The organism is Acetobacter estunensis, from assembly GCF_011516945.1.
Lineage (GTDB): Bacteria > Pseudomonadota > Alphaproteobacteria > Acetobacterales > Acetobacteraceae > Acetobacter > Acetobacter estunensis.
Map to the genome: position 1 here is coordinate 1 of NZ_WOTH01000011.1, position 108020 is coordinate 108020.

Here is a 108020-nt window from a genome sequence, read left to right on the forward strand (position 1 = left end):
AGACCGTTTTGGCATCCGGCACCCGATCTGAAAGTCCCAGCCCAAGGAAACGCATAAAGGAGAGGCGATCGTTGATCAGATATTCCGTCCGCTCATCAGACAAATTGTTGAGCGTCTGGATCACCAGGATCTTGAACATCAGCACAGGATCAAATGGCGGTCGTCCGCCCTTGCTTCCATCGGAATACGCCAGGGCCTTGTCCAGATCAGGACGGAACGCTTCAAAATCCACAGTCCGGGAAAACGCTTCGAGCTGATCGCCAAGCCCACTCAGCCGGGCAAGACGCTCTTCAACATCAAAGAAACCAGACTGCTTCATATCGCCATTCCCTCAATCAACGCAGAAGAAATAGAATCATACAGAAGACCTCAAAACCAGGGGGTTTTTAGAACCCTCCAGGTGCCGATGACCCATACAAGACCACTCTACAGTGGACCGATCTACAATACTTTCGCAAAAGACAAGATTGATCCACATGAAGAGGTGCGTGAGTTGATGTCTGCTTTCGAGAATCATCCTGGCAGTATGGAGGTTTATGGCGGATATTTGAGAAATGGCAGGAGAGTTAGTGCTTTTGAGACGCGCATGCGCAATGCGATCGGATTGTTTGCAATCGCAGGAAATTCGAAGCTTCCTTGGAATACTTTTCGCATGGGGTGTGCGATGCTCGTTCGTGCATTTACTAAAATGAGATATCGCCCCGAACAACTTCGTCCCCTTTCGGGTACGAAAATGGCTGCATTTGGAATGGGTGTTTCATCACGTGATGTGGAAATAAGTCTGCCGATTGGGAATAATGTCACACAGATTTCGCCTGTGATCGGCCAATCTTTCTCTGAAGGTGCAAGCGTCTAAAGGCCATTGTCTCACAGTACGTGGCTAATAAGGTGGACAGGAAGTCTGTATTCGTTATCTGTCAGGAAATTGTGCGGCTGCGAATTTTCGAACATGAGCAGGGGAAAGTTCATTGATAGTGTTCACGCCCAGCATCGCCATATCACGCATGATTTCCGCCTGTATCAGTCGTAGTGCATGACGCACGCCGAACCCGCCAGCTGCGACTGAGGCGTAGAGAAACGGCCGACCGATAAAGACAAAGTCTGCGCCAAGTGCCAGAGCTTTGAGCACGTCGGTGCCTCGCCTTATACCACCATCAATCAACACAGCCATTTCGCCCGCTTCGCGCGTGACCTCCTGCAATACGAGCAGGGGAGCAATTGCGGAGTCGAGTTGGCGTCCGCCATGGTTGGAGATCCAGACGCCGTCAGCACCTGCGTTGCGGGCGTGCGCGGTATCTTCGGAAGAAAGAATCCCCTTTATAACAAAACGGCCTTTCCAGTTGTCGCGTATGAATTTGACATGTTCCCAACTAAGACGCTCACGGGTTCCAATGTTACGCTCAGCGGTGCGCGAAAGAATTGCCGGACCGCGAAATGCGTCCATGTTTTCGAAATGCGGCATACCGCTTGCTAACGTGCGAAGAAAAGTTCCACAGGACCAGCGCGGATGGCACACGCCATCCCACAAAAGACGCGGACTGGGTCGGAGAGGTATAGAGAAACCGGTGCGAACATTGTTCTCGCGGTTGGCTGGAACCTGTACATCCACGGTAAGGACAATCGTTTCGAACCCAGCGTTGCCGACCCGGCGAAGCATCGCTGCGATGCGTTCCCGGTCGCCAGGCAGATAGGCTTGAAACCACCGTGTTGCGCCCTCGGCGCCCATTGTTTCAAGCGGAGTGAGAGACGTGGCGCTGGCCACCATTAGCGCACCTTCCTCAGCCGCAGCCCGTGCCAAGGCAATATCGCCCCGAAACGACGACAGGGCTGAGAGGCCCATAGGTGCGATTCCAACCGGTTGTGTAAAGGATTTACCGAAGAGAGAAGTCACCGTCGAACGAGCATGTGTATCAATAAGCACGCGTGGCATTAGGGCAAGTTCAGCGTAACTCTCGCGATTTGCTCGCAGGGAACGGCCGGTTTCTGCTGCGCCGGAATAGTAGCCATAGATTTGTCGGGGCAATCGACGGCGTGCGACAGTTTCGAAATCGTCGAGACACAGGAAACGATTGAGATAGCGGGGCATGGATGACGTTGTTTGCAAAGGAGGAGACGTCATGATGTGCCTGACGATGAAGTTGCATTTACTCTTCTAGAATTATCAGATTTTGTATTGAACTTCTCGAGGATTTTCTGAAGGCGATGGTTTTGTGAGATCACGAGTTTGGCATGAAATGGTAAGCTCTATGCAGTATGTCTGAACAGGACATAGCCCGCTGAGATGGCCTTGATGATTTTATTATCAATGATGTCTCAAGAAGGAGCTTATTTGTCGTGCGGTGACGTTAGGCTCGCTTGTGCAAGAAATGGTCAAGTTCAGTTCTTTTTGAGCGCTTGCGAATGCAAAGGAATAGCGGTTGGGGTGCTGTTCTAAGGGAAGGGTGTTGAGCGGCTGTATCTTTATCTGGGAGAGGAACTGGTTCGTTTGCGGCGTTGCCTTGGGTTCTCCATCATTACTGGGGAGTTCTGTGCGGATTATGTACTCTCGCTCAAGTTGGTTCGCAATGTCCGGTCTCGTGTGAGGGATGTCTTGGAACAGGAAGGCTGTGTCAGTGACGCTGGTGGAGTTCTGAACGGCACCATTAAAGACATCCTACGTCTTGCTGGCAGTTTTGGGACGCTGAGGTGGCCTGAGTAAGTTTTGCCGCCTGAAAGCTTCAATCAATCCGCGCGTATCCGTATATGCCTTCTTGATCATTGAAGGATGACCGACCGGCTACTATTGCTGAGATAGCCACGTACCACCTTATCTGGCATATAACTCATTGAATTGTAAGGATTTTTCTATATCTGGCGGAGAGAGTGGGATTCGAACCCACGGTACGCTATTAACGTACACACGCTTTCCAAGCGTGCGCCTTAAGCCGCTCGGCCATCTCTCCAGGCGCTGGAGGCCTTCATACCAGCATCGCGCAGGTGTTCAAGAGGAAAAACGCACCGATCATACGGCTCGGGCAGCAGCGATGAAGTGGGCGATGGCGTCCGGGTCTTTGACGCCGGGCGTGCTTTCCACGCCGGATGCCACGTCCACAGCGTTTGCCGCACTTTCACGGATGGCTTGCGCTACGGTCTCTGGTCGCAGTCCACCTGCCAGCATCCATGACGCTGGAGCCTGCCAAGCACGGGTAAGATGCCACGGAAAGGCCAGTCCGTTGCCGCCGGGACGCGTGGCGCCTTCAGGGGGGCGTGATTCGATTACAAAGCGGTCTGCCAGAGCGGTTGTCGGAAGGTCATTCTGCGTCGAGACAGCGACGGACAGCCATACCGGAAGACCGAATTTCTGGCGGATCACCTGCGCACGCTCAGGCGTGGTGTAGAGCTGGAGGATGTCGAGTGACACATTGTCCAGCGTTTCGGCAATCTGCTCATCGGTCGGATTTACGAACAGGCCAACACGACCCGGCTGGACAGGGGCGGCTTCGATCCGTCGGATCAGTTGGGCCGCCTGCGTCGTTGTGACGTAGCGGGGAGAGCGGGCGAAGAAGTTGAAGCCCACCCAGTCAGCCCCATATTCCAGACAGGCATCAAGACCGGCTGGTTCCGTCAGCCCACATATCTTGATGCCTATGCGCATCAGGGAGCGATGAGTTCGGCCGCAATCGCAGCGGCGGCGGCGGCAGGATCGGCGGCTTTTGTGATGGGGCGTCCGACCACGATCCAGTCTGCCCCAGCCTGTCGGGCTTCGGTCGGGGTCATAATGCGTTTCTGATCGCCTGCGTCCGCACCGCGGGGACGAATACCGGGAGTGACGAACACCGGCCTCTCGCCAAACTCTTTCCTCAGCGCGGTCAGTTCATGCGCGGAACAGACCAGCCCATCCGCGCCATTACGCAGCGCCAGTTCGGCCAGACGCAGTACCTGCGCGCGCGCGCCACCCGGCACGCCGGTTTCCGCAAGGGCTGCGTCATCAAGGCTGGTAAGGACGGTCACGGCCAGCAGCAGCGGACGCTTGCCTTCGGGAAAGCTGTCGTCGCACGCCTGTCGCGCTGCCGCGACCATAGCGCTTCCGCCGCTGGCATGGATGGTCAGCATGGCAGGTGAAAGACGATTCAGGCTCCCCACAGCCGCCCCGACGGTGTTGGGGATGTCGTGCAGTTTGAGGTCGAGAAACAGGTCGCGCCCTTGTGCCACCTTCGTGACAGTTTCAAACCCTGCGGCATAGGCGAATTCGAGGCCAAGCTTGATGGCATCGACATGAGAGGAGACGGCGTTCGCCCAGCGGGTCGCTTCAGCCGGGTCACGGGTGTCGAGGGCGGCAATCAGGCGCGTGCGACGTGTGGTCATGCGATGGGCTGTGGCGGAATGGTGGAGACTGGAGAGATGGGCGCGGTTGGGTGAGGAGTGACGGACGGATCCACATTCACAAGACCTCGCAGACGGTTCAATTCCGTAACCTGTGCGGCAACGGTGCCTTCCAGTTCCTTCACGCGGGCTTCCGCCTTGCGAGCACGGCGTCCCTGCCCAAAGGCGCTGAACCACATGCACAGGGCACCCATGGCCAGCGATATGACGGAAATCAGCAGCGCCATGACGCCGATCGAGCTGGACCAACTGTAGGTCAACAGCCACATCTGGGTGGATTCCTGATTGCTGGCGGCAAACAGGATCACCACGAGAAGGAGGGGGACAAGGAGGATGAGCCGGATCATATTTAGGTTCGTAGCCTGCCCGGATAGGGAAGGGCAAGAAAGGTATATGAACCCTTTACGCTCCACCTCTGTCAGGTGATGGCGGTCTGCCGTTTCGATCGGATCCGATGGGGCGGAAAACGGGCGTTAATGGAAGGCGGAGAGCAATTGCTGAGCCGCTACGGACCACGGCGTAGGCTGAAACGTCGTGGCAATGCGGGATCGCAGACGCGCCAGTTCCGCGGGAGCGTGAATCACGCGCTCGACGCATGCTTGCACGTCATGAAGATTGTCGGGGTCGAACAGCGGAGTCAGCCTTCCCCCAGCTTCTGGCAGGGCACCACGATTGGCGATGAGACAGGGTGTTCCGTGGGCAAGGCTTTCGGTGACAGGCAATCCCCAACCTTCGTGCAGTGAGGGAACGAGGGTGAAAAGGGCATGGCGGTAGAGCGCTTCCAGCAAGGCGTCGGAGGGAGCATGCACTAGGGCGATATGCCCATTGAGGAAGTTACAGTTCCGGATTTGCTGCATCAGGTCCGAGGCCAGCCAACCGGGCGATCCGGCCATGACAAGACGCGGTATGGTGGCGCGTGGATGGTCCGCGAGAAGCTTTCTCCACAGGCGGAAGAGCAACGCGTGGTTCTTGCGGACCTCGATGGTTCCCACCACCAGCACGAACGGCGCCCGTAAGGAGAGCGGAAGGTCTGTGTGCCCCGTGATGGAACGGGGCGTTGAAAAGCCCGTGCCCATACGGATGACGGAGGCCGCCTTGCCGGGAAAAAGGCGTGCGATATCGTCGCGTGTGCTGTGTGAGACAGCGAACAGTCGGTCGATGGCCGGCAGGGTGGATTCGCACCATCTACGAAACACACGCGGCAGACCGGGACGACACCATTCCGGTGCGATCAGGGGCACAAGATCGTGCACGAGCAGCCCGGTGCGCATGCCCTGATCGCGCGCACGCTCAAGGAGGGTTCCGTAGGCGGTGTGTGACCATGGCGCGCCAAGGGCAAGCAGGATGTCGCCTGCGCGTGGAGGGGCGATGTTCGCTTCTTGAGCGGTATGGCGTTCCGTCCATGTCTGGCGGAGAGTCGTGCCGGTCGCTCTCAGAAGGGCGGAGACGTCTCGGAACGCCGCGCTCTGATGGGACACCAGTTGTCCGAGCGGCACGCGCAGGCTGGCAGGCAGATGCCGGGCAAGACGCCGGGCTGAAGAGGCCTCCTGCTCGCTTTCGTTGCCAGTCTCAATATGTGTGGTGACGGAGAGGGCGTGGCTGCACAGACGATCGTGCAGTGCCCGTACACTTTCAGGTTTGACGGGAGTGAAACCCCGTCCATCGGTGGTGTGCCGGAGAAACCCCACGCATGTTCCCTGCATTTCCGGCAGGGCCTGCATGGCGGACTGAATTTCGAAGGCCACACGCTGGATTCCACTGGGGCGCGAGCCAGTACGGGCATATTCGAACAGGTCTTCCACATCGAACCACACACGTGGCTGCGGAGAGGAGGAAAGTGGCAAGAATGGCATCGGCGGCCTGCTGTGGTCCGGAAAGAACCGAATACCCGAGCCGGTCCGACGATGCCAATTTGGGGAACTCAGTTGGTGGAAAGACCGCGTGCGATGATGGCCTGGGCCTCTGGCGCGGATAGGCTGGTGGAGGACGTGGACACCGCGCCAATCAGGGCGGCAAGCGCTGGAAGAAGGGTGGCCACGGCCTGAACCATGACGTTGACGTTGGCAGGAAGGAGGCTCTGGAGACTCTCCAGCACCGTGAGGGCTGCTCCCGCTGCGCTTTCGGCGGTTGTGACCCAGTCCTTCGCCACGGTGACGCTCACGGAAGAAGCGGCATTGGCGGCGATCTGGGCTGTGACCTGGCTGACGGTGGTGATGGCGGACGTGAGCTTGGCCGAATCGGTTGCGCCCAGCACGCTGGTCACGGTGCTGGAGGAGGCGATCTGGGTCAGGCCGGATTCCACGCTGCTGATGAGGGAGAGGATCTTTGTCACATCCACGGCATAGGTGGTTGTGCCGTTGCTTGTCGTGGTGGTGCAGGCGCCCAGGGCCGTGGCAGCGCCAAGAGCGCCTCCGGTTGCGAGAAGAGAGCGCAGGAAAGTCCGGCGTGAGGAGAATGTCATGAAAATTTCCGATTGCAATGAAGTGTGAGGAATGCGGGCGCGTGCTGCGCAGGCGCGAAGGGGACTGTAGGTGTCCTCACGCGGGGCGTGCCGGAAGGAGCTTTCGTGAAGAGATGTTGAGCGATAAGATGAGAACGATGTGCACGCGCAAAGTCGCGTTTGAACGGGTTATCGGAGATGCTGCGTGAACGTCCGTTTGTTGCTGCCCTGTCTGGTTCTGTCCGTCATGGGAGCGTCAGCGGCCATGGCGCAGGCCGCCCCGGAAAATGTGCCGGCGGCCCAGCTCAACAAGGAACTTGACGTTCTTCAGGTGAAGCCGGATGAGGCCAGTGATGCGTGCATCAGCGCGATGAGGGAACTGCACGACACGCAAAAGAAGATGCCGGACGAGGAGGATGCGTCCTCGCGCGATGCCTCCGATCTGGCGGTGGCGCATGATGTGCTGGAATCGAATTACGAGACAGCGATCGAGATGTGCGGACCGGATGCCCGGCGTCTCTGCACGACGCCCCAGCCTTCGGAGAAGCTGGTGCATGCGTGCGGCATTCTGAATGCCGAGGATGATTGAAACGTCGCGTCGTATGAAAAGTAGCGAAATGTTCTGAAAAACCCGTGGGTGGGTTTCAGGATTCCAGATCCGAAATACTCATATCCGCCCGCCTCCACCAGCACTGTTCCGGTGGGCGGGGAGAGGGAAGCATCGGCAGCGGGTCGCCGGAGAACTCCACCGTATTGGTGGGCGTTTCTTCCAGCGTGATGGTTGTGCACCGCAAAAGCGCGCCATCGGCCTGAAGCAGCGTATCGAGCTTGGCTTTCATCAGGCAGATCATCATCTCGGTGGTTGGATCGCCGGGTGTGACGATGATGCGTTTCGCCCGTTCGGGCTCATGGGCGCGAAACCACGCCAGAAGGGGGTCGTCCTCTGCCAGTTGCAGAGCGTGGTCGAGCCGTTCGTCCACGAAACGGTGCCACATGCTTTTGGCGCGCTGGAACGAGACGGGCATGTTCGCCACGCCATCGAGCGGCGCCATGTTCGCAGGTGTCAGGCGAACCGTGACGAATTCGTTGTGGCCATGCGGCAGGGCGCAGCTTTCGCTCGCGCCGTGAATGAGGCGGTGCCCCATGGAAAAGCGACGGGTGAAGATCAGGTCAGGCATGAGATAGCCCCGTGAGAGTCGCTTGGTATTGTTCCCATCCATGACGCCGCAATTCGCAGGCCGGACAGGTGCCGCAGCCATGGCCCCATGGATGCAGGGTACCGCGCGTACCGAGATAGCAGCTGTGGCTTTCGTGATTGATGAGTGTAACGAGCGGTTTACCGCCCAGTGACTCCGCCAGCGCCCATGTCTGCGCCTTGTCGATCCACATCAGGGGCGTGTGCAGCACGAAGCGCGAATCCATGCCGAGATTGAGGGCGACCTGAAGCGCCTTGATCGTATCGTCGCGGCAATCGGGATATCCAGAGTAGTCCGTTTCGCACACGCCCGTGACGATGTGGCGCAGGCCGCGTCGATAGGCCAGTGCGGCGGCAAAGCTGAGGAAGATCAGGTTGCGGCCGGGCACGAAGGTGGAGGGCAGCCCGCTCTCCGTCATGCTGATTTCCGTCTCGCGTGTCAGGGCCGTCTCCGAGACATGCCCAAGCGCTGCCAGATCCAGTGTGTGATCGGGACCGAGGCGGGTGGCCCAATCGGTGTCGAGTGCCGCCATACCCTTGCGAAGCGTGTCGCGGCAGGTGAGTTCCACGGCATGGCGCTGACCATAGTCGAAGCCCAGTGTCTCCACCCGCTCGAAGCGGTCCAGTGCCCAAGCAAGACAGGTGGCGGAATCCTGCCCACCCGAAAATACGACGAGCGCGCCATTGCCGGAAGATATGGTCGTCATGCTCAGGGAATCCCGATCAGCTTGTGGGTCTGGAGCGAGAGCCGCCAGCGTGGATGCTTCAGGCAGTATTGCACAACCGCTTCCGTGTTGGCGTCCCGATCCGGGCCGTCCATGGGTTGCAGCCAGAACTGCTCGAAATCGAGATGCGCCACGTTTTCCGGCATGAGGTCGGGCTGAGGAAAGACGAGTTTGAGTTCCTGTCCGTGCGTCTGCGTGAGCGGTGCGTCGGCCTTGGGGCTGATGCACAACCAGTCGATGCCCGGAGGCGCGGAAAGCGTACCGTTGCTTTCCACGGCAATGGTGAAGCCTTCCGCGTGAATGGCGTCGATCAACGCTGCATCCAACTGGAGCAAGGGTTCGCCACCGGTAAAGACCACGAAGCGCTCGGCACGCCCGGCTGCCCATGTGGCGGTAATGGCGCGGGCGAGGGATACGGCGTCAGGAAAGCGTCCACCGCCTTCACCGTCCGTACCGATAAAGTCGGTGTCACAGAAACGGCAGACGGCCAACGCCCGATCGCTTTCGCGTCCGGTCCACAGATTGCACCCGGCAAAGCGGCAGAACACGGCCACTCGACCGGCCTGTCCACCCTCGCCTTGCAAGGTGAGAAAGATTTCCTTCACGGAATAGTTCATGGCCGGTCATGTCGGACATGGCGGCAGGCTTGGCAAGGGGGTTTTGGCCGTTTTCAGCCTTTGTGCGGCCCGAAGAGAATGACGCACGTGCCTGCAAGCGCCAGCACGACGCCGATAAGATCCATACGGTCCGGGCGTACGCCGTCCACGGCCCACATCCAGATGACGGCCATGGTGATGTAGATTCCGCCATACGCGGCGTAGGCGCGGCCGGAGGCATCCGTGTCCACCAGTGTGAGAAGCCACGCAAAAAGGACGAGAGACGCGCAGCCCGGCACGAGCCATAGGGGAGTGCGTCCGAGGCGCAGCCACGCCCAGAAGGAAAAACAGCCGCCGATCTCGGCCAGAGCGGCAAGGGTGTAGAGAGCGATGGGCATTTGGTCATCCAGTGTGGAGAGGCAAAGGTTAATATTATTAATGTGTTATATGAATCGATGTCGCAATGGTAGTGGCAATGACGATTCATTGTCGATGCATTGATGAATAAATGACACGAGGCTCCTGAAATTAACGCTCTATTATCTGGGGTAAGGCAGGAGTGTCTGGTAATTCGGTTCTCAAGAAATCGATCAGAAGAGAGCCTGATCCGGAGAAGGAAAGACCAGATGTCTACCATGCGTGAACTTACGATTGCTGAACTCGACACTGTATCCGGTGGATGTGGTGGCTGGCAGCCGCAGCACAGTGGGGGTTGCCACCCGGCTCCGTCCTGTGGTCCGCAGGTTTCCCTCTCCGGTATGATCGGTGCTTATGCCGGTTACCTCGCTGGAATGTATAATGTTGGTGCTGATTACTTTAATCACGCCAGTTGCTCGACCATTTCCAGCGCGTGGCAGAATGTGGGCGCTGACATGAAGCTCGGTTATTCCACCACCGCCAGCATGTCGGTGAAGGATGCGATGGGCTTTCTGCAGAGCACCATTTCGTCCATTCAGGGCGCGCAGAGCTGGGGCAATTGTGGCTGTCTTCTGGCTGAAAACACCATTTCCTTCCCGGCCTCGTCTGGCGGCGGTTTCGGCTGATCTACATAAGTTCGGTTTAAAATAAGGCCGGAGCATTGTTGCTCCGGCCTTATTTTGTGCTTTCCGCAGAGTGGGCTGTGCCTTACTTCTTCCCCGCAACCGCAGCATCGAAGGCGTCCATGATGCGGGTGGAATAAACCAGTGCCGCGCCCGCATTGAGCGCAATGGCCACGCTCAGCGCTTCCCCGATTTCTTCGCGCGTAGCACCGGCTTTTACGGCTTCTTCCGCATGGATGGTGATGCAGCCGTCGCAGCGTGTTGTGGCCGCCACGGCAAGGGCGATCAGTTCGCGTGTCTTGGCATCCAGATGACCGCTTTTCTCTCCCGCGCTGTTGAGAGAGACGATGGCCGACACCGTATCGGGTGAGACAGAGGCATAGTTGCCGATGGCTTTGCCCAGATGCGCGCGACGTTCGTTCCAGTCTGTCCAGTCGCTCATGAACATATCCTTGAATTACATGGGAAATGAGGAGGAGCATCTGGCCTGATGGCCACACTCCAATGCCGTTGTGGTAACGCGAAAGGAAATGGAGACGGTTTCACCACTGCGTGAAGCGCCGTCACGAGCCGGTGTGAAAGAGCCGCTTCTCTTGCTGGTGCGCCAGCGCCCGGCTATCGGCAGAATCATGAATGCCATGAACGATGCCACTCCTGATCGTGCCCAGCTCCGTGGAACCGCCACCGCGGGAACAAAAGGGCCTTATGCGCTGTATGAGGAGCGCGTGGCGGCGGGAACGCTGCGGCGCGACCCCGATCAGGAGCGCGTGGCGCGACGGTTGGACCGTCTGTGGTCGGAGTTGTCTGTCTGGCATCCGGAGAAGGCGGGGCCACCCGTGCCGAAGCGCAAGGGGCTCTGGGGCTTCGTCAGCGAAAAGCTCCCTGAGTTGTTCGAGAAAGGGGGGGCAAAGGATCAGGAGCCGCCCCGGGGCGTGTACATCGTGGGCCGCGTGGGGCGTGGCAAGACGATGCTCATGGACCTGTTCTTTTCCTGCGCGCCGATGGCGAAGAAGCAGCGCATCCATTTCCTGACCTTCATGCAGGAAGTGCATCAGCGGATTCGCGCTCTCAAACAGGCGAATCCGGGCATCAGCGACCCGATTCCACCTCTGGCCCAGACCATCGCGCAGGATGCCAATCTGCTGTGTTTTGACGAATTCCAGATCAACGACATCGCGGACGCCATGATTCTCGGCCGTCTGTTCGAGGCCCTGTTCGCGGCCAAGGTGGTGATTGTGGCCACGTCCAACACCGTTCCCGGCGATCTGTTCCAGAACCGCCCGGGCGCGGACGCTTTCAAGCCGTTCATCGCGATCATCCAGCGGCATCTGGACACGGAAGAACTCGATTCGGAGACCGATTACCGACGCGGACGCGAGCAGGATGACGCGACATGGATCGTGCCGGCGGACGAGACAGCGCGCAGGCGGCTCGACAACATCGTGGCGCGTTATGGGCAGGGACACACGCCTCAGGCCGTCACTCTGGAGTTCAGTGGGCGGAGTCTGCCCATTCCTCACGCAGAGGGACCGGTTGCACGGTTCGATTTCACGTCACTGTGTAGTCGCCCCCTTGGCCCCAACGATTTTCTGGCCATTGCGCATCGTTTTCCCGTGATCGTGATCGACGACATTCCCGAACTTGGACCGGACGACGCCAACGTGGCGCGGCGATTCATCACCTTCATTGATGCGCTCTACGACAACGGAAATCTGCTGTTTGTCTCGGCGGATGCGCGCCCCGACGATCTTTTTCCAGCAGGAGAGGGCGCGGACGCATTCGCGCGCACGGCCTCGCGTCTGATGGAGATGAGCAGCGAGAGCTGGCTGGCCCGTGCGCACGCGCCGGGAGGGTGCCTCTCCAGACCGTGACAGCCCGTGGTCTTGTTCCCCCTCCCGGCGCGGTCTAGCTGATCTTTCAGGCGACCCGGCATCGACGGGTTGGAACCGGGTCCTTCGATCCGGCGGAAACGAAGGCGTGCGGGTCATGACGACAGTCACGACAAAAGACGACGGATCAGTGCACGACGCCTCTGCAGGCGTTACCGGTTCTTCAACATCTGAATCAACAGTCATGCGGGAACGGCTGACGGGCCGGTATCCGGCGGTGGCATGCCACGCCACTCCCGCAGGCCACGGACGAGACAAGGGAGTGTTCTGAAGATGGCGGGCAGCGATCTCCTAACGGCTGCGCTCAACGGCAGCAACATCGCCTATGTGGCGGATCTTTACGCACGATGGGCACAGGATCCCAAAAGCGTCGATCCTTCCTTCGCGGATCTGTTCGCGTCGATGGACGATGAAAGCGCTTCAATCCTCAAGGATGCGGCAGGGGCCTCCTGGGCGCCGCACCAGTCCATCATCACCGGAGATGAGCCGCCAGAGGCTTCCGCTGGTGCCGAGAGGGCCGGGAAAGCCGCTGGTCTTTCGGCGTCCGACAGTCTGGCTGTGGCGCAACTCGTGCGGGCGTTCCGTGAGTTCGGCCATCTGGAAGCGCGGACCGATCCTCTCGGGTTGAAGGTTCCGGCTCTCGCCGTTGAGCTTGATCCGGCGACCTATGGCTTTGGCTCCAAGGATCTGGACCGACCCGTCTATGTCGGCAGCCTGCTCTCCCCGCTGCTCAAAGGGCGCGATACGGCCACGGTCAAGGAGATCGTGGCGGCCCTGCGCGGCGTGTATTGCGGTCCGATCGGCGCGGAATACATGTATGCCCGCAGCGAGGAGCAGCGCGAGTGGTTCCGGGCGCGGCTTGAAGGCGACAACTGGCAGGCCAGTGTCACGGTCGAGGAACAGAAGGCAATCCTCGCCAATCTGACGGAAGCGGAAGGTTTCGAGTCCTTCTGCCAGAAGCGGTATGTCGGCGCGAAGCGCTTCGGTCTGGAGGGGGGCGAGGTCTCGATCCCGGCTCTTCACGCTGTCATCGATCAGGTGGCGCAGCAGGGTGTGAAATCCGTCGCCATCGGCATGGCGCATCGTGGCCGTCTGAACACGCTGGTCAACGTGGTGCGCAAGCCCTACGTGGCAATCTTCAACGAATTCGCGGGTGGTTCTTTCAAGCCCGACAACGTGGCGGGGTCGGGCGATGTGAAATATCATCTCGGCTCCTCCACGGATGTGGAGATCGGTGGTCATCCGGTCCATATTTCGCTCCAGCCCAATCCTTCGCATCTGGAAGCGGTCGATCCCGTGGTGTGCGGCAAGGTACGCGCGGCGCAGGACGATGACGGCGACACCGAGACGCGCCTGTCGCATATGGCGATCCAGATCCACGGAGATGCGGCTTTCGCCGGTCAGGGCGTGGTGTATGAGACGCTGTCGATGTCGCAGCTTGAAGGCTATCGCACTGGCGGATCCGTCCACATCATCGTCAACAATCAGATCGGCTTCACCACCAATCCGGTGAACGGCCATTCCGGCATCTACGGTTCCGACATGGCCAAGGCCATCGAGGCCCCGGTGCTGCACGTCAATGGCGATGACGCTGAAGCGGTGGTCTATGTTTCGCGTCTGGCAGCGGATTATCGCCAGAAATTTGCCAGTGACATCGTGCTCGATATCGTCTGTTACCGTCGCAATGGCCATAACGAGACGGATGAGCCGGCCTTCACGCAGCCTGTGATGTACAAGGCCATTGGCGCGCATGCGACGCCGCATACGATTTATGCCGAACATCTGGTGAAATCGGGCGTGTTGTCCGAGGACGAGGTAAAGGCGCAGTGGAATGCCTTCCACGCCAAGCTGGATGAGGACTTCAAGGCGGCTCAGTCCTACAAGGTGAACAAGGCCGACTGGCTGGAGGGAGGCTGGACCGGACTGACGGCGCCGCCCAAGGCGGGAGAAGTGGCCAAGGTCGAGACCGGCATCTCCAAGGATGCGCTGCTGAAAATTGGCGCGGCGATCACGAAAGTGCCGGAAGGCTTCGATCTCAATAGCAAGATCGCGCGTCAGCTCAAGGCGAAGACAAAAGCCATCGAGACGGGTGAGGGCATCGACTGGGCTACGGGTGAGGCGCTGGGCTTGGGCTCGCTCCTGCTTGAGAAGCATCGTGTGCGTCTGTCGGGTGAAGACGTGCAGCGCGGTACGTTCAGTCAACGTCATGCTGTGGTGTTCGATCAGACGACGCAGGCACCTTACACGCTTCTCAACCATATCGATGACGCTCAGGCGAAAATCGATATCTGCAACTCGCATCTTTCCGAGTTCGGCGTGCTGGGCTTCGAGTATGGCTACACCATGCACAACCCCAACACGCTGGTGTTGTGGGAAGCGCAGTTCGGTGACTTCGCCAATGGGGCGCAGGTCATCATCGACCAGTTCATCGCTTCGGGTGAGACGAAGTGGCTGCGGATGTCCGGTCTCGTGATGCTGCTGCCGCATGGGTATGAAGGGCAGGGACCGGAGCATTCCTCTGCCCGTCTGGAACGCTATCTCCAGCTTTGCGCCGAAGACAACATGTTCGTGTGCAACATCACGACGCCTGCGAACTATTTCCATGCGCTGCGTCGCCAACTCAAGCTGCCTTACCGCAAGCCGCTGATCCTGATGGAGCCGAAGTCGCTGCTGCGTCACAAGCTGGCGGTGTCCGAACTGTCCGCATTCGAGACGGGCACGAGTTTCCTCCCGGTGATCGGAGAGATCGATGCCCTGACCGACAATGCGGTCGAGCGTGTCGTGATCTGCTCGGGCAAGGTCTATTACGACCTGCTTCAGGAGCGCCGCGACCAGAAGCTGGACAAGGTGGCGATTATCCGTCTGGAGCAGTTCTATCCGTTCCCCGAGGCCGAACTGGCCGCGGAACTGAAGCGCTATCCGAACGCGAAAGATATCGTGTGGTGTCAGGAAGAAACCCGCAACGGCGGCGGCTGGCACTTTGTGGATCGTCTGATCGAGGGCGCACTGGACAAGGCAGGACACAAGGTCGGGCGTCCGATCTATGTCGGTCGTGCGGCGGCGGCCAGTCCGGCTACGGGTCTGGCCAAGACGCATGCGGCGGAGCAGGCGGCTCTCGTGAAAGACGCGGTGGGGCTGTGATGGAGAGGGGGAGCCGGGCTGCCATGATAGAGCCCCGGTTCCCAAGGTATGACCGCTCGCGTAGCTGTCTCGCAGACGTGATGACAGGTGCCGGGCGCGTGAATTCCGATGACTGCCGGATGGCGGCATAACGCGAGGACGCCGGGTTGCGGGTTGAAAAGAGCTGCAACACGTGGATTCGAAAAGGGAAGTGGAAGCGAGATGTCAGTCGAGATCAAGGTGCCGACGCTGGGCGAGAGTGTCACGTCGGCGACTGTTGCGAAGTGGCTGAAGAAGGCGGGCGATCAGGTCGCGGAAGACGAGCCCGTTGCCGAACTCGAAACAGACAAGGTCACGGTCGAGGTTCCGGCCCCACAGGCCGGAGTTCTCGGGCAGCCCGCAGTCAAGGAAGGGGACGAGGTCGAGGTCGGCACGGTTCTGACCACCCTTGAGCCCGGTGCTTCGGGCAAGACGGCCGCCAAGTCCGCTCCGGCTCCGAAGGCCGAAGCGCCCAAGGCTCCGGCCCCTGCCGCGAAAGCCGTCTCTGCGCCAGCAACGAAATCCGCGGCTCCTGAGGTCGATGCGGCAGCAGCCTTGCCGTCCGCCCGCAAGCTGATGGCGGAGAACAATCTCTCGGCACAGCAGATCGGCAGCGGTTCCGGCAAGGACGGTCGCATCACTAAGAGTGATGTGCAGGCCTTCCTGACGCAGCCGTCCGTTGCTTCGCAGGCTCCGGCCAAGCCGCCGCGTCAGGACGATCCGCGTGAAGAGCGTGTGAAGATGACGCGTCTGCGTCGCACGATCGCGCGCCGTCTGAAGGATGCGCAGAACACGGCGGCGATGCTGACGACCTTCAACGAGATCGACATGTCGGCGGCCAAGCAGATGCGCGTCGATTTTCAGGATCTCTTCGTCAAGAAATACGGTGTGAAGCTGGGCTTCATGTCGATCTTCTCGAAGGCCGTGATCGCGGCTCTGGCCGAGTTCCCGGCGATCAATGCCGAGATCGATGGCGAGGACGTCATCTATCGCAACTTCGTCAATCTCGGCATTGCCGTGGGCGGCCCGAACGGTCTGGTCGTGCCGGTGATCAAGGACGCCGAGAAGCTGAGCCATGCCGAGATCGAGAAGAAGATCGCGGGTTTTGGTAAGGCAGCGCGGGAAGGCACGCTCAAGATCGATGATCTGGCAGGCGGCACCTTCTCCATCACCAATGGCGGCATCTATGGCTCCATGCTGTCTACGCCGATCCTGAACGCGCCGCAGTCGGGCATTCTGGGGATGCACAATATCGTGGATCGTCCGGTTGCTGTGAATGGCAAGGTCGAAATCCGCCCGATCATGTATGTGGCGCTGTCCTATGACCACCGCATTGTGGACGGCAAGGAAGCGGTCAGCTTCCTCGTGGCGGTGAAGAAGTATGTCGAGGAGCCGCGTAGTCTGCTGCTCGGACTCTGAAGTTAAGGCAGAGGGCGTGCCTGCGGTCCATGGGACCGAAGGCGCGCCCTTGTCTGTTGAAGGAAAGCCATCGGGCTTTCCACGTTCCGGTGCCGTCAGGGCCGGGGCGCACCATACCTGACGATGGACGCGCATGCGCCGTGCTGACACGACGGGCGTCGATCGGTTTCAAGCGGGACGGAGAAACATGGCTATCGAGATCAAGGTTCCGACACTCGGCGAAAGCGTCACCTCGGCCACGGTTGGCAAGTGGCTCAAGCAGCCGGGAGACGCGGTTGCGGTGGACGAGCCGGTGGTCGAACTGGAAACCGACAAGGTGACTGTCGAGGTTCCGGCTCCGGCTACGGGTGTGCTGGAAAGCCACGTTGCCAAGGAAGGCGATGAGGTCGAGGTCGGTGCAGTGCTGGCCACGTTGGCGGAGGGCGCGAAGGCCGCATCCAAACCGGCAAGCGCTCCGGCCCCGAAGACCGAGGCGCCTGCGGCCGCGAAAAAGCCTGCTCCAGCCGCTTCCGAAGCGCCGTCTGAGACCGATTACGACATCGTGGTGATCGGTGCTGGTCCCGGCGGCTATGTCTGCGCCATCCGCGCGGCTCAGCTTGGATTCAAGGTGGCGTGTGTTGAGAAGCGCGCGACACTTGGTGGCACCTGCCTGAACGTGGGCTGTATTCCGTCCAAGGCACTGCTTCAGTCGTCCGAGAACTATCACGCGGCCAAGACCGAATTCGCCACGCATGGCATCGACATCGAAGGCATCAAGCTGAATCTGGCCCAGATGCAGAAGCGCAAGGCCGGCATTGTCGATGCCAACGTCAAGGGCGTGGAATACCTCTTCAAGAAGAACGGCATCACCTGGCTCAAGGGTGAGGGCAAGATTCAGGGCACGGGCAAGCTGACTGTTGCGGGCAAGCCTGTGACGGCAAAGCACATCATCATCGCCTCAGGCAGCGACAGCGCGGGCCTGAAGGGCGTCGATGTGGACGAGAAAACCATCGTCACCTCTACGGGTGCGCTGGAACTCTCGGCGGTGCCGAAGAAGCTGGTCGTCATCGGTGGTGGCGTGATCGGCCTTGAGTTGGGCAGCGTGTGGCACCGTCTGGGCGCGGATGTCACGGTTATCGAGTTCCTCGATCGTCTGATCCCCGGTACGGACAATGAGATCGAAGCCGCTTTCCGCAAGATCCTGACCAAGCAGGGCCTCAAGCTGAAATTGGGTCATAAGGTCACGAAGGCGGAAAAGACTGGGAAAGGCGTGAAGCTCTCGGTGGAACCGTCGGCCGGTGGTGCAGTGGAGACGCTGGAGGCGGATATCGTGCTGCTGGCCATTGGACGCACGGCCGCCAGTGAAAACATGGGGCTGAAGGAAGCGGGCATTGCGCTCGATAACCGTGGCCGCATTGAAGTGGACGATCACTTCGCGACGAGCGTTCCCGGCATTTACGCCATTGGCGATGTGATCCGTGGCCCGATGTTGGCGCACAAGGCCGAGGAAGAGGGTGTGGCCGTTGCCGAAATCCTCGCCGGTCAGGCTGGGCATGTAAATTATGACGCTATTCCGGGCGTGATTTACACATGGCCGGAAGTGGCGACGGTTGGGTTTAGCGAAGAGCAGCTCAAGGAAAAGGGCGTTGCCTATAAAGTTGGCAAGTTCCCCTTCATGGCGAACGGACGTGCACGTGCGCTGGGCATGACGGACGGTTTCGTGAAAGTCATTGCAGATGCCAAGACAGATCGTGTTCTGGGTGTGCACATCATCGGGCCGTGTGCGGGTGAACTGATTGCCGAATGCACGATGGCGATCGAGTTTGGCGCATCGTCCGAGGATATCGGTCGCGTGTGTCATGCTCATCCGACGCTGAGCGAGGCGGTGAAGGAAGCGGCCCTCGGTGTGAACGGTGGATCGTTGAATATCTGAAAACAGAAACTATCGCGTCCTGAATGGTCTTTCGGAGGGACGTGCAGTTTGTGAAGCGGAGATGGCGGAAATGCTGTCTCCGTTTTTTTGTTGAATGGCGTTTGGTTCTGTTTTGCCGAAAGTGGCCGGAGGCGAGGAGCGGGACGCACCTCTGCAATCATCCCGTAAGGGCGAAATGGTGACGGGCAGCACAGAAATATCCTACGATGTTTCGAGAAGGCGAACGTTGCGCATTGCGGTGCGACAAACGCAAACGATACTTCAGGGATGGTTATGGGAAATCAGGTTTATTCCATCTGGTCACAACTGAACGGGCTTCTGCCTGTCGTGCTCGGATATGTGGGGCAGTTTATACTGGCCTTGATTGTTCTTTTTATCGGCTGGAAACTTGTCAACGCAGTGACCCGCGCGATGGGTCGCATGATGTCGGCAAGTCATATAGAGCCGACACTGCGTGGGTTTTTGCTGAGTGTCGTCGGGCTGTTTCTGAAAGCTCTTCTGCTGATCAGCGTGGCGTCCATGGTCGGTATTGCGACGACGTCGTTTGTCGCGGTTCTTGGTGCCGCAGGTCTGGCGGTTGGCATGGCGTTGCAGGGTAGTCTTGCGAACTTTGCTGGCGGTGTTTTGATTCTTCTGTTTCGTCCATTCAAGGTGGGTGATTCGATCACGGCAGGGGGAAGCTCCGGTACGGTGACGTCGATCGAGATGTTCCGCACTGTCCTGCTCGATGCGAATAACGAGATAATCTTTATCCCCAACGGAACATTGTCGAACAACATCGTGGTCAACAGTTCGGAGTCGGAAAGGCTTCTGGGGTCTGTAAGCCTGCTGATCGATTACAATGACGATCTCGACAAGGCCCGCGCGCTGCTTCTGGGGTTAACGGAGCAGGACGAAGGAGTGCTTAAAGATCCAGCACCTTCGGTCTCCTTCCTGCCGAAGCCTGCAAATATTCAGGTGACGCTTGGGTTCTGGTGTGCTCCGGGAGATGTTTCATCACTGGTTGGAAAATATTCCGAGGAGTCCATCAAAGTGCTTCAGAAAGCTGGCTATCGTCTTGGCGTAACGGCACGAGCGGCAGCATGAAGCATGCCGGATCGGGTTCAGGAGAAAGGGTGAAGAGATAACCGCCCCTTGATCTCTCTGTCATCCGATGTCGCACATAAAAAGGCCCGGTCCCGCAAATTGCGAGACCGGGCCTTTTTACATTCAGAGTGGAGCGACCGGAGACGTCGCTCCTGTCACCGCAATCAGAACGGCGCGTCGATATCGACGACGTCGATCAGCTTGTGATTGACGAACTCCTTGATGCCTAGGTCGATCAGCTCACGGCCGAAGCCGGAACGGAGCACGCCACCGAACGGCAAGTCCGCCTTCACCATCGTCGGATGGTTGATGTAGACCATGCCGGTTTCGATCTGCTCGGCCACGCGCTCGCCACGGGCTTCGTCCTTGGTGAAGACCGAACCGCCAAGACCATATGGGCTGTCATTGGCCACGCGGATCGCCTCGGCTTCGTCCTTCACGCGGAACAGCAGCGTGACAGGGCCGAAGAACTCTTCGCGCATCGCCGGGTTGTCATCCTTGAGGTTGGTGAGGATCACCGGACGGAAGAACGCACCCTGATTGGGCATTTCCAGCGGGATCTCTTCTGCCTTTGCGCCTGCGGCAACCGCACCTTCGACCTGCTTTTTCAGATCGTCAGCGGCTTTCTGCGAAGACAGCGGCGCCAGCGTCGTGGCGGGGTCCATCGGATCGCCCATTTTCAGCTTGGACACGCCCTCGCGGTAGCGCTTGACGAACTCGTCATAGACACCGTCCACGACGATCAGGCGCTTGGAGGACACACAGACCTGACCGGCGTTCCAGTGGCGTCCGAAGACGGCCCAGTTCACGGTCTTCTCCAGATCGGCATCTTCCAGCACGATGAAAGCATCCGCGCCGCCCAGCTCCATGGTGCACTTCTTCAGCGCCTGACCGGCTTCGGAGGCCAGACGTGCGCCAGCGCCCTCGGAGCCTGTCAGAGCCAGACCGCGCACGCGGTGGTCGGCAAGGATGCGCGAGACCTGATCGTGCGTGGGGTAGAGGTTCTGGAACGCGCCCTTGGGCAGACCGGCCTTGATCATCAACTCGTCCATGGCGGCAGCACACTGCGGCACGTTGGAAGCGTGCTTAAGGACGACCGTGTTACCGGCGGAGAGCTGCGGCGCGATGATGCGCGCGACCTGATAGAACGGGAAGTTCCACGGCTCGACAGCCAGCAGCACGCCCAGCGGCTGATGGATCACTTTCGCGCGGCCCTCGTCCTTGCTGGCGACGGGCAGATCCTGCGGGACCAGCAGCTTCTCGGCGTTCTTGGCGTAGTATTCGAAGATCGCGGCGGACAGTTCCGTCTCGGCCTTCGATTCTGCGAAAATCTTGCCCATCTCCAGCGTCAGCAGCTTGGAGTAGTCATCAATGTTGGCGCGCAGGATGTCGGCAGCATTCTGCATGACCTTCGCGCGCTCAGCGAAGGAGGTCGTGCGCCACGACAGGAAGGCGTTGTGGGCTGCGTCCAGCGCCGTGTTGATCTCGGCGTCGGTCGAATTGGGGAACACCTTGATCTGTTCATTCGTGAACGGATTGGTTGTTGCGTAGGCCATCCTCTGTTCCTTTTTTCTTCTGCGCGAGGGGAAACCCGTGCCTGAGGACAGGCACGGTAAGCACGTCAGTTCCGGAAGTCGAGCACCACGCGTCCGTCGATGCGACCATGTTCGAGGTCGTCGAAGATGCGGTTGATGTTCTCCAGTTTGTCGGGCTTCACAACGCTGTGAATCTTTCCCTCAGCAAAGAAGGACAGCGCCTCGATCATGTCGAGACGCGTGCCCACGATGGATCCGCGGACCGTTGTTCCCGTCATGACCATGTCGAAGATCGACACCGGAAATTCACCCGGCGGCAGGCCATTGAGAACAATCGTTCCACCGCGTCGTGCATAGCCCATGGCCTGTGAAAAGGCGATACGGGAGACGGCCGTCACCAGCGCGCCATGAGCGCCGCCGACTTCCTTCTGCACGAAGGCTGCGGGGTCTGTGTCCTTGGCATTTACGGTCAACGCCGCGCCCAGTTCCTTGGCAGTCTTCAGTTTTGTGTCATCGATATCGACGGCGATCATGTTTTTGCCCATGGCCACGCCGTACTGAATGGCCATCTGGCCCAGACCGCCCACGCCCGAGATCGCCACCCAATCACCGGGCTTGGTGTCGGTCATTTTCAGACCTTTATAGACCGTCAGGCCCGCGCACAGCACTGGTGCGATCTGGATCGGGTCCACGCCCTTGGGAATGTGCGCCACGTAGTTCGGATCGGCCACGACATATTCCGCGAAGCAGCCGTTCACGGTGTAGCCCGTGTCTTGTTGCTTTTCGCACAGCGTTTCCCAGCCACCCAGACAGTGCTCGCAATGACCGCAGCTCGAATACAGCCACGGGACGCCGACCACATCGCCTTCCTTGATCCAGTTGACGTTGCTGCCAACCTGCACGACGTGGCCCACGCCCTCGTGGCCGGGGATGAATGGGGGTTTGGGTTTGGTGGGCCAGTCGCCGCTCACGGCGTGCAGGTCCGTGTGACAGACGCCACAGGCGTCAACCTTCACCAGGATCTGGTTCTGATTGATCGTGGGAATGTCCAGCTCTTCGATTGTCAGCGGTTTGCCGAACTCGTGGGCGACCGCCGCTTTCATCTTGCCTGCCATGTCCCTTTTCCTTTCTTTTGTCCGATCCCTGAAATGAAAAACCCCTGCCACCGGAGTGGCAGGGGTGGGGATCAGTTGGTTCCCAGTGCCTTCACAGCTTCAACCATCTTGCTCAGCACGGCTTGTGCGTCACCAAAGACCATCGAGCAGTTCTTCGCGAAGAACAGCGGGTTCTGCACGCCCGAATAGCCCGTGCCCTGACCACGTTTGATGACGAAGACCTGATGCGCCTGATCGGCGTTGAGGATCGGCATGCCGTAGATGGGGGAAGACTTGTCCGTGCGTGCGGAAGGGTTGACCACGTCGTTGGCGCCGATAACGAGCGCAACGTCGGTGGATTTGAAGCTGTCGTTGATGTCGTCCATGTCGTAGATCATGTCGTACGGCACGCCGGCTTCGGCGAGCAGCACGTTCATGTGACCGGGCATACGACCCGCAACAGGGTGGATGGCGAACTTCACGTCCACGCCCGCTGCCTGAAGCAGCTTCACGAACTCGTAGAGCTTCTGCTGCGCCTGAGCCACCGCCAGACCGTAGCCCGGAATGATGATGACGCTCGACGCATAACGCATGGTGGTGGCGGCATCGGCCGGGTCGACCGATTTCATCTCGCCCTGCGGTCCCTTGGCCTGCTGGGAGGCAGCACCGAAGTTGCTGAACAGCACGTTGGTGATCGAACGGTTCATGGCCTTCGCCATCAGCACCGTCAGCAGTGTGCCAGCCGAACCCACGACCATGCCCGCGATCATGAGTGCGGGATCGGCCATGACATAGCCTTCGAGACCCACGGCCAGACCGGTGAAGGCGTTGTAGAGCGAGATCACCACCGGCATGTCCGCACCGCCGATCGGCACCGTCATGCACAGCCCGAAGAACAGTGCGCCAGCAAAGAACAGGAGGGCGTACAGGCCGCCTTCCGGCGCTCCGTTCATCTGCGCGATGACGGTCATGATGCCCAACACGACGGTGCCAAGGAAAATGGCGAGGTTGAACACCTTCTGCCCACCGAAACGGATGGGATTGCGCATCTTGCCGTCAAGCTTGGCCCACGCGATGAGTGAACCGGTGAGCGAGATACAGCCGATCAGCGCGCCCGTGACGGTCACGCCCAGATGCAGGGCCGAGCCGCCCGCGTGGTGCAGAAGCGCCACCGCTGCCACGGCCGCAGCCGAACCGCCACCCATGCCGTTGAACAGCGCTACCATCTGCGGCATGGCCGTCATGGGGACTGTCCGCCCCTTGCGGCCCGCCCACAGGCCGCCCAGCAGAAGCGCAAGGACAGCCAGCCCGAGATTGACGGGAAGATGCGGCAGCACATCTTCGGGAAGGTTGAAGACCTGAAGGAAGCTGGCCACGACCACGAAGGCCATGCCCCAGCCCGCGATGACGATGCCTTTGACAGCCGTGACCGGCGAAGACATGCCCTTGAGGCCGTAGATGAACAGTCCGGACGCAACCAGACCGCTCAGGGCCACAATGTATTCGAGCAGATTCATGATGCGCTCTTTTCGTCAGACTTTTTCGCCGGCTTGGTGGCACTGGGCTTGAACATGGCCAGCATCCGGTCGGTCACGACATAGCCGCCCATCACGTTGCCCGCACCGAACAGGACACCGAAAAAACCGATGATCTGTTCCGCCAGCGTGGTGGCCGAGAGCAGGGCGCTGAGCGCGCCCACCACAACGATACCGTGAATGAAGTTCGAGCCGGACATCAGCGGTGTGTGCAGGATCGACGGCACCCGGCTGATGACCACGTAACCTGTGAACGCCGCCAGCATGAAGATGTAGAGGGCGATGATGAAAGTCATGGAGGTGATGATCATGACGTCGGTCCTTTCGGCGCAGCAGGGGCCGGAGAAGGCTTCGGAGCCGCAGGTGTCGGGGCAACCGGTGTGCCCTCGACCACGGCACGCACGCCATCATTGGTGATCTTGCCGTCATGGGTGACGAGTGTCTTGGCGATCACCTCATCCGTCAGGTCCAGTGTCAGCTTGCCATCCTTGATGATCTGTTCGAGCAGATTGAGGATGTTCTTGGAATACAGCTCACTGGCCTGCTCGCTGAGATAGGACGGCAGGTTGGTCGGGCCGATAATCAGCGCGGGCCCGACCTGAAGCGTCTCACCCGCCTTGGTGCCTTCGCAGTTGCCACCGCCTTCGGCACCCATGTCCACGATGACGGAGCCGGGCTTCATCTTCGCGATCTGGTCCGCGTCGATCAGACGTGGTGCACGGCGGCCCGGGACCGCAGCCGTGGTGACGATGAGATCGGCACGCGCGATATGATCGCTCAGCACCGATTTCACCTTGGCTTTTTCGGCGTCTGTCAGTTCGCGGGCGTACCCGCCCTGACCGGTGGCGTCCACGCCTGTATCCACGAATTTCGCACCCAGCGAGTGGGCTTCATCCTTCGTTTCCGGCCGGACGTCATAGCCTTCCGTCACCGCACCGAGACGGTGGGCGGTCGCCAGCGCCTGAAGCCCGGCCACACCAAGACCCATGATCAGCACCTGCGCGGCCCGGAGAGAGCCAACGGCGGTGGTCATCATGGGCAGAATCTTGGGCATGTGCACGGTGCCGAGCAGCACGGCGTAGTAGCCCGCGAGCGTGGCCTGACTGGACAGGGCGTCCATGGCCTGCGCGCGGCTGATACGGGGGATCTGCTCCATTGCGAAACAGGAAATCTTCTTGTCCCGCAGTGCCTTCACCAGATCGGGATGAGTGCGCCCGTAGATGAAGGAGATGAGGATGGCTCCCGGTTTCATGACCTGCACAAGGTCGGGAGAGGGGGGATTGACCGCAAGGACGATATCGGCGGAAGCGACGAGGGATTTCTCGTCTTCCACGATGGAGGTGTCCTTGTAGGTGGCATCGGGAAAATAGGAAGTGAGACCGGCTCCGGCTTCGAGGGCGACAGACGCCCCCAGACGCTTGATGCGCTCCGCAACGACGGGCACCAGCGCAACGCGCCGTTCTCCTTCGTCCTTTTCCCTGATCGCGGCGATCGTAAGGCTCATGATCAGTTGTCCATGCTGGGTTGTGGCTATCTGCGGTCGGCAAGTGCTGACGTTGCCAGTGGGCTTGCCCGCCGAACGCCCGAGGACGCTAACGACTCTGTTATCAACCTGTGCGGCAAGGCTCCTTGACGTGTATCAACTTCTGCAACGAAGGCAGGATTGCGTAGTTCATCCAGTTTCCCTGCACAGGAAAGACATTCGGCCTTCAGATTGGCCAAGTGACACTTTTTCATGTGCGATTTTCGACTGATATGAAGATTTCATGTCGGTGGAATGGGGAAGGCTTCCGGCGGAAAGATATTTCCACCTCCCTGCTCTTTAGAGGAGGGAGCTAGGGACATGAGGCGGATGCTGGTGGCAACTGGTTCTCGCTCACTCTTCGCGTGGGACTTTATATGATGTCTGGGGCAGGAGAGGGAAGAAAATGCCCTTGGCGTAAGAAACGGATGGAAGGACGCTCTGACACAGTATTATGTCGTATTGAGAGTGGAATATTTCCAGCAAAAGACGCAATAACAGGAATTGCATATATTAGGAGAGACGCAGATGGCTACCGGCTGGGCTCCCGACGGAGCCGTTCAGGATCAGATTGATGACACCGTGGCAGACGCGGTCAAACGCGTGCGGGCGCACATCCCCAAGGGAGAGAGCGCCATGCAGTGCGTGGAGTGTGGGGACGATATTCCCCAAGCCAGACGACAGGCCGTGCCGGGTGTGAAACTGTGCATCGAATGCCAGTCCGAGCGTGACAAGCAGCCTGTATTCAGTGGGATCAACCGACGCGGCAGTAAGGACAGCCAGTTGCGCTGATTACGGGGCCGTTTTCTTTCTCTTTGTTGCAGAAAAAGAGGGGGAACCCGTTGATCTTATAGATCCATTGAGAGCGAAAACTTGAAGGTCTGAGGTTCACCCATTGTCAGATAGCCTTGATAAGCGGATGCCCAGTAGCGTTGGTTATTGATGTTCTCGACACTGAAGCGTGCCGTCATCGGCTTTTTATCGACAAGGAAGACATAGCGGGCGCCGAGATCAAATCGGGTCCATGCGGGAAGATGCATGGAGTTGGAGACCGTAACCTGCTGTTTGCCTGTGCTGACCACACGCCCGATAACGGTCAGTCCTTTGAGGAAAGGCACATCGTATTCGAGATTGCCGTTAATCATGTAGTTCGGCACACCGATGGCGGTTTTTCCGTTATAGGGACCGCCTCTGGTGTTGGCATCGATCAGCGAGATACCACCGTTGTAGCGAAGGCCGGGAAGAATATCCCCATTGAAGGTGAGTTCCATGCCTTTGGCGCGTTCATTGGCGATGGTATAGATTGATTGTCCGGTGGTTCCATAGGCCTCGGCTACGCCATAACGGCGCGTAAGCTGATAAAACGCAAGTCCTACGGCAAAGCGGCCGATATCGTATTTAGCGCCGACTTCGTATTGGGTGCTTTGGTAGGGGGCGAATGAATAGCCCGCGTTTACATAGTTTGCGCCGACAAGATCGCCTTTCTGAAGGCCTTGAATACGATTGAAATACAGTGCGAAGTTCTTGATGGGATGGATGACAAGCCCGATGACGGGAGAGAATGCGTGCTGATCGTAGCTTGCGTTCTTGTTCCCTGTTCCATAATCGTAGTTGTTGGCAAGGATGTTCTGGAATCGAAAGCCGCCTGTGAGCGCGATGCGATCTCCCCAGAACTTCATCGTGTCGGACAGGACAAAGCTGTAGAGCTTGTTGAAACCCACGCGACCCGGATTTTTTAGACTTCCTCCCGAATAGTCTTCGAGATGATTTTTAATCGCCTTTGTGTCGTAAATATTTCCAGTGTACGTGTTTGCCCAGTTCATTGTGTAGGCCGAATCAATGTCCTGCCAAATGGCGTCCGCGCCAGCGTTGATCTCATGCTTGATCGGGCCTGTCTTATAGTTTGCCCGCACGCCAGCTTTGACGCTCTCGTTCATGAAATTATAGGCATCGGACATGGCGCCGATGGTGGCATCTCCCGTGCGGGCATTCGTAAGGGTCGGCGTTGAATAGTCTCCCATTTCATTGCCGCTTTGGGCGCCAAATGAGCCATAAGCGGTAATGTGTTTATCAAAATCATGTTCGACGTTCATCATGCCGAACAGATATTTGAGATTGGAATATGCCCATTTCTGTGACCAGTTATGGGAGGGGCTTGGTGCGCGAGGAGCCTTGATAACGCCGTCCAGACCGGATGTCAGAATGCCAGCGCGGCCGCCGTAAATATCCTGCTGCTGATAGGCCATATCGAGATTGATGCGCGTTTTTTCATCGTGCCAGTCGAATGCGCCACCAAGGGCGATGTCGTCGCGCTTTTCAAAATTGATGGCATCGTAACCATCCATGCCGGCCGCATTGAAACGGAAGCCGAACTGGCGCTCATCGCCAAAGCGCCGACTGATATCAACGGCCCCGCCACCGCGTCCGGGACTTGTGTAATCACCAGTGACACGTGTCAGGTCTTTCTCGCGGGCATGTTTGAACTCAAGATTGATGTTGCCACCCACACCGGAGCCACCCGGAGCAGCGCCGAAGAGAAAGCCGTTCGCACCGTTGAGCACCTGCACATTGTCGTAAAGCTGCGGTGAAACAAGCTGACGCGGCGTAATGCCATACAGACCGTCAATCGAGACATCGTCGCCGTAGAGCACGTTTCCACGGATCTGGAAGACCTGCGCAAAATTGCCGTAGCCGGTGGTGGTGCGTACGGTCGGGTCGTTGTCGAGCACTTCCCCAAGCGTTTGCGCCTGCTGATTTTCGATCAGAGAGGATTTGTAGTTGCGAACGCTAAAAGGGACATCAATACCGCGCTTTTTTCCCAGAATGCCAAGGTTGCCACCACTGCTGACATACATCCGGTTTCCTCGTGCCGCCGTGACGATGATGCGTTCGACACGTGTCGCTTCCGTTTCCGCCGGAGGAGTTTTGGAAGGGCGCGTTTTAGCGGGAGTGGCAGCGGTATTCACACTGCTTTCGGCAGCATGGGCGGGGTGTATCCTCAACGACAAGAGGAGGGCTGTTGCCAGAAGAAATGTTGTGCGGTTCGACAACTTTTCTTTCAGCCCTGATGTGATGTGGCCAGTCATGGTGACATCTCTCTTCGTGTCAGACGGGCGCATATAACGATTCTAAGAATCAATTGCAACAATGGGGCCGGACTGCCCATGTGTCGTGATGGTGTGCCTCACTCAGAGTTGGCTTTGCAGAAAAGGCTAGTGATTATAGGGCGGAAGAACCAGCATGAACGCACGAATTCTGCATTTCTGTGCGTTATGGTTCTGAAGAATAGAATGAGTTCTTTGCTGTTGTTGGAACATGGCAAAGAAAAAGCGGGCTTCAGCCCGCTTTTTCCGTGACGCGGTCCAGCAACCGCCGGAAGGCGAAGCCGGTAGGTTTCTCGTCCAGCACAGGGGAGGGTTGCATTGCCACATCAAACTGATCCAATGCGTGTGCCCACACGCTCAGATCGGTTCCATCGGGCACCTCCACCGTGCTCACGCCGCAGCGGATCAGCATTTCGTACTGATCGGGCAGCACATGTCCCGTAGCGCGGATGTCACCTGTGAAGTGTAGGTGCTCACGCAGGGCGCGCGCCTGACTGAAAGCGCGGCCATCACGGAAGATGGGAAAGGTTACGGCAACCAGAGCCAGTTTCGGTAGCGCTTCTTTCAGCGCCGACACCTGTGCATCTGCCGGCAGCAGCACGCCGACGCGCCCGCCCATATGCGCCAGCCCTTCTGTCAGGCGCTCCAGCGGCACGATGATATCACCTGTGTCCAGCGCCTCGCCCTCGGCCACATAACGCCAGGTGTTCTGGACTGGACGTCCATTTTCAAGCAGGGGCATAGACAACATCCTTGAACGTGGCGGTGCCGAGGCGGCGATAGGTGTCGAGGAACCGCTCATCATCCTTGCGGTTGACGAGATAGAAGTCGATCAGGCGTGCCGCCGCTTCGACCGTGTCGTCCTCGCTCATGGCCGGCCCGAGGATCTGACCGATGGAGGCGTCTTCCTCACCCGAGCCGCCAAGCGTGATCTGGAACGCTTCCTCTCCGCGCTTGTCCACGCCGAGGATGCCCAGATGCGCAACATGGTGATGACCGCAGGCATTGATGCAGCCCGAGATGTTGATCCGCAATTCCCCGATGCGCTCCTGTAATTCCGGGTCTGCGAAACGTGAACTGATCTTCTGCGCGATGGGAATGGAGCGGGCATTGGCCAACGCGCAGTAATCAAGGCCGGGGCAGGCAACAATGTCAGTGATGAAGCTGATATTCGCCGTGCCAAGGCCAGCGGCGGAGAGGCGCGTCCACACCTCATGCAGCTTGTCCTGACGGACATGCGCCAGAACCACGTTCTGAAGATGCGTGGCGCGGATTTCGCCAAAGCTGTATTCGTCCGCCAGATCGGCCAACAGATCCATCTGATCCGCCGTCACGTCACCCGGAATACCGCCCGCAGGCTTGAGGGAGACGACGATCGATATATAGCCCGGCGCCTTGTGCGGGTTCGTGTTGGTGCGCACCCATGCGTCGAATTTGCGATCGGCAGCACGCGCTTTGGTAAGCTGTGCGGGCGCGTCGCCCTCGGATGCGAAATCGGGTGTGCCGAAGCGGGCGCGAATGGCGGCGATCAGATCCGGATTGAGGCGATAGCGCGAGCGGTCCATGGCCGCGAACTCAGCGTCCACGCGACTGCGGAATTCTTCCGCGCCAAGCGCCTGCACAAGAATCTTGATGCGCGCCTTGTAGATGTTATCGCGGCGGCCGAATTCGTTGTACACGCGCAGGATGGCTTCCTGATACGCGAGCAGGTCTTCTTCCGGCAGATCGTCGCGCAGCAGCACACCCACGATGGGGGTGCGACCCAGACCGCCGCCCACATACACTTCGAACACCGGGCGACCATGCGGGCCGGGCTTGGCGATCAGCCCGATGTCGTGGAAGCGCGCTGCCGTGCGGTCATGCGGGCTGCCGGTGATGGCAAACTTGAATTTGCGCGGCAGGAAGGTGAATTCGGGGTGCAGTGTGGACCATTGCCGCAGGATCTCGGCATGCACGCGCGGGTCGAGCAGTTCGTCCTGCGCGGCCCCGGCGAACTCATCGGATGTGATGTTGCGGATGCAGTTGCCGCTGGTCTGGATGGCGTGCATCTCGGCTTCTGCGAGTAATTCCAGTGCTGCGGGTGTGTCTTCCAGCGCCATCCAGTTGAACTGGATGTTCTGGCGCGTGGTGAAGTGCCCGTAACCACGGTCGTACTCGCGCGCGATGCGGGCAAGGGCGCGCATCTGTGCAGAGTCCATCGTGCCGTAAGGCACGGCGACGCGCAGCATATAGGCATGAAGCTGGAGGTAGAGGCCGTTCATCAGGCGGAGCGGCTTGAACTCGTCCTCAGTCAGCGCGCCACTGACGCGGCGCTTTACCTGATCGCGGAACTGTTCGATGCGCTCGCGCAGAAACGCGCGATCCACTTCGTCATAGCCATAGCGGCCGACGGGGAGTATGCGGGGGGCGGTTTCGTTGCGGATCATGGTCTCAACCGACATGCTGCGCCTCCTTCTGGGGCGAGAACTCGGGGTGTACGGACGGCCCGAAGGCGCGGATGCGTTCGCGCACCGTGACGGGGACGACGCCGTGGCCCGGCTCCTCCGTCACCTGCACGCCATAGACACCCACGAGACCGAGTGACTGCGCCTGCGTCTTCAGGCTGGCCAGCAGGCCTTCGACCTCGGTGTTGGAGATCAGGGCAGCCTCGGCAATATGCTCGCGCCATGAGCCATCGGCGGCACGCCAGACCGTGATGCCGTCCAGCAATCGGTTGGCGGTGATGACGCTCTGTCCGTCGGCGTCGCGCCGGTTGCTCCTGATGTCCACCACTTCGAAAACACTCTCCCGCTTGTGTCCGCATATGGCGGACTCTCATTGCTAATTTTACGTCCAAGGAGCCATGAATACAACAGGAAAGCGATATTGAACGATCCTGATTCGTTGAATGTGATTGTCTGCTCAGGCCCAGCCGTCGCAGCGCTCTTCCACCATGCGTCCATTCCTGAACAGACGCGCGGCGTCGATGTGCAGTTCCACGCTCTCGCCCACATCCCACGGTGTAGCGCTGAGGATATCCACCACGCGGTCGCCCATGTCCACGGCCAGCCGCGCAAAGCCGTAACGCAGCCCCACCTTACGGGCCGGCGCACCATTGACGGCGGAGGTGATGCGCACCTCATGCGGACGGATAAGGGCTATGATCTCCCCATCCGCAACCCCCGGCACGGAAAAACGTGCCACATGCGGGTCAGCAGGAATGAACATGCCGCCTGAGACCTGTCCCGCGAATTTCAGGGTTTCACCGAGAAACTCCATCACGAACGGCGTGGCGGGACGTGCTTCCAGCGCGTCGGGGCCTGCGTCCTGCACGATACGACCGTCTTGCATCACCACCAGTCGGTCCGAGACGTCCAGCGCCTCTTCATGATCGTGGGTGACGAGGATGGTGGTCAGGCCAAGCTGGTCGTGCAGGGCGCGGAGCCATTCGCGCACCGAACGGCGCACGACCGGGTCTAGTGCGCCGAAGGGTTCATCCAGCAACAGATGACGCGGGCGGGTGGCGAGCGCACGGGCCAGCGCCACGCGCTGCCGCTGGCCGCCCGAAAGCCGCTGCGGCCACACACCGCCCATGTCGGGCAGATGGATAAGATCGAGAAGTTCCTGCACGCGACGGTCTATTTCGGCCTGCGGCGGACGTTGCGAGCGCGACATCACATCCAGTCCGAACGAGATGTTGCGCGCCACCGTCATGTTGCGGAACAGGGCGTAGTTCTGAAACACGAAGCCGATATTGCGGTCACGCGCGGACAGGCCGGTGGCGTCACGTTCATCGATCACCACGGAGCCGGACTGGAAAGCGTCCAATCCCGCAATGGCTCGCAGAAGCGTCGTCTTGCCTGCGCCCGATGGTCCGACGAGGGCCATGAACGAGCCGTCCGGCACGTCCAGCGACACGCCATCGAGCAGCACCTTGCTGGCATTGCCGGGGGCTGTGCGCACGAGGTTTTCGATCCTCACGCTCATGGCGCGGTGTCCTTTGTCTGAAGGCTGGCTCTGGCGCGGGCTTCGAGCAGCGAGCGCAGGCCCACCGTCGCCATGGCCATCAGGGCGAGAAGGGCGGCCATGCTGAAGGCGGCGACGGTCTGATAACCGTTATAGAGGGTCTCGATGTGCAGAGGCATGGTCTCGGTCATGCCCGGAATATGGCCCGAGACGACCGAGACCGCGCCGAATTCACCCATCGCGCGGGCGGTGGTGAGCAACACACCCGAGAGCAGCGCCCAGCGTGCTTCGGGCAGCGTGACGCGCCACAGGATTTGGAAAAACGACGCACCGAGCAGCATGGCGGCCTCTTCCGCATCACGTCCCTGCTGTTCCATCAGCGGTGCGATGGTGCGGGTGACGTAAGGGAAGGTGACGAACAACGTGGCCAGAAGGATGCCCGGCGCTGCGAACGCGATGTGGATGTTCATCCGGTCCAAAGCCTCTCCCCACCAGCCCTGCGTGCCGAAGAGCAGCAGCCACACGAGGCCCGCCACCACGGGCGAGACGCTTATGGGCAGTTCGATCAGCGCTACGAGGAACCCACGCAACGGGAAGCGGTATTTGGAGATCACCCACGCCGCCAGCACGCCGAAAATGGTGTTGATGAGCACCGAGAGCGCCGTCATCACCAAGGTCAGACGGATGGCCGAAAGGGCATCCGGGTCCGCCAGAGACGCAATGGGGGCGCCCGCGCCGTTGCGCAGCGCCTCGGTCATGACGAGGACGGGCGGCAGGATGAGAATGACGGCGATGATCGCCCATGTGAGCGCGGCCAGTCCCCAGCGTGACGATCCGATCATTCGTCCGCTCCCACGATCAGACCGCGGGCCACGCGGCGGCGCAGCCACGCCACGGCGGCAAGGCAGAGCGAGGAAATCACCAGCAGCACGAAAGCGATCGAGGTCGCGCCCGCATAGTCATATTCCTGCAAGCGCACCACCACGAGCAGCGGTGCAATCTCGCTGTGATAGGGCTGATTGCCTGCGATGAAGATGACCGAGCCGTATTCTCCGATCCCGCGCGCAAAAGCGAGACCAAAGCCGCTTACGGCGGCTGGCAGCAGGGTGGGAAGAATAACTCGCCAGACGGTCTGCCATGGCCGCGCACCGAGCAAGCCTGCGGCTTCTTCCAGTTCTGGCGGCAGATCGCGCAGCACGGGTTCCACACTGCGCACGATGAAGGGCAGCCCGACAAACATCAGCGCCACGACGATACCGGTCGCGGAATAGGCAATCGAAAGACCGAGTTTCGCCAGCGGTGCGCCCAGCCAGCCTTGCGGCCCATAGAGCGTGGCCAGCGTAATGCCTGTTACCGCCGTAGGGATGGCGAATGGCAGGTCGATCAGCCCGTCAGCAATGCGGCGTCCGGGCAGACGTCCGCGCACCAGCGCCCAAGCGAGGGTCAGCCCGAGCGGCACGTCGATGAGAGCGGCGAGAAGGGCTGTGGTGAAACTCACGCGCAGGGCGGCGAACATACGCCCGTCATGCAGGGCGGCCAGCATGGCGCTTGGGCCTTCCTGCCACGGCCGGACGATGAGGGCGGTCAGGGGCAGGGCCACGATCAGCCCCACCCACAACAAGGTGCCCCCGAGCGCAAGCCGGAATCCGGGCAGGGGATCACGCGCCCGACGGGATCGCAGTGAAGCCGCGACAGTCATTGGGCGGGGCTGCTTCCATGAAGCGAGACCAACCACTTCTTTGGAAAGGATGCCGGATGGGAAGAGCCAGTCGGTGCAGGGGCCACGTGGGCTGTCCGATGAAGGCAGACGCCGTGGAGCGTGAAAAACGGAAAGCTGGCCGACATCAACGGGTTCCCGGGTGATATATAACGTTCGTCAATCGTTTATTTTGACAAACTCACGTTAGAACCTGCGCGTTATTCCCGCAAGCCCTTCCGTGGAACCCGATTTATCAACTATTTTATTTTGTGCTTTTCCCGGCTGATGCGGCCTTCGGTTTGTCAGGATTGGTGCTCCCCGGCGGGAGATAGCGTGGGTCCACTACCTGTGACGGCAGGCCAACTCGTGCCAGCAGGGCGTCCGCCTTGTCCTGCCAGGGTTTCAACCCGTGGGCGTCGAGCAGCATGGCGTGCGAATCGTTGCCGAATTTCTTGATGTCCAGAAGCTCGGCCTTGTCGTTGCCGTCGTGATACGCGGCGAACATGGCCTGCCATACATCGGTGGGCGCTTTGGAATCGTTCTCGCCCTGTATCCACAATGTGGGCAGTTCACTGCGCTCGCCAAAGACGCGCGCGCCTTCGACCAGTGACTGTCCGTCATCGTGGCAATCGGATTCGTGCATCAGGGGATAGAACAGGAGTTGGGCTTTCATGCCCGGCAGGGGGGTCGTGCCGAATGCCATCTGCACCCATCCACCAAAACTGATCCCCGCTGTGACAATGCGGGTACCGTCGAGTTCGGAACGCTGTTCGAGCACGGTCTGAATAACAGTGCGGATGTCTTGTGCATCCGACCAGCCCACACTCGCCAGATCGCAGCCGCCGGTGATGATGTGCCCGCCCGAGCCGCCGAAGCCGCGCGGCATGGGGCGCAGCACCGCATAGCCCCGGGCAAGGAAATAACCCGAGAGATAGTCGTAGCGGTCGCGCTTGCCGCGCGCGTCTTCCGAGACACCGGACGCGCCGCCGCTGACGATGGCAAGGGGCAGAGGCTTCTTCGCGCCGTGGGGAACGAGCAGAGTGGCTTCCAGCGGAGTGCCATCCTCCACGGGAATACGGAATACCGTCTCGTCCATCGGCGCGTGAGTGTCGGGTGTCTGGCTTTCCTCGTGAGAGGTGACGAAGCTCTTTGCCGCGTGAGCCTGCGGTATCGCGACGGCCAGAACCCCTGCCACGATCAGAACATCATTCCATTTCATTATTCGCTTTCCCGGCATCGTCGTGGTGACATGCAGATATTCGTTTAACACTTGTGGCAAAGGATGGGACAGGTGCCTATTTTTATACAATGCGCCTGACCCTGCACACGGATTATGCTCTCCGTACGCTGATCTATCTCGCAAGCGTGCCGGACCGGTTCGCATCTGCCCGCGAAATTGCGCGCGCCCACGGTATTTCCGAAAATCACCTCGTCAAGATTGTCCATAAGCTGGGGCAGTGCGGCTTTGTGGAAACGACGCGCGGGCGCAATGGCGGTATTCGTCTGGCACGTTCTCCTGCGGAGATTCGCATTGGAGAGGTCGTGCGTCAGACCGAGCCGACCACCGTTCTTGGCCCCTGCCAGGCGGAAGAAGCCAAGCCCCCCGCGCAGGCCTGCTGCCTTTTACCCGATTGTGGCCTTCGAGGCGTTTTCACGGAAGCAAATGATGCTTTTTTCGGCGTGCTCGACCGTTACACGCTGGCCGATGTGATGAAGAAGAGCATCATGCGGACGCTGTTGCCGCCCGGTGTGACTGTGTGATCGCTCGTGCGGATACGGTGAACACACGCCAAATTACCCAACTATAGGGAAATGGCACGCCACGAGGCGCTCGTCCCCCAAGGACCGCAGTGTCGGCGCGTCCTGCGCACAGCGTGCCTCCGCTTTCGGGCAACGTGTGTGAAAGCGGCATCCCGATGGCGGGGCGATCGGGCTGGGTACATCTCCACGCAGCAATGTGCGAGAAGCGTGCAGACGAATGACAGGCTCCGGCACGGCCGCGATCAGTGCGGCCGTGTAGGGGTGAGCGGGTGTGTGCAGCACCGTGTCCGTTTCCCCCATCTCCACGATGGTGCCCAGATACATCACTGCCACCCGTGTGGAGATTTGTCGTACCACCGCCAGATCGTGGGCGATGAAGACATAGGTCAGCCCCAACCGCTCCTTGAGGTCCGTGAACAGGTTGACGATCTGTGCCTGCACCGAGACATCGAGCGCTGAAACCGGCTCATCCGCTACGATCAGGCGTGGCGAGAGGGCCAGCGCCCGGGCAATGTTGATCCGTTGCCGCTGACCGCCGGAGAATTCGTGTGGGTAGCGCGCGAGTGCTGAGACCGGCAGCCCCACGAGGTCCATCAGTTCTTCCAGCCGCGCCGCGATGGTGGCACGTGTTCGACGCTGGCCATGAACATCGCGATGGATTTTCAACGGTTCCGCCAGCAGGTCTCCGATACGCCGCACCGGGTTGAGGGAGGCGTAGGAATCCTGAAACACCATCTGCATCCGTGGCCGCAAGGGACGGAGAGTGCGTTCAGAGGCGCGGGAGATGTCATGGCCTTCAAAGAGCAGTTCGCCGGAGGTCAGATCCGTCAGCCGCAGCAGACAACGGCCAAGTGTGGATTTGCCGCAGCCGGATTCCCCCACCAGCCCCAGCACTTCGCCCGGTCGCACTTCCAGCGAAACGTCATCTACGGCCTGTAATGTCTGTCCCCGATTGAGTCGATACGTCTTTCGGATGCTGCGCGCGACAAGAAGCGGCTCGGTCATGGCGTCTCTCCCGCCGTGATACGGGGCGGCAGCGCATGGCCCTCTGTGGGCAACACACACGCGACTTCCTGTTCTTCCCATACGATGAGCGGTGGTTTTGTGGTGCAGCTTGCGTGTGCATAGTGACAGCGAGGAGCGAAGGCGCAACCGGAAGGGCGCGCGGCGGGAGAGGGGGGAACGCCCGCGATGGAGGGCAGGCGCGCCGGGCGTGGGCCGGTCAGGGGCGGGATGGAGTCCAGAAGTGCGGTCGTGTAGGGGTGCGCGGGACGTGCAAAAAGAGCGGCTGCCGGGCCTGTTTCCGCCATGCGACCGGAATAGAGCACCAGCACGTCATCGCAGGTTTCCGCCACAACGCCCATATCATGGGTGATGAGCAGAACGCCCGATCCGTAATCATGACGTAACCCACGAAGAAGATCGAGAATCTGCGCCTGTACCGTCACATCCAGCGCCGTGGTCGGTTCGTCCGCGATCAGTAGTGCTGGGTTGCACGACAACGCCATGGCGATCATCGCGCGCTGGCGTAAGCCCCCCGAAAGCTGATGTGGGTAGCGGTTGGCTGTGCGCTCTGGGTCCGGCACGCCCATCTCGTTCAGTAGTTTCACTGTGCGGGTGCGGGCGTCTCGACGACTGATTTTTTCATGGGCGCGGATGGCTTCGTCGATCTGCCAGCCGATGGTGTAAACCGGTGTGAAGGCTGTCATCGGATCCTGAAAGATCATCGCGATCTCGCGCCCTCGCACATGGCGCAACGCCCGTTGGGACAACCCCACCAGTTCACGTCCGCGAAAGCGCACCGAGCCGCTGACCACCAGCCCCGGCATGTCCAGAAGCCCCATGATGGCAAGTGCCGTGACACTCTTGCCCGAGCCGGACTCCCCCACCAGCCCGAGAATTTCCCCGGCCCCTGCCGTGAACGAAACGCTATCCACAAGGGTGATGTCTTTTTCGCTGCCAGTGAGCGTCACGCGCAGGTCGCGTACATCCAGAAGAGGCATGTCAGCGTCCATCGCGCACTCTCGGGTCCAGAACGAGATAGATCACATCCACCAGCGCGTTCGCCAGCACGACGAAGACGGCGGAATACATCACGCTCGCCATGATGAGCGGCAAATCCAGTGCCCCCATCGCCTGATAGGTCAGTCGTCCGACACCACCGAGGCCGAACACCACCTCTGTCAGCAGCGCGCCCCCACCGATGAGTTGCGCAAAATCCATGCCGAACATGGAGATGAAGGAAATCATGGATGTCCGCAGCCCATGCACCAGCAGCACGCGCAGCGGTGACAATCCCTTGGCGCGCGCAGTCCGCATGAAGTCCTCGTCCATGACGGACACGAGATCGGCGCGGAGGATGCGGGCGTAGAGTCCAATGAACAGCACGGCGAGTGTGCACCATGGGATTACCAGTGCACGAAACCAGCCCAAGGGACTTTCAGAAAACGGGATGTAGCCCGGACCCGGCACCCATGAGAACAGCCATGTGTCATGGAAACGCGCCTGCGTGATGAGATTGGCGACTTGTCCAAGCCAGAACACGGGGATGGAGAGACCCACCAGCCCGATCATCATCAGCGTGCGATCAATCCATGTGTTGCGAAAAGCCGCCGCTACCGTGCCCATGCAGATCGAGACGCTCACCCAGATCACGGCAGCACCTGCGGCCAGCGAGAGGGTGATGGGTGCGGCTTTCGCCAGTTCCGGCACCACCAGTTCGCCGCGATTGGCGTAGGAGGCGAGGTCTTGCGTGATGAAGAGCTTTTTCATCATGGTGGCGTATTGCACGGGCAGCGGTCGGTCGAAGCCGTATTCGTGCCGCACGCGCTCGATGGTCTGTGGGGAGGCGTTCTTGCCCGCGATGCGCGATGTTGGGTCCGTACCGGGCGTGGCGAGGAAGACGAGAAACACCATCACGGAAATGCCGAACAGCACGAACACGGTCTGGCCAAGGCGCTTGAGCAGGACGAGCAGCATCAGCCGTTCTCCCTGCGTGAATCCCGCACATCCAGTGCGTCACGCAATGTGTCGCCCAGCACGTTGAGCGCCAGAACCACCAGCACGATGGCAAGACCGGGGGCCATGGCGACCATCGGGCGTGTGTAGATCAGCCCTTCGCCATCCTGAATGATGGTGCCCCATGAGGCGGCAGGTGCCTGCACACCGATGGAGAGAAACGACAGCGCGGATTCCGTGAGCAGGGCAAGCGCCGTGAGCAGGGGCGCCAAGGCTACGAGCGAGCCGGTCACATTGGGCAGAATGTCCACCATAAGGATGCGAAAACGCGGCACGCCAAGACTGCGGGCGGCCAACACGAATTCGGCGTTGCGCAACGTCATCACGCGCCCGCGCACCACGCGCGCGGCGTAGGGGATATAGACCAGCGCGATGATGAAGATGGGCAGAAGCAGATTGTCGGACGCGATGGTGAAGGGACCGATCTTCAGCCCTTGAGCAATGGTAACGATGGAGAGCGAGATGGCGAACAGATAGACCGGCACGGCCCACATGATGTCCATGATGCGCGAAAGCACCATGTCCAGAACACCGCCGAAGAAACCGGCGAAGATTCCGACCGTGGCGGAAAGGATCATGCACAGTGCGGCGGCGAAGAAGGCAATCAGCAGGGAGTTGCGACCGCCATAGAGCAAGCGTGCCGCGACATCGCGCCCCTGACTGTCCGCGCCAAGAAAGAAGGGCGCGCGCCATGTCGGGCCGACCGGGCTGAGGCCGAGATGCAGCGGATTGTCATCGGGCTGCATGATGTCGATCTGTTGGCCATCGAGCGTGAAACTTCCGGCCACATTCGAACGAAATGGGTCTGTGTGCGCAATGTCGCGGGCATAGAAGGGCGCGCACAGGCTGGCTGTCGCCATACAGGCCAGAAGGGCAAGTGATGCCATGGCGGACCGACTGGCAAAAACCCTTTGACGGGCGCGACGCCATGGACCGGCTGGAGATGCTGCGCCTGTCATGCTCGAGGCGAACCGGAAAGGATACCGTAGGGTCGGACGTTTTTTCGAATACCGTGTGATACGGAGGCAGACGGAAAGATGCGGTTCATGGGGTCAGCGCACCCGGAACTGCGAGAACACCGCGCCATAGATCGCGGTTGCGACATCACTTTTTACACGGTTGGACAGAAGCGAGACGCTACGGGCCTGATCCAATGGTACGGCGGGGGCCTGTTCCATCAGGCGGCGTGAAACCTCGGCCCAGAGCGTGTCACCCGCCGCGCGGTCGGTCACCGCAACGGTGGCGGCGCGTTGCATGAGTGCGTCGATATCGTGGTTGCAGAACTGCGAGATATTCACGGAATTATCCGAATGCGGCACGAAGGTCGCGCAGGAGAACAGCGTTTGCAGGAAAGAGGACGCCGCCGGATAATCCGCGCTCCAGCCGGTCAGGCCGATCTGAATTTTGTTATCGCTGTTCTGGATGTAGGCAAATTCGGCGACGGGAGAAATCGTGCGCACAGAGGCGATGTAACCAAGATCCGTCAGCGTGTCGCGCAGATCGGTGGCAACCGCTGAGTGACCGGCAGCCGAGGGGGCGATGATGGTCACATGCTGTCCGGCTGTGCCGCTGCGCCGGATAAGGTCACGGGCTTTTTCCAGATCGGGCGCCTGCCATTGTTGCGCGGGATGTTCGAATGTGGCGCCTTTTGTGTAGAGGCAGGACGGCTCGAATCCGGGTGAGCCTTGCGGGAGCATCTGGCAGGCGGGCACGGAGACGGTGGGGCCGCCGCCATAGATCACGATGGCCTTTCGGTTGACGGCGTAGTTCAGAGCCTGTCGGGCGAGGAGATTGTTGAAGGGCGGTTCGTTCACATTCAGCGCGGCGTAGAACACGTTGAGTGAGTCCGTGATGCGCACCTGTGGCGCAAAACGTCGGCCCACTTCCGCCTGCCGGTCGAGTGGCACGCCTTCCATCCAGTCGAACTGTCCGTTCTCCACCGCTGTCACTTCGGATTCCGGGTCCAATCCGAAGGTGTAGTGGATACTGTCGGGATAGCCCGCAGGTTGGGCTTCCGCATCCCATTGCTGGAAATAGGGATTACGCTCCAGCACCATCGAAGAGGTCGGCTCATAGGAAACGATGCGATAGGGACCGGTTCCGATGGGCGCGGTGTTGCCCATGTCATGCGCCGGCGTGTCCGCAGGCAGGATGGAGGCGTGCTGGAACGCCAGCCTGTCCATGAACTCGGAGTCTGGATGGGTGAGGTGAAATGTCACGGTGCCCGTTGCATTGTCCGCGATTACGCCGCCGGCGAGCGTGCAGTGTTCCGGATCACGCAGGCAGGCATCACCGCCCACGATATGGCTATAATACGGACCGGCCGTTGGGCTGTTGACGCGAAACAGTCGCCGCATGGAGGCGGCCACGTCTTCGGCTGTCACCGGATGTCCGTTTGAAAAGCGGATGCCGGGACGCAGATGAAAGCGATAGGTCAGCCCATTGTCCTGCGGGGTCGGAATGGCGTCCGCCAGATCGGGGATGGCGTGTCTGTCGGCGGGGCCGGGCGTTTTCGGAAACGTCGTTAAACCGTCATAGACGATCGCTTCGACCTGATACGTGACGTGCATGTAGCTGATCTGAGGGTCGAGCGTGCCGGCCGACGTTGTGCCAGCCAGTCGCAGCACGCCTCCCGGAGAGGGAGGAGCAGGCGTATCAGCGTGGGCGCAGGTGGCCGCAAGTAATCCTGTGAGGAAAAGAATCCTACCCTGCTGCATGGATCAGGAATGCGGTCCTGCGAGCAGGCTGCGCAGGCGTGTTTCCATCTCCGGCTCTTCCGCAGCCGAGGACAGGGTTCCCGCATAATGACCCTGCGGATCCATGATGACGATCTGGGGCGACATCACGTAGGCATATTCCCACACAGGATCGGGACGTTTCTCGATGGGGGCGTGAAACTCCTTCGCCACGGCGTCCAGTGTGGCGGGCGCACCGGTGCCCGCTATGATCTTTGCCGGGAACTTCAGGGCATATTGCCGCAGTTCGGAGGACTGATCGCGTTGCGGATCGAGGCTGACGAAGATCGGCGCAAAGGCCTTGCCACCCGGATCCACGGCGTTGATTGCGCGGCTCAACTGCATCAGCGTCTTGTCGCAGGCGTTGTCCACGCAATGCGTGGCGCCGAAGAGCACCAGCATCCAACGTCCGCGAAAGCTGGTGTCGGTCATGGTGCCGTCCGATGAATCCATCAGCCGGAACCGGCCGCCGATCTCGTTGCCGTTGGAACCCACCATAGGCCCCATGGATTCGGAGGCTTTGTACGCGCCATAGCCCGCTGCCAGTGCAAGCGCGAGCACGGCGCCCGTGAGCATGCGACGTTTTGCGGCCTGTCCGGCGGGTTTGGGCGTCTGTGTGTCTGTCATTGTTCAGTGTGCCTCTGCCCAGTTGGCGCCGATCCCTGTTTCCACCACAAGCGGGACGCTCAGTTCCGCCGCGTCTTCCATCACGCGCTTGACGAGGGCTGCTGTTGCCTCCGCCTGATCGGCGCCGACCTCGAACAGAAGTTCGTCATGCACCTGCAATAGCATGTCGGCGTCGAGTTTCGCGCGTTTCAGTTCATGGGGCAGACGCACCATGGCGCGTTTGATGATGTCAGCCGCACCGCCTTGGAGCGGTGCGTTGATGGCCTGTCGTTCGGCGTAGGAGCGCTGGGCGGCGTTGCGGGCGTTGATGCCCGGCACGAAGCAGCGACGTCCGAACGGCGTGGTGACATAGCCGTGCTGCTTGGCTTCCAGCTTGCGCTCTTCCATGTAATCCCGGATGCCGGGATAGCGCGCGAAGTAAGCGTCGATATAGGCGCGGGCCTCTCCCATCGACACACCAAGCTGTTTGGCCAGTCCGAAGGCCGAGATGCCGTAGATGATGCCGAAATTGATGGCTTTGGCGCGACGGCGCGTTAGCGGGTCCATGCCCTCTTGGGGGATGTTGAACACGTCCGCTGCCGTGCGGGCGTGAATGTCCTCTCCGTGGGCGAAAGCTTCGCGCAGGGTGGGGACGTCCGCCACAGCGGAAAGCAACCGCAGTTCGATCTGCGAGTAATCCGCCGAAAGCAGCACTTTTCCCTCGGCTGGAATGAAACAGCGGCGGATCTGCGCGCCTTCCTGTGTACGGACAGGGATGTTCTGCAGGTTCGGCTCGTTGGAGGACAGACGCCCCGTGCTGGTCACCGCCATCTGGAAGGAGGTGTGCACGCGCCCCGTTCCAGGGTCCATTTGGCGCAAAAGTGCGTCTGTGTAAGTGCTTTTCAGCTTGGAAAGCTGTCGCCATGCAAGAATGCGCGCGGGCAGTTCGTGGCCCTGATCGGCCAGATCCTGCAACACGGAGGAATCCGTGCCCCACGCGCCCGCCTTGCCGCGCTTGCCACCGGGCAGGCTCATTTCATCGAAGAGGATTTCGCCAAGCTGCTTGGGGGAACCGACGTTGAACTCCCGCCCCGCCAACTGGTGCAACTCACGCTCAATTACGCTCATCTGCGTCTCGAACGTATCGGACAGACGCTTGAGTTCGGTGGCGTCCACACGGATGCCAAGCTGCTCCATGCTCGCCAGCACCTCGACCAGCGGGCGCTCCATTTCTTCATACAAAGCCAGCGCCTTGTTCGTGCGCAAAGTGGGGTGCAGCACCTGCCACAGTCGCAGGGTCACGTCCGTGTCCTCGGCGGCGTATTCGGCGGCGCGGTCCAGTGGAACCTGCGCGAAGGGGATGCGCTTGCGGCCCGTTCCGGTCACGTCGTCATAGGAAATGGGTGTGTGGCCGAGATGCAGCTTGGAGAGTTCGTCCATGCCTTGTCCGTGCTCACCGGCAGACTGGGCGTAGGAGATCAGCATCGTGTCGTCGATGGGCGCGATCGCGCCTGCGCCCGCTTTGCGCAGAACGAGCAGATCGAACTTGGCGTTCTGGAAAACTTTCAGAACGGAGGCGTCGGTGAACAGCGGCTCCAGAGTGGCGATGGCCTGCGCAACCGGGATCTGTTCCGGCACAGGCGCGTCCAGCGTGCCTTCATGACGCAGCGGCACATAGCAGGCACGGCCGGGAGCGGTCGTTAGCGAGAAACCGACCATCTGGGCGCGCAGCGGGTCGAGTCCGTCCGTTTCCGTGTCCACGGCCACGACGCCGGCTTTTCGCGCCTCATTCACCCATGCCTGCAACGTCTCGGTGCGCGTGACGATTTCATACGGCCCGTAAGGCACGCGGGCAGGCTCTGAGTCGGGTGCGGCCACATTCTCGTTGTTCAGGGCCGCTGCCCGCGCGGCGGCCTGAGCCGTGGCGCGGGCGAGAGGCAGACCGTCCCCCAGTCCGAAGCGGTGGCGGATTGAGCGGAAGCCCATGCGGTCGAGCCAGTCGCCCAGCACCAGCATGTCCGGCTCCTGCACGGCCAGATCGTTGACGGGCACGGGCAGGGGGATGTCGTTTTTCAGCGTGACCAGTTTGAGCGAGATGCGTGCATCGTCCGCATGTTCGATCAGCGCGTCGCGGCGCTTGGACGCCTTCATGGACGGGGCGGCATCCAGAACGGCTTCCAGTGAGCCGAATTCGTTCACGAAAGCCGAGGCCGTTTTCGGGCCGATGCCCGGCACGCCCGGTACGTTGTCGGTGGCGTCCCCCATGAGCGCCTGCACATCGATCACATGATCGGGCGGCACGCCGAACTTGGCTTCTACCTCAGCCGGACCGATGGGTTTCTGCTTGATGGGGTCCATCATTTCCACGCAGGGGCCGACAAGCTGCATCAGGTCCTTGTCGGAAGAGACAATGGTGCAGTGGCCGCCATTGGTGCAGATAGACTGCGCGTAGCTGGCGATCAGATCGTCCGCTTCGAACCCGTCGAGTTCGATCCCCGGCACACCGAATGCCGCCGTCGCTTCGCGGATCAGCGCGAATTGCGGGCGCAGGTCTTCGGGCACTTCCGGACGATGGGCCTTGTAGCGCGGGTAAATCTCGTTGCGGAACGTAATGCGTCCTGCGTCGAAAATGACAGCCAGATGCGTGCCGACATGCTCGCGCATCAAGCGCGTGAGCATGTTGCTGAAGCCATAAACCGCGTTGACCGGCACCCCTTCGGGACTGCTCATGGGCGGAAGGGCGTGAAAGGCCCGGAAGATGAAACCGCTGCCGTCCACCAGGACGAGGTGGGGCGCGCCCGTATCGCTCATGAAGTCAATCGGTCCTTAAAGTGTTCAGTGAGTGGTGTCGGTGGTGGCGTTCGGGTCGAGGACGAACAGGCGTGAGCAGTAGGGGCAGAACGTCTGATGATCGCCGATCTTCAGCCATACCTTGGGATGCCCGAGCGCACCAAGACCTCCGTCGCACGAAAGCTTGCGCGACTGCACGATGACCGTCTCGACATGACCGAGCTGCGGTTGTGGGGTCGGGTTCGTGGGCTGGATGAGCATGGGCGAAATCCTGTCGGCAAGAGAGAGCGCAGGCGTGCGGGCAGGGCCGCCCCGTCTGGCCGGATCAATGCCGCAATGATACGCAGGAATGCCATGAGTTCAAACCATCCCCACGTCCTTTTGTCCGGCGGGTTGTCCGGTTGGCGGAAAATTGGTGGCGTTGCCGCACTGGCGATGATGGGTCTTCTTGGGGGATGCGCGCGGGAGCCGGTCATTCCTGTGCCCGTGCGTCATGCCGAGGACGCGCGGCTGGTGCCGCCGGACCGGGTGGTCGTGCTTTCGGATGGCGCGCGGATTCCGCTGCGTGTCTGGCCGGCTGTGGGCAAGGAGAAAGGTGTCATCCTTGCCCTGCATGGGTTCAACGACAGCCGCGATGCGTGGGAAATCCCGGCTCCGCGTTTTTCTGCGCAGGGTTATACGCTCGTCGCTCCAGACCTGCGCGGGTTCGGACGGGCGCCGGACCGGAGCCATTGGGCGGGGACTGCGCGGATGGTGCGCGACGTGCAGGAGGAGTTGACTCTTTTGCACATCGAACATCCGGGTGTGCCCGTGTGGATGATGGGCGAAAGCATGGGCGGGGCGGTGGCCATGCTGGCGGCGACAGATGCCGCTACGCCGCCGATGGCAGGCGTGATCCTGCTTGCGCCCGCCGTGTGGCATGTGGGACCGGGTGTGGATTTTCCTCTGCGGTTGATGGCGGCCATTGCACCGGAGGCGCGCGTGAGCGGACGCGAGTTGCCCGTGCATGTTGTGGCGTCCAACAATATCGCAGCTCTGCGCCGCCTCTATTATGACCCGTTGACCCTACACACAACGCGACTGGTTGCGCTCCGGGGGCTGATGGATCTGATGAACCGTGCCGCGGCAAGTGCCGGGCAGCAGGTGAAGCCCACATTGCTGGTTTATGGAGACCGCGATCAGCTTGTGCCGGAACGGGAGATGATGCCGGTATGGGAGCGTCTGCCGACTTCCGTGCGGCGGGATGTCATCCCGGGTGGACACCATCTGTTGCTGCGGGAGCGCGACGGCGCGCAGGTGGCGGACGATATTCTGGCATGGATGAAGGATGCGGACGCGCCATTGCCTTCAGGGGGCGATGTGGCGGCGGGAACATGGACAGCCCTGCATGGGGAAGAACTGGTTTATCCGGAGCCGCTTGCCATCCTGCCCGCACAGATGGATTGGCTGACGCCGTAATGGCCCGGCATCACGGGCTTACAAACGAATAAGACAGCGTTTGTGGGAGATCGTGCGGGTCGGCGCTGACCTGTTTTGTGAGCACGACTGTATCCGTGCCATGGAAACCGGTGTCAGGGCGATAACGCATTCCTGCACCTTTAAGGATGGTTCCGTTGCATTTCACGAGCGGTCCCTGAGCGTAATGTGGACGCCCCTGAGCGGAGGCGGCAAGCATCAGGGTGCCATGGAGAGGTTTCTGCACGAGATGGATTTGCGGGATGTAGCGGGCCACGCAATTTTCATCGGAGGCGGAATAGAAAATCGAGACGGTTTTGCCGGTTGGGATGGTGATGGTCTGTTTTTCAGGCGATGGCTGGGGGTACGCCGGGACTGGTCCTCCCTGCCAGACCACGCGGTTGTCGTAGGCATAGAGGTGGCAGTTGGTCGTGACCTTCTTGCAGGCGGACAGGGCCTGCCCAATGGGATCGACTGTGTGTCCCGTGCCGCCGATGCTGACGGCATTGTCCCCCACGACAAAAGCGCGTGGAAGGTCCTGTTGCAGGAACTTGCGATAACCGTTCCGTAGAGTGTCGCTGTGGACCGGCAGCCGACTGATATCGTTGAGTGCCGCGTAGCCCGAGGCGGGAGGTGCCATAAGCGGGAGATAGGACGGCATTATAATCTGGCTGGGTAGGCCTACGGACTTCAGAAGGCTGTCCGCCTGCGCCATCCATGGTGTGAGACCATCCGGATCGTCCAGCATGGCGTGGGCGTCATTGAGAAAAGGCGGCACATCCACCAGTCGGGCATTTGGATTGCCTTCGTGATAGGCCGCAAACATGCTTTTCCATAGAGATGTGGGGGCCAGTGAGTCGTTGTCTCCCTGAACCCACAGAGTAGGGAGGGATGAGGCTTCTCCAAACTCCCGCGCTCCTGAGAGCAGGCTCGCGTTATCGTTGCGGCAGGCTGAACTGTGCATCAGTGGGAAGAACAGCAACTGCGCCTTTGTTCCGGGCAGCGGAGCCGTACCCATGGCCATTTGGGTCCATCCGCCAAAGCTCATGCCTGCCGTGACGATGTGGGCCGGATCCATGCCGGGTAATTGTGCGACGGCTTCTGCCACGGCACGGATGTCACGGGCGTTGTCCTGCGCCGTTTGCGCAAAGTCGCAGCCATGTCCGATGAGTTCTCCTTCCGATTCCGCAAAGCCGCGCAGCATGGGGCGGAGAACGGCGTAGCCGCGTGCAAGGAAATAACCGGCAAGGTAGCTGTAACCATCCCGCTTGCCGCGATGAGTTCTGGAAATGGCCGTAGCACCCCCACTGACGACGGCAAGAGGATGCGGTGGCGGTGTGCGAGGTAGCAGGAGTGTGGCTTCGAGAATTGTGCCATCGGCTGCGGGAAGGCGGAAAACCTGCTCATCCACCACCGCGTTCTGTCCGGGGATAGTGCCGACATGCGTGGAGACGGGGGCGGGTGGCACCGCCCATAGCGGCGTCATGATGGACAGGCCGAGGGCCAGAGCGGCTCCGCCGTGAAGGATGTCCCGGCGCATGTTCCACATTCTCCTCTTTCTCATGCCGCAAAGCATAGAGCGCCAATGGTTGAAAGAATGAGAAGTCGTGTTTTTCTGCACGACATACCGCTGATGACGGAGCTGTGATAGGCAGGCGGAACGAGGCGAACCGCAAGATGGTTTCGCCTTTGTTATAGCGAGAACAGGAAAGGGCGGCACATGGACATGCAGGTGATCGACCAGAGTTTTGGCCAGTTGCAGGCACAGGCACAGCAGACCGTGCAGGCACTTCAGACACTGGGCAACAAGTTGCAGGCGGCGGCAAACGGTGGCGATGCGCAGGCGCGTGAATGGTTGCTGGACCTCAAGGAAGTGGCGCTGTCCTTTCAGGGTGAACAGCAGCAGGTGACAGCGCTGTTGCAGGGGCTGCACGCTGGAATGAGCAACGCGCCACAGCAGGAGGCTGCGGCACCTGCTCCTGCCGCACCCGCTGGTGGGTTTTTCGGTAATCTGCTCAACTCAAGCTTCGGTCAGGCCATGGAGACCGGCGCGGGATTTGGGATCGGGGACGATCTGATCCACAAAATCTTCTGATCCGGTCCTCCTGTCCGGTGGGTGCCGGACAGGAGGAGATGGGTCGTTCAGTTCGCGTCCGTTTTTGGGCGTGTCTCGACGGACAGTGCGAGGACAAGAGCGGCTACCCAGCCGAGAATGGTCCATCCCAGAAAGAAATTGACCAGAAACACCGTGAGCTTGCGCGGAGTATTGCGCAGACAGGCCACGAAAAACGGCACGAGATAGATGCCTGTGCCGATTGCCAGAATAAACAGCGCGAAACCGACGCTCATGCCCAGAAGGGTGTGGCTTGTCGTGGCGGAAGCAACGCTTGCTTCAGTTTCCGGTGCCGTGGGACTGGCGGTTTCAGTGGGCGATATCGTGCTGGCTGCCGGAGTGGAAGGCGCGGGCAGCAGAGCCTGCGCATCGGCGTCCGAGAGGAAAGCGGTGTCCTCAGGGCGGCCGGTGTCTTTTTTCCACGCAAGAATCGCAGCCCGTGTGGACTCTCCATATACGCCGTCAGCAGGTGAAACTTTTGGCAGGTAGCCAAGTTGCATCAGGCGGGTTTGCAGGGCGATATGCCGGTCGAGCGGGCGTAGGGATTCCTCAAGTGCAGCTCCGGACAGACGGGCGCGGTATGTCTGTGTCAGACGATCCATGCCTTCGATGTAGCAGGCCGCGCCATTGGGCGGCAGGCTCTGGTCGTCCGCACCGGGGATGGGAAGGCCGCATTCGCGGTCAAGATCGTTCTCGGCTGTGATGACCTCCTGCTTTAGCGTTTTCCATCCATCGGGGCCGACAGTCTGACGCAGTGCGTAATAGACCTGATCGAACTGGAGTTCGTGCTGTGCCGCATCGCTGTTGGCGCACAGCATGGCGGCGACGCCGTTCTTTTTCGGCAGGTTCAGACAGGAAAAATCGGGACGGTACCATGTCGCGGCGCGGATGGCGGCCTCGGCATCCGGTGCCACCTTCAGCATTTCGTCGCCTGTGACATAGCTCCGCGAGACGAGAAAGCCGGCCAGCCCTTGCGGAAAAGGAAGCGGCGCCCGCTCGTCCTGTGTGCACAGCGCATCCTGTCGCCCTATCAGTGTGCAGAGCGAGACCGAAAAGGCCGGATCTTCCTCATGGGACTGATGGGCTTTCATGTAGTCCCATGCTTGCGAAAGTTGTCCCAGTTCGGCTTTTGTCGCCACATAGTAAGCGAGAAAACCATTGGGCTCGTTGCCGCTCTGCTCTTTCTGCCAGAAACCTTCGTTGCGCTTGAGATCGGTTTCCAGCCACGGGCGTGAGGCCGCGTCGCGCGTGACGTCGATCAGGCGACCACCGCTGTAACGGTAGATTATGGCTGGTGGCCATGAGCCGGCGTGGGAGGCAAAGACGTAGAGAAAGCTCTCGTCCTGCGTGACGATTTCCGGCGTGCCGTCACCGTCCACATCGGTGAACAGCGGTGGACCTTCACCGCTCAGTTCTGGTGTTGCTGTGTGCGTCCAGTTCGCGCCCTCGGGCGTGCGACCGAGAATGGAGAGCAGGGTGCAGCAATGCGCGCCTCCAGTGAAGACCGAGACGATGGCCTGTGGGAGAGCGGCTTTTGCATCCAGTCTGCGCAGGTCAAGCTGGAGATCGCGCGCGTCCGAACCGTCTGCGCTGTAGGGGGTGAGGCGAATCTCGTAAGGGGTGGAGGCCGGGTGTGTCGTGTCTTCCAGCCGCAGCACCGCCATACGGCACGCTCCACGTCGGGAGCTGTCGCCTTCATCCAGTAGGGTTTCGCCTTGGCAGTCGGGAAGCTGCCTGAGGTCGATGCTGGCTTTCAGTCCTGATGCCGCGACATCGAGATATGTGCGGTCTCCGATCTCGCCATGCGCCAGAGGAGGCACGCTTTGATCTGTCTGTGCCATGACGGGTGAAATGCCGAAAAGCAGGGCACAGGCCATGCCAAGAGAGATCGAAAACAGGGGTCTCGGGGGAGCGCCACGCAGCATCAGGCAGGTTTCCTCTGTGTTTTCCGCAGGCTAGCCCAAAGGAGCGGGGATTGTCATGCGCAGGGGAAACGCGAAAGGAGTGTGGCGGTTGCAAGAACGACAGGCTCCGTTCCTGATGGAGCGGAGCCTGAAGGCCATGGTGTAGAAGGATGTGGAGATCAGCTTTTGTAGAGCTGATCGAAAATTCCGCCATCGGCGAAGTGTTTTTTCTGAACGGTCTGCCAGCCGCCGAGACTGGCGATGTCGAATGTGTTCACCTTGGGAAACACGGAGGCGTGGGCGGCCAGCACGCCAGCATCGACGGGGCGGAAATAGTGCTTCGCGCCGACAGCCTGTGCTGCAGGTGCGAAGAGGAACTGCGTATAGGCCGTGGCGATGGCCTCCGTGCCGTGGGCTTTCACATTCTTGTCCACGATGGAAACCGGTGGTTCGGCAAGAATGCTCAGTGAAGGCACGACAATGTCGAACTCGTTTGCGCCGATGTCATTGATGGCCATGAGTGCTTCGTTTTCCCATGCCAGCAGAACGTCGCCCAAATGCCTCTGCACGAAAGAGTTGGTGGCACCGCGCGCGCCCGTATCCAGAACGGGAACGTGTTGGAAAAGGGATTTGAGATAGTCCTTGGCAGCGTCTTCGGAGTTGCCATGTGCTTTCAAAGCCCAGCCCCATGCCGCGAGATAGTTCCAGCGCGCACCTCCGGATGTTTTTGGATTGGGTGTGATGAGTGAAACATCGTCGCGGATCAGATCCGGCCAGTCATGGATATTTTTCGGGTTGCCCTTGCGGACGAGGAAGACGATCGTGCTGGTGAACGGCGTGGAATTGTGTGGAAGTCGGCTCTGCCAGTCCGTCGCGACAAGCCCGTGCTGGGCAAGGATGTCGATGTCGTAGGCCAAGCCCAGCGTCACCACGTCGGCAGGTGCGCCTTCCAGAACGGAGCGGGCCTGAGCGCCGGAACCGCCGTGAGAGGTGCGAACCAGCACACGGTCTTCGGCATGGTCCTTCGCCCATGTGGCCGGAAAAAGCCTGTCGATCTCGGCATAGAGTTCGCGTGTCGGGTCATAGGACACGTTGAACAGGTTGTAGCTTGCAGCCTGTGCCGCGCGAGCGCCGAGAAGGGTAGCCACGCCTGCGGCGGCGCTGCCTTTGAGAAGGCTGCGGCGGCTGAAGGTAAAATCATTCGTCATATCGAAAGTCCTTGTTCCTGCGCGATCAGAATGAAGCCTGCGCGCGCGCCACGATGGCGTTGCCACTGCGTCCGAAGAGATTGACGTTGCCGGACACGCCTTTTGAGCGGGAGACGATGTAATGGGCGTAATCCACCATGAACTTGATGTGCTGGTTGGGATACCAGTTGAAGCCACCCTGCCAGACGGTCTGCTGATTGCCGTTGATGCCGGTCCCGCCCTGACCTGCAGAACTGTAGAGATCCGTCACGCTCCAGCGTCCACTGACTTCCAGCGCACGGCAAGTTGCGGTCCAGCCGCCCAGATCTGGGACACATTGGTGAGCGCACCGGAGGTGAGCAGGGACGTCTCGCCCAGTGGTATTTCCATGTTGTCGCTGAATGTATACTGACGACCTTTGGAGTTTTCGTTGACCTTGAAGGCAGCGGTCGCGCCCGCACCGACATGCACGTCGATGTCCTTGCTCAGATAAGGACGGCCGGCAACGCGGGCGACGCCACCCGTCTGGCTGTCGGTGATGGTGGTGTCCTTGTTGCGATCACCGAATTTCTGGCCTGTGAAATAGGCAGCGGCCAGCCAGCGTTTTTCCCAATGTTCGCCGCCGACGCTGAAGCGGGCGACACCGCCTGCGATATTGCGCACCAGATCGACGATGGTGGGGCGCTCAAGGAACTCGAACGCACCCGAGCGCTCGGCACTTTCCTCTTCCATGCGCGGCTGGAAATAGCCGACTGTGAGAGTGGTGTTGCGCAGGCCAGTGTAGTTCAGGTTGGCTTCGAACAGCCCCACCGTGCCGTCAACTGAACTGGAGCCGAAATCCGGCGTCACGTTCACGACCCAGTCTTTGTAGCGCCAGGTCAGGTAGAGACGAAGGCGACGCGCGTTCTCGGTAAACTTGTTGAAGGTTCCAGCACCTTCGCCATGTTTCGGACCGGCGCCGAGAAAGCCGCCGAAATCCTCCTGAGCGAGCAGACCGATGGAAAACGCATAAGCCTTGTCTTCGGAAGCGATGGTGGGGCGTCCTTTGGGAAAGCCGATCTGGATGCCGCCGATCTGCATCGTCTCATCCTTGGCGCTGGCCGCTTTGAAATCCGCCCATGATTGTACGGGGCCTTCTGAGAGGGCCATGCGACTGTCAGCGGGCGCGCGTGGTCCGGTCGGACGAGGGGCGGCCTGCGAGAAGACGGGCCGCGGCTCCTCCGGTCCCGCAGAGGCGAGACGTGTGCCATGTGATGTGCGTGCGTGACGTGCGGCGGTCTGTTGCTGAACCTCCACATGCTGACTACGAAGTTCACGCTTCATGGCCATCATTTCCTGTCGCATGGCGGCCATTTCGCGCCTTAGTTCCAGCACTTCCGGATCGGGTGCACGCGCTAGAAGCTGCTGCGGAAAAGCAAGAGCCATCAATGGCGTGGCAAGAGCGAGAGTCTGGCGGAGAGGGAATCGCATGGAAAGAACCTGCTGCATGCGGTCGAAGGGATGTGCGCGGGAAGCAAAAAGAGGGCGGGAACAACGGACTGGGCGGTCTTCCTGACGAGTTGACAGTGACAGTGGGAAAGGGGCGGGATGGTTCATGATGCGGACTGTGTTCTCGAAAGGGTGAAGAGGTTTTTTACTGTGTCAGATGACGTAATCCGGTGCGGGAATGCTCTGGTCCATGGTCAGGGCGGGCAGTGTCGCATGCCGTGTGCCGACGGCCCGGGCGGGATTTCCCACGACGGTTGAAAAAGGGGCGACATCTTTCAGGACGATGGCGCCGGCTCCCACGCGCGCACCTTCACCGATTTCGATGTTGCCCAACACTTTCGCGCCGGTGCCGATGAGAGCGCCTCGCCGGACTTTAGGGTGACGGTCTCCGCTTTCCTTTCCTGTGCCGCCGAGCGTGACGTTTTGGAGAAGGGCCACGTCATCCTCGATCACGGCGGTTTCGCCCACGACAATGCCTGTGCCGTGATCGAACATTACACGTTGTCCGATTGTAGCACCCGGATGGATGTCCACGGCAAAGAGTTCCGATGCCCGACCCTGAATATGACGGGCCAGCGTCGGGCGTCCGTCATGCCACAGCCAGTTTGCCAGCCGGTGAGCCTGTACGGCCTGAAAGCCTTTGAAGAACAGGAAAGGTGTGAGGTGATCTGTGGCGGCGGGATCGCGCGCACGAATGGAGCACAGATCGGCCGCCGTCCGCTCAATGGCGTCGGGACGGGCCGATAGAAAGTCCTGCATCAGATGCGTGAGGGCATCGGCGGATACCAGTTCTTTGCCAAACTTGAAGGCCAGAAGATGCCCCAGAGCCGCCCCGAGGTCGGGCTGGCGCAGGATGCTGCGCTGGATCAGCCGAAACAGAACGGGGTCTGTCTCGCGACGTGCCTCTTCATGCATGACGAGCCAGAGGGAGGTCGCCAGTTCATACGCATCGGTTTGCGATATGTCGGTGACGATGGCGTTCGATGTGGGACGAAAGGCGAGGACATCGCTCATGGAGGCGAGGTCTTTTTGTCCGTGCGGGGGCATGTCATGCTGGCGTGTGAGCATGATGACCTCCACGAGCGGCGCTGCGACGGAACTGGATTGCGGCCTGACGGAGGAGTTCGTTCCGTTCGTCAAGGATACGGTTGTGGAGAGAGCGGACGCTTTCATGGATGGCATGGAAGCGTGGGCGGGTTCGTGACGAATCCAGAATGATGGTGCCGACGAAGGTGCCGTCGATCTCTACGGTGCGCGATTCAAACATGGCGTCTCTGCCTTCCTGACTGCGAAGTCTGGCCGGCAGGGGAACTACCGGCGATTCAGTGAATGAGGGGTGCGTGCAAGGCCCGACATCGGGTCGGGCAACACATTCGGTGCTGGATCGCGTTCATGGTCTTCCCTGTCTGGACCGCGTCTTGCGGGGTCGGATGACATTAGGTTCATATTCGTGGGGATGCGTCAACAAACAACGACAGAATGTGTGAGAAAATATAAAAATATTTTATACAACTATATTTATTTGTATATTAAAATCTTTGCGAATCAATGTGTTGAGTGATTGTCGTGGAGTGTGAAAAACAACGCCCACACGATGTTGCTTGGTGTGGAGGCAGGATTCGACGCGGCGTAATAAATACGAAAAATTATAGTGATTATGGGATGCTGCAGTGCACTTCAGATTCATAAGCACCAGAATCAAAAAGCGGGAGACCTCACTAAAGGTCTCCCGCTTCATTGATATCGGTCGGCTGTCCGCCTGTAAGGGGTGTTTAGCCGAGAGTGCGTGCGTGGGACGAGGACCGCTGTGGCGCGCACAGAACCTTCTCGGCCATTGGCCCGAAAATCAGGGCCATGGACGACCACAGCAGCATTTGGGTGCCGATGGAGGCTTCGCGGAAACGCCACAATACGGTCGCCGGGAAGGTGTCAGGCACCTCGCTGATGTCGGGCAACGTGAACTGCATGCCGCTCACCAAGGCGATGAACAGCACACCTGCGATAATCGTGCCGTTCCATGTTCCAAGCTTCTGGATCAGTGGTCGGGAAGCGAGGCACGCGATGACGGCGCAGCAGATTGAGATGAGGATGATCTCAAAATAGACTTCCGTGCGGAGCCCGATTGTGTCGGGGTTGCCGACGGCAGGTGGATTGGGCGGGTATTTAAGGTCCGGCACCAGCACCAGCACGACAAACCCGATGGCGGCTACAAGCAGGGCGGTCGCTCGAGGTGTCAGTCGGGCGATGCGGCCATAGGCCAGCGAAAAGCCAAGCGAGAACAGGCCACCATAAGCAGCGCCAAGCATGACGATGGCGGTCAGCAGACCCCAGGTGGACTGAACAGTGCGGCTGACAAGTTCGGGTTCAGGAGGCTCGCCCGCGAGGGCATCACGGGCTTCCTCGAAGGAAATGGCGTGCGCGATTGACGGTTCACCGAAGAGGCGACCGAACAGGAACGCAAGACACGCCGCGACCAGACCCGCGATCAGACCGCGGGCCAGGAGACGTCCAGTCATGGATGGGTGCCTCTCTTAGTGGCAGGGGAAACCCATCAGGTGACGACCGTCATGCACGAACTCATGCACCATATGGCCAGAGATCAGGGAAGTGGCGCCCTGCTCGGCCCCCACGAAATAGATCAGCACGAGGCTGAGAAGCAGCCCGAAGATGGCCCACGGCGCCACGGCGCCCAGCGGGATGGCACCCGGCAGCGTGGTGGAGTTGGGGGCGTGAGAGGCGAGTGACTGGCTCATGATGATACTCCGCTTGGAAATGCGCGTTCCGCGGTGGAAGAAAAGGAGACGGGGTCTGGCTTCACTGTCTTGAGAGACGACAGCGTTACAGTGGCGCGACCGCACCGGGATTGCACCGGCTTCCCGTTCTCCTGCGTGACATGTGTTTAAACCCCTTGAGTGCTGTGCGAGTCAATTAGAAAGCGTGGGCACGTGCAAGCGGCAGAGCCGCAGAAAACGCTGGAAATCGCGCTTTGACAGGTTTTGGGGGTGTCGATAGACATTCCTTCAGATGGCGTCCCGAGAGGGACTGAAAAGGGAAGCCGGTGCGGCCTTGCGCTCATTCCGGCACTGCCCCCGCAACTGTAGGCGGTCTGCATGCCCCATTTTCCGCGCACTCTGCGTGGGAACGTCACTGGACGGAAGGTCCGGGAAGGCGGTGGGCGAGGGAACGGATGTTCCGGCCGTAAGTCAGGAGACCTGCCATCGTAACGTGAGAGTGTCATGGCCCGGCGGGGTGCCCGGATCATGTGGGCACGCGCTTTGCGTGCCTCCTCCCGGTGGGAGGCTCTGCTGGATCGCACCCTGTTTTTGCAGCAGCCCGAACGGGCGCAGGGACAGGACCATGAACGACCGATTGACCGGCGTGACGACAGGAAGCGAGGCCACCCAGCCTGTGCTCCATGTCTGCGTCACATGCCGAAAGCCAGCCCCCGATGCCCAGCCAATGGGGCAGGAACTCTACGACAGATTGCTGGAGGGTGCAGGCACCGCAGGCGTGCGCGTGTGTGCCGTGAAATGCCTCGCGGCTTGCGCCAACGGATGCACGGCGACCATTTCCATGCCGGGGAAATGGGCGTGGCTGCTGGGTCACCTCACTTCCGACAAGAGCGATGATCTGCTGACCTATGCGCAGGCCTATGCGGCCTCGAAAAGCGGCACCGTCATGCCCTCTCGCCGCCCCGCATCTCTGTCCGATATGATTCTGGGTCGCTTTCCGGCTCTGCTGCCCGCCGTTGAGGAACTGTCATGACCATTGCTGCGACCGCACCCGTGCGGAAAATCCCCGTTACCGTCATCACCGGGTTTCTGGGGGCGGGCAAGACGACGCTGCTACGCAACCTGCTCTCTCAGGCGCATGGCCGCCGTATTGCCGTGGTGGTGAACGAGTTTGGCGCGCTTGGCATCGATGGTGAGACGCTGCGATCCTGCGGGATCGAAGGATGTCCGGATGAGGACATCGTGGAACTGACCAATGGTTGCCTGTGCTGCACGGTCGCGGACGACTTCCTGCCAACCATGCGCACGCTGATCGACCGGCCCGAGCCACCCGAACACATCGTGATCGAGACGTCCGGGCTGGCGCTTCCCAAGCCGCTGCTCAAGGCGTTCGGGTGGCCCGACATCCGCACGCGCATGACGGTGGATGGCGTGATCACGCTGGTGGACACACCGGCGGTCGCTGAGGGACGCTTTGCCGATGATCCGGAGGCGATTGCCGCCCAGCAGGCGCAGGATCCGTCGCTCGATCATGACAATCCCTTGTCGGAAGTGTTTGAAGACCAGCTTCTCTCGGCGGACCTTGTGGTGTTGAACAAGACCGATCTTTTGTCCGAGGACGCGCTGGAGAAAGTTGAAGCCGAGATTACGTCGCTGCTGCCGCGCAAGCGGGTGATGCTACGGGCTGTGGAGGGCAAGCTCGATCCAGCGGTGCTGCTTGGTCTCGATGCCGGGGCTGAGGACGATCTGGCGGCGCGCCCTTCCCATCATGACGGTGCGGACGAGCATGAGCATGACGATTTCGAATCGTTTGCCCTGAGCGTGCCGGAACAGGCCGGCGCGGAAGCTTTTGTGAAGCGTCTTTCGGATGTGGCCGCCAAGTTCGATGTGCTGCGTCTCAAGGGATTTGCCGCCGTGAAGGGCAAGAGCCTGCGTCTGGCGGTCCAAGGTGTGGGCACGCGGATGCGGCATGCGTTCGATGTGCCGCTTGCAGGCGCGGATCGCACGGGGCGGATTGTCGTGATTGGCAAGAAGGGGCTGGATCGCGCGGGTATCGAGGCTGCTTTGCAGGAGGGCTGATCCGTCATGCATCTGCTTGTCCGGGAACGCCAGTCGATTGATGAACAGGACGTGGCCGAGGATCTCGCCCATGCGCCGAGCGATGTCGTCGTTCTGTCGTTCTCGGACAGCGATCTGCTTTCGCTGGAACAGGCCTATACCCGTCTGCCGGATCCGGGATTCTCGCTTCGGGTGGTGAATCTGGGCCGGTTGCGCCACCCCATGTCGATCGATCTCTATGTCGAGCAGACCATAGCGCAGGCGCGTTGCGTGGTGGTGCGGCTGCTCGGCGGGGTGGATTACTGGCGTTACGGCGTGGAGGAAGTGGCGGCGTGCTGTCGCGCGGCCGATATTGCCTTGGCGCTGCTGCCCGGGGACACGCGCGAGGATGCGCGGCTTGTGGGTTGGTCCACGCTGACGGGTGCGCCTTACACGCGGATGCTCGGTTTTCTGCGCGAGGGCGGCCCGCGCAATGCCCGTGAGGCGCTGCTGCTGATGCGGCATTGCGCCGGTTTGGGAGAGGATGACGGCGCGGAGCCGGAGGAATTGCCTCCGGCGGGTCTGTATCGTGAGGCGATGCAGAGCCAGCCACTGCGGGCCAGCCTTGTGTTTTATCGCGCACATCTTCTGGCGGGCGATACGGACGTGATCGATGCTGTGACGGATGCGCTGGAGCGTAAAGGCATCGGTGTGGAGGCGCTGTTCGTGTCCTCTCTCAAGCAGCCTGATGTGGCCGCGTGGGTGGAGCGCCACCTTCTGGAAACAACGCCGGACGTAGTGTTGAATGCGACGGCTTTTGCCGTGCGGGGCGAGGGAATGGAAACGTCCCCGCTGGAAGCGCCGGGTGTGCCCATTCTCCAGCTTGTGCAGCCGGGAGCGACGCAGGCCGCATGGCGCGAAAGCTTTCGCGGGCTGAGCCAGTCGGATCTTGCGATGCAGGTCGTGCTGCCCGAACTCGACGGGCGTATCACCACGCTTCCTGTGTCTTTCAAGGCGGATGCCGCCCCCGGTCATCCGGCGCGGCGTGAACCGTGGGCACCGGGGATTGCGGCGCTGGGCGAGCAGGTGCGCAGGCTGGCGGGACTGGGGCATATTCCAGTTGCTCAGAGGAAACTGGCTGTTGTGTTCTCGGACTATCCGGGAGCCTGTGCGGATGGCGTGTCGGCGCAGGTGGCACATGCTGTTGGACTGGACAGTTTTGCAAGCCTGTCGTCCATCCTCGGGATGCTGCGCGACAGCGGCTACAGTTGTGGGGAGGCGGCTGCTCATGAGGCAGAGGAGCTTGTCCGCGCTCTGACGACAGGAACTGTCGCGTCCTTCCTGTCGGTTTCCACATATCGCAAACAGTTTCAGGAACTTCCCGAAGCGTTTCGTGCTTCGGTCCTGCGGGCATGGGGCGAGCCGGAGCAGGATGCTGCGGTGCATGACGGTGCGTTTCATGTGCGTCATCACGTGCTTGGCAATGTGGTCATGGCGGTGCAGCCCGATCGGGGAAACGTGGCTGAGCGCAAGGCGCAGTATCACGATCCGGATGTGCCGCCCTGTCATGCCTATGTAGCCTTTTATCTGTGGCTCCGGCAGACGTGCCGGATTGACGCGCTGGTGCATCTGGGCGCGCATGGCACGCTGGAATGGCTGCCCGGAAAGGCCGTGGCGCAGGCGGATACGGATGCGCCTTCTGTGCTGGTGGGCGGTGTGCCGGTGATTTATCCGTTCATTGTCAATAATCCCGGAGAAGCAGCGGCGGCGAAGCGCAGGCTCGGGGCTGTGACCATCGGGCATATGACGCCTCCGATCATGAAGGCCGGTCTGTCAGATGACATGGCGGAACTTGAAGCCCTGATCGATGAATATGCCGAGGCCGATGGGCTGGATCGGCGCCGCGTGGCCCTCCTGCGGCGCGATATTCTCGATCGTGCCACACGCACCGGCTTGCTGGCCGAGAGTGGCGTGAAGGCCGGAGAAGGAGACGAGGCGGAAGAGCTGGCGCGTCTGGACGCCTATCTGTGCGATGTAAAGGATCTTCAGATCAGGGACGGTCTGCATGTGTTCGGTCAGACCCCGCCTCAGGCCACGCAGTTGGCGCAGACCATCGCGACAGCGTCCGGGGCGCAACCCCGGGATGTGATGCTTCGGCTTGAGGCCAGCGCCGGACGTGAACGTCGGGCGTTTCTGGCCGCGCTTGATGGACGGTTTGTCGAGCCGGGACCGTCGGGTGCCCCCACCCGTGGGCGGCTGGACGTTCTGCCCACGGGACGTAACCTGTTCACAATCGATCCGAGGGCGATCCCCACGCCGTCCGCCGTGGAACTGGCGCGAACGCAGGTTGAGCAGATCCTTACACGCCACCTTCAGGAAGAAGGCGAGCCGTTGCGGCATCTGGTCATGGACCTGTGGGGTTCGGCCAGCCTGCGGACGGGGGGAGAGGATCTGGCGCTGGCGCTGCTGCTTATGGGCGTGGAGCCGCTTTGGGACGGCGGCAGCGGGCGGGTGAGCGGTATCGAAGTTGTGCCCATGCCGGTGCTGGATCGTCCGCGTGTGGATGTGACGCTGCGTATTTCAGGGTTTTTCCGCGATACGTTTCCGGGGCAGATCGCCCTGTTCCGGCAGGCGGTGGAGGCTGTTGCCGCCCGCGTGGAGGCTCCGGAGTGGAATCCGCTGGCCGCATCGCTTGCGGAAGGCGCGTTGGTGCCGTCGCGTGTGTTCGGCTCGGCTCCCGGCACTTACGGCGCAGGCGTGGAAGAGGCGCTGCAGAGCGGGGCGTGGACGGATCGCGCCGGGTTGGGAGAGGCGTATCTGGCGGCCAATGACTGGACATATGACCGTGAGCAGGATGTGCGACGGGAGAGGGACGGGCTTGCGCGCCAGATCGGGCAGGCGGAGGTGATCCTCCACACGCAGGACCATGCCGAAACCGACATTCTGGAAACGCCGGATGCGGCAGCGCATGAGGGCGGGTTGATGGCGGCAGCAGCGGCGCTCGGCGTGACGCCGCGTTCGTGGCATGGCGATACGTCCGATCCAAACGCTCCGAAGCTGCGGGACACGCAGGCGGAAGTGGTGCGTGTGGTGCGCGGGCGGCTGGCCAATCCGCGTTGGATGGCGGGAATGCGACGGCATGGATATCGCGGGGCAGCGGAGATCGTGCGCGGAGTGGAGGCTCTGTGCGCCTTTGCCGTGACAATGCCCGTGCGGTTCGATGCGCAGTTCGATCTGGTGTGTGCGGCGACGCTTGGCGACGACACCTGTGACGCTTTCCTGCGCGATGCCAACCCGGCGGCGCATGCCGCCATACGGGCGTGGCTGGCGGAGATGATCCGGCGCGGCTTGTGGCATCCCCGTTCCAACAGCGTGCAGGCGCTTCTGGATGATAACGCATGACGAGTGCTTCTCTCGTTCGTGGCTGGTGTCCAGACCTGTTCGCACCGATGGCAGCGCAGGATGGGCTGCTTGTGCGTATCCGGCCGCCTTTGGGCCGGCTGACGGCAGCGCAACTGCATGTTGTGGCGGAAATGGCGGAGAGTGGCGGCAACGGTGTCATCGAACTGACCAACCGCGCCAACCTGCAATTACGTGGGTTTTCCCCTTCCAGCGTGAGGACGGCGCGGGAAATGGCGGTCAAAAGTGGACTCACGCTGGCGGATGAGGCGGCGGAGCGTCGGTCCGCGTTGATTGTCTCGCCGTTGGCGGGGCTGGACCCGGAATGTGCTGCCGACACACTGGTCTGTGCGCAGGCTTTGCGAAAGACTGTGTCTGAAGCTGCGGATTTTGCGGCGTTGCCGGGGAAATTCGGTTTTGCCGTGGATGGTGGAGGGTATTTCCCGACAGGACTGCTTGCGGGCGATATCGTTCTGCGTGCGCGCAATGATGGTTGGGCGGTGTGCTGTGGACACGCCACGGCCGAGCCTGCAAGCGTCACGGACGCTGTGGGGGCGGCGGTTAGGGTTGCCCGGATGGCTCTCAGGCACCCTGATCGTGCCCGGCCAGCGCGGATTCCTGAAACCGGCCTGAGTCTGCTTGAGGAAGCGGGACTGGTTGCGTGTCCTCTGCGGGCAGAGGCGATACGGCGTCCGCCAGTCGTGGGCCGTTTGCCCGAAGGCGCGTTGGGGTTGGCGGTTCCGTTCGGGCGCATGAATGTGGCTGCCCTGCGGACATTGGCCGACCATCTTGCCCGCTGTGATGACGCTGTACTGCGTCTGACTCCGTGGCGCAGTGTGGTGTTGGCCGTGCCGTCGCTGCCGGATGGCACGATGCTGATCGATGATCCTGCCGATCCAAGGCTGCGGGTGCAAGCCTGCATCGGGTCGGCTGGGTGCGCGCGGGCGCTGGCGGATGTTGCGCAGGACGCGCTTGCGCTGGCCATGGATGTGCCAAGGGGCAGAACGCTGCACGTTTCGGGTTGTCCAAAGGGATGCGCTCATCCCGACCGAGCAGACGTAACGCTGTGCGCCCAGAGCGGGGGATATGACGTGATTCCCGATGGGCGCGCAGGAGACATGCCATGGCGATCCGGTGTTGGCAGGAAGGAGATCGTTGCCCTGTTGCGCAGGCTGTGGAAGGAGAGGCCGGACGTGACCGGGGAGAGACGTGATGCTTGATTACATTCGCGATGGGGCCGCGATTTATGCCCGGTCGTTTGCGACCATCCGCGCAGAGGCCGATCTGTCGGCCTTTTCGCCTGCGGAGGCGCAGGTGGTTGTGCGCATTATTCACGCTTGCGGCATGGTGGATGTGACGCAATCGGTGGAAATGACGGTGGATCTCGTGGCCTCGGCGCGCAAGGCGTTGCGGGCGGGCGCGCCGATCCTGTGCGATTCCGAGATGGTGGCGCACGGCATTACGCGCGCGCGTCTCCCGGTCGACAACGCGGTTATCTGCACCTTGCGCGATCCGCACACTCCCGATCTGGCCCGTGAGATCGGCAACACACGTTCGGCCGCCGCACTCGATCTGTGGGGCGAGAAACTGGCGGGCGCGGTGGTGGCCATCGGCAACGCACCGACGGCACTGTTTCATCTGCTGGAACTGATCGACGCGGGCGCACCCCGTCCGGCGGCGATCATCGGTATGCCTGTGGGTTTTGTGGGGGCAGCGGAATCCAAGGACGAACTGGTGACGCGCCCGGATCTGCCGCACATCGTGGTGCGGGGGCGCCTCGGTGGCAGCTCTATGGCGGCGGCGGCCGTGAACGCGCTGGCGAGCGAAGTGGAATGAGCCCCGCCACGCTTCATGTCGTGGGCGTCGGGCCGGGCGATCCGGAACTGCTCACGCTCAAGGCGGCGCGCGTGATCGAGCAGGCGGCAGTCGTGGCGTATTTCTGCCGTCATGATCGGCCTGGGCACGCGCGCACCATCGCTGCGGCGCATGTGAGCGAAGGCCAGCGCGAACTGCGCTTTGCCTATCCTTTCACCACAGAGCGCACGGTGCAGGATCCGACTTATCAGCCCGACATGAGCGCGTTCTATGATGAATGCGCGGCCCATATTCACGGCGAGCTGCATGAGGGGCGGGATGTGGCGCTTCTGTGCGAGGGCGATCCGTTTCTCTATGGCTCGGCCATGTATCTTTTTGACAGGCTGCACCGGGAAGTGCCGTGCGCGGTCGTGCCGGGCGTGACGGGCATGGGCGGATGCTGGGCGCAGGCCGGGCAGCCGATGGTGCATGGCGATGACGTGCTGTGCGTGCTCCCCGCCACCATGCCGGAGCCGGAGTTGGCGGCGTGGCTGGAACGTGCGGATGCGGCGGTGGTGATGAAGCTCGGTAGCAATCTTCCCAAACTGCGGGAGGCGCTGGCCACAGCCGGGCGTGCGGACGAAGCGATCTATGTCGAGCGCGGAACCCAGCCGGATGCGCGGGTTATGAAGCTGTCCGAGAAGGAAGGAGCCGCTCCTTATTTTGCGCTGGCGCTCGTGCCGGGTCGAAAGGACGTGCGATGAACATGCTGTTCATCATCGGGTTGGGGCCGGGTAATCCGGACCAGCTTACGCCCGAGGCACAGACGGCTCTGGCTGGCGTGACGGATCTGGTGGGGTATGGCCCCTATGTCGCGCGGGTACAGGCGGGGCCAGATGTTGTGCGGCACGGATCGGACAACCGCGTTGAACTCGATCGCGCCCGTCATGCGTTGGAGATGGCCTGCGCGGGCCGACGGGTGGCCGTCGTATCGGGTGGGGATGCAGGCGTGTTCGGTATGGCGAGCGCTGTGTTCGAGGCGGTGAAGCAGGGGCCGCCCGAGTGGCGTGCGCTGGATATCCGCGTCATTCCCGGTGTTTCGGCGGTATTGGCCGCTGCCGCGCGGATCGGTGCGCCTCTTGGGGGCGATTTCTGCGTGATGTCGCTGTCCGACAATCTCAAACCGTGGCCTGTGGTGTGCGAGAGACTGCGTCACGCGGCACAGGCCGGATTTGTGATTGCGCTGTATAATCCGCGTTCGCATGCGCGGCCCGACCAGTTGGGGGAAGCGTTCGATCTGCTGCGCACGGAATTGCCGGGAGATGTGCCGGTGGCCTTCGCCCGCGCCATCGGACGTGCGGATGAACGGCTGCTGCTGACGACACTGGCGCAGGCGCGAGGCGAGGATGCGGACATGAGCACGCTGGTGCTGATCGGAACGCCGCTAACCCATCGCATCGCGCGACCCGATGGAAGCGCGTGGCTCTACACGTCCCGCCGCGTGCCCGCATGAGCGAGGCCGTGCAGCCAGTCTATCGCTTCGTGAACGGTGGCGACCGTTCGCGCGGGCGGAAGGGTGGGGCGTGCGATCATCACAACGGGCAGACCCAGATCGCGTGCTGCAGCAAGTTTTGGAGAGGTGGCGTCGGAGCCGGCGTCTTTCGTGACGAGGATATCGACACGATGCTCTCGCATCAGGCGTGTTTCGGACTCGCGCGTGAAGGGGGGGCGCTGGAGCAGGATCGTGTGATCCGGCGGCAGGCTGGCCGGATCGGGGGCGACAATGCTGCGGATGAGATAGTGATGTTGCGGTGCGGCGCGGAAGGGCGCGAGATCCTTGCGTCCGGTGGTGAGGAACACACGGCGTGGAGTGGCGCCAAGAGCGGCCGTTGCGGCGTCGATGTCCGGCACAATGATCCAGTTATCATCCGGCGAGGCTTGCCAGCCGGGCCGTTGCAGACGCAGGAGCGGTGTGCCGGTCTGGGCGCAGGCGGCGACGGCATTGCGACTCATCTGCGCGGCAAAAGGATGTGTGGCGTCGATCACCGCGCCAATTCCCTGTGCGTGAAGATAGGTGGCCAGACCTTCGATGCCACCAAAACCACCTTGTCGCGTTTCGATGTGCGGCAGATGTGGGGAGGGCGTGATGCCTGCCAAGGAAAAGATGCCGTGCAGATCGAAGGTATTTTCCAACGCGCGTCCCAGTGCGAGGGCTTCGGTGGTGCCGCCGAGAATCAGCACGCGCAGGGGATGAGATGATGACGCCATGGCTTGCCGTTATCGGGATTGGTGAAGACGGTGTCGAGGGGCTTTCACTTCAGGCGCGCCGTCTTGTGGCGCAGGCGCGGTATGTGATGGGCGGGGAGCGTCATATCGGGCTTGCGCGCTCCCTGATCGCCGGAGAGGCGCATGTCTGGCCCCATCCGTTCAGCCGCGGTGTGGAGCAGGTGCTGCATTGGCGCGGGCAGTCGGTCGTGGTGCTGGCGTCAGGAGATCCGTTCTGCTTTGGCGTGGGGTCTGTTCTGAGTGACCGGGTGGCGATTGGAGAGATGATATGCGTGCCGGTGCCGTCTTCGGTGGCGCTGGCCTGCGCGCGTCTTGGCTGGGCCGAACAGGACGTGCGCGTCTTGTCATTGTGCGGGCGGCCTCTGTCGAACCTGATCCCGGCTCTGCAGCCGGGACAAAAACTGCTGGTTCTGTCAGCCGATGGCGCAACACCGGGGCAGCTTGCCGCATGGCTGACGGAGCGTGGTTTCGGCGAATCACGGCTGCATGTGTTGCAGGCGCTTGGCGGTCCGGACGAGACGACGTGTACATGCCGTGCGCGGGAAGGTGTTCCGGACGCAATCGCGGCGTTGAATCTCGTGGCGGTGGATCTGGTAGCTGGTCGTGGCGCATGTGTGATTCCACGCGCTCCGGGGTTGCCGGATGATTGGTTCGAGAGTGATGGGCAACTGACCAAGCGCGATATTCGGGCCGTCACGCTGTCCGCCCTTGCGCCTCGTGTGGGTGAGGTGTTGTGGGACGTGGGCGCCGGGTCCGGATCGGTGGCGATTGAATGGATGCTGGCGCACCCGGCCAATCGTGCGATTGCTATTGAAAGCAATTCTGACCGTGTCGCGCGTATTACACGCAATGCGGTCTCGCTGGGCGTGCCATCACTGGATATCGTGCAGGGGCGGGCGCCGGATGCGCTGGACGGACTGGCAGAGCCGGATGCTGTTTTTGTCGGTGGTGGCCTGACCGCGCCCGGTCTGTTCGAGCGTGTGTGGGCCTGTCTGCGTCCGGGTGGTCGGATCGTGGCCAATGCCGTCACGTTGGAGAGCGAAGTGGTGCTGATTGCGCAGCAGGAGCGGCATGGGGGCACGTTGTCTCGTATATCTGTTGAGAGGTTGGATCATGTCGGAAGGTTTCGGGCGATGCGCCCGGCCATGACAGTCACCCAATGGTGCGTGGTGAAGGAGACGGACGGATGATCGTGGCGGGGATTGGCTGTCGTCCGGGGATTTCCGCGGACAACGTAGTGGAACTGGTGGCGCAGATGCAGCAGCAGGCGGGCGTGAGCGCCAATGTGCTTGCCATTCCGGCTTTCCGTCAGGAGGAGCCGGGCCTTGCCGAGGCAGCCGAGCGTTTGTCCCTGCCCGTGCGCGTGCTGGATCTGGAGATTTTGCGGTCGCGGCAGGGCGAGTGTGTCAGCGTGTCGGATGCAGCGCGCAAGGCGCATGGGCTGGCCTCCGTCGCGGAAGCATGTGCGCTGGCAGGTGCGGGGAAGGGGTCCATCCTGCTGGCTCCACGCGAAAAGGGGCGGGACGTGACCTGCGCCCTTGCAAAACGTCTTGTCAGGACTGGAGACGAATCATGACCGTCCATTTCATTGGCGCGGGTCCGGGAGCGGCCGATCTGCTCACCCTGCGCGGACGCGATCTGCTGGCAAGCTGCCCGGTGTGTCTGTATGCGGGGTCGATCGTGCCTCGGGAAATGCTTGAGCATTGCCCGCAGGATGCGCGGCTGGTGGACACGGCCCCCCTCTCGCTCGATCAGATCGAGGCGGAATATGTCCGTGCGGAGAAAGCGGGACAGGACGTGGCGCGTCTTCATTCCGGGGATCTCTCGCTTTACAGCGCCGTGGCCGAGCAGACCCGTCGTCTGGATCGTCTGGGAATTGCATGGACCATGACGCCCGGCGTGCCGGCCTTTGCGGCGGCGGCGTCCGTGCTCGGGCGGGAACTGACGGTGCCGGAGGTGACGCAGAGCGTGGTATTGACGCGCGTGAGCGGACGGGCTTCCGCCATGCCCGAGCGTGAGGCGCTGTCAGCTTTCGCCGCGACGGGGGCGACGCTTGCCATCCATCTCGCCATCCATTCGCTGGAACGCATTGTTGAGGATGTGACACCGTTTTACGGCGCGGACTGTCCGGCGGCGATCGTGGGGCGGGCAAGCTGGCCGGATCAGGTGATGGTGCGGGCTACTGTGGGAACGCTGCTTGAGCGTGCGGCGGAAAATCCGGTGGAGCGGACAGCGCTTGTTCTGATCGGCCCCGCTTTGGGCGCCTCGGAATTTCGGGAAAGCGCGCTCTACAGCCCCGATTATCATCGGCGTTTCCGGTCCTGACCTTCATGTGGCGCATCGAGGCTCCAGCCCTGATCCATGGCCTGCCCGACGCATTGACCGGCGCGGTCGAACACAAGCACGTCAAGGGCCGTCGGTGCGCCGTTCAGCACGTCCAGCGCCACGTTGCGCGCCTGTCTCGCAATGGCATCCCCAAGATTGAGGCCCGCGTTCGTTGTCAAAAGGAACGCTTCTGCCACGGTAGGGATCGTGGAGATGCGTTGCGCAAGAGCGTTGTCCGCCCCGGACTCTTTCGCAAGTTTGGCGAGAGCATCCATATCGGTAAGACCGCGTTTGGAATGCAGATCGAGCCGCCCTTGTGCGAGTTTGGTCATCTTGGCGATGCCCCCGGCGATGGTCAGGCGGGGGACTGGGTGGTCGCGCACGTATTTCAGCACACCTCCCGCGAAATCTCCCATTTCGATCAGCGCGGCATCGGGCAGGTTGAACAGAGCCTGCACGCTGCGTTCGGACACGTTGCCCGTGGACGCCGCCAGATGCGGAAGGTGCATGGCGCGCGCCACATCGATTCCGCGCCGGATGCTGTCGATCCACGCCGAGCACGAGAAGGGCACGACAATGCCCGTCGTTCCCAGAACCGACAGGCCGCCGACGATGCCCAGCCGTCCGTTGAGGGTGCGTTGCGCCAGTTCCTCGCCATTGGCAATCGAGATCGTGACAGAGGCATCGGGTGTGGGGCCGCTGACCTCCTCAAGGGCTGTGCGGATCATGGCGCGGGGAACGGGATTGATCGCGGGTTCCCCCGGCGGGATCGGAAGGCCGGGGCGCGTGACGGTACCCACACCAGCGCCTGCATGAAAAGTGATGCCGGAACTGGGTGGCAGGGCCATCACATCGGCGCGGATCAGCGCGCCGTGGGTGACGTCGGGATCATCGCCTGCGTCTTTCACGACTGCGGCCCACGCTCCATTTGGAGTGAGGCCGTGGTCAGCCAGAGCGAATGCGACCTGTTTTCCTCCCGGCAGCGTGATGGTCACCGGATCGGGCGTATGCCCGGTGCAAAGCGTTGTCCACGCGGCCTTGGCGGCGGCGGTGGCGCAGCTTCCGGTGGTCCAGCCGGAGCGCAGATGGGGAGAAGGCGCATTCATCCGGTGCAGGATAAGGCAAACAGCCGTCGGCGCGAATGGTTTTCGGAGGAGCCGGCATGACGACGCGCACACTCATGATTGCCGCTCCGCGTTCAGGTGGCGGCAAGACAACCGTGACATTGGGGCTTCTGGCAGCGCTTCGCGCCCGTGGTGTGCGGGTGAGGGGGGCCAAAACGGGGCCGGATTATATTGACCCCGCCTTCCATGAAGCGGTGACGGGTCTGCCGAGCTTCAATCTCGACAGTTGGGCTATGGCACCCTCATTGCTGGAAGGTGTGCTGGCGGATGCCACGCAGGATGCCGATCTGCTCGTCGTGGAATCCGCCATGGGGCTATTCGACGGTTTGATGGAGCCGCAGGGAAACCGGGGCGCGCCGTCCGATATTGCGGCAAGGTTCGGTATTCCTGTTGTTCTGGTTCTGGATGTTTCGGGACAGGGGCAGTCGGCCGCCGCCGTGGCACACGGGTTCGCAACGCTTGATCCGGCAGTGCATGTGGCGGGCGTAGTGCTCAATCAGGTGGCGTCCGCGCGGCATCTGGCCATGGCAAAAGGAGCCGTGGAAGCCGCAGGGCTGAGCGTGCTGGGCGCGTTCTTGCGTGACAAGACATTGGTGTTGCCGGAGCGGCATCTCGGGCTGGTGCAGGCGCGCGAACAGCACGAACTGGAGGCGCTGGTGGGGCGCTTGGCGGAGCGCACTGTGGCGTCACTCGACCTTGACGCAATGCTGGGTGTGGCGCAGCCGCTGGACATTCATGGTGGGCACGACATCGCTGTGGCTCCGCCGGGGCAGCGGATCGCGGTGGCGAATGATGTGGCGTTCTCATTTTTTTACGGTCATCTGGCGCATGGATGGCGCAAAGCAGCCGCTGAACTGGTGCCGTTCTCGCCGCTAGCAGACGAAGGGCCGGACGCATCGTGCGATATCTGCTGGTTGCCCGGAGGCTATCCCGAGCTTCATGCGGGGTGCCTGTCACAGGCGCGAAATTTTCAGACAAGTCTTGCAGAATTTGCGCGAACACGACCTGTGCATGGTGAGTGCGGCGGCTTCATGGTGCTCGGCCGCGCTCTTGAAGATGCGCAGGGCGTGATGCATCCCATGAGCGGGCTTCTTGGCCATGTCACAAGTTTTGCCAAGCGAAAGATGAATCTCGGTTATCGGGAAGCCGTGCTTCGGGAGGACTGTGCCCTTGGCAGGCGCGGTACATGCCTTCGGGGCCATGAATTTCATTATGCGCAGGTGATTGAGGCCGGTCATGATGAACCGCTGGTGGATCTGCGCGATGGAACGGGCCGGGATCTCGGTTTGGCGGGTGGTCGGTGCGGACACGTGTCGGGCACGTATTTTCATGTGATGGCGCAGCGGGAGACACGTGCATGAGTGAAGAGCGGGACGAAGCGCTTCGACATCAGGAGAAGATGCGCAAGCGCAAGAGGGTGCAGGATCGGGAGGTTGCGGAGAAAACCATCGAGAAGGGACTTCTCGCGGTGAACACCGGTCCCGGCAAGGGAAAATCCACGGCGGCTTTTGGGCTGGCTCTGCGGATGCTCGGGCGCGGGAAGCGGGTTGTGGTTGTGCAATTCATAAAGGGTGCGTGGTCCACTGGAGAGCGTATCGCGCTTGAGCGGTTCGACGATCTGTTGGAATGGCACACGATGGGCGAAGGATTTACGTGGGAGACGCAGGACCGCGCGCGCGATGTGGCCGCGTGCGCCAGAGCGTGGGATGTGGCGCGGGTGGCGCTGGAGCGTGAAGACGTGGCGCTCGTGGTTCTGGACGAACTCAATATCGCGCTGCGCTACGATTATCTGCCTCTTGAAACGGTTCTGGACGATCTGGCAGCCCGTCCAGAGATGCAGCATGTGGTTGTCACGGGACGCAATGCGCCACCTGCGCTGATCGAGACGGCGGATCTGGTGACGGAAATGATTTTGGTGAAGCATCATTTCAAGGCGGGTGTGAAGGCGCAGGAAGGCATCGAGTTCTGATGGCCCGGGCGCTGATGTTTCAGGGAACGGGTTCGAGCGTTGGCAAATCGGTGCTGGTTGCGGGACTTGCGCGATCTCTCACGCGGCAGGGCCTGCGGGTGCGGCCCTTCAAGCCGCAGAACATGTCCAATAATGCCGCCGTGACAGTGGATGGCGGCGAAATCGGACGCGCGCAGGCATTGCAGGCACAGGCGTGCGGGGTGGCGCCTTCTGTCGATATGAATCCGGTGTTGCTCAAGCCCCAAAGCGAGACGGGCGCGCAGCTTGTGGTGTGCGGGCAGGTGCGAGGTGCGTTTCGGGCGCGGGATTATCAGGCGATCAAGCGCGAGTTGATGCCGGATGTTCTCGGTGCTTTTCACAGGCTTTCCGATGAGGCCGATATTGTTCTGGTTGAGGGGGCGGGCTCGGCCTCCGAGGTCAATTTGAGGGCGGATGACATTGCCAATATGGGGTTCGCGCAGGCAGCGGATGTGGATGTCGTGCTGGTGGGCGATATCGACCGGGGCGGCGTGATCGCCAGTCTTGTGGGAACGAAAACAGTTCTGAACGAGATGGATGCTGAGCGCATCAAAGGATTTGTCGTTAACAGGATGCGGGGTGACCCGACTCTCTTTGCTTCGGGGATGGAGGCGATTGCCGCTTTTACCGGGTGGTCACCGCTTGGGTTGGTGCCTTATCTCGATCGTGTGAAAGAATTGCCGGCGGAGGACGCGGCGGATCTGCGCTCAGACGGTGGCCATGGGGGAAGCGTGCGAGTGGTTGTGCCGCATATGCCCCTGATTGCGAATTTCGACGATCTGGACCCATTGAGTGCGGAGCCGGGTGTGGATCTGATAATCGCGGAGCCGGGAAAACCACTTCCGTTGTGCGATCTGGTGATCCTGCCCGGATCGAAGGGCACGATTTCAGATCTTGCGTTCTTCAGGAAAGAGGGATGGGATATCGATCTGGCAGCGCATGTGCGCCGTGGCGGACGTGTTCTCGGGATCTGTGGCGGATATCAGATGTTGGGACGTATGATTGCCGACCCAAAAGGTATTGAAGGTGAGCCTCAGGAAGCGCCGGGACTGGGACTGCTGGATGTGTGCACGGAACTGACGGCGGAGAAACAACTGGTCGAGGTATCGGGTGTTCTCGTTCCAGAGAATGTTGCTGTCCATGGCTACGAAATTCATATGGGCCGCACACAGGGCGTCGATTGTGGTCGTCCATTTGCGTGGTTGGGCGGCATTCCCGATGGTGCGCGCTCAGTTGATGGGCGTGTATGGGGGACGTATCTGCATGGTGTCATGCAGAGTGGGGCTGCACGTGAGGCGCTTCTGGGACGCGTTGGCATGGTGACAGGCCCGTTGAGCGATCATGAGGAACGTGTGGAGGCGGCTCTGAACGCATGGGCGGATCATCTGGAGAAGCATATCGACATGCAGGCACTTGTTGCCCTCGCGCGTCCGGTGTCGCGCGGATGAGTCGTGTTGTGCGCCTGCCGGAGCACGGTGGGCAGGTGCGGCAGGTTATGGCGTCTTTTCCCAATGCACCGGCTCCATTTATTGATCTTTCCACCGGTATCAGCCCGTATCCCTATCCGTTTCAGATGCCTTCCGTGATGGAACTGACGCATCTTCCGGAACATGCGGATGAAGAGCGGCTTGTGGCGGCTGCGGCGGATGTCTACGGCGTGCATTCGCAAGAACTGATCGTAGCTGGTCCCGGCACGCAGATTCTGATCGGTCTTCTGCCGTATGTGCTTCCCGGTCGAGATGTTGTGCTGTTTGGTCCCACCTATAGCGGCCATGAAACGGCATGGCGAAATGCGGGTGCGCATGTGCAAGTTGTAGAGGATATGACAGCATTTTCCGCGAGTGCTGTGCGGAGTGGGGGCATTGCGGTCCTGTGCAATCCCAATAATCCAGATGGTCGCCGCGTATCGGTTTCCCGCTTGCATCAGTTGGCGGATCGGTGTGCGGAAGCCGGTGCGTATCTGGTTGTGGATGAAGCATATGCGGATCTTGAGAACGGAGACAGTCTTGCGCCATGTCTTCCGCATCCGGCGTTGATTGTTCTTAGGTCTTTCGGAAAGAGCTATGGCCTGCCCGGTGTGCGGCTTGGTTTTCTTCTGGCCAACAGAGAGATCGCGGCGCGCATGCGGCGACTGTTGGGGTCATGGGCGGTGGGAACGGTTGCGATTTCTGCCGGATGCGCAGCTCTTACGGATCGTGACTGGCGTGAACGTCGATGCACTATTCTTGCCAAAGATATGCGGCGCTTATTCGGTCTTTTTGCGCAATGTGGACTTTTAGTGATCGGTCATACGCTGCTTTTTGCTCTTGTGCGGAGCGCAGATGCTCCCGGTCTGTGGCAGTGGTTGTGCCGGCATGGCATCGTCACCCGAGCTTTTGACGATCGCCCGACGGAATTGCGATTTGGGCTTCCGCGTAGTGATGAGGAGTGGGGACGTCTGGAAGAGGCGTTGCAGGCCTGGCGTCCATGAAGCGGGCGGAACTTATATGTATTGCTTTGCCGCTTCCTCAAGCGGTGAAATGCGGTGTGTTTCCGTCTCCCCATGACAGAATAACGGTCGATCCGAAGTGTCTCGCGTTTCTTCCTGTTTCTGCTCCGCTCTGCGTGGGACACGTTGAGGATCGCCACGCTCTCCTTGATACAGGACGAAAAGACGTTTTTCTCGAAGCGTGTTTGCGTGATCGCGATTACGGCCTGTGGGCGGGCCAGCCGCTGCGAGATCTGCCGCCCGAGCAGGTGGAACGGTGGGTGAATGATCCTTCATTCCAGCCACCGGAAGGGGAAAGCCGTAATGACATGTTACAGAGGCTCTCGAAGTGGTTAGCGATAGCGCCGTCATGGCAAGGTGTTGCCTACGCGGCCCTGCGTCCCGGTGTTATCCGCAGGCTGGTGCTTGCCGCTTTGCGAGCGGATGCGACGGGGGAAAATGTACTTGATGTGCCGCCTGAGACCGTCACAGCGCTTACATGGGCCGGCCGGTGGCGGATACGGATGGTGGGAAGCTCGGCCTTTTTGAAGTGATGCCTGCGTTCGTAAGGTTTTGCCAAAGATAGGGCGAGTCTGACCTGCGGGAGTTCGATGGACTCTGCAGGTCAATTCGTTCTTATTGCCCGGTGTGAGGGGAGACGTCCTGTGGGGGAATCTGCGGCGCTGGCCAATAGGCTGCGGCCAGATCGTTTTGTAGGGCTGCGATCTCTTTCTGTATCCATTTCATGTATTCGTGAAGCCCGCGGATAATCATGTCTTCTGTTGTCTGGTCTTCCAGCGTGGCGCGCAGTTCGGCCAGCCGTTCGCGCACAGGTGAGCACTGACGTCGAAGGTTGTAATGCGTGGAGAGCGCTGTCAGCAGCCCGTCCGCCTGCCGCAGGTTCAGCGCCAGTGAACGGGGAAAGCCTTCGTTCTTGAGAAGGAATCCGACCACATTCGTCGGAGTGGTGGTGACAGGCTGCAATCGGCGAAATGCGTGATAGGCGGCGGCAGAACGCAGAACCGAAGCCCATTGCGTCGTGTCGATTTCCGAGCCGACTTCTTCATCAGCCGGCAGAAGGGTATGGTATCGCGTGTCGATCAAGCGTGTGATCTGGTCTCCACGTTCCAGATGGCGCCCCAGAAGGTAGAAGAGCCACGCCTGATCGCGGTAGAGCGTGCCTTCAGTGATGCCTGTATGGGTCTGGCAATCCTGTTTGATCCTGTTGCACAGTGCGGAAAGACCCGTGCGGCGGATATGGGAAGGCTCAAGATCCAGAAGCGCCTTCGTGAAGACATTGAGGTGCATCCACATTTCCGTCGAGATCAGCGGACGGACAGAACGGGCATTTTCACGTGCAGCATTCGCCATGGCTTTGATGGAGCCCGGATTGGCAAGATCCGTGATGTAGAATGCGAGATAATCATCTTCGGTGGCGTGGGGATACAGCGTGTGGAAATGCACCTCATCCGTGTTGATTTGCACGATGGTGTCCCACACGGTCCTGCCATCGGGGCCGCGCACGAATGTTTCCGTCACCTCGATCAGACGGGCGAGGTTTTCGATGCGTTCCATGTAACGCGCCAGCCACATCATGCTTTCGGCATAACGGGAGAGAAGCGTGTTCAGGCCGGGAAGCATTCCGGGCGAAACCGGAGACATCTGTGTCATGCCGACATCACCCATGTATCTTTGGAACCACCACCCTGAGAGGAGTTGACCACCAGAGACCCTTTACGTAGCGCCACGCGCGACAGTCCTCCCGGCAGCACCCATGTGGATTTTCCGGTCAGGGCAAAGGGGCGCAGATCCACATGCCGGGCTTCCACGCCGTCCGGGCAGATTGTGGGGGTGACCGAGAGATCAATGACAGGCTGGCTGATATAATTGTCGGGACGCGCCTTCAGACGCGCGCGGAAATCATCCAGTTCGGCGGCTGTTGCGTGCGGTCCGATGAGAAGACCGTATCCGCCGGATTCGCCTACCGGTTTGACAACGAGTTTTTCGAGATTGGCCAGTGTGAAAGCCAGACCTTCGGCTTCTGCACAGATATGGGTTTCCACACTGTCGAGGATTGGATCTTCGTCGAGATAATAACGGATGATGCGCGGCATGTAGGCATAAACCGCCTTGTCGTCCGCAACACCGGTGCCGAGCGCGTTGGCGATTGTCACATTGCCGCGTCGATAGGCCTCCACCAGTCCGGGAACACCGAGCAGGCTGTCGGGATTGAAGGCGAGGGGATCGAGAAAGGCATCGTCGATGCGGCGATAGATGGAATGGACCGGCCGCAGTCCGGCGACGGTTCGCATATAGACGCGGTGGTTCTCAACAAGGAGATCGCGTCCTTCCACCAGTGGTACGCCCATCTCACGGGCAAGGAAGACATGCTCGAAATAGGCGGAATTGTAGATGCCCGGTGAGAGCAGGACAACCTGCGGATCCGTCACGCTGGCGGGTGCGACTTCGCACAGAGTTCGGTAAAGCTGGCTGCCGTAATCCTCCACGGAGCGCAGGGGGACACCTGAGGCGAGGTCAGGCATCAGGCGCAGCATCATATGCCGGTTTTCAATAACGTAGGACACACCCGACGGCGTGCGCGCATTGTCTTCGAGCACCAGAAAGCGACCGCTGCGGTCACGGATCAGGTCCGTGCCGTTGATATGAACATAAACGCCGCCGGGCGCGTCCACTCCTACCATCGCTTCGCAATAATTGGCGTTTTTAAGAACCAGATGCTCGGGCACGACCCCGTCGCGCAGGATGTTTCGGTCGTGATAGATGTCGTGCAGGAATAGATTGATGGCCTGGACGCGCTGCTGCACGCCTTTTTCGATGTGAGTCCATTCCTGAGCGGTCAGGATGCGCGGAATGACGTCGAAGGGAAGGATGCGGTCGATGGCTTCGCGGTCGGAATAAACGGTGAAGGTGATGCCCAGACGATAGAGCTGCTTTTCGGCGTTTTCCGTCCTGTGACGAAGTTCTGCGAGATCGAATTGGGCCAGCCGGTCACGAACAGAATGCAATTCATCGGGCAGCGGACCGCCGCGGTTCATCAACTCGCAAAAGAAATCCGGCACATGATAGGCAGCGAAGATGCCTGCGTCCTGAAGCTGGGATTGCAAGATCCTGGCGCCCATCTGTCTGCCTCGCTTCTGGATCGGACGAAAAAATCTGCGCCTGATCGTTACGATAATTTATTAAAACACTCGTCTCTCCCTTTGCCAAGAAGCAAAAGAGTAACGGGTTCCGTTTTATGCGTGTGGGTCGCGAAGAGTTGCCGCCTTGCGTGTTCCTGTTACGATGTCAGAAGGAAATGATGGCCTGTCATGATGGCATGTGAGAAGAAGCGGCCGGTAGTGAAAGCGTGTTTGGGAGAGATGTCCGGGTGAGTGCTCACGTCGCGTTGCGTCATCGGACATCCTATCATTATGACCGGCCCGTTTCTCTCGGTCCGCAGACGATCCGCCTTCATCCGCGAGAGATCGGGCGCAGATCCGTGCTGACCTATGAACTGGATGTTGGGCCAGTGGGCGGCGCTGTCCTTTGGAAGACCGATGGGCACGATAACACTGTAGCCGAAGCTGTTTTCGACGGATTGATGTCGCGGTTCGATATCGAGGTCCGCATGACGGTCGATCTTTCGCCCTATGATCCGTTGGAATGTAGAAGCGGCCCGATACCGATTCTTCGGCGTGAGGCTGATCGCGCCAGTTACCGTATGCCGGTGTTCAATGGGCCTCTTCCTGACGATTTTCAGACCCATTCGGAGAGAGGTGCGACAGCCATGCCGCTGGATTGGCTATGCGGTCTCAATCAGCGCATTGCGTCTTCTCTCATGTATCGCACACGGTTCGAACCCGGAGTCTGGTCGCCGGCTGAAACTCTGGCGCGTCGAAGCGGATCGTGTCGTGATAGTGCATGGCTTTTCATCGCCCTTGCGCGTCGTGCGGGCTTCGCCGCGCGATTTGTGTCCGGCTATCTCGTTCAGGAAAAAAGTGGAGGCGCGTTGACCTGCGATCTGCACGCTTGGGCGGAGGCCTTCGTGCTGGAGCGTGGATGGCTGGGGTTTGACACCACGTCCGGCCAGATTGCCGCGCAGAATCATATTGCGCTCGCTGTCTCCGCCGTGCCGGAGGAAGCAGCGCCCGTGTCGGGCCTTCTTGATCGTTGTCAGGCGCGTTTCGACGTGACGATGGAAGCGCGGGCATTGCCACGGCCATTGCAAGTTTCTGCAAGAGCCTGACATGATGGGACGATAGAGGCGATGAGGGTGGCGGTCGCGTGAAGCTGTTTTCCTGTCAATGCTGTGAGCAGCCGCTGTTTTTCGAAAATACGGCGTGCGAATCCTGTCATCATCCGGTGGGGTATCTGCCCGGCTTGTCCATGCTGACGGCGCTGGAACCCGCTCAGGTGGCAGGGCGGTGGCATCCGATGGAGCCTCAGGTCCGACATGCGGAAGTCGTCTACTGCGCTAACCATGCGTACGATGTGTGCAACTGGCTGACCTCGGCCACCGATCAGAACCACACGCCAGTCTGTTTTGCCTGCCGTTTCAACCGCACCATTCCCGATCTGTCCGTCCCGGGCAATCTGGAACGCTGGCGCAAGATCGAGATCGCCAAGCATCGTCTGTTTTATACCCTGCTGCGTCTGAGACTTCCCCTCCGCAATCGCTGGGAAGATCCCGAAGGGGGGCTGGCGTTCGATTTTCTCGACGATGCCCCCGATGGATCGGCCCCTGTGATGACGGGGCATGACAACGGGTTGATCACGCTCGCGATCCGGGAGGCCGACGATGCCGAGCGTGAACGGATGCGCGTGGAAATGGGCGAGTATTACCGCACGCTTCTGGGGCATTTCCGTCATGAAGTGGGCCATTATTACTGGAACGTGCTGGTGCGTGACGCAGGTCGCGTGGAGGCGTGCCGCAGCGTGTTCGGGGATGACCGGGAGGACTATCAACAGGCCTTGCAGGCGCATTATGGCCGCCCGCTGTCCACGGACTGGCGAGAGCATTATGTCAGTGCCTACGCCACGGCCCATCCTTGGGAAGATTTCGCGGAGACCTGGGCGCATTACCTCCACATTGTGTCCACGCTTGAGACGGCTTCGGCCTATGGTGTGACAATCAATCCCGCCACCGGAACAGCCGCCGTCTCTGCTCCGGGGACATTGAAAGATCCGTATCTTCGCGCCTCTTTCGATGAGATCATGAATGCGTGGATGCCCCTGACATCGGCGGTGAACAGTCTGAACCGTTCCATGGGGCTGTCGGATTTCTATCCGTTCGTCCTGACGGCGGGTGTGCGTAGGAAACTGGCCTTCATTCATGCCCTGATCCGCGAGACACAGGCGCTGCGATAGGTCGGGCGGTCTCTCTCCATTGCGTGATGCGAGTGAATGCGTGAGGGTGCCGCTCCGCACGATGAGGAGAAGATGCGTCCATGAAGAAGTTCCGGCGGCTTGTGAGCGAGGTGTGGTATCTGAGCCGCCCCTATTTTACGTCTGAGGATCGCAAATGGGCGTGGGGGCTTCTTCTCGCGGTCGTGGCGCTCACACTAATCCTTGTGGGGCTGGACGTGCTCCAGTCCTTCTCGCGTAATATCTATTACACGGCGCTTCAGCAGCGGGACGTGAAGAACTTCATGCTCGGGCTGTTCTGGTACGTCCGTACGCCGGACGGCCTCGTGCCGGGCTTCTTCATCATTGCCATCCCGTCGCTTCTTGGGGCGGTCTATGCCACCTATCTCCAGCAGCTTCTGCAACTGCGCTGGCGTGGATGGATGACACGCCACATGTTGGCGCAATGGCTTGAGCGCAACACGGCCTTTCTCATTGCCGTGCATGAGGCCGGATTGGACACGGCGCCCGAGAGGGAAAGCACGCCCGGTCAGGGGCCGGACAATCCGGATCAACGTATTCAGGAAGACATCGATCGTTTTGCGGCCGACACGCTGACACAGGTGACGGATCTTCTGTCGAACGTTATTACCCTGTGCAGCTATGTCGGCCTCCTGTGGGTGCTGTCAGGGCCGCTTGTGGTGCTGGGTGTGCGTATTCCGGGGTATTTCCTGTGGGTGGCGCTGATCTATTCCATCGTGGCGACACTTATCACCCATCTGGCGGGACGCCGGCTGATCGGTCTGCGGATGTTCCAGCAGAAGGTGGAGGCGGATTTCCGCTATGCGCTCGTGCATGTGCGCAACAACGCCGAAAGCATCGCGCTTACGGGAGGTGCCGCGCAAGAACAGGCGGGACTGCTTGGAAAGTTCACGTCCGTTTACGGCAATTTCCTGCGCATCATGAACCGCACGAAGTGGCTGGGGCTGCTGACGAGCGGGCTTGAGGTGCTGTCGGGAAACTTTGCGCTTCTTGTGGGGTCGATCCGTTATTTCGCGAACAAGATCAGTTTCGGCACGCTCATGCAGCTTGTGCTGGCCTTCTCCCGTGTGCAGGGCGCTCTGGGATGGATTGCTTCCTCTTACGCTTCACTCGCGGAATGGCGCGCCAATGTTGCGCGTCTGGCCACGTTCCAGCGCACGATGGACCGAGCGCGGGCACATGAACAGGCCATCGAACGTGTGAAAGGTGCTGCTGACTCGGACCTGCTTGTGGAGCATCTGAGCATCATGCGGCCGGATGGGAGCGTGCTGCTCAACGATGTCTGCCTGACGCTGCCACGTGGCCGCAACATTGCGCTGACAGGTCCCTCGGGCATAGGCAAATCTACGTTTCTGCGTGTGCTGGCCGGTATCTGGCCGTTTGCCGCCGGGCGTATCGTGCAGCCGGACGCGCGAATGATGTTCGTGCCGCAGACGCCGTACCTGCCGTTGGGCACGCTCAGACAGGCTCTGTGCTATCCCGGTGCTGTGGAAGCGCACACTCCGGAGGCGGTCAATGCCGTGCTGGCGAAGGTGGGACTGGCAGCCTTTGCGGGACGGCTCGATGAGGAAGCGCGCTGGGCGGAGACCCTCTCTGCGGGTGAGCAGCAGCGGCTTCTGTTCGGGCGTGTGCTGCTGACCGCGCCGGACTGGGTGTTTCTCGATGAGTCCACCTCCAGTCTCGACGAAGATGCGGAAACAGCGCTTTACAGCCTGCTGCGGACGGAATTGCCGTCGGTCACGCTGGTGTCCATTACCCATCGTCCCGGTCTGCTGGCACGACAGGACGTGCAACTCGATATCGCGCATTTCCGCCCCGCTGGTCCTGCGGTCTCGGCACTGGGGTAAGGGTTGCTCAGCTTGGATAACGCACGGACAGCGCTGAGAGAACGGCTCCCTGAAGCAGACAGGCGCTGCGGTAGAGATGCAAGGCCGCGCGAATGTCGCTGGGGGTAAGGTCTGCGCGTCCCGTGCCCATCCAGCGCACCTCCGTCATTGTGCCCCCATACACACGCGGTCCGGCCAGCGCGACACCGAGTGCGCCCGCCATGGCGGCTTCCGGCCAGCCCGCGTTGGGGGAGCGGTGATGGGGGGCGTCGCGTCGGATGGTGCGGATGGCTTCTTTCCAGTCCGCGCCGGAGAGAAGTGCGGCGAGAATGAGCAGAAGGGCCGCGAGGCGCGAGGCGGGCAGGTTGATCGCGTCATCCAGCCGGGCGGCGCATTTGCCGAAGGCTTCGAAGCGGTCGCTGCGATGGCCGATCATGCTGTCGGCGGTGTTGACGGCCTTGTAGAATACGGCTCCCGGCAGTCCGCCAAGCGCGCACCATAGGGCCGGAGCCACGATCCCGTCCGAGAAGTTCTCGGCCAGCGTTTCAATGGCTGCCCGGCAGATCGCGGACTCATCCAATGTGGCTGGATCACGGCCCACGATCATGGAAACGGCGCGGCGCCCCTCTTCCAGCCCATCTTTTTCCAAAGCGATGGCCACAGCTTCCACGTGTTGGTGCAGGGAGCGTTGAGCCATGCAGGCGCTTGCAAGGAGGCCGCATGGCAGCGGTTTTTTGCCCACAAGCCGCGCGGCACCGGCCGCAAGAGCGGTGGGAATGAGGGTGATGGCCCCTGTTGCGGCTGCGCCGGTCAAAAGGCGTGTCGTGCGGGAAGCAGTGGGACGATTGAGGCGACGTTCCAGCGCGTCGATGAGGGTGCCCATCCACACGACGGGATGACGGATGCGTCGATACAGTGGCGCTGGGTAGCCGCAGAGGCCTTCCGTCAGGAGAGCGATGGCGGCGGTGGCGGGCGAGAAGCGGAGCATGGAGACAGCATAGCGGTGGCGAAGTGCTGCGGGCAGGGGTGACACGTCTGCCTGTCGGCTGTATCTGGTGCCGTTTGTCGATAACCCCGAGAGACGGAGTCACGGTCGCATGTCCGCCGAGACGGAAGCGCTCAACGAACAGATCAAGCAGTCGGTCGCGCTGCTGAGGAGGCATCTTTGACTGGGATGTCGCTCAGGGCAGGCTTGCCGAACTGAACAACCGGGCCGAAGACCCGGATTTGTGGAACGATGCCGAGGCCGCGCAGAAGATGATGCGCGAGCGGACGCTTCTGGCCAACCAGATCGAAGGCGTTCAGAACCTTGAGAACGAGGTTCAGGACTCGCTCGAACTGGTGGAAATGGCCGAGGCGGAAGGCGACACCGACATGGTGGCGGAGGCCACCGGCACGCTTAGGCGTCTGGCCGAGGAGGCCAAGCGGCGCGAAATCGAGAGCCTGCTTTCCGGCGAGGCCGATTCCAATGATTGCTATCTTGAGGTCAATGCGGGTGCGGGTGGCACAGAGGCTCAGGACTGGGCCGAGATGCTGTTGCGCATGTACACCCGCTGGGCGGAAGCGCATGGCTACAAGATCACGCTGATCGAAAGTTCGGAAGGTGAGCAGGCTGGTCTCAAATCCGCGACCATTCAGGTCAGTGGGCCCAATGCCTATGGCTGGCTCAAGACCGAGGCGGGCGTACACCGTCTGGTCCGTATCTCGCCGTTCGATGCGGCGGCGCGTCGTCAGACGTCGTTTGCATCGGTGTGGGTCTATCCGGTGATTGACGACACGATCGAGATCGAGATCAACGAGGCGGATCTTCGTGTGGACACGTTCCGCGCGTCCGGCGCGGGCGGTCAGCACGTCAACAAGACCGAATCCGCCATCCGTATCACGCACGTGCCTTCGGGCATCGTCGTGGCATGTCAGACGGATCGTTCACAGCACCGCAACCGTGCGACGGCCATGGGCATGCTGCGCGCCCGTCTCTATGAGGCGGAATTGCAAAAGCGTGAGGCGGCGGCGGCCCAGACCGAGGCGGCCAAGACCGATATCGGTTGGGGACATCAGATCCGTTCCTATGTTCTGGCGCCTTACCAGATGGTCAAGGATCTGCGGACCGGCGTGGAGAAAACCAACCCGGACGCAGTGCTGGACGGTGATCTGGATGACTTCATGGCGGGATCGCTTGCGGCCCGCGTGGGGGCAACCCGTTCGGAAGCGAGTGCCAGCGCTCAGTGAGACGTCCGTGCCGGCGAGGAAATGTCTGTCCGGAGCGTCGATAATGCTCCGGACGGTATTTTCTTGTTGTCTTCCGTCCGAGAGGGCGTGACGCGGTTGCCAACCCGTGCGGACGCACCATGGTTTCGACTGTGGGATTTGCGCGGGAATCCGGAAAATCTTGTAAAATTTCACGGTTTTCCTGTTCACGAATGTGTATCAAAATATGTCGTGGTGACTTGACATCCGTTGTCCTCAGCGGCCCAATCAGGCATCACGGGCGCGATCCGGGTCGTATTGCGAAAAGTTCGCAGTTCGGGCAAGTGTGCTGTGCCATTGATCCGACCCAATTATAGGGTGGATGATCCGGTGACGATGTCTAGGGAGATGTGCTGGAATGCTGGAGTACGCGCGGCAACGACGCAAACCGACGAAGCAGATCGTCGGCATCTCGGGTGTCGTCCTCGTGTCCATGGTTATTGCGATCGTTTATGAAAATTGGGTCGACAAGGAAACGGTTCCGGTTCTGCGCGCGCCTCTGAAGACAACCGTCATTCATGAAGCGGCACCTCCTCCGCCACCTCCACCGCCGCCGCCTCCACCCAAGATGGAGGCTCCGCCGCCGCCCTATATCCCGCCTCCGAAGATTCATACGGAACCGCCGCCCAAGCCGGTAATGCGTCATGTCACGCATACGAAGCCGCCCAAGCCGGTGGAGCAGAACGCCAATAGCGAGCACTCGACGGCGACGACACCCGCACCTCCGGCCAATGCCGCGCCGGATCGCCCGGCAAGCGAGAGTGTGGTCAACCACGTCACCCCGATCTATCCGCCCGAAGCGCTGGACGAAGGGCGCGAAGGGGAGGTGACGGCCGTGTGTGATGTGGAGGTGGATGGCCGTCCCACCAACTGCACGTTCAAGACCGTGCGCGGCGGACAGGATTTTGCAAAATCGGCCGCTGATTTCTTCCGCAGAGCCCGTTACGCGCCTGCCACTTTGCGTGGTGTGCCCGTGAGGGAACTGCATCATGTGTTTACCATATCCTTCGATCTGTCCGACAACTGATCCTGTTGCCGCTTCATTCATGAGGACGCTGCCACGATGACCCGACTGTTCCGCCGCCTGCCTTTCTCCGCGCTGGGTGTTCCCGCTCTGGCCGTTCTTCTGGCGACGGCCGCGCCCGTGGCGGTCTTTGCTCAGGAAACCGCACCTGCCGCCCAGACGGTGCCGCAGTCGGCACCTCAGCCCGGCACGCCTGTGGCGGGTCAGGAAACGCAGGTTCCTGCGACGACGCCCGCACCGGTCGCAATCTCGCCCACCGGCACCGAAACCGTGGTCAATCCCTACGGACTTGGCGCGCTGTGGGGGAATGGCGATATCGTGGCGCGGACCGTGCTGATCATCATGCTCGGAATGTCGCTCGGTTCGTGGTACATCATGATCACGAAATTCTTCGAGCAGTCGCGCCTTTTCTCGGCCTCCCGCGAGGCGGCGAAGAACTTCTGGACGCGCCCGACGCTCCAGGAAGGCGCCTCTTCGCTGAGTGGAGCGTCTCCTTTCCGCTATATCGCGGAGACCGCGATCGTGGCGGCGGAGCACCATGAAGGAACGATGCAGGAATCCATCGACCTCTCCGCCTGGACGTCCTCGCAGATCCAGCGTGCGGTTGATTCGGTGCAGAGCGACCTTCAGAGCGGACTGGCCTTCCTCGGCACGGTCGGTTCCACCTCGCCGTTCGTGGGGCTGTTCGGCACGGTCTGGGGTATCTACCACGCGCTCACAGCCATCGGCATCGCGGGTCAGGCGTCCATCGACAAGGTGGCGGGCCCGGTGGGTGAGTCGCTCATCATGACGGCCATCGGTCTGGGCACCGCCGTTCCCGCTGTGCTGGGCTACAACCTGCTGGTTCGTCGCAACAAGACGAGCATGGACCGTGTGCGCAACTTCGCAGCCGATCTCCAGTCCATTCTGATCGGCGGTTTCCGTCATGGTGCCGTGCGCCAGACGGTGGTTGTACGTCCGGACAATTCGCCCACCACGGCGACCACAAACGACCGGGTGGGCTGAGACCATGGGCATGTCCGTCGGCGGAGGGCATGACGAGGACGAGGTCGTCTCGGCGATCAACACGACGCCTCTCGTGGACGTCATGCTGGTGCTCCTCATCATCTTTCTCATCACCATTCCGGTGGCGACGCACACGGTGAAAGTGACGCTGCCCAAGGACACCAACCAGCCCAGCAAGGTGCTGCCGGGCAACATCACGCTGGCTGTGACGCCGGACGGGCAGGCTTACTGGAACCAGACGCCGCTGCGCGACCGGGACGATCTGATGGCCAGACTGGCGCAGGTGGCGGTCGAGAAACCACAGCCTCAGATCATGATCCGGGGCGATGCAAGCGCACGTTATGAATCGGTGGGTCGTCTGATTGCGGCCTGTCAGGAAGCAGGCGTCACGCGTGTGGATTTTGTCATTGAGCAGCCGCACACGAATTGATTGGCAGCGTTTCGCCGTCCTGACGGCGGAACGGATCGGCCGGGGAGGGTTTTGGTTATGGGCATGAATGTCGGGTCCGAGAGCACGACCGAGGACGAAGGCATCGTCGATATCAACACCACGCCGTTGATCGACGTGATGCTGGTGCTGCTCATCATGCTCATCATCACCATTCCGCTTCAGACGCATTCGGTGTCGATGGATCTGCCGCAAGGCAATCCGCCGCCGCAGACAACGCCAGATCCGCGTGTGGTTACGGTGGGGATCGATTTCGACAACACGATCACATGGAACGGCGCCCCCGTGACCAATGAGGCCGAGTTGCAGACGCGCTTTCGTGAGGCCGCCGCCGAGCAGCCGGAACAGCCGGAGATGCACATCAGCCCGAACCGTCTGGCGGATTACAAGACGGTGGTTCATGTGCTGGCGGATGCGCAGCGGCTTGGCATCACGAGGCTCGGCATCGTGGGCCAGGACCAGTTTACCGACGGAGATTGAGTTTCATGAGCCTGCGTTCGTTTCGTGCAGCCCTTCTTGCTTCCGTCCTGATCTGTGGCGCGCCGGTTGTGGCGCATGCCGAGGAGGAGCTCGGCCCCAAGGTGGGAGCGGCTCTTCAGGCAGCGGAAACCGCGCTGGGGAAGCATGATTACAGCCGTGCGATGGCGGCGGTGAATGAAGCGCAGGCGGTTCCCGGTCGCAGCGATTATGAGACCTACACGATTGAGCAGATGCGCGCTGCCGTGGCGTCCCAATCGGGTGATCTGGCAGGCGCGACGCAGGCCTACGATCAGTTAATCGCCTCACCGCGCACCTCTCGTGAGGCCCGCGCCCAGATGCTCAAGGCGGAAGGCACGATGGCCTACACCGCCAAGGACTATCCGCGTGCCGTGAAGGGGATCGAGCGCTACCTCAAGGAGGTCGGTCCGGACGCGCAGATGGAGAACCTTCTCGCGCAGGCCTATTATCTCCAGCACGATTACGCCAACGCCGCGCGGGTGCAGCGAATGTTGGTGGACAGTCTGCAAAAGCAGGGCAAAAAGCCAACCGAAGACCAGCTTCTGCTGCTGGCAACGTGTGCCACGCAGATCAAGAATACGTCAGCACAGACGCACGCCTATTCCCTGCTGGCCACACTGTATCCCAAGCCGGATTACTGGGCGCAGCTTCTGCATGCGCTGGTGACCAACGACCGCCTGCCGCCCTCGCTGCATCTGGACGTCTACCGCATTCGTCTCGCGCTGGGGAACCTGATGCAGACAGCCGATTTCATGGATGCGACCGAGATTGCCGTGCAGATGGGGCTGCCGCAGGTGGGCCTCGACATCATGACGCAGGGCTATGCCTATGGCGCGCTGGGACAGGGGCCGTCGGCCGCGCGTGAAGGACGTTTGCGCGCGCTGGTGATGAAGGCGATTGCGGACAGAAAGGCCTCCGCCGATGCGGATGAGGCTTCGGCCCGACAGGAAAAGACCGGCAACCGACTGGTGACGGTGGGGTACAACCGCGTGCTGGCCGGACAGGTGGATCAGGGTCTTGCGGTGATGAAAGACGGCATCGCGAAAGGCACGACGGATCTCGATATCTCGAAACTGCGGTTGGGCGAAGCCGAAATGGATGCGGGCCGCACGAAGGACGCCATTGCCACGTTCCACACTGTGGGAGGCGATAATGGCGCAGCGGATATCGCACGGTTGTGGGTACTGAAGCTGACCTCGGGGAAATAAGGTCGGCGGATCGGCTGTTTCGCCGGTCTGGTCGTTCATGCCACTATCCCCCGGCTTCCGATCCGTTGCGGGAGCAGGGAAGGGAGAGTCATGACAGCCACCCACAAGGCGCTTGAACAGGTCGATTCCAACATCAACGACAGTCTTGAGCGGCTGTTCGCCTTTCTGCGCATTCCCAGCATTTCCACACAGGCCGCCCATGCGCAGGATTGCCGCGCGGCCGCCGACTGGCTGGTGAAAGAATTGCACGCACTTGGGTTCGAAGCATCGAGCCGTGAGACGCCGGGACATCCCATCGTCGTCGGGCATCGGGCTGGGCCACAGGATGCGCCGCATGTGCTGTTCTACGGCCATTACGACGTTCAGCCGGTCGACCCGCTGAATTTGTGGCAGACGCCCCCCTTCGAGCCGTGTCTGATGGAGGGGCCGGATGGCGCACAGGAAATTCGCGCGCGGGGAGCGGCGGACGACAAGGGACAGGTAATGACCTTCCTTGAAGCCTGTCGCGCCCTGATCGACGCGAATGGCGCGCTCCCCGTGGGTGTCACGATGGTGATCGAGGGGGAAGAGGAGTCCGGAGGTACGAACCTGCTGCCGTTTCTCAAAGCCAATGCGGGGGAACTCAAGGCGGATGTCGCGCTGATCTGCGACACGGGGATGCTGGACGCGAAAACACCAGCCATCACAACCATGTTGCGCGGCATGGTGGGCGAGGAAGTCATCGTCACGGCAGCGGATCGTGATCTGCATTCGGGCATGTTCGGCAATGCGGCGCGCAATCCCATTCAGGTGCTGTGCGACATTCTCTCGGATCTGCGTGACGGTGCGACGGGGCGTGTCACATTATCGGGATTTTATGACGGCGTGCCAGAGCTTCCTGACGATGTGCGGAGGCTCTGGCGCGATATCGGGCCGTCGGACGAAGCCGGTCTTGGAAGTGTCGGTCTGCGCTGGCCTGCGGGCGAGGTGGGATATACCGCGCTGGAGCAGACATGGTGTCGTCCGAGTTGCGAGATCAACGGCATTTCCGGCGGGTATGAGGAGCCGGGCTTCAAGACCGTGCTGCCTGCGAAGGCTTCGGCCAAGGTGTCGTTCCGCTTGGTCGGGACGCAGGAGCCGGAGACAATTCGCGCGGCGTTTCGCGAGCATGTGCGTCTGCGGCTGCCCAAAGACTGTTCGGTCGAGTTCATCGCGCATGGCGGCTCTCCGGCCAGCGTCGTGCCGTCCGACATGCCGCAGCTTGAAAAAGCGCTGGAAGCACTCAGCGAAGAATGGAACACGCAGGCCGCCGTCATTGGCTGTGGCGGCTCCATTCCCGTAGTGGGGGAGGTGAAGGAGGCGCTCGGACTGGATACGTTGCTGATCGGGTTCGGACTGGACGATGACCGCATCCATTCTCCCAACGAGAAATACAGCCTGACGTCCTTTCACAAGGGCACGCGCTCATGGGTGCGCGTGCTCACGGCGCTGGCGCGATGAGCGCCTTGCCGTTGGCTCTGACCATGGGCGATCCGGCCGGGATCGGGCCGGAGATCACGGCGGGCGCGTGGAAAAGGCTGCGCGCGGAGGGGCCAGTATTCGCATGGCTGGGCGATCCGGCCTGTCTTCCGGCGGGGATGCCTGTGCAGGAGATTGAAGAAATTGGTGATGCTTCAGCGGTTTTTGCCGAAGCGTTGCCGGTATTGCCCATGCGGCTGCCCGTCCCCGTTCGCGCGGGAGAACCGGATCCCGCCAATGCCCAGACAGTGATCGACAGTATCGCGCGTGCGGTTGGGCTGGCGCGGGCCGGGGCGGCAGGTGGAGTGGTGACCAACCCGATCAGTAAGGCCGTGCTTCGTCGCGCAGGATTTCCGCATCCCGGACACACGGAGTTCCTTGCCGAACTGTGCCATGTGCCGGGGCGAGAAGTGATGATGCTCGCAAGTCCGATGCTGCGGGTCGTGCCGGTGACGATCCATGTCTCATTGCGGGATGCTCTGGACATGCTGGATGAGGCAATGATCGTGGAGACGGCACGCACAACGGCGCAGGCGTTGAAGCGCGATTTCGGTATTGCCTCACCACGACTGGCGATTGCGGGTCTGAACCCCCATGCGGGCGAGGGGGGAATGATGGGACGCGAAGAAATTGAGACGATCATTCCGTCCATTGAGCGCCTGCGGGCGGAAGGGCTGGATGTACAGGGGCCGATGCCGCCCGACACGATGTTCACCCAAACCGCGCGGGAACGCTATGACGCGGCGCTGTGCATGTATCACGATCAGGCGCTGATCCCGCTCAAAACGCTGGACATGGCGAACGGGGTAAACGTAACGCTGGGATTGCCCATCGTGCGCACGTCCCCCGATCATGGCACGGCGTTCGATATTGCCGGGAAGGGCGTGGCGGAACCGCAGAGCTTGGTGGCGGCGTTGAGGCTGGCTGGTGAGCTTGCGCACAATCGGCAGGTTTTCGGAAAAGGAGAGGGCGCATGAGCGGTTATCAGCGTCTTGGCGTGAACATCGACCATGTGGCGACGCTGCGCAACGCACGGGGTGGACAGAGTCCGGACCCGGTGGAAGCCGCGCTTCTGGCGGTAAAAGCCGGTGCGGATGGCATCACGGCGCATCTGCGCGAGGACCGACGGCATATCCGTGATGAGGATCTCAGGCGTCTGCGCACGGAGTTGCGGGTGCCGCTCAACATGGAAATGGCGGCGACGGAGGAGATGGTGAACATCGCCTGCGAACTGCGTCCGCATGCGTGCTGCATTGTGCCGGAACATCGTCAGGAAGTGACGACGGAAGGCGGAATGAACGTGGCCAGTCAGGTGGACGCGCTCATTCCGCAGGTGAAGCGTCTGCGTGAGCGCGGTATTCGGGTGTCTTTGTTCGTGGACCCCGATACGGCGCAGATCGAAGCGGCGGCGGCGGTGGAGGCTGCGGTCGTTGAACTGCACACCGGTGCATATGCGCAGGGGACTGAAGGCGAACTGGCGCGGCTGAAGGCAGCGGCCCGACAGGCAGCGTCTCTTGGGCTGGAGGTCCATGCCGGGCATGGGTTGAGCTTCGGCAATGTCGCGCCCGTGGCCGCGATCCCTGAGATCGTGGAATTGAATATCGGTCATTTCCTGATCGGGCAGGCAATTTTCGACGGGCTGGGATCGGTTGTGCAGGAAATGCGCCGGTTGATGAAAGCGGCGCGCTCGGCCGAAGTTTGAGCCGCCCTTAACCGGGCGTGAATATCTGCCCGTTACGCGGGCAGGATGGTTCTTTCACTTCGAGCTGTCTGTGCGGTGGGTGCGTTGGCGGCCTGTATGGTCGGGATAACGCCTGCTCTGGCGGATGAGACGTCGTGCGAGCAGGCGGCGGCCCTTGCCGAGCAGCGGTTGGATATTCCACGCGGACTTCTGGCTGCGATCGGTCATGTGGAGAGCGGCAACCATCCGCTGGCTGTGAACGTCAACGGTCTGTCCGTGCCGTTCGAGCGCCCTGCACTGGCAGCGGACGCGGTGAAGGGCATGCTGCAATCGGGCGCTTTCGGGATACGACCGCGGGTTGATGTCGGCTGTTTCCAGATCAATCTCGGCTGGCACGGCACGGCCTTTGCAACCATCGAGATGGCATTCGACCCGGTGATGAACGGTCTGGCTGCGGCTACCTATTTGCGTCAGCTTCGTGGAGAGACCGGCTCATGGCGCGGCGCTGTCGCGCGCTATCATGCCGCGTCTTCTGAAGGTGTGCGGTACGCGCAGGATGTTTTCCGGTTTTATGAGAGACGATTGGCGTCGTCTTCGTCCATGGCCCATCCCTCCGGCATTGGAGTGCCTGAGGGATGGATTGCGAAGATGTCCGCCCACGGCATTACCGTCTTTGAGCCTGCGAGTGGCCCACTCTCCGTGCGGAAAGCCTTGCGCACGGAAGGTTGAGCCGCCGCGTGGAGCGTGACCGGCTTATGGCCGGTCACAGCTTTCCGTCAGGGTGTTGAAATAAAGGCCTTTCGAGCACTGGACGACGTTGGAGGGCGCGGCATTCTGCTGCGGCATCGCGTTCGTGGGATAAGAGGAATACGTCGGATAGGACGTATAGCCCGACGCTGGCATCGGCTGGGTATATCCCTGACTGTAGTCTCCATAAGGCTGCGCAGTCGTGCCGGAACCCTGATAATAATCACCGGAGTCATAGCTCAAGGAAGCCGCCGCCGCGCCTATAGTGAGGCCGAGCAAGGAACCGAAGGCAAACGGCGCGCCCCAGCCCCAACCCCAACCCCAGCCGCCCCAGCCACCCCAATAGGGATAACCGCCCCAGCCATAGAAGGCAGGGTAACCACCCCAGCCCCAACCCCAGTTCCAGCCGGGACCCCAGCCCCAGCCGCCCCAGCCGCCACCGCCCCATCCACGGCCGCCCCAACCGCCGCCCCGGAAACCACCCGGTCCTCCGCCATGGAATCCGCCACCGCCGAAGCCACCCGGCCCGCCGCCGTGGAACCCGCCACCGCCGAAGCCACCCGGCCCGCCGCCATGGAACCCGCCACCGCCGAAGCCACCCGGCCCGCCGCCGTGGAACCCGCCACCACCGAAACCACCCGGCCCGCCGCCATGGAACCCGCCACCGCCGAAGCCACCCGGTCCGCCGCCATGGAATCCGCCACCACCGAAGCCTCCGCCCCCACCGTGGAATCCGCCACCGCCGCCGCCAAACCCACCGCCTCCTCCACCGCCACCGTGGGCAAAGGCGGGCGCAGTACTGCTGAAAGTGAGAGCAATGGCGAATACAGATGAAAGAAGGGAAAGACGGTTCGTGGACATGATGTGTCTCCCGAATGCCGGGCAGGATGATGGACCTGACGCCTGATGCCGACAGGGTAATGGCGCGAGGTCCGAAACGGAAACTGAGCGTCATATGGGTACGACGGCCCGCGTATGCCACCAGAGACGATCAGAACACTCTGGAGACACATTGTGACGGGATGAGGACCACTCAGCGCCGCAATTGTCTCGGTCCGTAACAGCGGGTCGCCCATGTTCAATATTCGGCCGTCTGCTAGATTGCCGTTGCGAGGAACTATGAGGGCGATCGTGCGGAAATTGATGCTGGCCAGTCTTCTGGTGATGGAATGTGGCGTGGCGCAGGCGCGTTCCTACAGGCCTGTGGCGGCCTGCACACCGCTTCCGCAAAAGGACGAGGCCGCGCGGCTTGTCTGTACGGATGACGATGTTGCCCGTCATGCGCTGATGTTCGATCAGGCATGGCAGGCGCTGCGGCATGAAACGCAGGGCGTGGCGCGTGACTCGCTCGATCGGGACGTCGCGGCGGCCATCGCTGTGCCGGAAACATGCCGGATGGAAGCGCGGGCGGAGGAAGGAAAATGTTACGCCGCATCGCTCGACCGACTGGCGGCCCGTTACCGCGAGCGCCTGTCGGGGAACGCTCTGGAGGAGGCTTCGCGCCCCATCGACCGTCATATCGCGCTTCAGCAGAAGCTACAGGATCTGGGATTTCTTGCGCCTGAAGTGCCGGTGGACGGCGTTTATGGCGATGACACGCGGCAGGCCATCGCGACATGGCAGCGCGTGGCCCACCGTCCTGTCGCGGACGGCTTCCTCTCCAATGCGGATGCGGCAGCGCTCGACGATGGGGAGAGCGTTCAGGAGCAGCCCGACGGTGATATGTCCGCCGATGCGCACGAACCCCCGCCATGGCCGGGTGGGACGGGCATGGAAAAAGTCATGACGGTGGATGAGGTGGTGGGCCGCCAGCGCCATCTGGACCGGCAGAAAGTGATGATCGTGGCAAGGGTGTACTGCGCGGATGACATCTGTCAGGCGACACAGGGACGTGGGCATCCTTCCATCACCTTCTCTCCTGACGATCTGGATGCGGCGTCCTGGACCACGCTTTCGCAATGCCATCAGCCGGAGGATGGGTGTGTGGGCAAGATGACGGGCACGACCATCAACAGTTGGACAGGTTTCACGGTCGAACTGTCGGACATCAAGGTGAAGTCCCTTCGCCAGACTCCCTGAGGGAGCGGCTTATTTCCGGAGTGAGGACAGGCATTGTCCGCGGCGTCGAGGCCTTGACGCTCACTTTCCTTGTTCCGGAGAAATATATTGAGTTCCTATACGTCGCGATGGACGATCGCCGATGCGCTGAAGGTCCATGCTGACGATCCGACGACGACCATGCCGGTCATCGCGCAGGATTTCCCGACCATGGATGAGTCCGTGATGATCTGGGACACCGGCGCTCTTCGCAACATTCATGGCCAGACCGTCACTTTTAAGGGATGGCATGTCATCTGGTCGCTGGCGGTGGACAAGATCGACCTGACCAACGCTGACATCTACGATGAATGGCATTCCCGCAATAACCGCGCCTATATCGGTTACTGGTATTCACGCACCGGCAATGGGGCCGACTGGCAGTGGGGCGGTCGCCTGCTGAACACGTCGGCCGATCTGCGTCCGCATGAATGGTCCGGTGGTCTGGTGATGCGCGAGGGCACGGGCAACGTCGTGGACATGTTCTACACGTCCGAGGCGGACTCGCCCATCAACCAGTCGGTGCCGTCCGTTTCCTCCGGTCAGATTTTTGCCGATGAGAACGGCGTCTGGTTCGGTGGATTCGAGACCACGACTGAGATGTTCTCGGCGGATGGCATTCACAACGCCAATTCGCAGCAGGACGAATATTTCGATTTCCGCGATCCGCATCCTTTCATCAATCCCGCTGATGGTCGCCTGTACTGCCTCTATGAGAGCAACGTCGCTGGTATGCGCGGTGATTTCGTCATCGGTTCCGACGAGCAGGGCGCACTTCCGCCGGGCTTCGAGGTTGGGTCTGGGGCGCAGTATGGCGCGGCTTCCATTGGCATCGCGGTGCTGGCGGATGGCGCTTACAAAAAGGGCGATTTCTCAAGCACGAACTGGACACAGCTCGATCCGCTGGTGAGCGCGCTGGGCGTGAACGACCAGATGGAACGCCCGCATATCGTGTTCAAGGACGGTCTGACCTATCTGTTCACGATCAGCCATCACAGCACGTACAGCGGCGGTCTGGGCGGTCCGGATGGTGTTTATGGCTTCGTCTCGGAAAAGGGACTGTTCGGCCCATACAAGCCGCTGAATGCCTCCGGTCTCGTGCTGGGCAATCCTTCGGCCGCGCCCTACCAGACCTATTCCCACTTCGTGGACCCTGCCGGATATGTGCAGGCCTTCATCGACACCCTACCGGGTGTGGGGGAAGATCCGAACAACCCTGCCACGTTCCGCATTGGTGCCACGTTGGCGCCGACGGTAAAGATCGAACTGGACGGCGACCGTACCTTCCTCACGGAAGTTCATGGCTACGGTCAGGTATATGCGCAGGCGGCGTGGCCGGTCGGCGCGGCCTGGGACAAGCGTCCAGCCAACTGATCGACTGATCGTTTCATAGACAGACAGCCTGTCTGAGAGACATCAAAAGGAGGCCCGGCGAGGCGTCGTCGCAGATCATGCGGCGTGGCGGAACCGGGCCTTTCCATTTGTTTACAGGCGACATTTATTCGCGAAAAAGATCGGGCTTCCGGCGCTCCAGCCAGCGCATGCCCTTGAGACCGATTGCGCGGAAGAACGGGATGTCTTCAGCAAGAAGCACAATACCAACGGGTGCCATCCACAGCCCCAGAATGGGAAGAAAGGAAAAGAGCCCTCCCAGCAGCATCAGAATGCCGGTGACGAGACGGACAAGCCGGTGTTCTTCCGCCATGAGCCAGAGCAGTGGTCGTGCGGACCAACGGGGAAGATGGGCGAACAGGCGATGCTTGTAGCGCTCCCATTCCATGTGAGAGGCGTTTTCAGCAACGGGCAGGATTTTACGTGGAGGAGGATTCATCGCGGCTCCTGAAAGCGCTCGCCTGTGACCTATGCATTTGCGATGGTCATTGCTGCGAGCCTGCTTGAAGAGATGCGCTCAGGAGCTAACGACAGGCAAGAGACCCTGACGCATTCATCACGTTTTTATTGGAAAAAAGAGAAGCCTTGAGTTCACACTGAACATTGAGGCTCATGTCACTTCGGGACGTGACTGAAAACCCTGGTCGGAGTGAGAGGATTCGAACCTCCGGCCCCTGCGTCCCGAACACAGTGCTCTACCAGGCTGAGCTACACTCCGATTGGGTGGGCGCGTAATACCGCTCCTCGTCGTGGGCCGCAAGAGGAGAAATGCGGCCCACAGCCTTCACGCAGTATTTTTGCGTGTCAGACCCGTTCTTCCTGTCGGCCGCTGGTGGCCTCCGTGGAAGATGTTGCGCACAGGCGTTTCATGGCGCTCTCCACATCGGGCACCACTTCCAAAAGAGCGCGCGCATTCGAAGAGGCGAAACCCTGCTCCACGGCTGTGTCGAGCATATTCACCAGAGCCTTTGCCCAACCGGCGACATCGACGATCAGGATGGGGCTTGTGTGCAGGCAAAGCTGCTTCCAGGTCAGGATTTCCATCAATTCGTCAAACGTGCCGAATCCACCGGGCAACACGACAAAGGCTTCGGCCAGCGCAAACATCTTCTGTTTGCGGGTGTGCATGGTCTCCGTGACGATCAGGTCCGTCACGCCATTGTGCATGATTTCCCGCGCCTTGAGGAACTCGGGAATAATGCCCGTCACCTTGCCGCCAGCGGCAATGGCGGCATCGGCCACAGTGCCCATCAGGCCCACATCACCCCCCCCGTAGACCAGATGGATACCCGCCCGGGCCAGACTTGCTCCCATGGCTTCCGCCGCAGCACGATAGTCGGGCAGATTGCCAAAACGGGAGCCGCAGAAGACGGCGACGGCGCTGATGCGGGCAGGCATGGGGCGAGGGCTCCTTCAAAACATGTTCATGCGCTCTCCGCGGGCGTGCGGACGTATGCCCTCCCTGCAGGAAGGGAAGATCATGATACCTTGCTCACAGCGTGCGCCAACCCGTGCGCGGGCACTAACGTCGCCCGCGCGGCAGGGCGACTGTCAGCCCAAGCCCAATGAGGGAGAAAACCGCAGCAATCGAGAACAGCGCGGAGAAGCCCCATAGCGGGATGATGAGGCCAAGCCCCGGTCCCGAAACACCGATGGCAAGGTCGAGGAACACGGAGAATCCACCCAGCGCCACCCCCCGATTCTCCGGTCCGAGCCGCTCGATGGCCAGCACGCCCAGAGCTGGAAAGATCAGCGAGAACCCGACTCCGGTGAGGGACGCGCCTATATGCGCGAGTAAAGGCGTGTGCCCGAAGGCGAGAACGAACAGCCCCAGCGCCTCCACGGCCATTGAAACGATGGCCACCTTTTCGCCGCCCACGCGGTTGATCATGCGTGAGAATACGAAGCGGGTGAGGACGAAGAAGGTGCCGAACAGCGTCAGCGAGAAGGCAGCACCTTTCCAGTGCTGCGCATCGAAATAGAGTGTCAGACACGACACGATCGCACCAAACCCGATGGACGCCGCGCCCAGCGCGCAGCCATGCGGCAGGACGCCACGGATCACCGCGCCAAGAGAGAGTTTCTGCTTGTCGGTGTTCTGAGGATGCGTCGTCTGCATACGCAGGCCCGGAAGCACGCATGCCCCCATCATCACGGCGCAGAGCACGCCCACGCCGGTCAAGCCACCCAAGGGGCTGTGTGAGCCGAAAATGAGAGAGGCAATGGGAGCGCCGAGCGCGATGCCGCCATAGGAACACACGCCATTCCACGAGATCACCGTGGCGGCGTTTTCCGGTCCGGCGCGGTACAGGTTCCACATGATGACGCCCACGGCCACCCAGCTTTCGCTGAACCCCAGCAGCGCGCGTCCCGCCAGCAGCAGGGTCAGCGAAAGATCCGCCCTGTGGGAGCAGAGGTCGGAGGTGATCAGGAGCAGCCCGGACGCGGCGCCTGCGATCAGGCCTGTGATGACAACCGACCGCGCCCCCGTCGTGTCCAGTCGTTCACCCGCCCATGTCCGTGTCGCCAGAGTGGCGAGATACTGCGCTGAGACGGCAAAGCCCGCGAGCACCGTGCCCCAGCCCAGCACATGATGGACAAAGAGCGGGACGACCGACATCTGCAGGCCGATCTCGGTGTAGCAGGCGAGAGTAAAGAGGAGGGGAGCGAGTGTGAGAAGGAGCGGGGCGGCAGAACGGGAGCTGGGCCGGGACATGCGGTTTCCAGAGTGATTGGCGGGACGGTTTCTCGAAGAAGCCGGGGAGACTACCTTGTGTAACACACGAAGGCCCGCACGTTTCCCGCAGGCCCATCATGATCTGAGGACGCCCCATCATGACGACCGATTCTTCCGATTCCCTTTCCCAGACCGGCACGCCCGACGATGGCGGCTATGTCACGCTTTCCAGCCGTGTGGCGTATGAAAACCCGTGGACACGTCTGCGTGAGGACATCATCCGCAGGCCCAACGGCAAGGATGGTCTCTACGGTGTGGTGGAACGGGGTGATTTCGTGGTGATTATGCCGGTTGGAGGCACGAAGGACGCGCCCACCGTCACCCTCATCCAGCAGTTTCGTTACCCCGTGCAGCGCCGCATGTGGGAGTTTCCCATGGGCATGTGGGAAAGCCGTCCCGGCACCGATCCGGACATTGTGGCTGCGGGTGAGTTGCGCGAGGAAACCGGGCTGACAGCGGCCACAATGCAGCATATCGGCGTGACCTATCAGGGCGCGGGCTACACCACACAGCTCGGTCACGTCTATCTGGCGACGGGACTGACACAGGGTGCGCGGGCGCTGGAAGAGACGGAGCAGGACATCACCTGCCACACGCTGCCGCTTGCGGAGTTCGAGCGGATGGTGCGTGAGAACGAGATCACCTGCATGGTCACGCTGGCGGCGTTTGCCATGATCCGTGAGCGTGGACTGATCTGACACGCGACGTCGTGTCCGAATGGCTGACGTGAGCGCAGGGCGCGGCTTGTCCGATGTGAAATTGACAGACGCGTCATTGCTTGCCTTGTGTGGCGTTCCGGATGCGGGGAAGGGGTTTCCCCGTGACGGACTGCGACTGACCGCAAGGTCGGCAGGGGAGCGGTTCAGGTGGTCATGCGAGGCGACACCAGCGGTTCGGAGCCGCGCACTCCGGCAGGCAACGCGCCCGCCCGATCGTCGCTCCCTCCTTCCGTTCTTGCCACCGAGCAGATCGATGACGCGGAGGCTGATCGTCTGCAGCAGGCCCGTATGCACGAAGCCGTGCGGCGGGTGCGGCTCGGGGTCAATCAGGTCTGTCTGCTCATCCTGACCGTGCTCGCGGTGCTCTACACGCTCAATCTGGCCGCTTCCATCGTCCTGCCCATGGTGATGGCGGTGGTGACCAACCTGATGCTAGTCACGCCCATGCGGTTGATCACGCATTGGACGCGCCTGCCCAAGCCGCTTGTGGCGCTGCTGCTGATCAGCGGTATGTTCGGCTGTCTGGCCATGGTGGGCATGGCCGTGTCCGGGCCTGCCGTAGCGTGGCTGTCGCATCTGCCCGAGGAAATCACCGTCGCTCAGTCACGGCTGGTGGTGCTGCGCACGCCCCTGCATCTGTTGCAGGCCACGAGCCAGCGGGTGCAACTTCTTCTAAGTGAAGGCGGCGGAGCGCATGCCGCGCAGGCCGCCGCTGCGCCCTCCATGGGGGGCTTCATGCCACTTGGCTCCACGCTGCTGGAAAGCACGCAGGCCTTCATGGGGCAGCTTTTCACTTTCTTCATTCTGCTGTTCTTCCTGCTGGCACAAGGGGACAGCCTGCTGCGTCGTTTCGTGGAGATCATGCCGACCTTCAACGACAAGCGGCGCACGGTGCAGATCGCCTCTCATATCGAGCGGAATATCTCGATCTATCTTGCCACCATCACGATGATGAACGTGTTCGTGGGACTTGCGAACATGGTGCAGTGCTGGCTGGTGGGCATGCCCAATCCGCTGCTGTGGGGCGTGGTGGCCTTCGCTCTGAACTACATTCCCATCATCGGGCCGTTTACCGGCATGGTGATCTATTTCTGTGTGGGTCTCTTCACCTTTCCCGTGATGCTGCATGCGTTCATCGCGCCGGCCATCTATCTGTGCATCCATGTGCTCGAAGGCGAGACGATCACGCCCATGCTTCTGGCACGGCGTTTCACGCTCAATCCGGTTCTAGTGATGGCGTCACTGTTGTTCTGGGACTGGATGTGGGGGATCACCGGCGCGTTTCTGTCGGTGCCGATGCTGGCGGTGTTCAAGATCATCTGTGACCATGTGGACTGCCTGACGCCCATCGGCCACATGATCGGCGGTCCGGGGCAGACGCATCATGACCATGAGGAACATGCTTCCGGAGTGTGAAGCGTTACTCCCGTCGCAGAACCTGATCCGTCATGAACGATGCCAGCTTGCCTGCCACAAAGTCCCTCTTGAGCGCGACTTCGTCGTATTCATGCTCTACCCACTCAAGAAACGGCACGCGCCCTTCCGCTTCCGCTTTGTAGTGGAGGAAAAATGCATCGAGAATGCCGGTGCGCGAGCGGTTGAAATGGCCGAAGCGCCATGAAAGCTGCCGTAATGCGTCATCCGCCGTGCCGCCTTCAAACAGCACCACCAGTCCAGCTGCCAGTCCCGCCCGATCCGCGCCGGACTTGCAGTGCATCAGCATGGGGAAGGCGAGGGCGCGATAGAGCGAGGCAAAGCGCAGGATACGGTCGCGATGCGGTGCGCCCCGGCTTTCGAACGCCATGTCCACATGGGCCAGCCCCAGTCCGGCGGCAGCGTTGCGCGAGAGAGCATCGGAGCCGCAGCGGCGATGCCCGCGCAGATTGACCAGCGTGCGCAGATGCAGCTTGCGGGTGGCGGCGGCCAGCCGAGCCGGAGTGGGATGATTGCAGCGATAGACCTTGCCGGGGATCACGGTGTGGAAGTTGGTCCACACGAGGCGAAACACCGCGTGATCCACGAACAGGCTGTCCATCCACGCCCGGCTTCGACCGCGCCGGGTCGTGAGACTTCCTTCAAACACGCGCCACTCCTGTATCCGGGCGAGGGATTACAGGAGGAGGCGCGGTTTTGTCCAATGTCGGCCCTTGGGTCGGATCATGGGCCGGAAAGTGTCCGGCCCGCAGATTTCAGTATTTCGGATCGTAGGCGAGGCCCTCGATCCATGCGCGGATGTCGGCGGGACGCTCCACCTGCGCCATGCCTTTCTCGAAGATGAAGTCTGCCAGACGGATGGCCGATGTCATGGACACGTCGATGATCTCGCTTTGCGGCGGGAACAGACGGCCACGCTCACGGGTCACGACATTGACCTGATCGGCCAGCGCGCGGGCTGTCTCGATAATCAGTTCGTCCGTGATCAGCTTCGGGCGCGTGGCATACACCGCGAGTGCCAGACCGGGGAAAATGTAGAAATTGTTGGCCTGCCCCGGATAGAAGGTGCGTCCATCCATCTCCACATTGGGGAACTGGATTCCGCCCGCAAACAGCGCGCGTCCGTCCGACCACTGATAGGCCTGCTCGGCTGTGCATTCCGCGTTGGTCTGCGGCAGCGACAGCGAGAAGATGATGGGCTTCTCGTTGAGTTTGGCCATCTCGCGGATGATGGTTTCATTGAACGCGCCACCGCAGGTGGACACACCCAGAAGCACGGTTGGCCGCACGCGCTGGATAGTGGCCAGCAGATCCTTGGTCGGCTTGGCCGGATGCGCGAAACGCTTGTGTTCTGGCAGAAGATCGGTGCGTGAGGATTCCAGCAGGCCGTCCACATCCATCAGCGTGATGCGCTCGCAGGCTTCTTCCTCGCTCAGCCCCTCCAGCTTCATGGCGGAGACGAGAATATCCGCCGTGCCGAGACCCGAAGATCCCGCGCCGAGGAAAAGGTAACGCTGGTCGGAGAGTTTCTCCTCCTTGATCTTCATGGCTGTGAACAGCCCCGCCAGCGTGACGGCGCCCGTGCCCTGAATGTCGTCGTTGTAGCTGAGCACGCGGTCACGGTATTTCGCGAGGTAGCGCAGCGCGTCCGTGCCTTTCCAGTCCTCGAAGTGGAGGCAGCAGCCGGGGAAGACATCTTGCACGGCGTCCACGAACTCTTCGACGAATTCGTCGAGTTCGGCCAGCGGAGGCGGTTCACGGCGCAGGCCGAGATAGAGCGGGTCGGCGCGGAGCGCGGCGTTGGTGGTGCCGATGTCAAGCTGGATCGGCAGCAGGGAACGCGGTGGCACGGAGCCGCAGACCGTATAGAGTTGCAGCTTGCCGATGGGGATACCCATGCCGTTCACGCCGATGTCGCCAAGGCCGAGGATGCGTCCGCCGGTGGTGACGCAGATCGTGCGCACGTCGGCCACGGGCCAGTTGCGCAGCACTTCCTTGATGCGACCGCGCATTTCCAGCGTGATGTACATGCCGCGCGGACGGCGATAGATATGGCTGAACAGCTTGCACGCGCGCGCCAGCGTGGGGGCGTAGATGATCGGCACGAACCGGGCCGGATCGGAACGCAGCACCTTGTAGAATAACGTCTCGTTCTGATCGACGAGGGAGTTCAGATAGATATAGCGTTCGAGGTCATCGGGCTTGACCTCCACATGGCGCAGGGAGCGCTCGACCTGACGGTCCAGTGTCTCGACCTGCGGAGGAAGAAGCCCTTCCAGTCCAAGCTCACGGCGCTGGTCCTGTGTGAAACCGGTGCCATGGTTGGATTCGCCATCATTGAGGAGAGCCATGCCTCGCAATGATGTTTTTGATGATGTCATCTGTCCGCATCCCTTGTTCCTGCTGGTTGTGTCAGACCGCCGTTGTGCACTGTGCTGAAATTCCGGGCCTTGTCCAAGAGGGAAAGGTGAGCGGAAAGGAGTGCAGTGGCTCTGTCTGTTCGCCTGCGCCATGGCAGGACGGCCATCACAGGATCACGTCCTCGTGAAGAAACGCTTTTGACACCACATATGCCCTGACAGAGTAAAGGGGTTTTGGGTGCAGGGGAGCGTCCCGCTCCACGTAACCTCAGATGACGTTTCAGCGATTGCGCCGGGCGTTGACCAGTTCCGTGACAACACCGTGCAGAGTGCGCAGTTCCTGCTCCGTCACTTCGCCACGGGTGAAAAAATGCCGGATGTTGCGCACCATGCCCGGACGCTTCTGTTCGTTGCGCAGGAAGCCACAGTCGTCCAGTTCCCGCAGAAGATGGCGCATGAAATTGTCCAGTTCACCCTTGGTGGCCACATGCGTCTCGTTGGTCATCAGTTCGCGTGGCGGCGTGTCGTCCTCGGTCATCCACCATTCATAGGCCATGATCATCACGGCCTGAGCGAGGTTGAGGGACATGAACGCCGGATTGAGCGGATAGCGGATCAGGGCATCGGCGCGTGCCATGTCCTCGTTGTCCAGACCGGCGCGTTCGGGGCCGAACAGCAGACCGACCTTCAGGCCGCGTGAAGTCGCCTCGCGCAGTTCCACAGCGCCACCACGGGCCGTCAGAACCGGTTTGACGATGTGGCGAGGGCGCGGACAGGTGGCGTAAACATGGTGGAGATCCGCTACGGCGTCGTCCACCGTTTCGAACACGGTCGCTTCTTCCAGAATGCGGTCTGCCCCGGAAGCGGAGCGCCACGCGCGGCTTTGCGGCCAACCATCACGGGGGGCGACAAGACGCATGTGGAACAGGCCGCCATTGGCCATGGCGCGGGCCGTTGTGCCGATGTTTTCGGCCATCTGTGGCCGGACAAGGATCACGACCGGGCTGTTGCCGATTGGGTGCAGGTCGGCCCCGCCGTCGCGCCCGGTCATGCGCGCCTCCATGTCGTGCCGGATGACCCGTCTTCCAGCATCACGCCCTTGTCGGACAGTTCCTTGCGGATAGCGTCGGCACGGGCGAAATCCTTTGCCGTGCGGGCCGCCAGACGCTCCGCGATCAGGGCGTCGATCTCGGCTTCGGACGGTCCGTCGCCAGCCTCTCCGCGGAACCACGCCTCTGGCTCCTGCATCAACAGGCCAATCGTGCGGCCCGAGGCCAGCAGATCGACGGCGGCATCCTTGTTACCTGCCAGTGCTGCCGTCGCCATGGCATGGAGTTCGGCAATGGCAAGCGGAGTGTTGAGATCGTCGCACAGGGCGGCGAGGAACGCGGCGGGAAGGGGGCGGTCCTCGACATCGAGCGGCCCCGCCATCTCAAGCGCCCTGTAGAACCGGTCCAGCGTGCGCCGTGCCTCATCCAGCCCGTCCCATGTGAAGTTCAGCACCGAGTGATATTGCGCGCCCATCAGCAGCAGGCGCAGGGCTTCGACCGGGCCTCGGGCCAGCACGTCACGGATGGTCAGGAAGTTGCCCAAAGACTTGGACATCTTCTCCCCATCCACCAGCAGCATGGCGTTGTGGACCCAGTAATTGGCGAATGTGCTGCCGGGAAAGCAGCACAGGCTCTGGGCGCGTTCGTTTTCGTGGTGGGGAAAGAGCAGATCGCTGCCGCCGCCATGAATGTCGAAGTTCTCGCCCAGATAGCGGTGCGACATGGCGGAACATTCGATGTGCCAGCCGGGGCGGCCGCGTCCCCACGGTGAGTTCCAGCCCGGTTGCGTCGGACGGGAGGGCTTCCACAGCACGAAATCGCCGGGATCGCGCTTGTAGGGAGCGACCTCCACTCGCGCGCCCGCCACTAGTTCGTCCGTGTCGCGGCCCGAAAGCGCGCCATAGGAGGGGAAGGAGGCGACGGCGAAGAGCACATGGCCCTCGGCCTCATACGCATGACCGAGTTCGATGAGATGGGCGATCATGGCCACCATCTCTTCGATGTTGTGCGTCGCGCGCGGCTCAATGTCGGGCGGCAGCATGTTCATCGCAGCCAGATCGGCGTGGAACTCGGCCGTGGTGCGCTCGGTCAGTTGCGCGATGGTCTCGTTGTTGGCCGCCGCGCGCGCGGTGATCTTGTCATCCACGTCCGTGATGTTGCGCACGAAGGTCACACGCGGATAGAGGCGGCGCAGCAGACGGGTGAGGATATCCGCCGTGAGCATGGCCCGCAGATTGCCCAGATGCGGCAGGTCATAGACGGTGGGACCGCAGTAATAGACGCGCACATGCTCCGGATCGAGCGGCTGGAAAGGCACATTCGCCCTCCGCTGGCTGTCGTGGAGCGTAAGCTGGGTCATGAGCGGCGGTGTCTCTGTTATCTCGAACGTGGGGCACGCCCCGGGCAGGGGAGAGTTCTGACCATATGGTCCTGATGGAGACCGGGAGATGCCCCGGAAGAGGGGGAAACGCAAATGTTTCCCCCTCTTGCAGCTCTGTCGTCGTCAAGTGGTCAGCGCGGCGCGACCCAGCCGTTGCCCGTGGAATCGCCCAGCGAGCCTGTGCCGGTCGGGCCGGAGTCCTGATAGGCCGAGCCGAACTTCGACAGGTCCGCGCCTGTGACGGCGTCGCGAGTGACATGCTGCGCATGGTCAGGATCGGGCCCGTGGGAGAGTTCCATGGACGGCGCATCCTGATAGCCCGGCGGCAATTTGCGACGACCGCGGACGCGCACGTGTTCATGCTGGCGGGACTGGACCGCAGCTGCGGAGGACGGATCTTCCTTCGTGGGATCGCCGGATGTCATTTCCACGCCCGCGAACGGGTCAGAGCCGGGCGCGGCCATCGCATGATGCGCCAGCGGTCCGCTGACGGCGGCCATCGCAAGAATGGCAACCGGAAGGCCGAGCCTGAAGCGAAAAATGGACATGATCGACCCAACCCTCTGCAAACCTTGTCACAGGCGGAAGATGGGAACGCGCCCACGGAGCACAAGACCGCCTGCTTCCTGTGGAGAAACCATTTCGCATGGAGTGATGGCTGACGGCAACATGGAGGACGCGATTTTGTGAAAAGGAGAGCAAAGGCTGGTGTCAGGAAGCGGATCTCCCCATGTAAAAAGAACCATGCCGCGACTGTTCTTTCCATGACCGTCGATCTGTTCGACCTGCCGGGGGCGTCGTCTTTTCGGCAGCGTGATCCTGTCATTCTGGATACAGGCGCCGTCCTGTTTCCCGGTATGGCACGTCGTGAAAGCGGCCCATTGCTTGACGCGGCCCGTGCGGTTGTCCGCGCTGCGCCTTTCCGGCATCTGATGACACCGGGCGGGCGGCGCATGTCGGTGGCCATGACTGCGTGTGGCGAATGGGGCTGGACGTCTTCGCTTGATGGTTACCGCTACAGCCGGACAGATCCACGCACGGGTGCGCCTTGGCCCTCCATGCCGGACCTGTTTCGCGATCTGGTGCGTCGGGCAACACATGAGGCCGGTTTTGCGCATGTGCCGCTTCAGTCGGGTCTTGTGAACCTTTATCGTCCCGGCACACGCATGTCGTTGCATCAGGATCGCGAGGAGCAGGCTCTTGACGTGCCGATTGTCTCGGTCTCGTTCGGAGTGGCGGCGACGTTTCTGTGGGGTGGCATGACTCGCGGAGACCCGGTGCGCAGGGTGCGGCTGGAGCATGGGGACGTGCTGGTGTGGGGCGGCCCTTCTCGCCTACGGTTTCATGGTGTGGCGCCGCTGGCGCAGGCGGAACATCCCGAGACGGGGGCATGCCGGGTGAATCTGACGTTTCGGCGTGTGACGAAATTGGCGTGACAGAACGGATTTTTCGCCTGGCCGTGTTGTCTGTCGGTGTCGGGCCGGAGTTCCATGAGCCGCTTTCGGCACCGTTTCTCCGACGGTCACCGCGCAGGTATTCTTGAGTGGGACGTGACTGCCACTCAGGTAAATGGAGCTATTGCGTGGGATGTGGCGCAGGCCGGCCGTCCATGACGGTAAAATCGAGCCGATAGACAGACTGATCTTGCGATCGTTTCTGTCCGGTCACGTGAACGGCCGGGTCTTGTGGAACCAGACAGTTCACCAGATGCACAATATCCGGTTCCGTGGCGGCGTTCGTATAGGTCAGACGGTAATGCCCGGCGGTCATGTGCATGGGCAGGTTGAACTGGAGTTCCACGACACCCGTGCCCGCTCGCAGGAGAGTCGTTGCAGGGAAAGCGCCACCGTCGAAGCGAAGGGTGGTCCTTTTTCCGTTCAGTGAAACGGACAGGTTTCGGGCGATCTTTTTCGCATAGGCCGTCTGTTCGTCGGGCGACAAAACCATGTCGCCGTTGCGGTCGATTTGTCCGATGACCTGCTCCGCCACATCGACGCCCGGTGTCAGCCGCACATGAAAGACCACCCTGTCGTGTTCCAAGATAATCGTCGTGGCCTGAAGATATTCATCCAGCCGGTGCGCCATGCCAACACCCGGAAACCCTGTGCTGACAACGATGGCCAGCGCACACCAGATGCGTTTTTTCATTGGACAGTGAATCGGCTGCCATAGCTGTTTGTCGGGTCGCGATAGACCGTGTGAACATGCATTGTGGCATCGCCGCCCACACCCTGCGGAGAAAACTCGATCAGAAGATGCGGCCCCTGAATCCGGTAATAGGACGAGCCGTTATGGCCGGGCATATGTGTCAGCGGCCCACTCCAGGCGAACCATGTCTCGTTCAGTCCGGCCTCAATCTCTTTCAGGCGTGGAGCGGCGTAAGCGTCGTTGATGATGCCGGCCCATTCCTCAATGACATCCATCAACAGTTTTTTCTGCGTGATGGTGAGAAAAGAGCCTTTGATTCCTTCAGGAACGATCACTTCACCATCGTGACCGGGACCGGAGACCAGATCGTCAACCTGATAGGGCAGGACAGCCTGTTGACGTTGTTGGGCACTCAGCGAGTCCAGCAGCGCGAACGCCTTGTCATTCTCTCCCGCCAGCACGCGCACCGTCCGGCCCTCTGTTCGATAGATCGCAGGCTGCGCTCCAGTGAGGGTCGGCGTCATGACGCCATGTTCGCCGTCGATCACCACATTGAGGCCGAGATGATGGCCGCCAAACTGCACCATCCACGGGGTTGTGGCGGACGGCTCACCAAATATGCCAATCGTGTAAACCGCTTTGCCCGACGCAAACGGTGTGCCGCTGTCGGCCAGAGCCTGATCCGAGCCCATGATGTCCAGCACTTTCTGATAGCCTTTGGCGCTCAGAAGAGTCTGTAACAGATGCAGCGCGGCGTCTCGTTGGGGCGCTGTCAGTTGTCCCATTTGCAAGCCGGGGCGTGGGACATCGCTGACCGGAAAGTTCGACCAGACCGCTTTGCCATACCGCTCACCGATAAATCCGCCTGGCGGCCCCATGCCCGGTCCCCGCGCCACTGGCGTCTGGGGCTGATCGTCTGTCACCGGCACCACGGGTTGCCCCGGTCCGGTTCGGCGGAATCTTGCCAGCGTGCCCTGTTTCGCGGCTGCAAAGGGAAATTGCACCGTTGGCCGGGCTTGTGGGGTGAATGTTTCGAGAAAAGCCTTGGCCGATTCAGTGATGATTCGGGTTTGGTTTATAGACATGCTGTTTCCCGAAAGTGCCGCTGTCGGCCCTATTTGCGCCATGGCTTTTTCGCCGCTGATAGGCAACGCTCCCAATAGGAGAGTGCTTGCGATTAAAAACCCTTTTCGTTTCAGAAACATTCTGTCCTGCTGGTCATTTTCCGGTATCCGCTTTCCATTCTCAGCAGGGCGAAACCTTGCCGCACCAGTGTCATGCGATCAAGGAGTTTACCCACCTTCCTTTTCCGCGTTCACATTGTCGTATCCGTCATGCAGCCCGCATGACGCCCCGAACCATCAAGTTTACCGGGAATCCGTCATGCCGAGCCTTCAGCCTGTTTCTTTTCCACGTTCCAAGCGGCAGGCGCTGTTGTGCGCGCTTGCTGCGGGCACGTTCCTCGCGACCGCTACTCCCATGCTCCGGCCAACCGCAGCGCACGCGACCGATTGTGTCGAGCTCGTGCATCATGCCATTCCGAATGCGACGTTTACGACGGTCGACGCGGAAATCTCACAGAAGGGTTGTACATCGGGTTAGATTATGAAAAAGTCTGTTTTGTAGAAAAGAAATTTCCATAATCATCAAGAAAACCCGATGCAGACAGAGT

The 108020-nt window shown here is 61.1% G+C and carries 103 protein-coding genes, 2 tRNA genes, 1 pseudogene and 1 riboswitch; of the genes and pseudogenes, 48 read left to right on the forward strand and 58 right to left on the reverse strand.

The window, feature by feature from the left end; genetic code table 11:
* Positions 1-319: transposase (locus GOB87_RS07120; protein WP_166314312.1), on the reverse strand; the 319-nt coding region annotated here is incomplete at its 3' end.
* An 87-nt stretch (positions 320-406) separates the two neighbouring features.
* Here GOB87_RS07120 and GOB87_RS07125 point away from each other — a divergent pair.
* Positions 407-856 carry a hypothetical protein gene (locus GOB87_RS07125; RefSeq protein ID WP_166314315.1) on the forward strand — a complete coding sequence of 150 codons (450 nt, stop codon included), beginning with the start codon at positions 407-409 and terminating at the stop codon, positions 854-856.
* 54 nt (positions 857-910) lie between these two features.
* On the opposite strand, the gene GOB87_RS07130 is transcribed toward GOB87_RS07125, so the two are convergent.
* From GOB87_RS07130 to GOB87_RS07160, 7 genes are all read right to left on the reverse strand, one after another.
* A complete protein-coding gene (locus tag GOB87_RS07130) occupies positions 911-2086 on the reverse strand; it encodes an alpha-hydroxy acid oxidase (RefSeq protein ID WP_166314318.1) in 1176 nt (391 codons plus the stop codon).
* 765 nt (positions 2087-2851) lie between these two features.
* A tRNA-Ser gene (locus tag GOB87_RS07135) sits at positions 2852-2942 on the reverse strand.
* A 59-nt stretch (positions 2943-3001) separates the two neighbouring features.
* A complete protein-coding gene (locus GOB87_RS07140; RefSeq protein WP_166314321.1) occupies positions 3002-3634 on the reverse strand; it encodes a phosphoribosylanthranilate isomerase in 633 nt (210 codons plus the stop codon).
* Positions 3634-4344 carry an orotidine-5'-phosphate decarboxylase gene (gene pyrF / locus GOB87_RS07145; protein WP_166314324.1) on the reverse strand — a complete coding sequence of 237 codons (711 nt, stop codon included), beginning with the start codon at positions 4342-4344 and terminating at the stop codon, positions 3634-3636. Before pyrF ends, GOB87_RS07140 begins: the two co-directional genes overlap by 1 nt.
* Positions 4341-4709 carry a LapA family protein gene (locus GOB87_RS07150; RefSeq protein WP_166314327.1) on the reverse strand — a complete coding sequence of 123 codons (369 nt, stop codon included), beginning with the start codon at positions 4707-4709 and terminating at the stop codon, positions 4341-4343. Before GOB87_RS07150 ends, pyrF begins: the two co-directional genes overlap by 4 nt.
* Positions 4710-4835: 126 nt before the next feature.
* Positions 4836-6215 carry a glycosyltransferase family 4 protein gene (locus GOB87_RS07155; protein WP_166314329.1) on the reverse strand — a complete coding sequence of 460 codons (1380 nt, stop codon included), beginning with the start codon at positions 6213-6215 and terminating at the stop codon, positions 4836-4838.
* Positions 6216-6283: 68 nt separating this feature from the next.
* A complete protein-coding gene (locus GOB87_RS07160; RefSeq protein ID WP_166314332.1) occupies positions 6284-6823 on the reverse strand; it encodes a hypothetical protein in 540 nt (179 codons plus the stop codon).
* 184 nt (positions 6824-7007) lie between these two features.
* On the opposite strand from GOB87_RS07160, the gene GOB87_RS07165 reads away from it, so the two are divergent.
* A complete protein-coding gene (locus GOB87_RS07165) occupies positions 7008-7391 on the forward strand; it encodes a hypothetical protein (protein WP_166314335.1) in 384 nt (127 codons plus the stop codon).
* A gap of 55 nt (positions 7392-7446) precedes the next feature.
* Here the strand turns inward: GOB87_RS07165 and GOB87_RS07170 are convergent, their stop codons facing one another.
* From GOB87_RS07170 to GOB87_RS07185, 4 genes are read right to left on the reverse strand one after another with little or no spacing between them, the layout of a single operon-like run.
* Positions 7447-7980, reverse strand: a complete 534-nt coding sequence (locus tag GOB87_RS07170) for a 6-pyruvoyl trahydropterin synthase family protein (protein ID WP_166314338.1) — start codon at positions 7978-7980, stop codon at positions 7447-7449.
* Entirely contained in the window at positions 7973-8704 is a 732-nt protein-coding gene (gene queC, locus GOB87_RS07175) for a 7-cyano-7-deazaguanine synthase QueC (RefSeq protein ID WP_166314341.1), read from the reverse strand. The genes GOB87_RS07170 and queC overlap by 8 nt, the downstream gene beginning before the upstream one ends.
* A 2-nt stretch (positions 8705-8706) precedes the next feature.
* Positions 8707-9339 (reverse strand): 7-carboxy-7-deazaguanine synthase, encoded by a 633-nt coding sequence (gene queE, locus GOB87_RS07180; protein ID WP_166314344.1) that lies wholly within the window; start codon positions 9337-9339, stop codon positions 8707-8709.
* 53 nt (positions 9340-9392) lie between these two features.
* Entirely contained in the window at positions 9393-9716 is a 324-nt protein-coding gene (locus GOB87_RS07185) for a YnfA family protein (RefSeq protein ID WP_166314347.1), read from the reverse strand.
* Positions 9717-9944: 228 nt separating this feature from the next.
* Here GOB87_RS07185 and GOB87_RS07190 point away from each other — a divergent pair, with 228 nt between their 5' ends.
* Complete coding sequence (locus GOB87_RS07190; protein ID WP_166314350.1) at positions 9945-10361, forward strand: hypothetical protein; 417 nt, start codon at positions 9945-9947, stop codon at positions 10359-10361.
* 82 nt (positions 10362-10443) lie between these two features.
* On the opposite strand, the gene GOB87_RS07195 is transcribed toward GOB87_RS07190, so the two are convergent.
* A complete protein-coding gene (locus GOB87_RS07195; RefSeq protein WP_166314353.1) occupies positions 10444-10800 on the reverse strand; it encodes a carboxymuconolactone decarboxylase family protein in 357 nt (118 codons plus the stop codon).
* Between the two features lie 196 nt (positions 10801-10996).
* Here GOB87_RS07195 and zapE point away from each other — a divergent pair, with 196 nt between their 5' ends.
* The 5 genes from zapE to GOB87_RS07220 all read left to right on the forward strand — a co-directional run bounded on the left by zapE (position 10997) and on the right by GOB87_RS07220 (position 19823).
* Positions 10997-12229 carry a cell division protein ZapE gene (gene zapE, locus GOB87_RS07200; protein WP_166314564.1) on the forward strand — a complete coding sequence of 411 codons (1233 nt, stop codon included), beginning with the start codon at positions 10997-10999 and terminating at the stop codon, positions 12227-12229.
* 291 nt (positions 12230-12520) lie between these two features.
* Complete coding sequence (locus GOB87_RS07205; RefSeq protein WP_166314356.1) at positions 12521-15388, forward strand: 2-oxoglutarate dehydrogenase E1 component; 2868 nt, start codon at positions 12521-12523, stop codon at positions 15386-15388.
* A 201-nt stretch (positions 15389-15589) separates the two neighbouring features.
* Entirely contained in the window at positions 15590-16825 is a 1236-nt protein-coding gene (odhB, locus tag GOB87_RS07210; RefSeq protein WP_166314359.1) for a 2-oxoglutarate dehydrogenase complex dihydrolipoyllysine-residue succinyltransferase, read from the forward strand.
* 187 nt (positions 16826-17012) lie between these two features.
* Positions 17013-18737: a dihydrolipoyl dehydrogenase gene (gene lpdA, locus GOB87_RS07215; protein ID WP_166314362.1), complete on the forward strand. Its 1725-nt coding sequence runs from the start codon at positions 17013-17015 to the stop codon at positions 18735-18737.
* Positions 18738-19004: 267 nt separating this feature from the next.
* Positions 19005-19823, forward strand: a complete 819-nt coding sequence (locus GOB87_RS07220; protein WP_194303258.1) for a mechanosensitive ion channel family protein — start codon at positions 19005-19007, stop codon at positions 19821-19823.
* A gap of 164 nt (positions 19824-19987) precedes the next feature.
* Here GOB87_RS07220 and GOB87_RS07225 read toward each other — a convergent pair whose 3' ends face one another.
* The 5 genes from GOB87_RS07225 to GOB87_RS07245 all read right to left on the reverse strand — a co-directional run bounded on the left by GOB87_RS07225 (position 19988) and on the right by GOB87_RS07245 (position 25491).
* Positions 19988-21379 (reverse strand): NAD-dependent succinate-semialdehyde dehydrogenase, encoded by a 1392-nt coding sequence (locus GOB87_RS07225; protein WP_166314368.1) that lies wholly within the window; start codon positions 21377-21379, stop codon positions 19988-19990.
* A 65-nt stretch (positions 21380-21444) separates the two neighbouring features.
* The gene (gene adhP / locus GOB87_RS07230; RefSeq protein WP_166314371.1) at positions 21445-22473 is read right to left on the reverse strand and encodes an alcohol dehydrogenase AdhP; all 1029 of its coding nucleotides are present in this window, start codon (positions 22471-22473) and stop codon (positions 21445-21447) included.
* Positions 22474-22544: 71 nt separating this feature from the next.
* On the reverse strand, positions 22545-23969 hold the full coding sequence (locus GOB87_RS07235) for an NAD(P)(+) transhydrogenase (Re/Si-specific) subunit beta (protein WP_166314374.1): 1425 nt from the start codon (positions 23967-23969) through the stop codon (positions 22545-22547).
* Positions 23966-24298, reverse strand: a complete 333-nt coding sequence (locus GOB87_RS07240; RefSeq protein WP_166314377.1) for an NAD(P) transhydrogenase subunit alpha — start codon at positions 24296-24298, stop codon at positions 23966-23968. The genes GOB87_RS07235 and GOB87_RS07240 overlap by 4 nt, the downstream gene beginning before the upstream one ends.
* Entirely contained in the window at positions 24295-25491 is a 1197-nt protein-coding gene (locus tag GOB87_RS07245) for an NAD(P) transhydrogenase subunit alpha (protein WP_166314380.1), read from the reverse strand. Before GOB87_RS07245 ends, GOB87_RS07240 begins: the two co-directional genes overlap by 4 nt.
* A 546-nt stretch (positions 25492-26037) precedes the next feature.
* Here GOB87_RS07245 and GOB87_RS07250 point away from each other — a divergent pair.
* Positions 26038-26301, forward strand: a complete 264-nt coding sequence (locus GOB87_RS07250) for a DksA/TraR family C4-type zinc finger protein (RefSeq protein WP_166314383.1) — start codon at positions 26038-26040, stop codon at positions 26299-26301.
* Positions 26302-26357: 56 nt separating this feature from the next.
* On the opposite strand, the gene GOB87_RS07255 is transcribed toward GOB87_RS07250, so the two are convergent.
* From GOB87_RS07255 to GOB87_RS07290, 8 genes are all read right to left on the reverse strand, one after another.
* Positions 26358-28595 (reverse strand): TonB-dependent receptor, encoded by a 2238-nt coding sequence (locus GOB87_RS07255; protein WP_166314386.1) that lies wholly within the window; start codon positions 28593-28595, stop codon positions 26358-26360.
* 250 nt (positions 28596-28845) lie between these two features.
* Positions 28846-29355: a DUF934 domain-containing protein gene (locus tag GOB87_RS07260; protein WP_166314389.1), complete on the reverse strand. Its 510-nt coding sequence runs from the start codon at positions 29353-29355 to the stop codon at positions 28846-28848.
* Entirely contained in the window at positions 29342-31054 is a 1713-nt protein-coding gene (locus GOB87_RS07265) for a nitrite/sulfite reductase (RefSeq protein ID WP_242006224.1), read from the reverse strand. Before GOB87_RS07265 ends, GOB87_RS07260 begins: the two co-directional genes overlap by 14 nt.
* Positions 31044-31382: a DUF2849 domain-containing protein gene (locus GOB87_RS07270; RefSeq protein WP_166314570.1), complete on the reverse strand. Its 339-nt coding sequence runs from the start codon at positions 31380-31382 to the stop codon at positions 31044-31046. Before GOB87_RS07270 ends, GOB87_RS07265 begins: the two co-directional genes overlap by 11 nt.
* 132 nt (positions 31383-31514) lie before the next feature.
* Positions 31515-32579 carry a sulfate/molybdate ABC transporter ATP-binding protein gene (locus tag GOB87_RS07275; RefSeq protein WP_166314392.1) on the reverse strand — a complete coding sequence of 355 codons (1065 nt, stop codon included), beginning with the start codon at positions 32577-32579 and terminating at the stop codon, positions 31515-31517.
* Positions 32576-33400, reverse strand: a complete 825-nt coding sequence (locus GOB87_RS07280; protein WP_166314395.1) for a sulfate ABC transporter permease — start codon at positions 33398-33400, stop codon at positions 32576-32578. The genes GOB87_RS07275 and GOB87_RS07280 overlap by 4 nt, the downstream gene beginning before the upstream one ends.
* Positions 33397-34257, reverse strand: a complete 861-nt coding sequence (cysT, locus tag GOB87_RS07285) for a sulfate ABC transporter permease subunit CysT (protein ID WP_166314398.1) — start codon at positions 34255-34257, stop codon at positions 33397-33399. The genes GOB87_RS07280 and cysT overlap by 4 nt, the downstream gene beginning before the upstream one ends.
* A gap of 262 nt (positions 34258-34519) precedes the next feature.
* Entirely contained in the window at positions 34520-35476 is a 957-nt protein-coding gene (locus tag GOB87_RS07290; protein WP_166314401.1) for an alpha/beta hydrolase family protein, read from the reverse strand.
* A gap of 89 nt (positions 35477-35565) precedes the next feature.
* Between GOB87_RS07290 and GOB87_RS07295 the strand changes: the two genes are divergently transcribed.
* Complete coding sequence (locus GOB87_RS07295) at positions 35566-36018, forward strand: RrF2 family transcriptional regulator (RefSeq protein ID WP_166314404.1); 453 nt, start codon at positions 35566-35568, stop codon at positions 36016-36018.
* Positions 36019-36051: 33 nt separating this feature from the next.
* Here GOB87_RS07295 and GOB87_RS07300 read toward each other — a convergent pair whose 3' ends face one another.
* From GOB87_RS07300 to GOB87_RS07335, 8 genes are all read right to left on the reverse strand, one after another.
* Positions 36052-37023, reverse strand: a complete 972-nt coding sequence (locus GOB87_RS07300) for an ABC transporter ATP-binding protein (RefSeq protein WP_166314407.1) — start codon at positions 37021-37023, stop codon at positions 36052-36054.
* Positions 37020-38033, reverse strand: coding sequence for an ABC transporter ATP-binding protein (locus GOB87_RS07305; RefSeq protein ID WP_166314410.1), 1014 nt, complete (start codon positions 38031-38033; stop codon positions 37020-37022). Before GOB87_RS07305 ends, GOB87_RS07300 begins: the two co-directional genes overlap by 4 nt.
* Positions 38023-38997: an ABC transporter permease gene (locus tag GOB87_RS07310; protein WP_166314413.1), complete on the reverse strand. Its 975-nt coding sequence runs from the start codon at positions 38995-38997 to the stop codon at positions 38023-38025. The genes GOB87_RS07305 and GOB87_RS07310 overlap by 11 nt, the downstream gene beginning before the upstream one ends.
* On the reverse strand, positions 38997-39995 hold the full coding sequence (locus GOB87_RS07315) for an ABC transporter permease (RefSeq protein WP_166314416.1): 999 nt from the start codon (positions 39993-39995) through the stop codon (positions 38997-38999). Before GOB87_RS07315 ends, GOB87_RS07310 begins: the two co-directional genes overlap by 1 nt.
* A 93-nt stretch (positions 39996-40088) precedes the next feature.
* Positions 40089-41753 carry an ABC transporter substrate-binding protein gene (locus GOB87_RS07320; protein WP_166314419.1) on the reverse strand — a complete coding sequence of 555 codons (1665 nt, stop codon included), beginning with the start codon at positions 41751-41753 and terminating at the stop codon, positions 40089-40091.
* A 3-nt stretch (positions 41754-41756) separates the two neighbouring features.
* Positions 41757-42398, reverse strand: coding sequence for an SCO family protein (locus GOB87_RS07325; RefSeq protein WP_166314422.1), 642 nt, complete (start codon positions 42396-42398; stop codon positions 41757-41759).
* Positions 42399-42401: 3 nt separating this feature from the next.
* A complete protein-coding gene (gene polA, locus GOB87_RS07330; RefSeq protein ID WP_166314425.1) occupies positions 42402-45188 on the reverse strand; it encodes a DNA polymerase I in 2787 nt (928 codons plus the stop codon).
* A 24-nt stretch (positions 45189-45212) separates the two neighbouring features.
* On the reverse strand, positions 45213-45428 hold the full coding sequence (locus GOB87_RS07335) for a zinc-finger domain-containing protein (protein ID WP_166314428.1): 216 nt from the start codon (positions 45426-45428) through the stop codon (positions 45213-45215).
* A 93-nt stretch (positions 45429-45521) separates the two neighbouring features.
* On the opposite strand from GOB87_RS07335, the gene GOB87_RS07340 reads away from it, so the two are divergent.
* Positions 45522-46625 carry an alpha/beta fold hydrolase gene (locus GOB87_RS07340; protein WP_242006225.1) on the forward strand — a complete coding sequence of 368 codons (1104 nt, stop codon included), beginning with the start codon at positions 45522-45524 and terminating at the stop codon, positions 46623-46625.
* A 10-nt stretch (positions 46626-46635) separates the two neighbouring features.
* Here the strand turns inward: GOB87_RS07340 and GOB87_RS07345 are convergent, their stop codons facing one another.
* Positions 46636-48162 (reverse strand): alpha/beta hydrolase family protein, encoded by a 1527-nt coding sequence (locus GOB87_RS07345; RefSeq protein ID WP_166314434.1) that lies wholly within the window; start codon positions 48160-48162, stop codon positions 46636-46638.
* 180 nt (positions 48163-48342) lie between these two features.
* On the opposite strand from GOB87_RS07345, the gene GOB87_RS07350 reads away from it, so the two are divergent.
* On the forward strand, positions 48343-48717 hold the full coding sequence (locus GOB87_RS07350; RefSeq protein WP_166314437.1) for a hypothetical protein: 375 nt from the start codon (positions 48343-48345) through the stop codon (positions 48715-48717).
* 47 nt (positions 48718-48764) lie between these two features.
* Here the strand turns inward: GOB87_RS07350 and GOB87_RS07355 are convergent, their stop codons facing one another.
* The 4 genes and pseudogenes from GOB87_RS07355 to cysE all read right to left on the reverse strand — a co-directional run bounded on the left by GOB87_RS07355 (position 48765) and on the right by cysE (position 54229).
* Positions 48765-50576, reverse strand: a complete 1812-nt coding sequence (locus GOB87_RS07355; RefSeq protein WP_242006226.1) for a superinfection immunity protein — start codon at positions 50574-50576, stop codon at positions 48765-48767.
* A gap of 242 nt (positions 50577-50818) precedes the next feature.
* Positions 50819-51847 carry a sulfate ABC transporter substrate-binding protein gene (locus tag GOB87_RS07360; protein ID WP_166314440.1) on the reverse strand — a complete coding sequence of 343 codons (1029 nt, stop codon included), beginning with the start codon at positions 51845-51847 and terminating at the stop codon, positions 50819-50821.
* Between the two features lie 25 nt (positions 51848-51872).
* Positions 51873-53296, reverse strand: a pseudogene (locus tag GOB87_RS07365) (OprO/OprP family phosphate-selective porin).
* A 171-nt stretch (positions 53297-53467) separates the two neighbouring features.
* Positions 53468-54229, reverse strand: coding sequence for a serine O-acetyltransferase (cysE, locus tag GOB87_RS07370; RefSeq protein WP_206752344.1), 762 nt, complete (start codon positions 54227-54229; stop codon positions 53468-53470).
* Between the two features lie 154 nt (positions 54230-54383).
* On the opposite strand from cysE, the gene GOB87_RS16950 reads away from it, so the two are divergent.
* A complete protein-coding gene (locus GOB87_RS16950) occupies positions 54384-54518 on the forward strand; it encodes a hypothetical protein (protein ID WP_277876600.1) in 135 nt (44 codons plus the stop codon).
* A gap of 568 nt (positions 54519-55086) precedes the next feature.
* Here GOB87_RS16950 and GOB87_RS07380 read toward each other — a convergent pair.
* Positions 55087-55830 carry a CbtA family protein gene (locus GOB87_RS07380; RefSeq protein WP_166314445.1) on the reverse strand — a complete coding sequence of 248 codons (744 nt, stop codon included), beginning with the start codon at positions 55828-55830 and terminating at the stop codon, positions 55087-55089.
* Positions 55831-55845: 15 nt separating this feature from the next.
* A complete protein-coding gene (locus GOB87_RS07385) occupies positions 55846-56067 on the reverse strand; it encodes a CbtB domain-containing protein (RefSeq protein ID WP_166314447.1) in 222 nt (73 codons plus the stop codon).
* A gap of 255 nt (positions 56068-56322) precedes the next feature.
* Positions 56323-56548: riboswitch (cobalamin riboswitch) on the forward strand.
* A gap of 123 nt (positions 56549-56671) precedes the next feature.
* On the opposite strand from GOB87_RS07385, the gene GOB87_RS07390 reads away from it, so the two are divergent.
* From GOB87_RS07390 to cobJ, 7 genes are read left to right on the forward strand one after another with little or no spacing between them, the layout of a single operon-like run.
* Complete coding sequence (locus tag GOB87_RS07390; RefSeq protein ID WP_166314449.1) at positions 56672-57079, forward strand: DUF1636 family protein; 408 nt, start codon at positions 56672-56674, stop codon at positions 57077-57079.
* The gene (gene cobW, locus GOB87_RS07395) at positions 57076-58125 is read left to right on the forward strand and encodes a cobalamin biosynthesis protein CobW (protein WP_166314451.1); all 1050 of its coding nucleotides are present in this window, start codon (positions 57076-57078) and stop codon (positions 58123-58125) included. Before GOB87_RS07390 ends, cobW begins: the two co-directional genes overlap by 4 nt.
* A gap of 6 nt (positions 58126-58131) precedes the next feature.
* Positions 58132-61485, forward strand: a complete 3354-nt coding sequence (gene cobN / locus GOB87_RS07400; RefSeq protein ID WP_166314453.1) for a cobaltochelatase subunit CobN — start codon at positions 58132-58134, stop codon at positions 61483-61485.
* The gene (cobG, locus tag GOB87_RS07405; protein ID WP_166314455.1) at positions 61482-62702 is read left to right on the forward strand and encodes a precorrin-3B synthase; all 1221 of its coding nucleotides are present in this window, start codon (positions 61482-61484) and stop codon (positions 62700-62702) included. Before cobN ends, cobG begins: the two co-directional genes overlap by 4 nt.
* Complete coding sequence (locus tag GOB87_RS07410) at positions 62695-63318, forward strand: precorrin-8X methylmutase (RefSeq protein ID WP_166314457.1); 624 nt, start codon at positions 62695-62697, stop codon at positions 63316-63318. The genes cobG and GOB87_RS07410 overlap by 8 nt, the downstream gene beginning before the upstream one ends.
* Complete coding sequence (locus tag GOB87_RS07415) at positions 63315-64040, forward strand: precorrin-2 C(20)-methyltransferase (protein WP_166314459.1); 726 nt, start codon at positions 63315-63317, stop codon at positions 64038-64040. The genes GOB87_RS07410 and GOB87_RS07415 overlap by 4 nt, the downstream gene beginning before the upstream one ends.
* Complete coding sequence (cobJ, locus tag GOB87_RS07420) at positions 64037-64789, forward strand: precorrin-3B C(17)-methyltransferase (RefSeq protein WP_166314461.1); 753 nt, start codon at positions 64037-64039, stop codon at positions 64787-64789. Before GOB87_RS07415 ends, cobJ begins: the two co-directional genes overlap by 4 nt.
* On the opposite strand, the gene GOB87_RS07425 is transcribed toward cobJ, so the two are convergent.
* Positions 64762-65544 carry a cobalt-precorrin-6A reductase gene (locus tag GOB87_RS07425; RefSeq protein WP_166314463.1) on the reverse strand — a complete coding sequence of 261 codons (783 nt, stop codon included), beginning with the start codon at positions 65542-65544 and terminating at the stop codon, positions 64762-64764. The genes cobJ and GOB87_RS07425 overlap by 28 nt on opposite strands.
* Between GOB87_RS07425 and cbiE the strand changes: the two genes are divergently transcribed.
* Genes cbiE through cobM form a run of 3 tightly spaced genes read left to right on the forward strand, consistent with a single transcriptional unit; the run spans position 65532 to position 67887 of the window.
* On the forward strand, positions 65532-66752 hold the full coding sequence (gene cbiE, locus GOB87_RS07430; protein WP_166314465.1) for a precorrin-6y C5,15-methyltransferase (decarboxylating) subunit CbiE: 1221 nt from the start codon (positions 65532-65534) through the stop codon (positions 66750-66752). The two genes, GOB87_RS07425 and cbiE, sit on opposite strands and share 13 nt — an antisense overlap.
* Positions 66753-66754: 2 nt before the next feature.
* Entirely contained in the window at positions 66755-67138 is a 384-nt protein-coding gene (locus GOB87_RS07435) for a cobalamin biosynthesis protein (RefSeq protein WP_166314467.1), read from the forward strand.
* The gene (gene cobM, locus GOB87_RS07440; protein ID WP_166314469.1) at positions 67135-67887 is read left to right on the forward strand and encodes a precorrin-4 C(11)-methyltransferase; all 753 of its coding nucleotides are present in this window, start codon (positions 67135-67137) and stop codon (positions 67885-67887) included. Before GOB87_RS07435 ends, cobM begins: the two co-directional genes overlap by 4 nt.
* On the opposite strand, the gene GOB87_RS07445 is transcribed toward cobM, so the two are convergent.
* Entirely contained in the window at positions 67866-68993 is a 1128-nt protein-coding gene (locus GOB87_RS07445; RefSeq protein WP_166314471.1) for a cobalt-precorrin-5B (C(1))-methyltransferase, read from the reverse strand. The two genes, cobM and GOB87_RS07445, sit on opposite strands and share 22 nt — an antisense overlap.
* Positions 68994-69049: 56 nt before the next feature.
* Between GOB87_RS07445 and GOB87_RS07450 the strand changes: the two genes are divergently transcribed.
* Genes GOB87_RS07450 through GOB87_RS07470 form a run of 5 tightly spaced genes read left to right on the forward strand, consistent with a single transcriptional unit; the run spans position 69050 to position 74019 of the window.
* Entirely contained in the window at positions 69050-70372 is a 1323-nt protein-coding gene (locus GOB87_RS07450; RefSeq protein WP_194303259.1) for a cobyrinate a,c-diamide synthase, read from the forward strand.
* Positions 70369-70980: a cob(I)yrinic acid a,c-diamide adenosyltransferase gene (gene cobO / locus GOB87_RS07455; RefSeq protein WP_166314473.1), complete on the forward strand. Its 612-nt coding sequence runs from the start codon at positions 70369-70371 to the stop codon at positions 70978-70980. Before GOB87_RS07450 ends, cobO begins: the two co-directional genes overlap by 4 nt.
* Complete coding sequence (locus tag GOB87_RS07460; protein WP_166314475.1) at positions 70980-72446, forward strand: cobyric acid synthase; 1467 nt, start codon at positions 70980-70982, stop codon at positions 72444-72446. Before cobO ends, GOB87_RS07460 begins: the two co-directional genes overlap by 1 nt.
* Positions 72443-73468 carry a threonine-phosphate decarboxylase CobD gene (cobD, locus tag GOB87_RS07465; protein ID WP_166314478.1) on the forward strand — a complete coding sequence of 342 codons (1026 nt, stop codon included), beginning with the start codon at positions 72443-72445 and terminating at the stop codon, positions 73466-73468. Before GOB87_RS07460 ends, cobD begins: the two co-directional genes overlap by 4 nt.
* A complete protein-coding gene (locus GOB87_RS07470) occupies positions 73465-74019 on the forward strand; it encodes a histidine phosphatase family protein (protein WP_166314482.1) in 555 nt (184 codons plus the stop codon). Before cobD ends, GOB87_RS07470 begins: the two co-directional genes overlap by 4 nt.
* Before the next feature lie 82 nt (positions 74020-74101).
* Here GOB87_RS07470 and GOB87_RS07475 read toward each other — a convergent pair whose 3' ends face one another.
* Together GOB87_RS07475 and GOB87_RS07480 are read right to left on the reverse strand one after the other, a co-directional pair.
* The gene (locus GOB87_RS07475; protein WP_338421427.1) at positions 74102-75136 is read right to left on the reverse strand and encodes an alpha-E domain-containing protein; all 1035 of its coding nucleotides are present in this window, start codon (positions 75134-75136) and stop codon (positions 74102-74104) included.
* On the reverse strand, positions 75133-76605 hold the full coding sequence (locus GOB87_RS07480) for a circularly permuted type 2 ATP-grasp protein (RefSeq protein ID WP_166314485.1): 1473 nt from the start codon (positions 76603-76605) through the stop codon (positions 75133-75135). The genes GOB87_RS07475 and GOB87_RS07480 overlap by 4 nt, the downstream gene beginning before the upstream one ends.
* 248 nt (positions 76606-76853) lie before the next feature.
* On the opposite strand from GOB87_RS07480, the gene GOB87_RS07485 reads away from it, so the two are divergent.
* From GOB87_RS07485 to GOB87_RS07495, 3 genes are all read left to right on the forward strand, one after another.
* A complete protein-coding gene (locus GOB87_RS07485) occupies positions 76854-77711 on the forward strand; it encodes a transglutaminase family protein (RefSeq protein WP_166314488.1) in 858 nt (285 codons plus the stop codon).
* A 38-nt stretch (positions 77712-77749) separates the two neighbouring features.
* Entirely contained in the window at positions 77750-78832 is a 1083-nt protein-coding gene (locus tag GOB87_RS07490) for a zinc-binding metallopeptidase family protein (protein ID WP_166314491.1), read from the forward strand.
* Between the two features lie 80 nt (positions 78833-78912).
* The gene (locus GOB87_RS07495) at positions 78913-80697 is read left to right on the forward strand and encodes an ABC transporter ATP-binding protein/permease (protein ID WP_166314494.1); all 1785 of its coding nucleotides are present in this window, start codon (positions 78913-78915) and stop codon (positions 80695-80697) included.
* Positions 80698-80704: 7 nt separating this feature from the next.
* On the opposite strand, the gene cbiB is transcribed toward GOB87_RS07495, so the two are convergent.
* Entirely contained in the window at positions 80705-81664 is a 960-nt protein-coding gene (cbiB, locus tag GOB87_RS07500; protein ID WP_166314585.1) for an adenosylcobinamide-phosphate synthase CbiB, read from the reverse strand.
* A 109-nt stretch (positions 81665-81773) separates the two neighbouring features.
* Between cbiB and prfB the strand changes: the two genes are divergently transcribed.
* The 10 genes from prfB (at position 81774) to GOB87_RS07550 (ending at position 91013) form a co-directional block, all read left to right on the forward strand.
* A protein-coding gene (gene prfB, locus GOB87_RS07505) for a peptide chain release factor 2 (RefSeq protein WP_166314497.1) occupies positions 81774-82905 on the forward strand; the annotation gives its coding sequence in 2 pieces (ribosomal slippage) (positions 81774-81842 and positions 81844-82905; 1131 coding nt in all).
* A 376-nt stretch (positions 82906-83281) separates the two neighbouring features.
* Positions 83282-83950 (forward strand): energy transducer TonB, encoded by a 669-nt coding sequence (locus GOB87_RS16955; RefSeq protein WP_166314500.1) that lies wholly within the window; start codon positions 83282-83284, stop codon positions 83948-83950.
* A gap of 36 nt (positions 83951-83986) precedes the next feature.
* Entirely contained in the window at positions 83987-84952 is a 966-nt protein-coding gene (locus GOB87_RS07515; protein ID WP_166314503.1) for a MotA/TolQ/ExbB proton channel family protein, read from the forward strand.
* Between the two features lie 4 nt (positions 84953-84956).
* Positions 84957-85382, forward strand: coding sequence for an ExbD/TolR family protein (locus tag GOB87_RS07520; RefSeq protein WP_166314506.1), 426 nt, complete (start codon positions 84957-84959; stop codon positions 85380-85382).
* A gap of 57 nt (positions 85383-85439) precedes the next feature.
* Positions 85440-85880 carry an ExbD/TolR family protein gene (locus GOB87_RS07525; RefSeq protein WP_166314509.1) on the forward strand — a complete coding sequence of 147 codons (441 nt, stop codon included), beginning with the start codon at positions 85440-85442 and terminating at the stop codon, positions 85878-85880.
* A 5-nt stretch (positions 85881-85885) separates the two neighbouring features.
* A complete protein-coding gene (locus GOB87_RS07530; protein ID WP_166314512.1) occupies positions 85886-87106 on the forward strand; it encodes a tetratricopeptide repeat protein in 1221 nt (406 codons plus the stop codon).
* Between the two features lie 90 nt (positions 87107-87196).
* The gene (locus tag GOB87_RS07535) at positions 87197-88585 is read left to right on the forward strand and encodes a M20/M25/M40 family metallo-hydrolase (protein WP_166314515.1); all 1389 of its coding nucleotides are present in this window, start codon (positions 87197-87199) and stop codon (positions 88583-88585) included.
* Positions 88552-89580 (forward strand): 4-hydroxythreonine-4-phosphate dehydrogenase PdxA, encoded by a 1029-nt coding sequence (gene pdxA, locus GOB87_RS07540; protein ID WP_166314518.1) that lies wholly within the window; start codon positions 88552-88554, stop codon positions 89578-89580. Before GOB87_RS07535 ends, pdxA begins: the two co-directional genes overlap by 34 nt.
* Complete coding sequence (locus tag GOB87_RS07545) at positions 89577-90305, forward strand: pyridoxine 5'-phosphate synthase (protein ID WP_166314521.1); 729 nt, start codon at positions 89577-89579, stop codon at positions 90303-90305. The genes pdxA and GOB87_RS07545 overlap by 4 nt, the downstream gene beginning before the upstream one ends.
* A gap of 45 nt (positions 90306-90350) precedes the next feature.
* Complete coding sequence (locus GOB87_RS07550) at positions 90351-91013, forward strand: transglycosylase SLT domain-containing protein (protein ID WP_242006229.1); 663 nt, start codon at positions 90351-90353, stop codon at positions 91011-91013.
* 24 nt (positions 91014-91037) lie between these two features.
* On the opposite strand, the gene GOB87_RS07555 is transcribed toward GOB87_RS07550, so the two are convergent.
* Positions 91038-91892, reverse strand: a complete 855-nt coding sequence (locus GOB87_RS07555) for a hypothetical protein (RefSeq protein ID WP_166314524.1) — start codon at positions 91890-91892, stop codon at positions 91038-91040.
* A 270-nt stretch (positions 91893-92162) separates the two neighbouring features.
* On the opposite strand from GOB87_RS07555, the gene GOB87_RS07560 reads away from it, so the two are divergent.
* Both GOB87_RS07560 and GOB87_RS07565 read left to right on the forward strand, forming a co-directional pair.
* A complete protein-coding gene (locus tag GOB87_RS07560; protein ID WP_166314526.1) occupies positions 92163-93110 on the forward strand; it encodes a peptidoglycan-binding protein in 948 nt (315 codons plus the stop codon).
* A gap of 87 nt (positions 93111-93197) precedes the next feature.
* Positions 93198-94502: a glycoside hydrolase family 68 protein gene (locus GOB87_RS07565; RefSeq protein WP_194303261.1), complete on the forward strand. Its 1305-nt coding sequence runs from the start codon at positions 93198-93200 to the stop codon at positions 94500-94502.
* A 124-nt stretch (positions 94503-94626) separates the two neighbouring features.
* On the opposite strand, the gene GOB87_RS07570 is transcribed toward GOB87_RS07565, so the two are convergent.
* Positions 94627-94959 carry a YgaP family membrane protein gene (locus tag GOB87_RS07570; RefSeq protein WP_198911707.1) on the reverse strand — a complete coding sequence of 111 codons (333 nt, stop codon included), beginning with the start codon at positions 94957-94959 and terminating at the stop codon, positions 94627-94629.
* A gap of 24 nt (positions 94960-94983) precedes the next feature.
* Between GOB87_RS07570 and GOB87_RS16960 the strand changes: the two genes are divergently transcribed.
* A complete protein-coding gene (locus GOB87_RS16960; RefSeq protein WP_277876601.1) occupies positions 94984-95109 on the forward strand; it encodes a hypothetical protein in 126 nt (41 codons plus the stop codon).
* Positions 95110-95161: 52 nt separating this feature from the next.
* On the opposite strand, the gene GOB87_RS07575 is transcribed toward GOB87_RS16960, so the two are convergent.
* From GOB87_RS07575 to GOB87_RS07585, 3 genes are all read right to left on the reverse strand, one after another.
* A tRNA-Pro gene (locus GOB87_RS07575) sits at positions 95162-95238 on the reverse strand.
* A gap of 86 nt (positions 95239-95324) precedes the next feature.
* The gene (locus GOB87_RS07580; RefSeq protein WP_166314532.1) at positions 95325-95918 is read right to left on the reverse strand and encodes an LOG family protein; all 594 of its coding nucleotides are present in this window, start codon (positions 95916-95918) and stop codon (positions 95325-95327) included.
* A 124-nt stretch (positions 95919-96042) separates the two neighbouring features.
* Entirely contained in the window at positions 96043-97236 is a 1194-nt protein-coding gene (locus GOB87_RS07585) for an MFS transporter (RefSeq protein ID WP_166314535.1), read from the reverse strand.
* A 119-nt stretch (positions 97237-97355) separates the two neighbouring features.
* Between GOB87_RS07585 and GOB87_RS07590 the strand changes: the two genes are divergently transcribed.
* Both GOB87_RS07590 and GOB87_RS07595 read left to right on the forward strand, forming a co-directional pair.
* Positions 97356-97955 (forward strand): NUDIX domain-containing protein, encoded by a 600-nt coding sequence (locus GOB87_RS07590; protein WP_166314538.1) that lies wholly within the window; start codon positions 97356-97358, stop codon positions 97953-97955.
* A 174-nt stretch (positions 97956-98129) separates the two neighbouring features.
* Positions 98130-99392, forward strand: coding sequence for an AI-2E family transporter (locus tag GOB87_RS07595; RefSeq protein WP_194303262.1), 1263 nt, complete (start codon positions 98130-98132; stop codon positions 99390-99392).
* 4 nt (positions 99393-99396) lie between these two features.
* Here the strand turns inward: GOB87_RS07595 and GOB87_RS07600 are convergent, their stop codons facing one another.
* The 5 genes from GOB87_RS07600 to GOB87_RS07625 all read right to left on the reverse strand — a co-directional run bounded on the left by GOB87_RS07600 (position 99397) and on the right by GOB87_RS07625 (position 104748).
* Positions 99397-100059: a tyrosine-protein phosphatase gene (locus tag GOB87_RS07600; protein ID WP_166314541.1), complete on the reverse strand. Its 663-nt coding sequence runs from the start codon at positions 100057-100059 to the stop codon at positions 99397-99399.
* A gap of 106 nt (positions 100060-100165) precedes the next feature.
* Positions 100166-101791, reverse strand: coding sequence for an NAD-dependent malic enzyme (locus tag GOB87_RS07605; RefSeq protein ID WP_166314544.1), 1626 nt, complete (start codon positions 101789-101791; stop codon positions 100166-100168).
* A gap of 259 nt (positions 101792-102050) precedes the next feature.
* On the reverse strand, positions 102051-102821 hold the full coding sequence (locus tag GOB87_RS07615) for an RNA methyltransferase (protein WP_194303263.1): 771 nt from the start codon (positions 102819-102821) through the stop codon (positions 102051-102053).
* The gene (cysS, locus tag GOB87_RS07620; RefSeq protein WP_166314550.1) at positions 102818-104179 is read right to left on the reverse strand and encodes a cysteine--tRNA ligase; all 1362 of its coding nucleotides are present in this window, start codon (positions 104177-104179) and stop codon (positions 102818-102820) included. Before cysS ends, GOB87_RS07615 begins: the two co-directional genes overlap by 4 nt.
* A gap of 152 nt (positions 104180-104331) precedes the next feature.
* Positions 104332-104748 carry a hypothetical protein gene (locus GOB87_RS07625; protein WP_166314553.1) on the reverse strand — a complete coding sequence of 139 codons (417 nt, stop codon included), beginning with the start codon at positions 104746-104748 and terminating at the stop codon, positions 104332-104334.
* A gap of 216 nt (positions 104749-104964) precedes the next feature.
* Between GOB87_RS07625 and alkB the strand changes: the two genes are divergently transcribed.
* Positions 104965-105636 (forward strand): DNA oxidative demethylase AlkB, encoded by a 672-nt coding sequence (gene alkB / locus GOB87_RS07630; RefSeq protein ID WP_166314556.1) that lies wholly within the window; start codon positions 104965-104967, stop codon positions 105634-105636.
* Positions 105637-105775: 139 nt separating this feature from the next.
* On the opposite strand, the gene GOB87_RS07635 is transcribed toward alkB, so the two are convergent.
* Both GOB87_RS07635 and GOB87_RS07640 read right to left on the reverse strand, forming a co-directional pair.
* Complete coding sequence (locus GOB87_RS07635) at positions 105776-106348, reverse strand: hypothetical protein (protein ID WP_242006230.1); 573 nt, start codon at positions 106346-106348, stop codon at positions 105776-105778.
* The gene (locus GOB87_RS07640; protein ID WP_166314558.1) at positions 106345-107433 is read right to left on the reverse strand and encodes a DUF3500 domain-containing protein; all 1089 of its coding nucleotides are present in this window, start codon (positions 107431-107433) and stop codon (positions 106345-106347) included. The genes GOB87_RS07635 and GOB87_RS07640 overlap by 4 nt, the downstream gene beginning before the upstream one ends.
* A 298-nt stretch (positions 107434-107731) precedes the next feature.
* Here GOB87_RS07640 and GOB87_RS07645 point away from each other — a divergent pair, with 298 nt between their 5' ends.
* The gene (locus GOB87_RS07645; RefSeq protein ID WP_166314561.1) at positions 107732-107950 is read left to right on the forward strand and encodes a hypothetical protein; all 219 of its coding nucleotides are present in this window, start codon (positions 107732-107734) and stop codon (positions 107948-107950) included.
* The last annotated feature ends 70 nt before the right edge of the window (positions 107951-108020 follow it).

Bases quoted from the DNA above. Each gene is read 5' to 3' on its own strand.
- GOB87_RS07125 (WP_166314315.1), top strand. From the start codon at position 407: ATGACCCATACAAGACCACTCTACAGTGGACCGATCTACAATACTTTC.
- GOB87_RS07130 (WP_166314318.1), bottom strand. From the start codon at position 2,086: ATGCCCCGCTATCTCAATCGTTTCCTGTGTCTCGACGATTTCGAAACT.
- GOB87_RS07140 (WP_166314321.1), bottom strand. From the start codon at position 3,634: ATGCGCATAGGCATCAAGATATGTGGGCTGACGGAACCAGCCGGTCTT.
- pyrF (WP_166314324.1), bottom strand. From the start codon at position 4,344: ATGACCACACGTCGCACGCGCCTGATTGCCGCCCTCGACACCCGTGAC.
- GOB87_RS07150 (WP_166314327.1), bottom strand. From the start codon at position 4,709: ATGATCCGGCTCATCCTCCTTGTCCCCCTCCTTCTCGTGGTGATCCTG.
- GOB87_RS07155 (WP_166314329.1), bottom strand. From the start codon at position 6,215: ATGCCATTCTTGCCACTTTCCTCCTCTCCGCAGCCACGTGTGTGGTTC.
- GOB87_RS07160 (WP_166314332.1), bottom strand. From the start codon at position 6,823: ATGACATTCTCCTCACGCCGGACTTTCCTGCGCTCTCTTCTCGCAACC.
- GOB87_RS07170 (WP_166314338.1), bottom strand. From the start codon at position 7,980: ATGCCTGACCTGATCTTCACCCGTCGCTTTTCCATGGGGCACCGCCTC.
- queC (WP_166314341.1), bottom strand. From the start codon at position 8,704: ATGACGACCATATCTTCCGGCAATGGCGCGCTCGTCGTATTTTCGGGT.
- queE (WP_166314344.1), bottom strand. From the start codon at position 9,339: ATGAACTATTCCGTGAAGGAAATCTTTCTCACCTTGCAAGGCGAGGGT.
- GOB87_RS07185 (WP_166314347.1), bottom strand. From the start codon at position 9,716: ATGCCCATCGCTCTCTACACCCTTGCCGCTCTGGCCGAGATCGGCGGC.
- GOB87_RS07190 (WP_166314350.1), top strand. From the start codon at position 9,945: ATGTCTACCATGCGTGAACTTACGATTGCTGAACTCGACACTGTATCC.
- GOB87_RS07195 (WP_166314353.1), bottom strand. From the start codon at position 10,800: ATGAGCGACTGGACAGACTGGAACGAACGTCGCGCGCATCTGGGCAAA.
- zapE (WP_166314564.1), top strand. From the start codon at position 10,997: ATGAACGATGCCACTCCTGATCGTGCCCAGCTCCGTGGAACCGCCACC.
- GOB87_RS07205 (WP_166314356.1), top strand. From the start codon at position 12,521: ATGGCGGGCAGCGATCTCCTAACGGCTGCGCTCAACGGCAGCAACATC.
- odhB (WP_166314359.1), top strand. From the start codon at position 15,590: ATGTCAGTCGAGATCAAGGTGCCGACGCTGGGCGAGAGTGTCACGTCG.
- lpdA (WP_166314362.1), top strand. From the start codon at position 17,013: ATGGCTATCGAGATCAAGGTTCCGACACTCGGCGAAAGCGTCACCTCG.
- GOB87_RS07220 (WP_194303258.1), top strand. From the start codon at position 19,005: ATGGTTATGGGAAATCAGGTTTATTCCATCTGGTCACAACTGAACGGG.
- GOB87_RS07225 (WP_166314368.1), bottom strand. From the start codon at position 21,379: ATGGCCTACGCAACAACCAATCCGTTCACGAATGAACAGATCAAGGTG.
- adhP (WP_166314371.1), bottom strand. From the start codon at position 22,473: ATGGCAGGCAAGATGAAAGCGGCGGTCGCCCACGAGTTCGGCAAACCG.
- GOB87_RS07235 (WP_166314374.1), bottom strand. From the start codon at position 23,969: ATGAATCTGCTCGAATACATTGTGGCCCTGAGCGGTCTGGTTGCGTCC.
- GOB87_RS07240 (WP_166314377.1), bottom strand. From the start codon at position 24,298: ATGATCATCACCTCCATGACTTTCATCATCGCCCTCTACATCTTCATG.
- GOB87_RS07245 (WP_166314380.1), bottom strand. From the start codon at position 25,491: ATGAGCCTTACGATCGCCGCGATCAGGGAAAAGGACGAAGGAGAACGG.
- GOB87_RS07250 (WP_166314383.1), top strand. From the start codon at position 26,038: ATGGCTACCGGCTGGGCTCCCGACGGAGCCGTTCAGGATCAGATTGAT.
- GOB87_RS07255 (WP_166314386.1), bottom strand. From the start codon at position 28,595: ATGACTGGCCACATCACATCAGGGCTGAAAGAAAAGTTGTCGAACCGC.
- GOB87_RS07260 (WP_166314389.1), bottom strand. From the start codon at position 29,355: ATGCCCCTGCTTGAAAATGGACGTCCAGTCCAGAACACCTGGCGTTAT.
- GOB87_RS07265 (WP_242006224.1), bottom strand. From the start codon at position 31,054: ATGTCGGTTGAGACCATGATCCGCAACGAAACCGCCCCCCGCATACTC.
- GOB87_RS07275 (WP_166314392.1), bottom strand. From the start codon at position 32,579: ATGAGCGTGAGGATCGAAAACCTCGTGCGCACAGCCCCCGGCAATGCC.
- GOB87_RS07280 (WP_166314395.1), bottom strand. From the start codon at position 33,400: ATGATCGGATCGTCACGCTGGGGACTGGCCGCGCTCACATGGGCGATC.
- cysT (WP_166314398.1), bottom strand. From the start codon at position 34,257: ATGACTGTCGCGGCTTCACTGCGATCCCGTCGGGCGCGTGATCCCCTG.
- GOB87_RS07290 (WP_166314401.1), bottom strand. From the start codon at position 35,476: ATGAAATGGAATGATGTTCTGATCGTGGCAGGGGTTCTGGCCGTCGCG.
- GOB87_RS07295 (WP_166314404.1), top strand. From the start codon at position 35,566: ATGCGCCTGACCCTGCACACGGATTATGCTCTCCGTACGCTGATCTAT.
- GOB87_RS07300 (WP_166314407.1), bottom strand. From the start codon at position 37,023: ATGACCGAGCCGCTTCTTGTCGCGCGCAGCATCCGAAAGACGTATCGA.
- GOB87_RS07305 (WP_166314410.1), bottom strand. From the start codon at position 38,033: ATGGACGCTGACATGCCTCTTCTGGATGTACGCGACCTGCGCGTGACG.
- GOB87_RS07310 (WP_166314413.1), bottom strand. From the start codon at position 38,997: ATGCTGCTCGTCCTGCTCAAGCGCCTTGGCCAGACCGTGTTCGTGCTG.
- GOB87_RS07315 (WP_166314416.1), bottom strand. From the start codon at position 39,995: ATGACAGGCGCAGCATCTCCAGCCGGTCCATGGCGTCGCGCCCGTCAA.
- GOB87_RS07320 (WP_166314419.1), bottom strand. From the start codon at position 41,753: ATGCAGCAGGGTAGGATTCTTTTCCTCACAGGATTACTTGCGGCCACC.
- GOB87_RS07325 (WP_166314422.1), bottom strand. From the start codon at position 42,398: ATGACAGACACACAGACGCCCAAACCCGCCGGACAGGCCGCAAAACGT.
- polA (WP_166314425.1), bottom strand. From the start codon at position 45,188: ATGAGCGATACGGGCGCGCCCCACCTCGTCCTGGTGGACGGCAGCGGT.
- GOB87_RS07335 (WP_166314428.1), bottom strand. From the start codon at position 45,428: ATGCTCATCCAGCCCACGAACCCGACCCCACAACCGCAGCTCGGTCAT.
- GOB87_RS07340 (WP_242006225.1), top strand. From the start codon at position 45,522: ATGAGTTCAAACCATCCCCACGTCCTTTTGTCCGGCGGGTTGTCCGGT.
- GOB87_RS07345 (WP_166314434.1), bottom strand. From the start codon at position 48,162: ATGCGCCGGGACATCCTTCACGGCGGAGCCGCTCTGGCCCTCGGCCTG.
- GOB87_RS07350 (WP_166314437.1), top strand. From the start codon at position 48,343: ATGGACATGCAGGTGATCGACCAGAGTTTTGGCCAGTTGCAGGCACAG.
- GOB87_RS07355 (WP_242006226.1), bottom strand. From the start codon at position 50,576: ATGGCACAGACAGATCAAAGCGTGCCTCCTCTGGCGCATGGCGAGATC.
- GOB87_RS07360 (WP_166314440.1), bottom strand. From the start codon at position 51,847: ATGACGAATGATTTTACCTTCAGCCGCCGCAGCCTTCTCAAAGGCAGC.
- cysE (WP_206752344.1), bottom strand. From the start codon at position 54,229: ATGCATGAAGAGGCACGTCGCGAGACAGACCCCGTTCTGTTTCGGCTG.
- GOB87_RS16950 (WP_277876600.1), top strand. From the start codon at position 54,384: ATGACCTCCACGAGCGGCGCTGCGACGGAACTGGATTGCGGCCTGACG.
- GOB87_RS07380 (WP_166314445.1), bottom strand. From the start codon at position 55,830: ATGACTGGACGTCTCCTGGCCCGCGGTCTGATCGCGGGTCTGGTCGCG.
- GOB87_RS07385 (WP_166314447.1), bottom strand. From the start codon at position 56,067: ATGAGCCAGTCACTCGCCTCTCACGCCCCCAACTCCACCACGCTGCCG.
- GOB87_RS07390 (WP_166314449.1), top strand. From the start codon at position 56,672: ATGAACGACCGATTGACCGGCGTGACGACAGGAAGCGAGGCCACCCAG.
- cobW (WP_166314451.1), top strand. From the start codon at position 57,076: ATGACCATTGCTGCGACCGCACCCGTGCGGAAAATCCCCGTTACCGTC.
- cobN (WP_166314453.1), top strand. From the start codon at position 58,132: ATGCATCTGCTTGTCCGGGAACGCCAGTCGATTGATGAACAGGACGTG.
- cobG (WP_166314455.1), top strand. From the start codon at position 61,482: ATGACGAGTGCTTCTCTCGTTCGTGGCTGGTGTCCAGACCTGTTCGCA.
- GOB87_RS07410 (WP_166314457.1), top strand. From the start codon at position 62,695: ATGCTTGATTACATTCGCGATGGGGCCGCGATTTATGCCCGGTCGTTT.
- GOB87_RS07415 (WP_166314459.1), top strand. From the start codon at position 63,315: ATGAGCCCCGCCACGCTTCATGTCGTGGGCGTCGGGCCGGGCGATCCG.
- cobJ (WP_166314461.1), top strand. From the start codon at position 64,037: ATGAACATGCTGTTCATCATCGGGTTGGGGCCGGGTAATCCGGACCAG.
- cbiE (WP_166314465.1), top strand. From the start codon at position 65,532: ATGATGACGCCATGGCTTGCCGTTATCGGGATTGGTGAAGACGGTGTC.
- GOB87_RS07425 (WP_166314463.1), bottom strand. From the start codon at position 65,544: ATGGCGTCATCATCTCATCCCCTGCGCGTGCTGATTCTCGGCGGCACC.
- cobM (WP_166314469.1), top strand. From the start codon at position 67,135: ATGACCGTCCATTTCATTGGCGCGGGTCCGGGAGCGGCCGATCTGCTC.
- GOB87_RS07445 (WP_166314471.1), bottom strand. From the start codon at position 68,993: ATGAATGCGCCTTCTCCCCATCTGCGCTCCGGCTGGACCACCGGAAGC.
- GOB87_RS07450 (WP_194303259.1), top strand. From the start codon at position 69,050: ATGACGACGCGCACACTCATGATTGCCGCTCCGCGTTCAGGTGGCGGC.
- cobO (WP_166314473.1), top strand. From the start codon at position 70,369: ATGAGTGAAGAGCGGGACGAAGCGCTTCGACATCAGGAGAAGATGCGC.
- GOB87_RS07460 (WP_166314475.1), top strand. From the start codon at position 70,980: ATGGCCCGGGCGCTGATGTTTCAGGGAACGGGTTCGAGCGTTGGCAAA.
- cobD (WP_166314478.1), top strand. From the start codon at position 72,443: ATGAGTCGTGTTGTGCGCCTGCCGGAGCACGGTGGGCAGGTGCGGCAG.
- GOB87_RS07470 (WP_166314482.1), top strand. From the start codon at position 73,465: ATGAAGCGGGCGGAACTTATATGTATTGCTTTGCCGCTTCCTCAAGCG.
- GOB87_RS07475 (WP_338421427.1), bottom strand. From the start codon at position 75,136: ATGACACAGATGTCTCCGGTTTCGCCCGGAATGCTTCCCGGCCTGAAC.
- GOB87_RS07480 (WP_166314485.1), bottom strand. From the start codon at position 76,605: ATGGGCGCCAGGATCTTGCAATCCCAGCTTCAGGACGCAGGCATCTTC.
- GOB87_RS07495 (WP_166314494.1), top strand. From the start codon at position 78,913: ATGAAGAAGTTCCGGCGGCTTGTGAGCGAGGTGTGGTATCTGAGCCGC.
- cbiB (WP_166314585.1), bottom strand. From the start codon at position 81,664: ATGCTCCGCTTCTCGCCCGCCACCGCCGCCATCGCTCTCCTGACGGAA.
- GOB87_RS16955 (WP_166314500.1), top strand. From the start codon at position 83,282: ATGCTGGAGTACGCGCGGCAACGACGCAAACCGACGAAGCAGATCGTC.
- GOB87_RS07515 (WP_166314503.1), top strand. From the start codon at position 83,987: ATGACCCGACTGTTCCGCCGCCTGCCTTTCTCCGCGCTGGGTGTTCCC.
- GOB87_RS07520 (WP_166314506.1), top strand. From the start codon at position 84,957: ATGGGCATGTCCGTCGGCGGAGGGCATGACGAGGACGAGGTCGTCTCG.
- GOB87_RS07525 (WP_166314509.1), top strand. From the start codon at position 85,440: ATGGGCATGAATGTCGGGTCCGAGAGCACGACCGAGGACGAAGGCATC.
- GOB87_RS07530 (WP_166314512.1), top strand. From the start codon at position 85,886: ATGAGCCTGCGTTCGTTTCGTGCAGCCCTTCTTGCTTCCGTCCTGATC.
- GOB87_RS07535 (WP_166314515.1), top strand. From the start codon at position 87,197: ATGACAGCCACCCACAAGGCGCTTGAACAGGTCGATTCCAACATCAAC.
- pdxA (WP_166314518.1), top strand. From the start codon at position 88,552: ATGGGTGCGCGTGCTCACGGCGCTGGCGCGATGAGCGCCTTGCCGTTG.
- GOB87_RS07545 (WP_166314521.1), top strand. From the start codon at position 89,577: ATGAGCGGTTATCAGCGTCTTGGCGTGAACATCGACCATGTGGCGACG.
- GOB87_RS07550 (WP_242006229.1), top strand. From the start codon at position 90,351: ATGGTTCTTTCACTTCGAGCTGTCTGTGCGGTGGGTGCGTTGGCGGCC.
- GOB87_RS07555 (WP_166314524.1), bottom strand. From the start codon at position 91,892: ATGTCCACGAACCGTCTTTCCCTTCTTTCATCTGTATTCGCCATTGCT.
- GOB87_RS07570 (WP_198911707.1), bottom strand. From the start codon at position 94,959: ATGAATCCTCCTCCACGTAAAATCCTGCCCGTTGCTGAAAACGCCTCT.
- GOB87_RS07580 (WP_166314532.1), bottom strand. From the start codon at position 95,918: ATGCCTGCCCGCATCAGCGCCGTCGCCGTCTTCTGCGGCTCCCGTTTT.
- GOB87_RS07585 (WP_166314535.1), bottom strand. From the start codon at position 97,236: ATGTCCCGGCCCAGCTCCCGTTCTGCCGCCCCGCTCCTTCTCACACTC.
- GOB87_RS07590 (WP_166314538.1), top strand. From the start codon at position 97,356: ATGACGACCGATTCTTCCGATTCCCTTTCCCAGACCGGCACGCCCGAC.
- GOB87_RS07595 (WP_194303262.1), top strand. From the start codon at position 98,130: ATGCGAGGCGACACCAGCGGTTCGGAGCCGCGCACTCCGGCAGGCAAC.
- GOB87_RS07605 (WP_166314544.1), bottom strand. From the start codon at position 101,791: ATGACATCATCAAAAACATCATTGCGAGGCATGGCTCTCCTCAATGAT.
- GOB87_RS07615 (WP_194303263.1), bottom strand. From the start codon at position 102,821: ATGACCGGGCGCGACGGCGGGGCCGACCTGCACCCAATCGGCAACAGC.
- cysS (WP_166314550.1), bottom strand. From the start codon at position 104,179: ATGACCCAGCTTACGCTCCACGACAGCCAGCGGAGGGCGAATGTGCCT.
- GOB87_RS07625 (WP_166314553.1), bottom strand. From the start codon at position 104,748: ATGTCCATTTTTCGCTTCAGGCTCGGCCTTCCGGTTGCCATTCTTGCG.
- alkB (WP_166314556.1), top strand. From the start codon at position 104,965: ATGACCGTCGATCTGTTCGACCTGCCGGGGGCGTCGTCTTTTCGGCAG.
- GOB87_RS07635 (WP_242006230.1), bottom strand. From the start codon at position 106,348: ATGAAAAAACGCATCTGGTGTGCGCTGGCCATCGTTGTCAGCACAGGG.
- GOB87_RS07640 (WP_166314558.1), bottom strand. From the start codon at position 107,433: ATGTCTATAAACCAAACCCGAATCATCACTGAATCGGCCAAGGCTTTT.
- GOB87_RS07645 (WP_166314561.1), top strand. From the start codon at position 107,732: ATGCCGAGCCTTCAGCCTGTTTCTTTTCCACGTTCCAAGCGGCAGGCG.